96 protein-coding genes (1 of these 96 only partly in view) are annotated in these 115,343 nt (G+C 45.3%); 77 read left to right on the forward strand and 19 right to left on the reverse strand.

Going from position 1 to position 115,343, the window contains the following annotated elements:
- The 7 genes from QVE09_RS24585 to QVE09_RS24615 form a co-directional block, all read left to right on the forward strand.
- Positions 1–270: the final stretch of a class I SAM-dependent methyltransferase gene (locus QVE09_RS24585; RefSeq protein ID WP_315938922.1), read on the forward strand. It extends 540 nt beyond the left edge of the window; the window shows 270 of its 810 coding nt (coding positions 541–810); its start codon lies off the left edge, out of view; it ends in the stop codon at positions 268–270.
- Between the two features lie 486 nt (positions 271–756).
- The gene (locus tag QVE09_RS24590) at positions 757–2,289 is read left to right on the forward strand and encodes a peptidoglycan DD-metalloendopeptidase family protein (RefSeq protein WP_315938923.1); all 1,533 of its coding nucleotides are present in this window, start codon (positions 757–759) and stop codon (positions 2,287–2,289) included.
- Positions 2,290–2,536: 247 nt separating this feature from the next.
- Positions 2,537–3,259 (forward strand): response regulator YycF, encoded by a 723-nt coding sequence (yycF, locus tag QVE09_RS24595; RefSeq protein ID WP_017691453.1) that lies wholly within the window; start codon positions 2,537–2,539, stop codon positions 3,257–3,259.
- Positions 3,259–5,109, forward strand: a complete 1,851-nt coding sequence (gene walK, locus QVE09_RS24600; RefSeq protein ID WP_315938924.1) for a cell wall metabolism sensor histidine kinase WalK — start codon at positions 3,259–3,261, stop codon at positions 5,107–5,109. The genes yycF and walK overlap by 1 nt, the downstream gene beginning before the upstream one ends.
- A complete protein-coding gene (locus QVE09_RS24605) occupies positions 5,093–6,373 on the forward strand; it encodes a YycH family regulatory protein (RefSeq protein ID WP_315938925.1) in 1,281 nt (426 codons plus the stop codon). Before walK ends, QVE09_RS24605 begins: the two co-directional genes overlap by 17 nt.
- Before the next feature lie 234 nt (positions 6,374–6,607).
- The gene (gene yycI / locus QVE09_RS24610) at positions 6,608–7,351 is read left to right on the forward strand and encodes a two-component system regulatory protein YycI (protein ID WP_017691456.1); all 744 of its coding nucleotides are present in this window, start codon (positions 6,608–6,610) and stop codon (positions 7,349–7,351) included.
- A gap of 6 nt (positions 7,352–7,357) precedes the next feature.
- Entirely contained in the window at positions 7,358–8,164 is an 807-nt protein-coding gene (locus QVE09_RS24615) for an MBL fold metallo-hydrolase (protein WP_036671861.1), read from the forward strand.
- On the opposite strand, the gene QVE09_RS24620 is transcribed toward QVE09_RS24615, so the two are convergent.
- Entirely contained in the window at positions 8,133–8,345 is a 213-nt protein-coding gene (locus QVE09_RS24620; RefSeq protein WP_315938926.1) for a hypothetical protein, read from the reverse strand. The two genes, QVE09_RS24615 and QVE09_RS24620, sit on opposite strands and share 32 nt — an antisense overlap.
- A 716-nt stretch (positions 8,346–9,061) precedes the next feature.
- On the opposite strand from QVE09_RS24620, the gene QVE09_RS24625 reads away from it, so the two are divergent.
- The 5 genes from QVE09_RS24625 to rlmH all read left to right on the forward strand — a co-directional run bounded on the left by QVE09_RS24625 (position 9,062) and on the right by rlmH (position 14,054).
- Entirely contained in the window at positions 9,062–10,339 is a 1,278-nt protein-coding gene (locus QVE09_RS24625; RefSeq protein ID WP_315938927.1) for a S1C family serine protease, read from the forward strand.
- 297 nt (positions 10,340–10,636) lie between these two features.
- Complete coding sequence (locus QVE09_RS24630; protein WP_315938928.1) at positions 10,637–11,161, forward strand: hypothetical protein; 525 nt, start codon at positions 10,637–10,639, stop codon at positions 11,159–11,161.
- Between the two features lie 391 nt (positions 11,162–11,552).
- Positions 11,553–12,524, forward strand: a complete 972-nt coding sequence (locus tag QVE09_RS24635) for an MBL fold metallo-hydrolase (protein WP_315938929.1) — start codon at positions 11,553–11,555, stop codon at positions 12,522–12,524.
- A 205-nt stretch (positions 12,525–12,729) separates the two neighbouring features.
- The gene (locus QVE09_RS24640; protein WP_017691462.1) at positions 12,730–12,897 is read left to right on the forward strand and encodes a CxxH/CxxC protein; all 168 of its coding nucleotides are present in this window, start codon (positions 12,730–12,732) and stop codon (positions 12,895–12,897) included.
- Between the two features lie 677 nt (positions 12,898–13,574).
- Positions 13,575–14,054, forward strand: a complete 480-nt coding sequence (gene rlmH / locus QVE09_RS24645) for a 23S rRNA (pseudouridine(1915)-N(3))-methyltransferase RlmH (RefSeq protein ID WP_315938930.1) — start codon at positions 13,575–13,577, stop codon at positions 14,052–14,054.
- 44 nt (positions 14,055–14,098) lie between these two features.
- On the opposite strand, the gene QVE09_RS24650 is transcribed toward rlmH, so the two are convergent.
- Positions 14,099–15,010 (reverse strand): helix-turn-helix transcriptional regulator, encoded by a 912-nt coding sequence (locus tag QVE09_RS24650; RefSeq protein WP_315938931.1) that lies wholly within the window; start codon positions 15,008–15,010, stop codon positions 14,099–14,101.
- Positions 15,011–15,109: 99 nt separating this feature from the next.
- Here QVE09_RS24650 and QVE09_RS24655 point away from each other — a divergent pair, with 99 nt between their 5' ends.
- The 3 genes from QVE09_RS24655 to QVE09_RS24665 all read left to right on the forward strand — a co-directional run bounded on the left by QVE09_RS24655 (position 15,110) and on the right by QVE09_RS24665 (position 17,889).
- Complete coding sequence (locus QVE09_RS24655; protein WP_315938932.1) at positions 15,110–16,051, forward strand: alpha/beta fold hydrolase; 942 nt, start codon at positions 15,110–15,112, stop codon at positions 16,049–16,051.
- Positions 16,027–16,629: a YdeI/OmpD-associated family protein gene (locus tag QVE09_RS24660; protein ID WP_315938933.1), complete on the forward strand. Its 603-nt coding sequence runs from the start codon at positions 16,027–16,029 to the stop codon at positions 16,627–16,629. The genes QVE09_RS24655 and QVE09_RS24660 overlap by 25 nt, the downstream gene beginning before the upstream one ends.
- Positions 16,630–16,914: 285 nt before the next feature.
- Positions 16,915–17,889, forward strand: a complete 975-nt coding sequence (locus tag QVE09_RS24665) for a phosphotransferase enzyme family protein (RefSeq protein WP_315938934.1) — start codon at positions 16,915–16,917, stop codon at positions 17,887–17,889.
- Between the two features lie 132 nt (positions 17,890–18,021).
- On the opposite strand, the gene QVE09_RS24670 is transcribed toward QVE09_RS24665, so the two are convergent.
- A complete protein-coding gene (locus QVE09_RS24670) occupies positions 18,022–20,046 on the reverse strand; it encodes a right-handed parallel beta-helix repeat-containing protein (RefSeq protein ID WP_315938935.1) in 2,025 nt (674 codons plus the stop codon).
- A 276-nt stretch (positions 20,047–20,322) separates the two neighbouring features.
- Here QVE09_RS24670 and QVE09_RS24675 point away from each other — a divergent pair, with 276 nt between their 5' ends.
- Together QVE09_RS24675 and QVE09_RS24680 are read left to right on the forward strand one after the other, a co-directional pair.
- Positions 20,323–21,408 carry a 5-methyltetrahydropteroyltriglutamate--homocysteine S-methyltransferase gene (locus QVE09_RS24675; RefSeq protein WP_315938936.1) on the forward strand — a complete coding sequence of 362 codons (1,086 nt, stop codon included), beginning with the start codon at positions 20,323–20,325 and terminating at the stop codon, positions 21,406–21,408.
- A 28-nt stretch (positions 21,409–21,436) separates the two neighbouring features.
- Entirely contained in the window at positions 21,437–22,927 is a 1,491-nt protein-coding gene (locus QVE09_RS24680) for an aldehyde dehydrogenase family protein (protein ID WP_315938937.1), read from the forward strand.
- Positions 22,928–23,084: 157 nt separating this feature from the next.
- Here QVE09_RS24680 and QVE09_RS24685 read toward each other — a convergent pair whose 3' ends face one another.
- Together QVE09_RS24685 and QVE09_RS24690 are read right to left on the reverse strand one after the other, a co-directional pair.
- On the reverse strand, positions 23,085–23,537 hold the full coding sequence (locus QVE09_RS24685; RefSeq protein WP_315938938.1) for a HEAT repeat domain-containing protein: 453 nt from the start codon (positions 23,535–23,537) through the stop codon (positions 23,085–23,087).
- A 91-nt stretch (positions 23,538–23,628) separates the two neighbouring features.
- The gene (locus tag QVE09_RS24690; RefSeq protein ID WP_315938939.1) at positions 23,629–24,603 is read right to left on the reverse strand and encodes a YndJ family transporter; all 975 of its coding nucleotides are present in this window, start codon (positions 24,601–24,603) and stop codon (positions 23,629–23,631) included.
- Between the two features lie 532 nt (positions 24,604–25,135).
- Between QVE09_RS24690 and QVE09_RS24695 the strand changes: the two genes are divergently transcribed.
- From QVE09_RS24695 to QVE09_RS24705, 3 genes are all read left to right on the forward strand, one after another.
- Entirely contained in the window at positions 25,136–25,456 is a 321-nt protein-coding gene (locus QVE09_RS24695; RefSeq protein ID WP_315938940.1) for a tetratricopeptide repeat protein, read from the forward strand.
- 38 nt (positions 25,457–25,494) lie between these two features.
- The gene (locus QVE09_RS24700; protein ID WP_315938941.1) at positions 25,495–25,875 is read left to right on the forward strand and encodes a DUF5713 family protein; all 381 of its coding nucleotides are present in this window, start codon (positions 25,495–25,497) and stop codon (positions 25,873–25,875) included.
- A 123-nt stretch (positions 25,876–25,998) separates the two neighbouring features.
- A complete protein-coding gene (locus tag QVE09_RS24705) occupies positions 25,999–26,748 on the forward strand; it encodes an Imm51 family immunity protein (RefSeq protein ID WP_315938942.1) in 750 nt (249 codons plus the stop codon).
- Between the two features lie 242 nt (positions 26,749–26,990).
- Here the strand turns inward: QVE09_RS24705 and QVE09_RS24710 are convergent, their stop codons facing one another.
- On the reverse strand, positions 26,991–27,617 hold the full coding sequence (locus tag QVE09_RS24710) for a hypothetical protein (RefSeq protein WP_315938943.1): 627 nt from the start codon (positions 27,615–27,617) through the stop codon (positions 26,991–26,993).
- Positions 27,618–28,142: 525 nt separating this feature from the next.
- On the opposite strand from QVE09_RS24710, the gene QVE09_RS24715 reads away from it, so the two are divergent.
- On the forward strand, positions 28,143–30,266 hold the full coding sequence (locus tag QVE09_RS24715; RefSeq protein WP_315938944.1) for a 5'-nucleotidase C-terminal domain-containing protein: 2,124 nt from the start codon (positions 28,143–28,145) through the stop codon (positions 30,264–30,266).
- A 148-nt stretch (positions 30,267–30,414) separates the two neighbouring features.
- On the opposite strand, the gene QVE09_RS24720 is transcribed toward QVE09_RS24715, so the two are convergent.
- Complete coding sequence (locus QVE09_RS24720; protein WP_315938945.1) at positions 30,415–34,770, reverse strand: chitobiase/beta-hexosaminidase C-terminal domain-containing protein; 4,356 nt, start codon at positions 34,768–34,770, stop codon at positions 30,415–30,417.
- Between the two features lie 167 nt (positions 34,771–34,937).
- Between QVE09_RS24720 and QVE09_RS24725 the strand changes: the two genes are divergently transcribed.
- The 6 genes from QVE09_RS24725 (at position 34,938) to QVE09_RS24750 (ending at position 39,452) form a co-directional block, all read left to right on the forward strand.
- Positions 34,938–36,056: a GNAT family N-acetyltransferase gene (locus tag QVE09_RS24725; RefSeq protein WP_315938946.1), complete on the forward strand. Its 1,119-nt coding sequence runs from the start codon at positions 34,938–34,940 to the stop codon at positions 36,054–36,056.
- 367 nt (positions 36,057–36,423) lie between these two features.
- Positions 36,424–36,969 (forward strand): 50S ribosomal protein L25, encoded by a 546-nt coding sequence (locus QVE09_RS24730; RefSeq protein WP_315938947.1) that lies wholly within the window; start codon positions 36,424–36,426, stop codon positions 36,967–36,969.
- A gap of 403 nt (positions 36,970–37,372) precedes the next feature.
- Positions 37,373–37,990: a hypothetical protein gene (locus QVE09_RS24735; protein WP_315938948.1), complete on the forward strand. Its 618-nt coding sequence runs from the start codon at positions 37,373–37,375 to the stop codon at positions 37,988–37,990.
- 12 nt (positions 37,991–38,002) lie between these two features.
- On the forward strand, positions 38,003–38,281 hold the full coding sequence (locus QVE09_RS24740; protein WP_315938949.1) for a hypothetical protein: 279 nt from the start codon (positions 38,003–38,005) through the stop codon (positions 38,279–38,281).
- A 28-nt stretch (positions 38,282–38,309) separates the two neighbouring features.
- Positions 38,310–38,870 (forward strand): DUF4303 domain-containing protein, encoded by a 561-nt coding sequence (locus QVE09_RS24745; RefSeq protein WP_315938950.1) that lies wholly within the window; start codon positions 38,310–38,312, stop codon positions 38,868–38,870.
- A 243-nt stretch (positions 38,871–39,113) separates the two neighbouring features.
- On the forward strand, positions 39,114–39,452 hold the full coding sequence (locus QVE09_RS24750; RefSeq protein WP_315938951.1) for a hypothetical protein: 339 nt from the start codon (positions 39,114–39,116) through the stop codon (positions 39,450–39,452).
- A gap of 84 nt (positions 39,453–39,536) precedes the next feature.
- Here the strand turns inward: QVE09_RS24750 and QVE09_RS24755 are convergent, their stop codons facing one another.
- Entirely contained in the window at positions 39,537–40,235 is a 699-nt protein-coding gene (locus QVE09_RS24755) for a YheC/YheD family protein (RefSeq protein ID WP_315938952.1), read from the reverse strand.
- 212 nt (positions 40,236–40,447) lie between these two features.
- A complete protein-coding gene (locus QVE09_RS24760; RefSeq protein ID WP_315938953.1) occupies positions 40,448–42,157 on the reverse strand; it encodes a right-handed parallel beta-helix repeat-containing protein in 1,710 nt (569 codons plus the stop codon).
- Positions 42,158–42,480: 323 nt separating this feature from the next.
- Between QVE09_RS24760 and QVE09_RS24765 the strand changes: the two genes are divergently transcribed.
- The 7 genes from QVE09_RS24765 (at position 42,481) to QVE09_RS24795 (ending at position 52,092) form a co-directional block, all read left to right on the forward strand.
- Positions 42,481–43,575: a GtrA family protein gene (locus QVE09_RS24765; RefSeq protein WP_315938954.1), complete on the forward strand. Its 1,095-nt coding sequence runs from the start codon at positions 42,481–42,483 to the stop codon at positions 43,573–43,575.
- Positions 43,575–45,866 (forward strand): glycosyltransferase family 2 protein, encoded by a 2,292-nt coding sequence (locus QVE09_RS24770; RefSeq protein WP_315938955.1) that lies wholly within the window; start codon positions 43,575–43,577, stop codon positions 45,864–45,866. Before QVE09_RS24765 ends, QVE09_RS24770 begins: the two co-directional genes overlap by 1 nt.
- Before the next feature lie 11 nt (positions 45,867–45,877).
- Entirely contained in the window at positions 45,878–47,737 is a 1,860-nt protein-coding gene (locus QVE09_RS24775; RefSeq protein WP_315938956.1) for a hypothetical protein, read from the forward strand.
- Between the two features lie 253 nt (positions 47,738–47,990).
- Positions 47,991–48,605, forward strand: a complete 615-nt coding sequence (locus tag QVE09_RS24780; protein WP_315938957.1) for a TetR/AcrR family transcriptional regulator — start codon at positions 47,991–47,993, stop codon at positions 48,603–48,605.
- A 1-nt stretch (position 48,606) separates the two neighbouring features.
- A complete protein-coding gene (locus QVE09_RS24785; RefSeq protein ID WP_315938958.1) occupies positions 48,607–48,957 on the forward strand; it encodes a DUF4260 domain-containing protein in 351 nt (116 codons plus the stop codon).
- A 403-nt stretch (positions 48,958–49,360) separates the two neighbouring features.
- Entirely contained in the window at positions 49,361–51,304 is a 1,944-nt protein-coding gene (locus QVE09_RS24790) for a DUF6242 domain-containing protein (RefSeq protein WP_315938959.1), read from the forward strand.
- Between the two features lie 26 nt (positions 51,305–51,330).
- Positions 51,331–52,092, forward strand: a complete 762-nt coding sequence (locus QVE09_RS24795; RefSeq protein WP_315938960.1) for a leucine-rich repeat domain-containing protein — start codon at positions 51,331–51,333, stop codon at positions 52,090–52,092.
- Between the two features lie 149 nt (positions 52,093–52,241).
- On the opposite strand, the gene QVE09_RS24800 is transcribed toward QVE09_RS24795, so the two are convergent.
- Positions 52,242–53,333 (reverse strand): GntR family transcriptional regulator, encoded by a 1,092-nt coding sequence (locus tag QVE09_RS24800; RefSeq protein WP_315938961.1) that lies wholly within the window; start codon positions 53,331–53,333, stop codon positions 52,242–52,244.
- A 434-nt stretch (positions 53,334–53,767) separates the two neighbouring features.
- Between QVE09_RS24800 and QVE09_RS24805 the strand changes: the two genes are divergently transcribed.
- From QVE09_RS24805 to QVE09_RS24825, 5 genes are all read left to right on the forward strand, one after another.
- Positions 53,768–55,384, forward strand: coding sequence for a xylulokinase (locus QVE09_RS24805; RefSeq protein WP_315938962.1), 1,617 nt, complete (start codon positions 53,768–53,770; stop codon positions 55,382–55,384).
- Position 55,385: 1 nt separating this feature from the next.
- Entirely contained in the window at positions 55,386–56,081 is a 696-nt protein-coding gene (locus QVE09_RS24810; RefSeq protein WP_036611813.1) for an L-ribulose-5-phosphate 4-epimerase, read from the forward strand.
- Between the two features lie 272 nt (positions 56,082–56,353).
- Entirely contained in the window at positions 56,354–57,772 is a 1,419-nt protein-coding gene (gene araA, locus QVE09_RS24815) for an L-arabinose isomerase (protein WP_017691494.1), read from the forward strand.
- A 159-nt stretch (positions 57,773–57,931) separates the two neighbouring features.
- The gene (locus QVE09_RS24820) at positions 57,932–58,702 is read left to right on the forward strand and encodes an AAC(3) family N-acetyltransferase (protein WP_315938963.1); all 771 of its coding nucleotides are present in this window, start codon (positions 57,932–57,934) and stop codon (positions 58,700–58,702) included.
- 335 nt (positions 58,703–59,037) lie between these two features.
- Positions 59,038–60,732 (forward strand): histidine kinase N-terminal 7TM domain-containing diguanylate cyclase, encoded by a 1,695-nt coding sequence (locus QVE09_RS24825; protein WP_315938964.1) that lies wholly within the window; start codon positions 59,038–59,040, stop codon positions 60,730–60,732.
- A gap of 75 nt (positions 60,733–60,807) precedes the next feature.
- Here the strand turns inward: QVE09_RS24825 and QVE09_RS24830 are convergent, their stop codons facing one another.
- The gene (locus QVE09_RS24830) at positions 60,808–61,155 is read right to left on the reverse strand and encodes a helix-turn-helix domain-containing protein (protein WP_315938965.1); all 348 of its coding nucleotides are present in this window, start codon (positions 61,153–61,155) and stop codon (positions 60,808–60,810) included.
- A 307-nt stretch (positions 61,156–61,462) separates the two neighbouring features.
- Here QVE09_RS24830 and QVE09_RS24835 point away from each other — a divergent pair, with 307 nt between their 5' ends.
- Complete coding sequence (locus QVE09_RS24835; RefSeq protein WP_315938966.1) at positions 61,463–61,636, forward strand: hypothetical protein; 174 nt, start codon at positions 61,463–61,465, stop codon at positions 61,634–61,636.
- Between the two features lie 116 nt (positions 61,637–61,752).
- A complete protein-coding gene (locus QVE09_RS24840; protein ID WP_315938967.1) occupies positions 61,753–62,478 on the forward strand; it encodes an NPCBM/NEW2 domain-containing protein in 726 nt (241 codons plus the stop codon).
- A gap of 76 nt (positions 62,479–62,554) precedes the next feature.
- Here QVE09_RS24840 and QVE09_RS24845 read toward each other — a convergent pair whose 3' ends face one another.
- The 3 genes from QVE09_RS24845 to QVE09_RS24855 all read right to left on the reverse strand — a co-directional run bounded on the left by QVE09_RS24845 (position 62,555) and on the right by QVE09_RS24855 (position 64,844).
- Positions 62,555–63,013: a hypothetical protein gene (locus QVE09_RS24845; protein ID WP_315938968.1), complete on the reverse strand. Its 459-nt coding sequence runs from the start codon at positions 63,011–63,013 to the stop codon at positions 62,555–62,557.
- Positions 63,014–63,028: 15 nt separating this feature from the next.
- A complete protein-coding gene (locus QVE09_RS24850; RefSeq protein ID WP_315938969.1) occupies positions 63,029–64,186 on the reverse strand; it encodes a WXG100 family type VII secretion target in 1,158 nt (385 codons plus the stop codon).
- A gap of 232 nt (positions 64,187–64,418) precedes the next feature.
- On the reverse strand, positions 64,419–64,844 hold the full coding sequence (locus QVE09_RS24855; protein WP_315938970.1) for a hypothetical protein: 426 nt from the start codon (positions 64,842–64,844) through the stop codon (positions 64,419–64,421).
- 122 nt (positions 64,845–64,966) lie between these two features.
- On the opposite strand from QVE09_RS24855, the gene QVE09_RS31570 reads away from it, so the two are divergent.
- The 9 genes from QVE09_RS31570 (at position 64,967) to QVE09_RS24895 (ending at position 70,845) form a co-directional block, all read left to right on the forward strand.
- Complete coding sequence (locus QVE09_RS31570) at positions 64,967–65,272, forward strand: DUF3221 domain-containing protein (protein WP_397387093.1); 306 nt, start codon at positions 64,967–64,969, stop codon at positions 65,270–65,272.
- 416 nt (positions 65,273–65,688) lie between these two features.
- Entirely contained in the window at positions 65,689–66,891 is a 1,203-nt protein-coding gene (locus tag QVE09_RS24860; RefSeq protein ID WP_315938971.1) for a WXG100 family type VII secretion target, read from the forward strand.
- Between the two features lie 2 nt (positions 66,892–66,893).
- Entirely contained in the window at positions 66,894–67,310 is a 417-nt protein-coding gene (locus QVE09_RS24865; protein WP_083678715.1) for a hypothetical protein, read from the forward strand.
- Between the two features lie 62 nt (positions 67,311–67,372).
- Entirely contained in the window at positions 67,373–67,774 is a 402-nt protein-coding gene (locus QVE09_RS24870) for an Imm7 family immunity protein (protein ID WP_315938972.1), read from the forward strand.
- Positions 67,775–67,896: 122 nt separating this feature from the next.
- Positions 67,897–68,367 (forward strand): pentapeptide repeat-containing protein, encoded by a 471-nt coding sequence (locus QVE09_RS31645; protein WP_483874300.1) that lies wholly within the window; start codon positions 67,897–67,899, stop codon positions 68,365–68,367.
- Between the two features lie 579 nt (positions 68,368–68,946).
- Positions 68,947–69,246, forward strand: a complete 300-nt coding sequence (locus QVE09_RS24880) for a hypothetical protein (RefSeq protein WP_315938973.1) — start codon at positions 68,947–68,949, stop codon at positions 69,244–69,246.
- A 64-nt stretch (positions 69,247–69,310) separates the two neighbouring features.
- Entirely contained in the window at positions 69,311–69,721 is a 411-nt protein-coding gene (locus QVE09_RS24885) for a hypothetical protein (protein ID WP_315938974.1), read from the forward strand.
- 298 nt (positions 69,722–70,019) lie between these two features.
- Positions 70,020–70,601 carry an RNA polymerase sigma factor gene (locus tag QVE09_RS24890; protein ID WP_315938975.1) on the forward strand — a complete coding sequence of 194 codons (582 nt, stop codon included), beginning with the start codon at positions 70,020–70,022 and terminating at the stop codon, positions 70,599–70,601.
- The gene (locus tag QVE09_RS24895; protein ID WP_315938976.1) at positions 70,594–70,845 is read left to right on the forward strand and encodes a hypothetical protein; all 252 of its coding nucleotides are present in this window, start codon (positions 70,594–70,596) and stop codon (positions 70,843–70,845) included. Before QVE09_RS24890 ends, QVE09_RS24895 begins: the two co-directional genes overlap by 8 nt.
- A 686-nt stretch (positions 70,846–71,531) precedes the next feature.
- Here QVE09_RS24895 and QVE09_RS24900 read toward each other — a convergent pair.
- Positions 71,532–72,419 carry a DUF2599 domain-containing protein gene (locus tag QVE09_RS24900; RefSeq protein ID WP_315938977.1) on the reverse strand — a complete coding sequence of 296 codons (888 nt, stop codon included), beginning with the start codon at positions 72,417–72,419 and terminating at the stop codon, positions 71,532–71,534.
- A gap of 356 nt (positions 72,420–72,775) precedes the next feature.
- Here QVE09_RS24900 and nikA point away from each other — a divergent pair, with 356 nt between their 5' ends.
- The 6 genes from nikA to QVE09_RS24930 all read left to right on the forward strand — a co-directional run bounded on the left by nikA (position 72,776) and on the right by QVE09_RS24930 (position 79,798).
- Positions 72,776–74,326 (forward strand): nickel ABC transporter substrate-binding protein, encoded by a 1,551-nt coding sequence (gene nikA, locus QVE09_RS24905; RefSeq protein WP_315938978.1) that lies wholly within the window; start codon positions 72,776–72,778, stop codon positions 74,324–74,326.
- Positions 74,326–75,273 carry a nickel ABC transporter permease gene (gene nikB / locus QVE09_RS24910; RefSeq protein WP_315938979.1) on the forward strand — a complete coding sequence of 316 codons (948 nt, stop codon included), beginning with the start codon at positions 74,326–74,328 and terminating at the stop codon, positions 75,271–75,273. The genes nikA and nikB overlap by 1 nt, the downstream gene beginning before the upstream one ends.
- Positions 75,270–76,124 carry a nickel transporter permease gene (gene nikC / locus QVE09_RS24915; RefSeq protein WP_315938980.1) on the forward strand — a complete coding sequence of 285 codons (855 nt, stop codon included), beginning with the start codon at positions 75,270–75,272 and terminating at the stop codon, positions 76,122–76,124. The genes nikB and nikC overlap by 4 nt, the downstream gene beginning before the upstream one ends.
- Positions 76,121–76,921, forward strand: a complete 801-nt coding sequence (locus QVE09_RS24920; RefSeq protein WP_315938981.1) for an ABC transporter ATP-binding protein — start codon at positions 76,121–76,123, stop codon at positions 76,919–76,921. Before nikC ends, QVE09_RS24920 begins: the two co-directional genes overlap by 4 nt.
- Entirely contained in the window at positions 76,918–77,895 is a 978-nt protein-coding gene (locus QVE09_RS24925; RefSeq protein WP_315938982.1) for an ABC transporter ATP-binding protein, read from the forward strand. The genes QVE09_RS24920 and QVE09_RS24925 overlap by 4 nt, the downstream gene beginning before the upstream one ends.
- A 397-nt stretch (positions 77,896–78,292) precedes the next feature.
- Complete coding sequence (locus QVE09_RS24930; protein WP_315938983.1) at positions 78,293–79,798, forward strand: malate:quinone oxidoreductase; 1,506 nt, start codon at positions 78,293–78,295, stop codon at positions 79,796–79,798.
- Positions 79,799–80,038: 240 nt separating this feature from the next.
- On the opposite strand, the gene QVE09_RS24935 is transcribed toward QVE09_RS24930, so the two are convergent.
- Complete coding sequence (locus QVE09_RS24935) at positions 80,039–83,140, reverse strand: hybrid sensor histidine kinase/response regulator (RefSeq protein WP_315938984.1); 3,102 nt, start codon at positions 83,138–83,140, stop codon at positions 80,039–80,041.
- Positions 83,141–83,317: 177 nt separating this feature from the next.
- Here QVE09_RS24935 and QVE09_RS24940 point away from each other — a divergent pair, with 177 nt between their 5' ends.
- From QVE09_RS24940 to QVE09_RS24965, 6 genes are all read left to right on the forward strand, one after another.
- Entirely contained in the window at positions 83,318–84,454 is a 1,137-nt protein-coding gene (locus QVE09_RS24940) for a response regulator (protein WP_315938985.1), read from the forward strand.
- A 177-nt stretch (positions 84,455–84,631) separates the two neighbouring features.
- Positions 84,632–88,420, forward strand: a complete 3,789-nt coding sequence (locus QVE09_RS24945) for a DUF8202 domain-containing protein (protein WP_315938986.1) — start codon at positions 84,632–84,634, stop codon at positions 88,418–88,420.
- Between the two features lie 338 nt (positions 88,421–88,758).
- A complete protein-coding gene (locus QVE09_RS24950) occupies positions 88,759–90,867 on the forward strand; it encodes a TerD family protein (protein ID WP_315938987.1) in 2,109 nt (702 codons plus the stop codon).
- Positions 90,868–91,035: 168 nt separating this feature from the next.
- Entirely contained in the window at positions 91,036–91,908 is an 873-nt protein-coding gene (locus QVE09_RS24955; protein ID WP_315938988.1) for an AraC family transcriptional regulator, read from the forward strand.
- A 310-nt stretch (positions 91,909–92,218) separates the two neighbouring features.
- Positions 92,219–93,844: a rhamnogalacturonan lyase B N-terminal domain-containing protein gene (locus tag QVE09_RS24960; protein WP_315938989.1), complete on the forward strand. Its 1,626-nt coding sequence runs from the start codon at positions 92,219–92,221 to the stop codon at positions 93,842–93,844.
- Positions 93,845–94,059: 215 nt separating this feature from the next.
- A complete protein-coding gene (locus tag QVE09_RS24965) occupies positions 94,060–95,010 on the forward strand; it encodes an SMI1/KNR4 family protein (protein ID WP_315938990.1) in 951 nt (316 codons plus the stop codon).
- Between the two features lie 100 nt (positions 95,011–95,110).
- Here QVE09_RS24965 and QVE09_RS24970 read toward each other — a convergent pair whose 3' ends face one another.
- Positions 95,111–95,608: a DinB family protein gene (locus QVE09_RS24970; protein ID WP_315938991.1), complete on the reverse strand. Its 498-nt coding sequence runs from the start codon at positions 95,606–95,608 to the stop codon at positions 95,111–95,113.
- A gap of 174 nt (positions 95,609–95,782) precedes the next feature.
- Here QVE09_RS24970 and QVE09_RS24975 point away from each other — a divergent pair, with 174 nt between their 5' ends.
- The 8 genes from QVE09_RS24975 (at position 95,783) to QVE09_RS25010 (ending at position 106,301) form a co-directional block, all read left to right on the forward strand.
- Complete coding sequence (locus tag QVE09_RS24975) at positions 95,783–96,946, forward strand: response regulator (protein WP_315938992.1); 1,164 nt, start codon at positions 95,783–95,785, stop codon at positions 96,944–96,946.
- A complete protein-coding gene (locus QVE09_RS24980) occupies positions 96,943–100,086 on the forward strand; it encodes a hybrid sensor histidine kinase/response regulator (RefSeq protein WP_397387095.1) in 3,144 nt (1,047 codons plus the stop codon). Before QVE09_RS24975 ends, QVE09_RS24980 begins: the two co-directional genes overlap by 4 nt.
- A gap of 170 nt (positions 100,087–100,256) precedes the next feature.
- Entirely contained in the window at positions 100,257–101,576 is a 1,320-nt protein-coding gene (locus QVE09_RS24985; protein WP_315938994.1) for an ATP-binding protein, read from the forward strand.
- Positions 101,548–102,441 (forward strand): response regulator, encoded by an 894-nt coding sequence (locus tag QVE09_RS24990; protein WP_315938995.1) that lies wholly within the window; start codon positions 101,548–101,550, stop codon positions 102,439–102,441. Before QVE09_RS24985 ends, QVE09_RS24990 begins: the two co-directional genes overlap by 29 nt.
- Before the next feature lie 323 nt (positions 102,442–102,764).
- The gene (locus QVE09_RS24995) at positions 102,765–103,562 is read left to right on the forward strand and encodes a transporter substrate-binding domain-containing protein (RefSeq protein WP_315938996.1); all 798 of its coding nucleotides are present in this window, start codon (positions 102,765–102,767) and stop codon (positions 103,560–103,562) included.
- A gap of 17 nt (positions 103,563–103,579) precedes the next feature.
- Positions 103,580–104,236 (forward strand): amino acid ABC transporter permease, encoded by a 657-nt coding sequence (locus QVE09_RS25000; protein WP_315938997.1) that lies wholly within the window; start codon positions 103,580–103,582, stop codon positions 104,234–104,236.
- Positions 104,233–104,955: an amino acid ABC transporter ATP-binding protein gene (locus tag QVE09_RS25005; protein WP_315938998.1), complete on the forward strand. Its 723-nt coding sequence runs from the start codon at positions 104,233–104,235 to the stop codon at positions 104,953–104,955. Before QVE09_RS25000 ends, QVE09_RS25005 begins: the two co-directional genes overlap by 4 nt.
- 215 nt (positions 104,956–105,170) lie before the next feature.
- Positions 105,171–106,301, forward strand: coding sequence for an SGNH/GDSL hydrolase family protein (locus QVE09_RS25010; RefSeq protein WP_315938999.1), 1,131 nt, complete (start codon positions 105,171–105,173; stop codon positions 106,299–106,301).
- Positions 106,302–106,611: 310 nt separating this feature from the next.
- Here QVE09_RS25010 and QVE09_RS25015 read toward each other — a convergent pair whose 3' ends face one another.
- The gene (locus QVE09_RS25015; protein ID WP_315939000.1) at positions 106,612–107,178 is read right to left on the reverse strand and encodes a dihydrofolate reductase family protein; all 567 of its coding nucleotides are present in this window, start codon (positions 107,176–107,178) and stop codon (positions 106,612–106,614) included.
- A gap of 69 nt (positions 107,179–107,247) precedes the next feature.
- Here QVE09_RS25015 and QVE09_RS25020 point away from each other — a divergent pair, with 69 nt between their 5' ends.
- From QVE09_RS25020 to QVE09_RS25035, 4 genes are all read left to right on the forward strand, one after another.
- Positions 107,248–108,156, forward strand: a complete 909-nt coding sequence (locus QVE09_RS25020) for a helix-turn-helix transcriptional regulator (protein WP_315939001.1) — start codon at positions 107,248–107,250, stop codon at positions 108,154–108,156.
- A 59-nt stretch (positions 108,157–108,215) separates the two neighbouring features.
- Positions 108,216–109,142 carry an oxidoreductase gene (locus QVE09_RS25025; RefSeq protein ID WP_315939017.1) on the forward strand — a complete coding sequence of 309 codons (927 nt, stop codon included), beginning with the start codon at positions 108,216–108,218 and terminating at the stop codon, positions 109,140–109,142.
- 267 nt (positions 109,143–109,409) lie between these two features.
- A complete protein-coding gene (locus tag QVE09_RS25030; protein ID WP_315939002.1) occupies positions 109,410–109,679 on the forward strand; it encodes a CD3324 family protein in 270 nt (89 codons plus the stop codon).
- Positions 109,680–109,865: 186 nt separating this feature from the next.
- Positions 109,866–110,411 carry a hypothetical protein gene (locus QVE09_RS25035; RefSeq protein ID WP_315939003.1) on the forward strand — a complete coding sequence of 182 codons (546 nt, stop codon included), beginning with the start codon at positions 109,866–109,868 and terminating at the stop codon, positions 110,409–110,411.
- A gap of 49 nt (positions 110,412–110,460) precedes the next feature.
- Here the strand turns inward: QVE09_RS25035 and QVE09_RS25040 are convergent, their stop codons facing one another.
- Positions 110,461–111,321, reverse strand: a complete 861-nt coding sequence (locus tag QVE09_RS25040) for a GNAT family N-acetyltransferase (protein ID WP_315939004.1) — start codon at positions 111,319–111,321, stop codon at positions 110,461–110,463.
- Between the two features lie 267 nt (positions 111,322–111,588).
- Between QVE09_RS25040 and QVE09_RS25045 the strand changes: the two genes are divergently transcribed.
- From QVE09_RS25045 to QVE09_RS25055, 3 genes are all read left to right on the forward strand, one after another.
- Positions 111,589–112,182 carry a hypothetical protein gene (locus tag QVE09_RS25045; protein WP_315939005.1) on the forward strand — a complete coding sequence of 198 codons (594 nt, stop codon included), beginning with the start codon at positions 111,589–111,591 and terminating at the stop codon, positions 112,180–112,182.
- A 266-nt stretch (positions 112,183–112,448) separates the two neighbouring features.
- Positions 112,449–114,599, forward strand: a complete 2,151-nt coding sequence (locus QVE09_RS25050; RefSeq protein ID WP_315939006.1) for a sensor histidine kinase — start codon at positions 112,449–112,451, stop codon at positions 114,597–114,599.
- 4 nt (positions 114,600–114,603) lie between these two features.
- Entirely contained in the window at positions 114,604–115,287 is a 684-nt protein-coding gene (locus tag QVE09_RS25055) for a response regulator transcription factor (RefSeq protein WP_315939007.1), read from the forward strand.
- The last annotated feature ends 56 nt before the right edge of the window (positions 115,288–115,343 follow it).

Raw genomic sequence — 115,343 nt, forward strand, 5'->3', positions numbered from 1 at the left:
GATTACGCTGGATGGGAACTGGATCGTGCTGTTCTTCATCTGGAGCAGTGTGGATTCCGTATTCTGGAGCAACGGGAAGCAACTCCCGCGCAGCGATTCTATGATATAGGCGCACTGGTCTATTATCTGAAGACCATCCCGTGGCAAGTACCTGATTTCAAGGTAGAACAGTTCCGTCAGCCGTTAATGGATATTCATATGGAGATGGAGCACAATGGATTCTGGGAAGTACAGCAGAAGCGATTTGTAATTCTTGCAGCCAAAGAATAGAGACATAAAAGTTAATTTCTATTGTGACTCGAGATGAAATCCAGTTTAAGATAAACCACAAACAGGTTGTTTACGTAATCCCTTATCAGAGTTGATCTGGTAAGGGATTTTATTTGTATTTTTATGAAAAATAAAGCATATTTCACTGGGTCTTAGAACCTAGTCTTAATTTGCGAACAAAAGTACATAGTACAGCGGATGTTGAGGCATAATGGGTGATGGATCAGCCGTACAATCTTATGGATAAATCAGGGAAACCAAGCGGGGCGTGGCTTTGCGGTGTGACGTATAGAGTTGAAATGAGTGTAAAACCTGTGTTAAAGTATACGGGTGTGATAAAAGGTTAAAATTTTGACACTTTTACGAGCGCAGCTAAAGTCCTGATTTTGCGGACACCCAATACAAGTATCAACGAGCATGGGACAGACACGATGGGTGATGTCTTGACAGAAATGCGAACTGAGAAGTGCTGAAAAGGAGAGAATCATGAAAGGTTTCAGAGGCATACGCCAACCGGGCAAAGACCGGGTACACGAACAATCCGGGGAACACCGGACGGCCGAAGACAAAAACAACATGAGCATGTCCACCTTCAGTGTGAATAAGAAGCGCGTTCTGGCCTCGCGCAAATGGATCATTACAGCAGCATGTGGTGTATTCATCGCAGCATCGCTTGGGTTCGCAGGCAAACAATATGTTACTGCAAACACCGTACCATACTATAAAGTAATGGTTAAAGGTAGCGAGATTGGTACCATTGCAGATGAGGCACAATTACAACAACTATTTGCAGACAAAACTGAGGAATATCAAAATAAATATCCGGATGCAGAGATGGTGCTGAACACGGATGGCATTACAACCGAAACGGTAAGAGCGTACAAACCTGAAGTGAACAGTGACGAGACGCTGGACAAACTGGGTGACATGCTGACAGCCTACGCCAAAGGTGTGGAGCTCAAGGTAGATGGTGAAGTCATTGGTATTGTGAAGGATCAGGCAACAGCGGATGCAATCCTGGAACAAGTGCAGAGCAAATACATATCGGCATCGGCTGTGCGAAGTTCGCTTAAGACGAAGTCGGTATCGGCTAACTCTTCGAAGAAAGACGAGGGACCAAGCACAACCCTGAAGTCGGTAGGCATCAAGGAAGATGTAGCGACAGATGTGGTGAAGGCTGATCCAAACAAAATATGGGATGTGTCCGAGGCGGTTAAAGCATTAACCGTTGGTAGAGACGCGCCTGTAACTTATGTGGTTCGTGAAGGAGATACGATCTCTTCGATCGCGGCCAAGTATGAAATTACACAAAGCGAGATTCGCCAGCATAATCCGGGCATCAAGGAAACGTCGCTTCAAATCGGAGACGAACTGACCTTGACCGTTCCGAAACCAGCGGTAACCGTTAAATCGGTTGAGCAGGTTGTTGAACAGATTGAGATCAAACCGCAAGTGGAAGTACGAAAAAGTGCTGAGTTGAAAGCAGGTACAACAAAAGTCGTGCGCCCAGGACAAAGCGGGTTGAAAAGCATGCAATACCGTATAACCAAAGAAAATGGTGAAGTGGTTCAGGAAGAGTGGCTTGGTCAGGAAGTGATTAAAGCAGCTGTAACTGAAGTGGTCCTTAGCGGAACAAAAGTTGTTGGTGAGGGCACAGGTGAATTTGCTTGGCCGGTATCAAATGCAACGATGAGCAGCAGCTATGGACAACGTTGGGGTCGCCAGCACAAAGGTGTCGATCTGGTAGGTAACCGCGATGTGAAAGCGTCTGATGAGGGTGTAATTACTTTTGCAGGACAGAAAAGCGGTTATGGTAATGTCATCATTATTAACCACCGTAACGGATACGAAACACTGTATGGACATCTGAACAGCATTGGCGTTAAGGTTGGACAAGTGGTTGAAAAAGGCGAGAGTATCGGCGTTATGGGCAACACGGGTCGTTCGACCGGAACACATCTGCATTTTGAGATTATTAAGAATGGAACGGTAGAAAATCCGTTAACGTATTTGAACTAATATAGAGCTTAAGGAGAGCAAGGTTGGCTATAATGCTGGCCTTGTTTTTTGCTGCTGTAAAAAATTTTCAGATGAAAGACCTTTCAAGCCTCTGATCGGGATGTGACGGTGCTTCAGGTATGTTAAACTAGAGAGTATAAACAACAAACTAGAGAAACAAATCAAGCAGGCTTGGTACAGGCTAAACATAGAAGAGAGATATAGACGCTAACGCGGATTAAGCAGGATATAGGGGTGAACTTAGCCGATGCAGGGGAAGATTTTGGTGGTGGACGATGAACAGCCCATCGCAGACATTTTGAAGTTTAATTTGGAAAAAGAGGGGTACGAGGTCATCTGTGCATTTGATGGCATTCGTGCGGTTGAACTGGCGCTATCCGAGAAACCGGATCTGATGCTGCTGGATCTGATGCTCCCGGGCAAGGACGGTATGGATGTCTGTCGTGAGGTGCGCGCTCATCTGGAGATGCCGATCATCATGCTTACCGCCAAGGATGGCGAGATCGACAAGGTACTCGGACTGGAATTGGGTGCGGATGATTACGTGACGAAGCCATTCAGTACGCGTGAGCTGCTTGCACGGGTGAAGGCACAGATGCGCAGACGGCAAAAACTTGCGATTACGGCAGAAGCGCACGAAGACGAAGAGAAGCAGGTCATGCGGCTGTTTGATCTGGCTTTTGATATGGACATGTATACGGCTTACAAAGGCGGGGAACCGCTCGATCTGACCCACCGTGAGTACGAACTTCTCTATTATATGGCGAAGCATTCCGGCAAGGTTATGACACGGGAACATCTGCTGCAAGCGGTGTGGGGATATGAATATTTCGGCGATGTACGTACCGTGGATGTTACGATTCGTCGTCTGCGTGAGAAGATTGAGGAGAATCCGAGCAAACCGGAAACGATTCTGACACGCCGCGGGCTCGGTTATCTCGTGCGCAGTGCCAAAAGCGTGGGGATATAATGGGCCGATTCGCGCGATTCTCGTTCTTCCGAACGATTCAGGCGAAATTGATTATTATCTATGTACTGCTGATTCTGATTGCGATGCAATTGATCGGCGTTTATTTTGTGAGCGCGATGAAGAACTCGCTGACGAGCAACTTTACGGAAGACTTGCAGGCGCGTGCTGAGATGTTATCGGTTCTCGTGGGGGAGACGATGGCAGGTGGAGAAGCAGAGGCAGGCGAGGACAAAACGGAAAATCTGCGTGTGCTGGTGAACAACCTGTTCAACATTAACGGTGCCGAGATTCAGGTGCTGGATGCCAGCGGCAAAGTACTCACGACCTCGCTAAGTTCACATTCGGATTATGTGGGGCGCAAAAACACCCAGACCGTTGTCAGCCGTGCGTTGCAAGGCATTCGGGACAATGAGGAATACATCGTGGACGAGGATAATGTTCGCAAAAAGGTCGTCGCCAAGCCGGTGCTGTCTGGCGGCAAGATCATTGGCGCGGTCTACATCGCGGCATCTATGAATGAGCTGTATTCCACGATGGAGGGAATCAACAAAATCTTCATCTCCGGTATTCTGATTGCCTTGGTGTTAACGGCGGTGCTTGGCGTGATCCTGTCCCATACGATTACGCAGCCGATTAAGGAAGTGACTCGGAGAGCGACAGCGGTCGCAGAAGGTAACTTTGATCAGCAGACACCTGTATTTGGCACGGATGAGATAGGTCAGCTCAGTCGAGCTTTTAACTATATGACCAGCAGGCTTCGGGATGCACTTTCACTGAATGAAGAGGAGAAGGAGAAGTTGACCTCCATTCTGACGAATATGAGTGATGGCGTGGTGGCTACAGATGAGTACGGTAAAGTCATTCTCGTAAACCGTCGTGCCAGCAGCATTCTGGGTATGCATCCTGCGGATATTGAAGGAAGACACTTCGCCATATTACTCGGCATTGATCCGGAGGATGCGGAAGCTCTCGCGAGTGGTTTCACAGGTTCAACTTTGCTGCAGATTGCACCCGCCGGACAAGAAGAGCCTGTGGTCATTCGGATGACGTTCACACCGGTTCATCGACGTGAACGGGGGATCACGGGAACCATTGCCGTACTTCAGGATGTTACCGAGCAGGAAGAGCTTGAGGCATCCCGGCGCGAATTCGTGGCGAATGTATCCCATGAACTGCGTACACCATTGACTACGATCAAGAGTTACGCGGAAGCGCTGGATGACGGTGCACTGGAAGATCCGCAGCTTGCCGGTCGTTTCGTTGGTGTTATTCAGAACGAGACGGAGCGAATGATACGACTGGTTACGGATCTGCTGCATTTATCGCGGCTTGATTCCAAAGAGGCTTTGCTACGGAAACAGCCAACTGACATCCTGGAAATGCTGGAGGAAGTGACGGATCGATTCTCGTTTCAGATGCATCAGAAGGATATTCAGCCTGTGTTGTCTGTAGAGAATGATATTCCGGCTGTTCCGCTGGATCGCGATCAGATTGACCAGGTGCTGGATAATGTCGTGTCCAATGCGCTGAAATATACATTAGAAGGCGGCACTATTACGATTGCGGCTAGACGCAGTGATGAACACACACTTGCCATCTCGGTATCGGATACCGGAATGGGTATCCCACAGCGCGATCTGGATCGCATTTTTGAGCGATTTTATCGGGTGGACAAGGCTCGTTCCCGCAGTATGGGAGGCACAGGGCTAGGACTGTCCATTGCCCGGGAAATTGTGAAGGCACATGATGGCAGCATCTCTCTGGAGTCTGAGGTAGATGTGGGAACAACAGTAACGTTCACACTGCCGATGCGTGAGAAAGGGGGTGAGCACCTTGAAGGAACGGATTAAATCCTTGGTGCTTGCTGTCCTTGTTGTAGCCAGTCTGGTTCAGAGTTATTTCCTGATCTACCGTTTGCCCGGAGGCGGGGATTCCATTGTGACGTCAGAGACGAACTATGTGAAGACGGAAAATATGGGTCAGGAACGCAATATTGAAGAATTGATCTTCCCCGATCAGATGATTATTCATTTGGGCGAGGATAAACATACGGTGTTTTACCCTGGCAATACGTTCTATCAGTTAATCTATTCGCGGTTACAGGGGCGTGCTTTCGATGATTTTCAGCGCCGCAGTGTGCAATCGGTGAACTGGGATCAGATTTGCAAGGAGAACCCTGGGTTTGAGTTATCGTTCAAAGAAGGTATTCCCGTAGCATTGTTACAGCGGGTGATGAGGCTTGGGACGGATTCCTTATTCCAAGGGGAGACGATTAACCGAATCTCGATCTATACGTCCAAAAATGAAACGAAGGCCCATGCGCTGTTCTTCAGCGCTAAGGGAGACGTGGTGTACGAAGCAACGCAGGCGGACCTGACAGTACAAGACGTGCAACAGCATGTTGACTTCGGTACGAACTGGACGCCATATACGTTGATGGACGGCGGGTATTATATCCCGGCGGAAGCTCTGGAGACGATTGAAGCCGATGTGCCGACAAGTCAGTTCACGGTTGAGCAGATGCAACGCAGTCTGTTCTTCGATCCAAGCATGACCCGGAACATCCGGGAAAAAGATGGATCAGAGATCTACACGGACAGTAAACGTAGTCTGCAGGTGAAACAGGAACAACGCTGGATCAGCTACACCGACCCAGCCGCACCGCCTGCGGGGCAGATTGATCCCGCGAAGGATGCACTGTCTGCGGTTGATTTTGTGAACCAGCATGGTGGCTGGAAAGGCCGGTCGCGCATGATGCTGGGGACCGCCGACAGCAAGACACGGCTTGAATTCCAGCAGTATTACGGCAGCTACCCGATTATGGATTCCATGCAGTTCCGCTTTGGCAAGATCAGCATGGAGATGCAACAGGAGACCGTATCCAGCTATGAGCGATCGCTGGAATACCTGAACGAAGGTGCAGAGACGAAGAAATCGGTCAAATTGCCTGGCGGAGACAAGCTGAAGGCTCTTATTAAAAAAGTGGCAGGTGAGAATCGCCAGGTCGTGGACGTGTACCCGGCTTATCGTCCTTCTTCGATTGAGGACGGGTTGAAGCTGATTCCGGTATGGGTGATCCGCTTTGGAAACGGGGAGGAAACCACCGTTTCTTGATGGGTTGTAGGGTAATGGAGTCATTCGATATCCGAGCAAGGTGTAAGGTCACACGATAACGGAGAGGGCAGAAAAAAGCTGGAGAAGCGAAGCGTTCGCCTTTATCGCCGGATTTCTCCCTTAGGAAAAGGGAATCAAGAAATCTGGGGATAACAGCGATCGGAAGGTTGTTCTGACCGCGGAGTGGGCCAGTGTGATATTAGTTGCTTTATCTAATGGACGGAGGTGAATGTTTTGGATTGGGGACGGGCGAAAAATGTGTTGATCTATGCCTTTCTGCTGCTCAATCTGGTGCTGGGATACCAGATCTGGATGGATGCGCGGGAGACGGCTGGAGCCAATCTGGACTTCACCTCACTGGCAGATAATACACAGCAGGCGATGGAAGAGAAGGGTATTCAGGTGCTGGCTCCGATTCCGAATGAAACGCCAAAGCTGCCGAAGTTGTCCTATGAGTTCATTGAAGAGGACAAGGCTGGCGTAGATATGGAGCTGGAACAGCCTGTAGATAGCAAGTTGATCTTCTCGCAGAGTGAATTGGAAGATGCATTGCAGCGTGAGATTCCACAGATCGGGACATACCGGCTGGATCAGTTGATGGCCGAGGATGGGGCTTTTGTGCTTCACCCATTGGTGGATGGCAAATGGCCGCTCTTCAATGTGAGTCTGGAGCTATTCTACAGCGACCAGAAAATAACGGGTTACCGTCAAACTCCAGTGCGGATTACAACCGCAGAGGAGAGCGATCAGCAGGTGCTTCCGGCGTCGAAGGCGCTGGGAACGCTGATCGAGAACTTTTTGCCAAATGATGCAATTGTCAAAGATATTCAGCTGGGCTATTACGGCCAGTTGTTCAATTCAGATATACAGGTAGCGATGCCGGCATGGCGGTTCGTGCTGGAAAGTGGCGAAGTGTTGTACGTGCAGGGCATCAGTGGGGATGTATTCAGTCCCAAGACAGACAAACCAGGGGAGTAATGCGTTATGGGGATATATTTTACCGTGTTATCCAGCGGTTCGACAGGTAATGCCACGGTCATACAGCATGGGGGTACCTCACTCATGATTGACGCGGGTCTTAGTGCGAAGCGATTGGATGCACTGTTTCAGGAAAGGGAGATTTCTGGGGCAGAACTGGACGGGATTCTGGTTACACATGAACATTCCGATCACATTAAAGGACTAGGCGCGATGTCTCGGAAATATAATTTACCAATCTACGCGAATCTGAATACGTGGGCGGCACTGGAGAAGTCGGTTGGGGCGATTCCAGAGGAAAACCGGAGGGTATTTGAGACGGGTGAAAAGCATGATTTTGGGTCACTGCGCGTGGAATCCTTCGGGATCTCACATGATGCAGCTGAGCCGGTAGGGTACACATTCGATGATGGTACGGAGAAGCTGTCTGTTGCAACGGATCTCGGGTACATGAGCGACAAGGTTCGCGATGCGATCTCAGATTCTGACGTGCTGGTGCTGGAGGCGAATCATGATGTCGAATTGCTGCGCATGGGGCGTTATCCGTGGAACACCAAGCGCCGGATTTTGAGCGACATTGGGCATTTGTCGAACGAAGCGGCAGGGGCAGCGCTTAGTGAACTAATGAACGGACGCATCAAGCGCACGTATCTGGCACATCTTAGCCGAGATCATAATATGATGGACTTGGCGAAAATGTCGGTGCGCGACGCGATGGAGAGCCGTGGATGCTTTTATCGGGATCATGAGTTCAAACTCTGTGATACGTATTACGACCGTCCTACGCCATGGGATAGGGTGGGTGAGCCATAAAGCTGTCGAGTTCGGCGGCTTTGCGCTCGACTTCCTCGCGGGTCAGAATGCCTTTATCGATAAGTAGTTCGATAATGGTGCTGAGTGCAAGTGTGTTGCGATAGTGCTCTTCCTTGAGATCGGCCAGCTTGGCTACCATATGAACTTCATCCATGGCTGTAAGTGTACGCGTGCGATCCATGTATACTTCCTCCTCTATGAAGCTTCGAATTGTCTTTTACTATTATTGTAGTCAGGCTTGATGGAAAACATTCCTCTTTTTGCCGCTAACATTTGTGTGATGAGGCGTGTATGCTGAACCTGTGACTATGCAGGGGTGAAAAAGTTCTTTAAATTTGCCAAAATGGCGCTTAGCGTACCGGATTTTGTGGTGATAGATACTATGGACCTTTATTGTTAAGCGCGTTATAGCGGAAATTTGCTTTAATTTTCGTAAATATGCAACTTTTTGTGATTTGACGTGTTTAGTATATGAGGAGCATTGTGATTTTGGCTGTTTTGCGTGTGAAATGGCATGTCATAGAATGCGAGAGCATGATTGATAGAGTCACTGACAGAATGGCGTGTCCGTTCTGTTGTACATAGACGCTGTATCTTGATTTGATGCCGGGATGCGGCGATATGCAAGACCATTTTATAAAATGCAAAAAAGCATGGGAAACCGTTGGAGTCTTCACGTAACGAAGATGACAGAAGAAACCTGAAGAAACAGAGTGTTCGCCTTTAGGAACAAATTTTTACCTTGGAAGAGGGATCAAAAAAATTTGTGAGTAACAGCGATCGGAAGGTTCGTCTGTTGGCGGAGTGGTGTATGTGAGAACTCCATCGTTGATCCATGCGACAACTTAGGCGGCAGTCAGGGTCTTGATGCGTGACAACGAAGGGGAGAGGATCACGATGGGATTGTTTGGAGACGATTTTTATTCAACCAAAGTATCAAGACGCGCCGAACCTGAACAGAAAGGCAAACTTCAGATCATCCGCCCTGGAGGCAGAGCACGTGGACGTGACCGCTGGAGCAATCCGCGCAGATCGCGTACAGGAATCAGTTCCACAGTGAAGGTAGCTGTGATTAGCTCGGTGATCAGCTCCATCGTGACCGTCATGCTGTTTAGCTTCATCACACAGCCCGCTTCGTTACCGCTGGCTAATGCTACAGGCAACGGTGGTGGAGGCGGTGCACAGACAGCGCAGGCAGCTGATCCATACGATCGGATTATTCAGGCAGCAGCACACGTTCGTCCTTCTGTGGTGAGCATTGTGAACCATAAAACGGGTAGCAGTCTATCGATGGAAGATTCGGCGCTGGGCTCAGGGGTCATTTTCAAAAAGGAAGATGGCAAGGCTTATATTATGACCAACCACCACGTCGTGGAGGGTGCGAGTGATCTGGAGATCGTGACCGTAGATGGGGAGACACACAAAGCGAAGCTGGTCGGTAAAGACCGTGTAAGTGACATTGCTGTCCTATCCGCAGAAGATAAAGGGCTGGGAGCAGTCGCGGAGATTGGCGATTCCAGCAAACTTCAGCGAGGTCAAACGGTGCTGGCGATCGGAAACCCACTCGGTCTGGGCGGTACGCTGACATCCGGTATTGTCAGTTACACGGATCGTATTCTACCTGTATCAATTAATCAGGACGGGGTGTACGACTGGGAGCAAAACGTGATCCAGACGGATGCGGCGATTAATGAAGGTAATAGTGGCGGTGCTTTGGTCGATCTGAACGGCAAAGTGGTCGGCATCAACACGATGAAGATCTCGGATACGGGTGTTGAAGGTCTCGGCTTCGCGATTCCGATGAACGAAGTGATGAAAACGGTAGATTCCCTGCTCTTGAACGGCAAAGTATCTCGTCCATACCTAGGCGTGTACACGGTCGATCTGAGCAACCCATATGCACCACTGGATGACGAGCAGCGTAAAGATCTGAAGCTGCCATCTCACGTGGACAGCGGTGTGGTTGTACTGGAGGCATCGGGTCCCGCATCTGAAGCAGGTATGAAGCTGAATGATGTCATTACGGAATTTGACGGGCAAAAAATTACCTCCACGCTGGATCTGCGGAAATATCTGTACGATCAGAAGAAGATTGGCGATACGATTGAAGTGACCTTCTACCGGGATGGCAAAGCGGAGAAAGTATCCGTGAAGCTGACGGATAAACCGGAGTAAGGGAAGTTCAACGAAGCCTATACTGTTGCGTGGATTGAAATAGGGAATGCTAGAAGAGTGATCAGATCAACTGACCACTCTTTTTTAGTTATTATGGGTGGACGTGTTCATTCGACAGTAAATGAGTAGATCAACCATTTTTATATTCTCATGATCAGATAGACCCGGAGCCAAAGGAGCAGATACATAAGACTAGGGCTGTGGTAAACTGTTGTCAATATGTTCGGACGGTCGTTGATGCAAATAACATCTGTTTGTGGATCGCATTTTTATTTCAGAATGGAAGGGGTATTTTTGATGAAACATTTGAAGAGAAAGATGCTTGGGGGAACGAGCTTGGCGCTGTCACTGTTTCTGCTATCTGCCTGTGGATCTGAGGTTGCTACGACAGGAGCATCGGTGGATACAGGTGCTCTGCAAGAGAAGATTGCTGGGCTTGAAAAGAAATTGGTGGAGCAGGGAGCCAAGAGCGTTGAGCAGGAGCAAAAGATTGCAGCACTTGAGACCAAGTTGAATGAGCTGAGTACAAATGTGATTGCGATAGGTGAGGCTGGTGGTCAAACGCCTGTAGCCTCGGGAAACAACGGATCGGCCGGGAAAGGCGATGGGGTGCTGATTACATTTGCCCAGTATGAGAAGCTTGAGGTTGGCATGTCCGTGGAAGATGTCATCGAGATCCTTGGCGGCGAAGGTGAAGCGCTGAGTGAAGCGGAGAATATGGTGGTTTACAACTATAAAGGTACAGCGGGCAATGGTGCTAATGCGGTTATTGCTTTTCAAGGCGGGAAGCTGTTGACGAAGGCGCAGTCGGGATTGAATTAAAATTAGTAATGGATTTGAAGAGCATGACTTTTTGGGATGAATTATAATACATTGTTATGTGAATTTAAATGGGAGCCAATCAGAAAATTCTGGTTGGTTTTTTTGTTGTTTTTATAAAGTCTGTGAGTAGCAGAGAAATGATTAGATATATATTTTTCTGATAATAACTTGACATATGCAGTTAGTTGTAACTATAATCATTACATTATAAAAGTTGTAACTACATCAGTTACATATAGTGATATGAAGGAGGATTATTATATTTAAATAAATATTAGTCGAAGCAATTGTACAACCAGACTATAGGGCGGTTTAAAAAATCAACGAATTGGCTGCTAGATGCATTGTTATGGATGAACGGCGGCGACATAAAGAGAGGGAGATCAATTAAATGTTTACTAAAAAATCATCAATGGGCGTTATGCTCGTTCTATGTTTCATGTTAATTCTGAGTGCTTGTGCGGGTACAGCAAGTAAAACTGAAAATGCGGAAGACTCTTCATCCAATGCTGCTAGTGCTGGAAATACAAAGAGCGAGGAAACAAACACACCAGCGGTGGAGCTAAAAGTGACTACCTATAATCCTGGGGAAAACAGCATTTTTGGCGTTTCATCAAACTTGATTGAAGGTCCAACTGAAGTCGTGCTCGTTGATGCGCAGTTCCAAAAGAATGATGCCGAGCAATTGGTGAAAATGATTAAAGATACGGGTAAAAAACTGACCACCGTATATATCAGCCACAAGGACCCGGACTATTACTTCGGCCTATCGGTAATTCGTGAGGCGTTCCCTGATGCAAAAATCGTTGCGACTCCAGCAACGGTGGAAGGAATCAAGGAAACAATTCAAGTGAAGAATGACTATTGGAATCCGATTCTGAAAGAAAATGCACCAACTGCACAGATTGTTCCGGACGTCCTTGACGGTGCTCAATTGACCGTAGATGGGGAAGCCGTAGAGATTATGGGTCTAGATGGTTCCGATCCTTCACATACGTTCCTGTGGATTCCTTCCATTAAAACTGTTCTGGGTGGCGTTCCTGTCTACGAAAATTCGCACGTATGGATTGCAGATAACCAAACTCCAGAGAGCCGTGACTACTGGCGCCAACTGCTGGACCAAATTATTGCATTGAATCCAGAGCGAGTGATTCCAGGTCATTACCTGGGTACCAGTGCCGGGGATATATCCAGTGTTACGTTCACCCGTGATTATATTGCTAAGTTTGAAGCAGAGGCAGAGACAGCTAAAGATTCTAAAGAACTGATTGCAGCTATGGAAAAAGCATATCCGGACTTTACGAATACAGGCGATCTGGAAACGAGCGCTCAGGTAATTAAAGGCGAAATCTCTTGGCCTTAAGTCTAACGATGAACTTTTGGAAATGGTATAAGTAAGGGCAAACATCCTTATCCTGCTATGCGGGAAGGATGTTTTTGCTGTCATTAGGAGTAAGGGGGTTTCTTTTCCGCGGCAGGTGTGATAGAACTGAGAAGTGGCTATCCTGTATTGGGATAAGCGGTTGTGAATCGGGAACATAGCTGGTTACAGAAAGGATGCTTAACGGATGTACGTTGTATGCAAAGAACACGTGGACATTGCCATCGACATGTTTGTCGATGAGTATGAGGACGCTCCAGATATCGTTGATCTGAAGGAGACGGAATTTGCCGATTGGGACCCGCCTGCGAAATGCGCCGAGTGCGAGCAGCACGCGGAATTCCTCGTCGTTTAGCGTACTGTAGGACTTAGACGGCTGGAGGCGTGACTTAAGGTGGCGCTTCGGGCTGACTTTCCATCCGGTATGAACATCACAGCAAGAAGCCAAGGAGAGCGTGATGAGCGCTCTTTTTGTCTTTGTGCAGGGAATTAGTAAGGTTGGTAGGTAGCGTAGAGTTGGGCCAGGGTTGTAGGGGCTGACGGTGGAGTAGGGGAGAGGAGGAGCAGATTCAGGTAGGTAGGTGCCGAGTTCCGAGTTGGAGTGAGCTAGGTTGTAGCAAAGGTGGAAGGTGTAGGTAATAGAAGTGGATGGCACCCGGGCATGGGGAAAATGAAGTTGTGTGACAGCGATGTGGGTAGGGATGGAGGCGTGGCTTGGTCGAGTAACTCTAAAGAACCTGACGGATCTTATTCGGGGCAAATACCGCCTGGTTGAAATCTAACGAATCGTAGACACGTTATATTGCTGAAATGGCCTCGAAAGTGGTGGGGAGTGCTCGGTGGGTGCGGAATAGCGTGTTTCAGATTCGTTAGATTTTAAAGAAGCCGAAATGGGGCTGAATAAGGTGTGTGGAGTTCGTTAGCATTTGGAGAAATGTGTAGTATAGGTATACTACGGTTGGAACGAACGATACGATGAAGCATCTTACTTATAGGAAATCTCGCAAGACAATTTAGGAGGAATGGATTTTCATGTTTATTCAGATTATTGGCGTAGGCAAATTGAAGGAAAAATATTTGACGCTGGGCATTCAGGAATATGCCAAGAGGCTCGCCCCGTACATCAAGTTTCAGATGATCGAGGTCGCAGACGAAAAGGCGCCCGATACCCTGAGCGAAGCTGAGGTTCGGGCGGTAAAAGAGCGCGAGGGGGAACGCATCCTCGCGCATGTGAAGAGCGAGGCGCATGTTATTGCGCTCGCATTGGATGGCCAGCTCTGGAGTTCCGAGGAGCTGGCATTGGAGATCGATAAGCTCGGCACGTATGGGACGAGCCATGTCGTGTTTGTCATCGGAGGAAGCCATGGGCTCTCCGATGAGGTGTTGCGCCGCGCGAAGCAGCGCTTGAGCTTCGGGCGCATGACCCTGCCGCATCAGCTTATGCGGCTGGTGCTGGTGGAGCAGATTTATCGCGCGGTGAAGATAAATCGGGGGGAACCGTACCACAAGTAGGGCGAAAAGTTGAGTTGAAGGTTGAAGCTTTAATGCTAAATATATCAGGAATAATTCTCCATCATTTGATATAAATAATTTCGAAAGTCTTCAACATAGGACTTGGGCTCTACAACTTTTAGATGAGTGCCGAAGCTTGCTAACAATTGAAATCCCATATGATTTTGTGGGACATAAATAGTTGCTAATAAAGATCCACCATTATGGTCTTCAATACTTCTTCGACCATACCTTTCGATGATTTGATCTTTTATGCTAGGCGATATCCATGCCTTAATCGTGACGAATTGCGGTAGATAACTTGCAACGCGACCTTGCTCTGACCAATCGTCTCTAGGATGAAACGTACGTTCATCCATCGTAATATGATCGATCCGCGATAACTTGAATGTTCGATATCCCTGTCGATGTAAACAGAATCCTTTCAAGTACCAACTCGATTCGTTGAAATGCAGCTCATAGGGCTCGACCATTCTATTCGTTACAGCCCCGTCTTTATCTGTATAATCAAACGAAACCAGCCTTTTTTTAGAAATGGATTCTTGACATATCTTTAAGGTTTCAAGAATCTCGGACCGACCTTCCCAAACATAAAACGACAGTTGAATGGAACGATTCAGAGACAATGGACTAACCATTGCCTCTATTTTTTTTATCGTTCTTTCCACTTCTTCAGTAAGGAGGAGTTGTTCCAATCCGCCGAGCGCAGCCAATATATTCTGTAAATCGGAGCTGCTTAGAAGGCGTTTATCGACCTTGTATTCGTCCATTATGCCGTAGCCGCCTTTGACGCCATTGACAGAGTAGATTGGGATGTTCGATAAGCTCAATGTTTCCATATCGCGAAGGATCGTTCTTTTGGAGACATTGAATAGTTGTGAGAATTCCGTTGTAGAAACAATCTCTTTCCTCAGCAATATCATGATAATCGAAATGAGTCTCTCCACTTTGTCCATAATTGCCCTCTTTTTTTACATGATTTTATAAAGGTGACACTAAGGTGTCACCTTTTATCCATTATACTACATGTATCACAAGAAGGAGGTTTTAATTCAATGTTTAATCCAACCGATTTTCCCAAGTCCACCCTTATTTCAGTCAACAGTGTGGAACTCGAAGTGTTTGAAGCAGGCCGAGAAAACGCTGGAAAACCTATTGTACTCTGCCACGGCTGGCCAGAGCATGCCTATTCTTGGCGCCATCAGATGGACGCACTTGCCGCAGCAGGCTACCATGTCATCGTCCCCAACCAGAGGGGTTACGGCAACTCATCCCGTCCAACCGAAGTAACAGACTATGACATTGAACACTTGTCGGGTGATCTCATCGCGCTTCTCGATCACTATGGATACGAGGATGCTACCTTTGTCGGTCATGACTGGGGTGCATTCGTCGTTTGGGGACTGACCTTGTTGCATCCAAACCGCGTCAATAAAGTGATAAATCTGAGCTTGCCTTATCAAGAGCGCAGAGAAAAACCCTGGATCGAGTTCATGGAAGAAATACTTGGCGGCGATTTCTATTTCGTCCACTTCAATCGACAGCCAGGCGTCGCGGACGCCGTATTCGAAGACAATACATACAGGTTCCTTCGCAACCTGTACCGGAAGAACGAGCCTCTCAGAGCACCTGAGCCAGGTATGGCGTTGATCAATCTCGCCAGAGCAGAAACACCGCTCGGTGAGCCCGTATTGAGCGAAAGCGAGCTGGCCGTTTACGTCTCCGCTTTTGAAACATCAGGGTTCACGGGCAGCATAAATTGGTACAGGAACCTTGACCGCAACTGGCGCTTATTGGCGAAAGTGAACCCAATCATCCAGCAGCCGACCCTCATGATCTACGGCGACCGGGATGTGGTTGCGAAGTCTGAAAACCTGACAAAGTTCGTGCCCAATGTGGAAGTGGTTAATCTGGATTGCGGTCATTGGATCCAGGAAGAAAAGCCGGAAGAAACAAACCAAGCGATTTTAAAATGGCTGGAACAATGGGAGATGTAGTTTTTTTCAAAAACCAAGAAGAGTTTAACGATTGGTTAGAAGAACATCATGCTGAAGCTAGTAGAATTTGGGTGGGCTATTTTGGGATAAGTACAGGGCGTGCAAGCCTTACTTGGTCTGCATCAGTAGATGCCGCTCTTTGTTTTGGGTGGATTGACGGTATACGAAGAACCATTGATAAACAAAGCTATAAGATTCGCTTTACTCCCCGCAAAGTAAATAGTGTATGGAGTGCTGTGAACGTAAAGAAGGTAAAAGCACTAATACAGCTTGGAAAGATGAGACCAGAAGGAATGCACGTCTTTAACAACAGAACCGATGCACAAGGCTATTCCTCTGAACAAAGAAACGTGGAACTTGCCAAAGAATATGAAGAACAAATCAAGGCAAATCAAACAGCCTGGTTATTCTTCACTAATTTATCACCATCCTATAAAAGAGATTCTATCTGGTGGGTAATGAGCGCCAAGAAAGAAGAAACACGATTAAGAAGGCTTGGAATGTTGATCGCTTCATCTGAAGAAGGGTTAAAATTTCAACATTGCAAAAAAAATATATTACAGAATAAGGAAATATAAATAACAAAAGAATCGTTAAAAGGGATTTTTGGTACTACATACATCTGGGTCTATTGTTTCCCAGATCTTTAGGAGAGAGGAGCTACTGTATTTCTCAAACAAGCAGGGCGAAGGTCTTTCCTACGAAAGTATTGAAGAATCATTTACTCAAGAACATAGCTTCATTTGTAAGTCACATCGAGTTTTCCGATGTGACTTTTTGTGTAAAATTTGATTCTAATCAAATTCTACATATTTTCAATTGGCTCCTCTTGTTACCATAGAAGTAAAGGGGGGAGAAATTATATGGATAAAAAGATTAAACTACTATTCACAAAAGATATAATGAAAGAGTCCGCACAATGTTTTGGAATACGTGAGAACTCCATTATCGAATTAAATGGGTTTCAAAATTTCATTTATTCCGGCGTCGTTGGAAATAGAGAAGTCATTTTAAGAATTACGCATGTCACCCATCGAAATGAATTATTAACAAGAGCGGAACTAGATTTCATCATGTTTCTGGCTGATCGCGGAATGAAAGTAGCAAGGCCTATTCAATCTTTATCAGGGGATCTTATTCATATCATTGACGAGTCCTTTATTGTGACAGCTTTTGAGAAAGCACCAGGCAGAAATGCAGTAATCGCCGAGGAGAGCAATACGTTTTATGAAAATATTGGACAAATGGTCGGGAAAATACATAAGTTATCGCTTAACTACTCGTCCCAAAACTCACGCCATGAATGGAGTGGTAATACTCTATTAGAATTTTTTAAGAAGTATTGTCCGTTAGAATTACACAGTAACTATGATCGTTTAATTAATGAAATTAGTGCCCTGCCCAAGGAAAAAAATACATATGGTCTTATTCATGGGGATATCAGCCCAGGCAATTATCTTAATGATGGGGACAAAGCCTTTATTATTGACTATGATGAGGTGGAATATAGCTGGTTTGTTTCTGATATTGCTACACCATTATTTTATGAAATCCCAATTCCTTGGGTTGTGTCTGGAGATGTGAGAAAGGAGATTGCAAAACGCTACTATTGCAACTTCTTAAATGGCTATTGCAAGGAATACACTGTAAGCCAAAGCCAGTTAAACAAAGTTCCACTATTTATAAATTTAAGGCAAGCTAGAGTTTTAGCTGCGCTCTATAGAAGCAGAGACTTTAACGCTCCTGATTGGACTGAATGGTATGAGCAAGCCCGACGCTTCTACTATAATAATTTATTAAATAACACTCCTTATATTGATATGGACTTTTTGAGTTAACGGGTGAACCCTGTCACAATTAGAGCTAAAGGCTTTTGATGAAAGTATGACTTTATCCCGATTAGCGGAATAGAGGCTTTACACACAAAAAAGATCCAATCACCTAAGATGACTGGACCCTCAATAATAAACTTAAATTTCAAAATCAATCTTACCCTTTTGGGTTATTTCAAAGGGACCAGGTGTGACAACTGCATCGGGTCTCTTTGTTCCGAAAAAGTCGGAGTCAAAATGATATGGACTGCTGTCCGGCTCCTCAAATTTCATGTTGGCGTGATAAGTCTTTCCAAGTAGATCCGTGGTAACTAACATTGCATTGGTTCCCCGAAGCAATTCGGGATCATGGATCTGAATGTGCACTTTGCCTAGTGCAAGATTCGTCTCAATTGTTACGCCCTTATGTGCAACTATCTTCGCTAGGGATTCGTGACGACTTGGAACCGCATCGTTAAGAAATACATTGCCACCCATAGCCACCGGAAGAACGGCATTGCCTATAAAGAAATCCTTCGCGGCATCGCCAAGCTCCATAAGCTCCTCTTTGGTGTATTCCCACCATTTCTTATCTTTCACATCAGGATGTTGATCGTAGCCGCCAAGTCCCGCAGCATGCAGATAACATATGGAATTGTCCGGAACCCCGTCCATGACCGTCTTCCCGTCCTCTCCAACTTCATCCCTTGGTTTAAGGGGAAGATGCTCAAAGAAGTTGATGGGCACAGGCTCCTTATTAGGATCATTGTCACCTATAAAGATATTGTTGTAGTACCTGTCATCGCCTCCAGTGATATTGGAGTATCCGGCCATGGCCGTCTCGTGAGGGAAGTGATATGGCGTAATACGGGTAATTTCGGAACGAACGACAAATCGGCCTGCAAACAAATTATGAGCAAATGCCCCGCCCTGAGCCATATTTCTGAAATTCATCGGAGATAGAAATAGGTTGTGATCGACCATATACGGACCATGGCAAACCTCAACGAAGAGGTCCTCCGAAAGATTGTCAAAAAATACATTACGGCTGATGCGAGTGCCCTGTGCCTGCCAGTCCAGCCAAAGCGCACGGTAACAGCTATACATTATATTTTCGCTAATTTGAGTATCCAGGGAAGCATGCAGTTTAATTCCCGCTACTTCGGCACCGTGTCTGAGTCGTTTGTGGTGAATATTATAAATACGGTTCTGATATATGCGGCTGAAGGCTGCTCCCATATGACCCACAATACCTGCCTGTTCACAATCGTGAATCACATTACCTCGAACAGTGTGACTTCCGATGTTATCCTTATGCCAGCCGGAGCGTAATGCTCGTAAAATAACCTCCTGTTCACGTTGAGTACCGCCTTTACTATGCTTCTCCAAAGACTTGGTGTGCCCTGTGCCGATTTCGGTACCCAGGCTAATACCAACGCTTTTGGATTCACTGATTATATTGTTTTCAATAATCCAACCCTTGCTCCAGTGAGGTCCAATCAATCCTTCCTGGTAGTCTGTAGGTGGCGCCCATTGGGGGGAGGCTTGACGCAGAGTAAAACCGCTTACGGTGATGTAGTTAATTCCCGGTTTCTCAGGCCAGAAGCAATAAGGACGTACATTGATTTCTACATTTTCCTTACAAGGATCTTTTTCACCAAAGTTGGCCCAGATTTTTGTTGTTGCAGAACCAACCTCGGCATACCATGTTAACAATGAATCCTTGGGATACTTGGCTTCGGACCAAACTTTAGGATTGTGAACGCTTTCAATACTATTGCATTCATACAATGATTTGCCATCCAAATAGACATCGCCGAGATGAATCGGGAAGGGCCCGTCAAACAACCAGTCTCCACTGAGTTCCACCTCAAAGGGATTACGAACGGAAAAGAGGGAATTGAGCACTTCTGTGCTCCAGACATGGTCTCCTTCAGACTTCCAGTTGGTAATCCGCTCAGCTCCTGTAACCACGACTTCCCCGTCTCCTGCGGATCGATATACGATTCTATGCTCTGCTGTTCCTCCATTAGCGGGGTTAACCCATTCCCTGTATACTCCCGCATGAACAATAACTGTATCACCAGCCATGGCATGAGTCGCAGCGCGTGATATGGTACGAAGAGGTTGATCCGCTGTTCCTTTTCCTTGATCATTCCCATGGTTGGATACATGATATTCCATAACAACTCTCCTTCTATTTTAAAATGTTTGTTGTATCCCGTTATTATACTAGAAAATATTTATAATGGCAGAGATAGGAAGGTGTATGTTAGCCTGAATTGATATTGATAAAAGGTAAAATCACATCCACTACCCTATGAAGTTGTGGATTTTTGCGTATTAAAGTCTTCTAGCTATTGTTAAAAGCTATGACCAGTCATGCATTTTTCATATAACATGCTATCTTTCCAATCATGCTATACTCAGTGAACTAAAAAGTTAGAAGGAGAAATAGTTATGATACCATTTCGTAATGATCATGTAGGTAGCTTTCTACGTCCTGCAAATTTAAGTCAGGCACGTGAACAATATAAATCAGGCAACATCACATATGAAGAATTAAGAGCTGTAGAAGATCAAGAGATTATTCGAATTATTGAAAAGCAAAAGGAAAATGGCGTATTGGCAGTTACGGATGGTGAATTCCGCAGAAGCTGGTGGCATTTTGATTTTCTGGGCGGCTTGGATGGCGTAGAGCTGTATGAGCAAATAGACGGACCGAAATTCCATAACATGCAGACTCGCAAGGGCGGGATTCGAGTTGTGGGTAAAGTAGATTTCTCGAGTCATCCCTTTGTTCAGGATTTTGAGTTTTTGAAAAAGCATGCAGGTGACACAGTGGCGAAACAGACCATTCCAAGTCCCAACATGCTTCTATATCGGTTGGAGAATGGCGCCAATATCTATTCGGACCGAGAGCAATTCCTTCAGGATACGATAGTAGCGTATCAAAAAGCCATTCAAGCTTTCTATGATGCGGGATGTCGATACCTGCAATTAGATGATACCGCTTGGGCGGACCTATTCTCAGAAGCTGGTCACGATAAGCTGCGTGCCAAAGGTCTGGAACCGGCAGAAGAGTTGAAAACGATGCAGCGAATGATTAACGAAACATTGGCTCATAAACCGGCGGATTTAGTTGTGACGATGCATATTTGTCGTGGTAACTATAAATCGAATTATTTCTCAACGGGTGGTTACGAGTACGCTTCTGAAGTTATCTTTGGAGGCTTAAACGTAGATGGATTATTTTTAGAATTTGATGATGAGCGCTCAGGTGGTTTCGAGCCATTACAATATGTGAATCGAAAAGATTTGAAAATCGTGCTTGGTTTACTCACATCAAAAACAGGCGAGTTAGAGGACAAAGAACACATTAAAGCTCGGATTGCAGAGGCGGCAACCTATGTACCACTTGAGCAACTTTGTTTGAGCCCACAATGTGGATTTTCGTCTACAGAAGAAGGCAATATTTTAACGGAAGAACAACAATGGCGTAAACTTCGTTATGTGAAGGAAATTGCAGAAGAAGTTTGGAATTAATCCATTTAAATAACGGAGGGGATGTAAAATGACGATACAAGCAGACCAAGAGACAATTATAGTTGAAGCGTTCATTAATGGTCAAAATGTAAAATCCCTTTCGCAGGTAGCAAAAGAAAATCCGACAAACCCATCTGAGATCGTAGGCTATTTCCCTGTCACTACGAAAGAACAAGCGGTTGAAGCGATTGAAGCGGCGGCAGGGGCGTTTATAACATGGAAGCAGACCTCCATTGATGAACGCATTATGATGATGCGCAAGGCGATCGAGAAGATTAGAGCAGCTGAGAATGAAATTGTGCATTTGCTGTCCAGAGAGCATGGCAAGCCCCTGTATGATGCACACGGTGAAATTTATGTTTCGTTAATGTGGATGGAGTTTGCTTGTAATGAAGCCAAATCGGCTCTACAGGAAGAGATCAAAGAGCATGAGAATGGTAAAACGATTCTTTCCTATGATCCAATGGGTGTGGTGGCAGCGATTAGTCCATGGAACTATCCCATTGCTTTATCTACCATTAAGATTGCTCCTGCCTTACTTGCGGGCAACACGATTGTGCTTAAACCAAGCCCATTTGCACCACTGGCGGCAGCGAAGGTAGCAGAGATTATTGCGAGTGAGTTCCCGGCTGGTGTTATCAATGTGGTTCATGGTGATGCGGATGTGGGCGTTGAATTGACTACGAATCCTCATGTTACGAAGATCGCCTTTACAGGTGGAACCGCAACAGCTAAGCATATTATCAAAGCTGCTTCGGAAACGATTAAGGATATGACGCTTGAGCTTGGTGGTAATGATGCGGCTATCTTCTTGGAAAGCTTTGATGTTCATGATGAGCGAGCAATGCGCCGGATTGTCATTTCTAATTTCTTGACAGCAGGACAGATCTGTATGATCGCCAAACGTGTGTATGTACACCGTTCTATTTATGATGAGTTTGTGGAAAAATATATAGAGGCGGCTAATCGCTGGATTCGAATTGGTGATCCATTTGATTCAAATACGACAGTAGGCCCGGTTAATAACCTGAAGCAGAAAAATTATGTGCTTGGTTTGGTTGAAGATGCGCAAAAGCGCGGGGCTAAGGTCATCCCTCTCGGGCAAATTCTTGATCAGAAGCTGTTTGACCAAGGTTACTTCTTACAACCTACGCTTGTTTTAGGTTGCGATATTCATGATCCGATTGTAGTAGAGGAACAGTTTGGCCCTACGGTTCCGATTCTGCCATTTGACGATGAAGAGCAGGTTATTCATCTGCACAATGAAAGCATATATGGATTGACGAGTTCTGTGTGGGGGAAAGAAGAGGATGCCATCTCCGTCGCACGTCAACTCGAAGCGGGAACGACCATGATCAATACAGCTGCTGTGCAGGGACTCGACGTTCGATTCCCTTTCGGTGGCTTTAAACAATCGGGTATTGGCCGTGAATACGGCGCGGATGGGATCCGCACGTATACCGAAAAGCATGTCATCAACGTTCCAAAGACACTGGATCTTCCGTATATCCCAGAATAAATTTTATATCACATAACCTCGCATCGAACAGAGAATATACATGTGAAATGAAATGAAGGCTCTAACTTTGCTCTGGTGGCAATCAAAATAAGAAATAAAGAAGCCACTCCATTTTTTGGAGTGGCTTTGTGTTCAGCTACTATACGGTGAACGGCGGTTATCTTCTACCGAGTGTCTCCCAAATTCCATGGAGCCAGGAATCGAACTCAGCATCTTTGTCGCCCTCGTAAGTATCATAGAGATCCAGACGTGTCTTTTGCAGTTTTTCCTTAAATTCCTCAAATGTGTGACCTTCAGGAAGGCTTTTTTTGATCCGTAGCAAAATTTTGTTAGTACCTTTAAACAGCTCGCCTTTGTTTTTGGCAGGCATTTGTACATCTTCATCCAACTGTTTCAGCTTGTGATATGCGGCTTCACGCACCTGGAACACTTGATCATTTTTCAAAACGTGCTGCAGCAACTTAATGGTAGGGGCTGTATCCCAGTTTCCCAATTCGTTCACTGCATTCAGTCTGTCTCTCCAGCTTGACGTCCGATTAGCGGCTCGTTTGAGCTCTTCAAAGTTCTCCGGTAGTTCGTTTACTGCTCCAATATCATGGTTGTTCGTCAAAATTCAATCTCCTTAATCATCGCCATCTCGGCAGAATGATGAATGTTATTTATGTGATCACTATTATAGCACGAACCTGACTAAACTACTCCTATGAAGCCGATGGGTTAGCCTTTTCCTTAATGAAGTCCACCATATACACCCAACCAATTAGTCCACATAAGACAAAACCAAACGCATGCAGAGATCCATAAATGGGTATAAAATCGAGTATGGTTAAGGAGTACATATTTTTCAGTAATGGATAGAAGATGGAAATGACAACAACCGTGTAAAAGGCTAGACAAGAAAGGCCTAAGAAGAAGGTTGCCTTAATATCCAAAGCATTTTTTCTCAAATAAGCAAGGAGATAAGCTGTGTAAACCACAATATTGCAGGCGAACAAACTGACACCAATGTATTCAATCGGCTTGGAGAAAATCATACCAATAGCAATCAAGATGGGTCCGATGATATCGATGGCAACGACCCAAGGATACCAGTTTTTCTTCGTCATGATGCGTCCCAGTGCACCAATAAAAATCGGAACGATCGCAGATGAAAAATGAAAGTGGAGCGAGCTTAATGCGTGCGTCGCAGGATTAGCCTGGAAGAGGCTTATTTGATATTGATATAAGGTAAACCAAATGCCCCCGATTAAAAAATAAACGAGCCCCGCGCCAATCGCTATTTCAGCTGCTTTTCCTTTAGAGACCACAATAGTGGTCAAGCCATAGATGCCAAGCAGCAATGTGAACAGTAGCCATCCAAGAGACAGAATCCCTGGGATTCCCGTACTTTCTAACCCCCACATCCTGCTACTCATTACTGAGGCGAGAGTAAAAAGCGCAGCGGGAAATTGAAGCCATTTCATAGCAGCATAAATCATTCGTTGATGTTTATTTTTTTCATCATGGTTCAAAAGTAAAATTACAAGAGGCACAATGACGAAAGCCGCAAAAAGCAGAAATTTTTCAACAAGTTCGAATTGAAAGTAATCCAGATAAAATATCAGAATGGCTATGATTCCACCGGGAAACACTGGTGCTAATAATGATTTCATTCGTTGTTTCAAGGAACTATTCATGGGTTTCCTTTCTAACGACGTTTAGTATAGATCGGCAATTCTTCTTTTAGTAGTCTAACACATTTAATTGTCAATATATGAAAATAAGCTTATCTTACTGCGAGAAGGATCGATATGGGAGAATATCAGTCATGTCAGTACTATGATTTTCCCCAAGAAAACGAAAAATCCCTTTATGGATTGCATTCGCTCATCCTTCCATCGTAATTAAAGATTTGCTTTATGATATTTATGAATGAGAAATCACCATTGAATCCGTTTTTTGTATGTTGTCCTCGCTAACGGATGCCCATTCCCACGAGGGCCATAAAAGTGGAAAACTTAACGAAAGCTAATCGGAAGATTAATTCAATAGTGGATCTATCACCTGCACTTGCCCTAGGTTATAATTGGAAAAACACGATTCCCTATTTACTTGATAGGGATGCATTAACGAAGAGAGGCAGAGTGGTAGAGCGATGGAAAAAGACCCTTTCGCACAACTTATTATTTTGCATCAAGAAGATGAACATGAAAAATAGTAGATAGAATTATGGAAATTCCTCAATCAGACAGAGACTATAATACGGTCAGTTTGTTGGCAAGAGCTATGAATAATCTAGAACGCTACGATGAAGCGCTTCAACAGCTTTTGACTATTGCAAAACTAGGTGAGGATGACCCTCTTTGGCACTTTCGTGTGGGCTACTCTTACTACTACTTTAAACAATATGATGAAGCATTAAGAGAATTTGAAATTACAGATAAGCTAGATCCAGGTGATAAATCTACCTTGACATTATTAGATTGGAGCCGAGGTAAAGTCGCCCAAAAGAAAATGAAGTTAAGCAATCTACTACATCGAAAGGTATAAACGAAGAAACTACATTCAACGAAGCAAGGGATATTCCCATGGGAGTTGTAGTAAATGTTGCAGACAGATTTAAACCATTTTTGCTAACCGTTCAAGATAATAATAGTGCGTCACTGGAATACTTAAAAGATATGTATATTGATAAATATTACCCTGATTTTCTTGTAGATAAAGTCAAAGCTGAACTAGTTAAAGTTATTGAATTTTTGGAGCAAGGAAACCAAGATATCGAAGAAATCCAAGCAAAGCTTAATTTCGCCATTAACGCAATCAATGATATTGCAGAAGAATTTGATGAAAATGATAGCGAAATTGAAACAGTTGCGAGAGAGTCAATTGCACAAACTGTCGAAGATATTTTAGCCTTTTATTATATCGAAATAGATACAGAAGTAGCCATTCAAGAACGGGACTGGTAGTCAAGACTAGGAATCCAAAGGTGGCCGTCACGATTGGAATTCCTTGGCGTCTGAAACCTATGAGCATACCGAATTACAAATTAAAATCATTACCTGATTAAAGTTAGAGGAGAGAATGCAAAGATGGATAAGGATCTATTGAAACAACTCACTCTGTGGCATAACAAAAACCAGCATGACAAAATAATTAACAAAATTTTGGAAATACCCCAAGCAGACATGGACTATGACATGGTTTGCCTTTTGGCAAGAGCACTGAATAATCAAGAGAATTATAAGGAAGCAATCAAATATTTTTTATCTGTGCAAAAGCAAGGCGAGGATGATCCTCTTTGGCATTTTCGATTAGGATACGCTTATTATTACCTTAAACAGTATAAGGAAGCGATAGCTACTTTTGAACAAGCTGTAGCACTAGACCCTGAAGATGCACATGGCAGGAGATTTCTAGAAATGAGCCGCAACGCCGCTGGCAGAGCAGGAAATGAAACGATTCATATCGCTAGCGTTGAACAGGATGAGGGTTTGTTAGAAGCTAATGAAGAAATAAATCCATTCGGGCTAATTTCTCATAATAATGGAAGTATATCCATGATTTTGGGTGTTGGCGAATATAAGCATGAAATTTTTCAAACGCGATCCGAAGAGGGATTTGAGGGCAATGGCTATGATTGGGGTTCATTGGCAGCCGTTTTTCTCAAAGAAAGAATGCCACATTTAGTTCATATCGTGCGGTTTGATCCTGAAGCTGATATGTTCGCTGCTTATTCGGACGATAGAGAAGCTATACTTAGTTTTGCAATAGCCTTTAAGGGCGCATGTGAAGATGATTCATTAATAAAAGACCTATTCTCCCGAGCTGAATTAGATTGATTGGAGATCAAGGTACAATAATTTTCTGTTGCATGAAGAATTGAAAAGTTTTCTCGCATTCCACTGTCCTACGATTTAGCCAAGTTTATTCCGACCGATGATATGAGGGATCTTGTGCCGTACTCCGTCATCTAAAAGAGGTCAGCCGATTATCACCGGTTGGCCTCTTTTAGATGAGGGATGAATTTATCTTCCTTGCAAAACAAAAAAAAGCCGCGCATCACGCGGCTCTCGATCTGATTTTAGCGTCCGCCCGTATTGGAAGCCCAGACAGGAATCCAGCTGTTCGGATAATAGTTATTGGTCAGGGTTGTGTTATAGAGAACTAAATTTCCATCACTTTGCATGATCAGTGTATCACCTGTTGTGTTAGTCGGTAGGCTGCTTCCGTGATGACCCGGAATCCATGAGGTGGTATTGGGAGACCAAGCAGCTACCTGTACAGAAGTATCAATCATCAAAACTTTATCCCATCCCCAACCGGTGTAGTATTCGAATTTACCTGTAGCCGGGTTGAAACCATAACGATAACCATATTGGTAAACATCTTGATATTTCATGCCATATTTATACATGACAGGTTTCCCGTATTGTGGTTCAAACTTGAACGAAAGAGCCCCACTGTTACTGGTACCGCTACTCCAAAGAGAAGAACCATTCTGATAGATAACGAAGTTTCCGTCATTTTGCCAAATGGCTGAAAATCTACCATCTTGAGAAGTGAGATAGTCACCCTTTGCCATGCTTTGGCCGATCGTGAGCTTATCTCCAATGTAGCCAGCAGAAGCCGTTGCTGGTACGGCAAATGCAAGAATCAACAAGCAAGCCATAAGAATTCGAAAAGATTTGGGGAAAAGTTGTTTGTTCATTGGACACGCTCCTATGTTCTTTATAATGGTTAACGCTAGCCTCAATTGGTGTAAAACGGGAAATAAGATCTAAAGTGCTCCCAACGGTTACCTCCTTTTAATAGAAAGTGTGAAGATTTTTGATACATATTATGTAATGGGATGTGTGTTTTTTAGGAGAGGAAAGCTAAGTATACGCTTGTTCTTTAGTAGAGGAGTTGCATCATTAGGCAAAATAAATACTTTTTTTTCCATTATAGCAACCAGAAAATATAAAAGCCATATTTTTCTATATGAAATTCTGAATCTATCACCTACGTCCAATGGGTCATAACCTCTCGTCTCCTGAGTTAGAAAAAAACCTAGTATTCGCTTGATAATATTGAAGCTAAATACTAATTTTGGCGTAGCTCGAGATACAGGTATTCATCTTCTCTATCAATCTCCCAAAATTTTTACATACATTTTATATATTTTATGATTTTTATGAATTGAACTATGGTAAAATATCTCAGGATCTAAAATTGGAGAGGGGTTTTTTCATTCATGTCTTGGAAAAAAGTTTTGGGTAAAAGCACACTACGTGTAGCTACTGCTGCACTATTGCTCACGCAACTATTGGGCGCAGCAGGTTCTGTCTCTGCCGCAGGTAACGATGTAGAAGTACACTTGATTGGAATCAATGATTTCCACGGTCAGTTAGATACCACATCAATCGTGGGTGATAAAAAGGCAGGATCAGCTCCAATTCTAGCAACCTATCTCAAAGAAGCTCAAGCCAAATATGAACACTCCCTACTCTTCCATAATGGAGACTCTGTTGGTGCTTCTGCTCCAGCCTCATCTCTGGATCGTGACGAGCCTACTATGGAATGGATGAATATGATGGGATTTGATGTAGGCTCCTTGGGTAATCATGAATTTGACCAAGGTGTCGCTGCTTTGAAAGCACAAATCTTTGGTGGCCTTGATCCAAAAGAAGGCAAAGTAACGCATGCTGGTGCAAAATTTGATTACGTCAATGCAAACGTCATTGAAACTGCCACAGGAAAAACATTGATTAAGCCGTATGTGGTTAAAGAAGTGGGAGGAGTCAAAATCGGATTCATCGGATTAGTGACGAAGTCTACACCTGCCAAAGTATCTCCATCCGGGACAGCCGGCGTACGTTTCTTAAGCGCAGAAGAAGAAGTTGAAGCGGTTAATAAATATGCCAAAGAATTGCAAGACCAAGGTGTAGAAACGATCATTGTTTTGGCGCATGATCCAGCAACAACCAAAGAAGGCGTAACCAGTGGAGAAGCGGCTGATTTGGCAAAAGCTTTGCCCGCAGATTCCCCTGTTGACGTTATCGTTGCAGGTGACAATCATGCTTTGGCTAACGGTGAAGTGAATGGAAAGTTGATCGTTCAAGCTTATTCCTATGGTACGGCGTTTGAAGATATCAAGCTGATGATTGACCCTGCCACCGGGGATGTAACTGAAAAATCAGCGACTGTTACAACAACTTTCCAAGAGGGTGTAAAAGAAGACCCTGAATCTTTAGCTATTATTAAAAAATCATTAGACAAGCATCCTGAGCTGACTAAGCCAGTAGGTACAACGGATGGTTCTGTTACCCGTACAGATGCTTATAATAACGAAGCCGCTCTTGGCAACCTCATTGCAGATTCAATGCGTCATGCAGACTTTGGTGATAAAGCAAGCGCTGCTGACTTTGCATTTATGAATCCAGGTGGTATTCGTGCGGATCTGCCACAAGGCGATGTGACCTTTGCTGATCTTGCTAAAATCCAACCGTTTGGCAACACTCTAGTGAAACTGGAACTGACTGGTGAACAAATTAAAACCTTGTTGCAGCAGCAATGGGGTACCAACGCTGACGGTACACCAAACACCAAAACACTCCAAATCTCTGGTTTGAAATATACTGCAGATTTCAATAAGCCAGTTGCAGAACGTGTTACTAGTCTTAGTCTTGAAGATGGTACACCTATTGATTCTGCAAAAACATATACGGCTGTAGTTAACAACTTTATGGCTGCAGGTGGAGATAACTATAAAGTGCTAGTGGATGCTAAATCATCCTTGGCAGGTCCTATCGATCTGGATGTATTCTACCAGTACATCGTAGATACGTATAAAGGCGGTAGCATCGAAGCTAAAAATGAAGCACGTATCACAAACGTGGCTGCATCGACCGAGCCAACAGAAACACCTGTAACTACAGAAGTCATTTCTCGTGCTGAATTTGTAAGTGCTCTGGTGGACATGTTGAAACTAAACAACGTAACGACAGCACCTGCATTCAAGGATGTTGCTGCTAATGCTGCATATGCAGATGCGATTGCTGAAGCTACGCATGCTGGATTCATTCAAGGTTATGGTGGAAACTTCTATCCTGATCGGGATATTACACGTGAGGAAGCTGCCACAATTCTTGCTAAATTGGTAAAAGATCAAGCTACCGATAAAGACGCTGCTGCGATTATTGCTAGTTTTGAAGATGGTAAATCCGTGTCTGCCTATGCAATCAAACCTATGGCAAAACTGATTGACAAAGGTATTCTTGCTGGAACAGATAAAAAATCGCTCCAACCTAAACAAGGTCTTACTACTAACGATGCCAAAGCATTAATTGAAAAAGCTGTTGCAGCAAAAGCTTCATAATTTGATTATTTTGCAATTTTTGTAGTCCTATCATAGGAACAAAAGAAAAAACATCCTTACTCGGCTTCTTGCCGTTAAGGATGTTTTTTTTTGCTAGTCCAGCGAACTTGGATTAGATTAGAGGTGATCCAATAAATCGGACATCAGATTATATCAGACCTGACTTTGTCATCAGTCTCTGGATAATTACAGCTACCTCAGCTCTTGTAATCGACGCTTTCGGAGCGAATTCTTCAGTTGCTCTACCTGTGATAATACCCGCTTGCAGGCCTTTTGCGATAGCGCTATTGGCCCATGGAGAAATGTGCTGAGCATCTTTAAATATTGGCAATGCATCATCTACTGTAGCGGCTGGAAGCTTGGCTTCCAATCCGGTGATACGCATCGCTCTCTCCAGAATGACGAGTGCTTCCTCCCGTGTAATGGTTTGGGATGGGTGGAACATGTCATCCTCATAGCCCTGAATAATTCCGTATTGCTGTGCCTGAGCTACAGCACCGACATACCAATCGCTCGAAGATACATCGTTAAACGGAGCGCTGCCTGTCTGATCAGGCAAGCCTAGCGCACGTACCATAATTGCAGCGAACTCAGCGCGTGTAATGGCGGCATCTGGATTGTAGTGTGTCGCATCCACTCCATTAATGACCATTCTGGATGCCATATCCTCCACGGCGTCTTTAGCCCAATGAGACTCCACATCGACGAAGGTCATCGGGTGCCAGATGAGTGAGTAAGTGCTATTGGTCAAGCTATTCACAACAGCGTAATGCTTTCCGTCACGAGTGGTTACGTACGTTGGCACATGACGAATGACTCCATTTTCGTCCAGCACCACGGCAGTAGTGATTTTGCTCAGATCAGCATTGTCTGACAGTGCAATTTCCCTGACAACGTAGGAGTTGAACTTGTTAACCTCTACTGTTTTGCCTTCGTTTGAGGCAGTAATCATAAAATCAACAGGAGGCACAATTACAGTAAAACCTTTTTTGCCTGCTTCATTGTTCATAAGTGCATTCTTGGCAGAGTCATTGGCTGTAATGTCTACATGGAGAGTTATATCTGCAAGCTTCACTTCTCTCCCCAATTTTGTAGCCAATTGGTCAATTGACACTTCGGCGGCTGGCAATTGATAATTGCCAGCTGGTGTGCGAATCTCCAGAACAGCATGTTTGTTCTCCAATTGTTTTATAGCATCTCCGGTCAACACTGTGGATACGTTATCTTCCTTGGATGTCACAGGGATGATGATAACAGGCTTGTCTTCGGTCTTGGCAAGTTGTGCTGCCAACTTATCCGTATCTACCTTCACGGTAAGCTTCGTTTTTCCATTCTCCTTCGATGAGGAAGCCGAGGCGATACCTACCTGTTCCTTGCCTTCAACAAGAACACGGAAACCCTCCTTGTTGTTTGGAACAACGGGAGCAACTGGAGTGCTTGGTGCAGCGGGTGCTCCGCCTGTAGATCCGCCAGATGAATTCCCGCCAGGCTCTACGTTTGGCTGCTTGATGGTGTAGGTCTCTGTCATAACCTCACTATTGGTCATGCCTTTTTTCACTGCGACGGCTTTGATGGTCAATCCATCCGTAACAGGGATCGGAGCGTTATAGATCGTGCCGTTGTCGATGCTAGGTGTAGTGCCATTGGTTGTAAAATAAATCGTTGCTTCGTTCGTTGGTGTTGTCAGTGTCACGGTCGTGCCTGAAGCGACGGTTCCTCCAGTTGGACTAGCAGCCGGCTTCCCGGCCTGTTGTGTGATCATGTAGCTCTCGGTCATAAGCTCGCTATCGTTCAGGCCCTGCTTTACAGCGATAGCGTTGATCGTCATGCCGTCCGTAACGGGGATTGGTTCAACATAGATCGTGCCGTTGTCGATGCTTGGGGCAGTGCCATCCGTCGTATAATAGATCGTTGCTCCACCCGTAGGTGATGTCAGTGTCACGGTTGTATCTGGGGCCACAGCTCCTCCAGCAGGACTAGCAGCCGGCTTCCCGGTTTGCTGCGTGATCGTGTAGCTTTCGGTCATAAGCTCGCTATCGTTCAGGCCCTGCTTTACAGCAATAGCGTTGATCGTCATGCCGTCCGTAACGGGGATCGGTTCAACATAGATCGTGCCGTTGTCGATGCTTGGGGCAGTGCCATCCGTCGTAAAATAAATCGTTGTTCCACCCGTAGGTGATGTCAGTGTCACGGTTGTATCTGGGGCCACAGCTCCTCCAGCAGGACTAGCAGCCGGCTTCCCGGCCTGTTGTGTGATCGTGTAGCTCTCGGTCATAACCTCGCTATCGTTCAGGCCCTGCTTGAGAGCGATAGCGTTGATCGTCATGCCGTCCGTAACGGGGATCGGTTCAACATAGATCGTACCATTCTCGCTGGTTGGCGCAGTGCCATCCGTCGTATAATAGATCGTTGCTCCAACCGTTGGTGATGTCAGTGCCACGGTTGTATCTGGGGCCACAGCTCCCCCAGCAGGACTAGCAGCCGGCTTTTCGGTTTGCTGCTTGATCGTGTAGGTCTCCGTCATCACCACGCTATCGGTCATGCCTTTCTTGACTCCAAAGGCCTTGATGGTCATTCCGTTCGTAACGGGGATAGGACTGCTATAGACCGTGCCGTTGTTGATCGTTGGCTCAGTGCCATCGGTTGTATAATAGATTGTTGCTCCACCGATACCCATTGTCAGTGTAACGGTTGTACCTGACGTTACGATGCCACCGGACGGACTTGCCGCAGGTGTCATGGATAATTTCTTGATTTTCGAGTGCTCCAGATCTGTCACGTACACATTATTGAACCGATCTGTGGCTATGCCAAAAGGGGTAAGGAAGCTTTCCGATCCTGTGATGTTCTCCCATCGTACCGCACCGTTCTTCAATCTTTTGATCTTATTGGTTGCTCCATCGGCTACGTACACATTGCCGATATTGTCCACTGTTATAGCTGCGGGACTCGTAAAGTTCCCTGTAGTGGTAATATCCATCCACTTATTTGCTCCACTTGGCAGTTTTTTAATTTTCCTTTTATTTATATCTGCCACGTACATATTACCGGCACCATCAATGGCTATACCATACGTAGAAGCGAAGGACTCTGTACCTGTGATATCTGTCCAATTTGTCTCGCCACTTGCCAACTTCTTAATCTTGCCGCTGCTATCTGCCACATATACATCACCAGAAGAAGTGACAGCTAATCCATTCGGATACATATTCTCCGCTCCCGTGATGTCGAGCCATTCGGAGGTACCGCTAGACAGTTTCTTAATTTTTCTATTTCCTCGATCTGCCACATATACGTTTCCAGCATTGTCTACGGCTACACCTGTTGGAGATTTAAAGCTTTCCGATCCGGTGATATTTGTCCATTCTGTTGCTCCATTTACGAGTTTGTTAATTTTGTAACTTTGATAATTGACCACATACATACTACCGAAGCTATCTACCGCAATACCAAGCGGTCTGTTAAATATGGCCTCACCCGTGATGTCTGTCCACGTCATCCGCTCCTCGGTAAAGTGCTGATAGTTCAAATAGGGATAGCCGTCATTTTTACTTTCATCGATGGACCATACGCCGGAATCGGCAAAGTTCCAGCCGTTGTACGTCTGCTGTTGCCTCATAGCCGAACTGGCTGTTGGCTCGCCCTTCCCGGTATCGCTCATGCCCGAAACATCTTGGTCGTAATAAGATGCCGTTATTGCTCCTGTTCCGGTCCCACCGATCAAGCCGCCGGCAGTAGCCGCAACATTCGCTTTAACTACAGCCACGGCATAGGAGCGATCCACGTTCAACGGGCTGTTCTCGGCATATGCAACCAAGCCCGCAGCAACTACTTCTCCAGCCTCCACAGTACCTATAAAATAGCTATCCGCTATCGATACAGTGCCACTGGCTATACCGACCAGTCCGCCAGCAAAAGAACGTGCGCTAACAGAACCCGTAGCATAAACCTGGCTAATGGAGGTATCGTTAGCCTCTCCGATCAGGCTGCCTGCAAAGTTTGAATTCGAATTCACATAGCTGTTCTCCAAGCCAAGATTGCGAATCGTTGCCGTTTTCGTTGCGCCGAATAAACCGTTACGAGTCTTACTGGAATCATTCTGAAGGTTAATCTCCATATTGGAAATGGTATGTCCATTCCCGTCAAATACCCCTGTGAAGGGCGTTCCAGTGGTTCCGAACGCTACCCATCCTGCTCCTTGGTTGTAGGGTTCAACATCCAGATCGATATCTGCAATCAGTTTGTAATAATATCCGACCTGATCAGGGTGGCCGTTAGAATACAGGTGTGTCCTTATGCTGTCAAGCTGTTCCGCCGTTTCGATTAGCCACGGATCGTCCTGTGTACCGGTCCCTCCAGCAAAAGCAACCGAATCTGCCCATGCACGGCCGGATAGTCCGAACAGACCAATCAGTTGCAACATAATCAATACAACCGCTATCGTTTTTGTAAAACTCCTATTGCTTATCTTCTTTCGAATGGGTATCTCTGGGTTCGAACTCATCTTCAATCAATCCTCTCCATTACATTGTCAAAGATAACGATATCATGAAGCTCTTAACATTTACTGAAAAGACTGTTCTGCGTAATGCGTGAAGGATATTGAATATGCTCCTAGAATTATGTTTTGGAAGGCTGTTTATCAATATTGATGTTGAAAGGATAGGGCGAATGACTGAATATAGAATGGCAACTCCGGATGAGCGTGAAGAATGTATCGATTTAGCCAACTATGCTTTTCACTTGGAATTTGAAACTCTGATGCCCAAAGGGTATGGGAAGAACGTAGATTCTTCTGCCATGCATAAGGTAGCTGTGGATGAGAAAGGCAGGCTGCGCGCGCAGGTAGCTGTTTTTCCAGAGCCTCTGACAGTATGTGGCCATACCCTGCGAACCGGCTATTTGGGTACTGTATCGGTCCATCCACGAGCGCGTGGCGAAGGACATATGAAGGTGCTCATGGACATGTGGCTTGAGGAACTGCGCAATACGTGTGATATGGTTGTATTATATGGTCAGCGGCAGAGATATGAGTATTTTGGCTTCACGCTTGGCGGTGTAAAGCTCAAGTATTTCGTAGGAGAGGCCAATGTGCGCCATGGCTTAAAACATGTGAACGACACAGGAATATCCTTCAGGCCGTTCTTCGAGATTGAAGGAGCAGAGTCCTTTGCACATAACATCAACACCTCGCGGCTTGCTTTTGTTGAACGTACGGTGCAGCAATTACCGCTTATTTTCGGCAGCCTCCATCAAAAGGCGCTGGGCGTTCTGGATCAAGATAAACTGATCGGGTATCTAATTGTAAACGAAACAGGCGATGAAATATCTGAATTTGCGGTGGAACATGCGGCAGATATTTGGCGGACGATTAAGGCTTATATGGTACATAGCAGAACAGATCGTATATCTATATTTACACCGGAATATGATATCCCGCTGAATACGACACTTGGCAACATTGCGGAAGACTATGTTATTGAGACATCGGATATGTATCATATTCTGGACTTTGCCAATGTATTGGAGGCATATCTGACACTCAAATTCAAGACCACAGGGATAGTAGAGGGAGAATTCTCAGCAGTCATGGACGGTCAGCCGATTACTGCGCGAGTGGATGCGAGTGGTGTGACTGTCGAGCGATCTGCTAAGACCGATGCCATTGTCCTTGATAAGCAGCAGGCCCAGGCGCTTCTACTTACACAACATGGCCGTTATATGGCAGTTGCTGCGCCTGTTGGGTGGTTTCCGCTCCCGATATTCTGGTATAAGATCGATAAATTCTGACAAATCCAACGAGTATTGAGGATGTATAAATTAGAGATGAGGACATGAAGGCCACTCCATCGTTGGGGTGGTCTCTATGCTGATCAACGACGCGGACTGGAAGGATACGCTTTTGATCGTATTATGGGGTTAAATCGACAAATCGATGTTTCTATGATAGGGTTGAAGCATCCCATAGGCATTCTACTCTTCGGAGTAGAGTGCCTTCATATATATTATGGGAGCTTACATTAAATGTATTTTAAAATCAATTGGATCGTATATGGAGGTGGTGATGCTATGTTTCTCTCTTTAGCCCCAACAGGGGATGGTTGGATGAGTATGAAAAATGTGAAAATATCATTTAATAAAGAGGAGCGAACATAGCATGACTACTAGCTTTCAAGCGGAGACCCGCATTCCATTAAATTCTTCACGACTTAGGGACCTACGTAAATCCGGGCGTTTGCCAGGTATTGTTTTTGGCAGAAATACGGAGAATGAGATGATTCATATTCCAACAATAGAATTTCAAAAATGGTTGAAGCAAGGAGCGTCTGGTTTTATTGAATTGCAGTTTGAAGAGAAAGGCTCATTGACCGTACTATTGGAAGACCTCCAACGTGATTCCGTTACACGAGATTTGATTCATGTGGATTTTCAACAGGTACAGACCAATGAGATTATGCGTACTAAAATTCCTGTCAAGTTCAACGGCACACCGATCGGAACAAAACAGGGCGGAGTTGTGCAAGTTCAATTAGCTTCCATTGAAGTGGAGGCATTGCCGAGACACTTACCAAAGTCGATTGAATTTGACATTAGTACTATGGAACTTGGAGAAACGCTACATGTAAGTGATGCAACGTTTGCACCAGATGTGACGGTGATCTCTGAGGGGAATGAGTCTCTTCTATCTGTAGTTAAACCTTAACAATTCCAAATTCGCAAAGCTGAATAAGTCAAAATTAGCCGTACGGGTGATCGTGATCATCCGTACGGCTAATTTGTGCTGATCACGATATGTGTTGGCGTGCTCCCATCCTCACAAGGCAGGTAGTCTGGAATTCACCTCATGTATGTCTTTTGCTCGCGTACTGGCGCAATTATCCTGATATTTCGCTACCCTTTCTCAGTTCATTCGCAAAATTCAGGTGTAAAGTAGGTAGACTCAGGACAAGTGATCACTATAATGGAAATAAGATACATATATAGTTGATATATAAGAACAGATGCGGATGAATTAACGCTCAATATAGAGATAAGGATGAGCGGTGGTAAACCTGAACCGTAAGGTCATTGGCATAACATTTCTAAACAGGGTGGTTAGCAAAAAAATGGACAAATTAAAGAATAGCGGATTCTATAAACTGAGATTCTTCATCACTCCTGAAGAGTTTAAAAGCCTTTTGCAGCTTTTGGAGCATCGGCAAGCGCAATTCTATCGTACCAATGCTGCCCGAACAGAGCATGATTATAATCAGGTGTACGACGCATATCAGACGTTCTATCAGTATTTTGTGGCAGGAGAAAAGAGAGATGACGTCCATCCCTTCTTTGTTTACTCTATCTCTATTGCATCGGATCAAGAAAGTTCAGGATTTTTTGTGAGAAATGAAGGGGTTTCTTATCCATATCACGGACAGTGGGCAGAGGATGAGCTGCCGTGCATCATGCTTTCATTTCCGAAAGGTTTTCAAGTTAATTTGGAAGACGAAAAAGGAAAATATTATATATATGAGGATATCCGGGACCATAAGCCGCTGACCTATGCGTTTTTCGATGAAATAAGGGACTCTATCAAAAAAATGACTAAACCCCTTCGCTTCTCAGCCCAGGATGCAGATGCGATGAAGGAGCAAAAACCCTCTGTGCGTATAAGCCTTGATGCAATGCACGACTTGAGCCAATCGTGGATATTCAGTAAATATGGACTTTTGATTCGTGGCAAATAGGAGGGGGCCGAAATGATGTTCGCCCTAAAGATTATCTGTACCTGGGTACTGCTAGCTGCCTCATGTTCCGCAGTGTGGTGGAGCTTCAGAACAGAAAAGCTTATAACCATCTCATGGCTGGCGTTTCTGCTACCGGCTGTATTCCAGCTCGTTACCGCTTTCCGGATTGGTCCAGGCCAAGCAAAGTCACTCATCGTGTTCGGCTGCATCAATCTGGTGTTTGCTATCCTTGTGGGTGCGGGTGTCTGGTATCTAGTCCAAATAGCCAACTCATATAGAAGTGGCCGATAATCGACAAATGGAAAGGAGAACTCCAATCATGAAGCCAATGCAAGAAATAGAGACACTGGCCATAGAGATTGCCGCTGCCGCCAGAACGTCTTTTGGTGCTCTTTTTGAAAATGGTGAACGTTACTATTATTGTACGTTATACACTACTGGCGAGGGACATGCGCCAAGCATCTCTGCCTGGTCGTGGGAAGCTTTGGCGTTGGAGTCGGCTAGCCAAGCAGAAGAAAGTGATACGCCGGTATCCACGATTGCGGATCTCATTAAATGGTCGTATGCGGATTCGCCCTATTGTTGTTTTGGGGATGATCACTTTGACGATGTCAAACAACGATATAACGAGCGTCCTTACATTGCGGAACTGGAGAATGATGATTGGAATCGGGAGTTGGATGTGAGGTTGAACGCCATGGAGCTGGCGATGAAAATGCTCGATGATGAAGGCGTGTTTGCCTTAAATCAACCACGAGAGTCCGTATGTGTCCTTGTTGAAGTCATGCCGCCGGATAAGCTCAATACCGAAATTGCCTTACGTTTGAATCGGGCGGAATCTCCGGCTATGCAAGCATGGTTGGCGGAGGCGGCAGAATAGAAGCATCTGCAATTTGGGAACTCTGACCGTCTACTATGTTCCATATCGACTTGATTAGCTCATTAAAGTGATAGTGAAAGTAGGACTATAATTCTCGAACCACCTTTGTACAGTAAAGGGTGGTTCTTTTTTGTGTCTGCGACCCTCGGACAAACACACTTTTTCTGCCTTGTCCACATTTATACCTCACCAAAACTATTTAACTGCATCTAATAGATTATCAATAAAAAGGAGGTTTTGAGAATGGGAAATAGAAGACCTGGAGCACCTAGTGGTTATGACCCTGTTCAGATCTATAACTCGACTTCGTTTAATGCGAGTGGAGTAGTGGAGTATGCATCCATTTTTTGTAGCAACGATAGATATAGTGTTCAGCGTGACGAGACTTGGAGAGCCTCAAGCCGTGGAGTCTGCTTGGTAACTAGAATCACAGCAACGGTTAGAACACCGAGTGGAAATATTGAGGCTGAACCGTATACTTCTTCCGGTACTTCTTACAGCCAGTTTGCCATCATACAGGTAGGGGTAAATCAGTTCCGAGTGACGCGTGTGACAAGTGCGATTAGAAAATGCCGGAAATAACCGAAGAGGGTTAATATCGAGATTAGGTACGAAACATGAAGAGACGACTTGCCCGGGCTAGCAGGCAGGTCGTCTTTTTTCGTTTTAATGTTTCTTGTACCATAATATTCTGCGGTGCATCGAGGAATCTTTCAAAAGTCGGAAAGGCCGTAAGGCTGGTTGATAATTGCCTTCGATAATCCAAATTCGCCGTTTCTTGTCGATGGCTATATCGAACCCGACTTGTCTAAGCATAGGGTAATGTTCTCCCAATCGTTTGGCAGCTAATCGTGCAACTTGTTCCGCTCTGACAAGTAAGCGCCGATCTCCAATTCGAGCCAGTCTCAGTGCTTTAAGAACTGGAATGGGGCGGTTATTCACATTGGTGACTTGGTATCCTTGTGCTGCGACTTTAGCATAGGAACCTGTCACGTTCCAAGTGGACGAGGAACCCTTTTTGCGCTGAACCATGATCCGAATGTCGAACGGCCTGTGTTTAATTTGAGCAAGTTGCAGACGCTTTTGGACAATATATTCATCACTTTTGTTTGTTTGTTCGATCCATTCGAGTAACTGATCGTTGTCTCTCATGGTGACTGTGTTATTTTCATTTTGAATACGATAAGCATTTGCACCGCTTCGTTTAATGAACAGGATACCCCTTCCGTAACTGCCATTACGAGGTTTCAGTACAACGCTGGGATACTGAAGAAGCATACTCGTTAGCGTATCCTTCTCAAGCAACTGTGTTTCTGGCAACCGTTCAGCGAGAGAAGGCTCATCGCGCAGAATGCCATACTGCAACCATTTGTCTCTTTCGAATAATATTGGAATCACAGCCTTTTTACAGACTTCTACGGTAATTCTAATTCAAATCAGTGATCAGCATAAGCGGCCATTCGTCTATATTTATGATCAAAGGATCTCACCGATCATCATCATAGATGTGCTATGCATTTTATTGAAGGTTGAATCACAGGGAATGACACTCGAAAACGATCCTCCCAAGCTGTATGTTAAGTACTTGCGGTATAAACATCCGCAACAAAGGATAGCCCGGCGGGGTCGGGATAGGACATGTATTGAAGATAGTTTACAACTGTAAAGGAAACGATCACTTTATATTCGCCAGCAGGGATCGGCCCAGTGGGGATGGAATAAAAGCGTATATTTTGCCAATTGAAGGGGAAATCGAGAACGACAGGTGTGGGGTCCATGCTTCCATCTAATAGCAAGACACCTAACGGTGGTGTCGATATAATGGTATTCGTTGTTGCGTCCACCAGATCGATCTGTGCCTCCATGGCATTATCAGCGAATGCCGTTAAATTAATCAAAAATTCCCCTGTGGCAGCTAACGTAAAGGAATCTGTGGCTGCGGCAAAGCCAAACACTTGTCCCGGAGCTGTCGTTGCATCCCATACTATAACTGGATTGGGAACGGCTCCGAATACAGGATTATTGTCATTATTAAATTCCGTTAAGATGCTCCAAAGCGGAAATTGGGCCACCTCTACAGCCAGCGTACCGGTTCCCAAATTAGCAGCGGCTACGGCTGTATCACGGTCTGCTGCTACATATACATTCGTTGCACTGCTGCTTAGTCTCTGGACAGGGGTGATAAGTGAAGTTGGGACAAACGGGTTTTCAACAAGAAATGGAATATACAGAGTTACCAAGTCTGGATCGATGATTGCTTGACCCGTACCTGGTCCCCCACCGTTGACGTTGGGTCCACTCGGATCGCCCCACCAGTTATTCGTGGCATCGAGATTCAAATTCGGCGCTGTATTATTGTAACTTCCTGTAGCTACAGTTAAGCCAGCCACCGTATTCCCTACGATACTGTTATGTTTGGCGCGGATATTAGAATTGAGGACAGCGGTAAAATCCAGTTGAACGTTAATTGCGTTGCCCGTATTGAATTGCAAGATATTGTTCAAAATCGTAATTCGATCATTTCCGCCCGATAAAAAAATGCCGTCAGACGTATTGTTACTAATCGTATTATTTAGAATACTGATGTTCTGACAAGTAAGCATAAAAATTCCGCCATCCGTAATAATCTCATTGTTAGAAATGATAACATTCTCGAAGGCAGTAGTTTCACCACCTAATAAGGTCATCGTCCCCTGATTATTGGTAAATTTATTATTGTCGATGAGAGCATTGGAAAATCCTTGATCGGAATAAATACCGTTTCCGCCCCCGGGTCCTGCCTGATTGTTGTTGTTAATAAGATTTTGTTGCACCAAGCATTCGATGGAACCGTTCGAGTTTAGGTATAAGCCGATTGTATTGTTCTGAATGATGTTATTGAGGAACCAGAACCCCGACTGGGCTCCATTGGCGTTGATTCCGGTACCTAACGTATTGTTTTGTATTGTGAACCCGTCGATGACCACACTACTGCTGTCAATGCTGGAAATAAGGAAGAAAATGCCTGAATCTGTACTGCTTTGTACCACAGATTCTTCTGCAGGATTACCTGAGCGGGTACGCGCGTCAACCCCATATTGAGCACCGTGCAGTTGAAGTGGCTTATCGATATCAACGGATTCATTATAGACTCCAGCCGCTACCTGTACGGTTCCTTGGGGAGCTACTGCGGCTACGCCTTCTGTAATTGTACCGAATGCATTAGTTCCAATGATCATTCCCGGACCTACCACGGTCCCAACGGGCAGTCCGATCCATGCGCTATTAACAAAAACCTCCTGAGGCATCCCTGTGCGCTCCTCTCATGACTACCTTTTTGTAAATCCATCGGATTACAGATTGAATAGATGAAATTTAATTTCCATTTTGTTCATTTTATGAAATGATAAATGAAAGAATACATCATATTTATCGCTATACCATCGACAGATAACCAACATGCCACAGTCCTATTCCTAGTATTTTTCACCTATGAATTAGCTGATATAAGAGTGCAACTTTTTTACCAATATATATACAAGTTATTCGTTTACTGTATGCCCTTTCGATGTTATACTCACAATATTCAAAAAAGAATCTGTGAAAATATGTCGAATTGAGGCTTATCAGGATGATTATAGGTAAACAAAACGGCGAAACGATCATCCTCATTCCATCACTTGAACCGGATGAGAGACTTCCAGCCTATGTACGGCAATTGCGAGAGTATGGATTTACTAATATTGTTATTGTGGACGACGGATCGGGTGAGGCCTATCAGTCGATTTTCGAGGAGCTTCGTGAGAACGGTTGTGCTCTGTTGACACATACAGAAAATCAGGGAAAGGGTGCGGCACTCAAGACCGGATTTGAGTATATTGGACAGCAATTCGATGCATCTTCCTTCGTTGTAACCGCTGATTCAGACGGACAGCACGCAGCTGAGGATGTATACCGCATAGCTCAAGAAGCAAGGATTCATCCGGACTCATTGGTGCTCGGGGTAAGGAACTTCAGCGAGGGGAATATACCCCCAAAGTCCCTGTTAGGCAATCGGATGACCTCCTTTATTTTTGCCATGCTGTATGGTAAAAAGCTGTCAGATACCCAGACTGGGCTTCGTGCCTTCGGTCCAGGGTTACTTGCGTTTATGCAGGATGTTCGCGGCACTCGATTTGAATATGAGCTGCAGATGCTCATCTCGTGCATTCAGTCTGGCATACCGATTCATACCATGCCAATCCAAGTCATTTATGAGAATGGCAATGCGGGAACTCATTTTAAAGCGATCCAGGATAGTGCTCGGGTCATGGGGGTGTTGTTCTCCAATTTCCTGAGGTTCATTTCATCATCGGTGGCCAGTTCGGTTGTTGATTTGGGCATCGCCTGGTTTTTGATCGACGCATTGCGGCCCATGTTGGGTGAGCAGCACTATTTAAGAATTCTGCTCGCCACCGTTATTGCGAGAGTTATCTCCATTGTGGTCAACTATGTACTGAACAGACATTTTGTATTCCGCAAGGAGGATAGCCAGGGCAGTCTATGGCGCTATCTGACGTTATGCGGAGTAGTGATTTTGCTATCCAGTACTGGCGTATATATATTCCATACCGTTCTCTTCGTAGATGAGAAATTGGCGAAATTCGTCTGTGATGCCTTGCTGTTCCTGCTCAGTTTCCAATTGCAGCGAAGATGGGTATTTGCAGCAAGGAGGAAGCAGTTGTAGTGCAAAACGAAAAAAGGCAGAATATCTTTTTTATCATCACGATGATCCTGATGTCGATTTATTTGGTATGGCGTACGTTCTTTACGTTGCCATGGGGTGAAGGCATGCTGAACGTCATTTTTGGGATGTTGCTGATTGTGGCTGAAACGGTCACCGTACTAACAACCTTTGAATTATTCTTTCAAAAGATGCAAAAAGAACGTACACAGCTCGACTTTCCAATCGTTCCGCCGGAGTATTATCCGGATGTGGATGTATTTATTGCTACGCATAATGAGCCTGTCGATCTGTTATATAAAACCGTTAATGCCTGTACGTTCATGGATTACCCGGACAAGCAGAAGGTTCATATCTATCTCTGTGACGATGGAGCAAGACCTGAGGTGGAGGAGCTTGCGAGACAGTTTGGTGTGGGATATCTGGGGTTCCCCGGAAACAAGGATGCCAAGTCTGGTAATCTGAACAATGCATTGAGCAAAAGCTCTTCTCCGCTCATTGCAACGTTTGATGCAGATATGATTCCGCAGCATACCTTTTTGATGAAAACGGTACCCTATTTCTTGCTCTCCACGTTTATTAAGGAGAATGAGGAATGGCGTCCTCGCCGAGAGGACGAGATGGACCCTAAGTTCAAGCTTGGTCTGGTACAGACCCCGCAGAGTTTCTACAATCCGGATCTATTCCAGTTCAACCTGTATGCAGAGCAAGGCATTCCGAATGAACAGGATTTTTTCTCCAGAGAAGTGAATATCCTGCGTAATGCTTCCAATGCGGTAGCCTATACCGGAAGCAATACGGTCATTTCTAGGCAAGGAATGGAAGACATCGGAGGTTTTCCGCTGAATACCATCACCGAGGACTTTGAGACAAGCATCCGCTTGCAGCAGGAAGGTTACATTACCTATGCGACTCAAGAGGTTCAAGCTGCCGGGCAGACAACAACAACAGTGAAGAGCATGATTAAACAGCGGATTCGCTGGGCAAGGGGTATCCTTCAGAGCCTGCAGAATACGCGTGCACCCATATCTGGAAAGCTCCCTTTCTGGACGAGAGTGACCTACTTAAGCAGTTTCTTATACTGGTGGTCCTTCTTTAATCGGTTGATTTTCATTTTGGCACCTATTCTGTTTGCGTTATTCGACTTCCAGATTGTGAACACAACCTTCTGGCAAATCCTAATATTCTGGCTTCCATCTTATTTCTTCTACAGTGTATCCATGCGATATCTGTCCAGCAATATTCGAAATCAGCGATGGAGTCAGGTTATCGATACCATATTTATGCCTTATCTGATCTGGCCGGTTCTTCTAGAAACGCTGGGTATTCGCGAGAAAAAATTCAAGGTTACCAACAAAAGCAGAGCCAGCGGTCGACAATGGATGTCAGCTCTAATATATGCACTTCCGCATATCTTCTTGCTGTTGCTTTCCATTGCAGCCGTGATTCGGTATGTCAATGGCAAGTACGGCATCGCGCTGTTCTTCAGCAGTATCATTATTTTCTGGCTGATTCATAACATGATCGCGCTATGTTACGCCCTGTTCTTCATGATTGGCCGTCGTGCGTATCGGGAGACAGAACGGATTCGGGCGCAGGAAGATGTCACGATTCACGACCAAGCCAACAATCTGCGATATCAGGCCAAGACGGTTGATGTATCCGAACAAGGTATTGCCTTCTATGTCCCTTATCCCATTTATTTGGCTGAACAGAAAATTATCTCTTTGGTTGTCAAAACCGACCGGTATGAAGCCGATCTCGATGCAGTCATCGTGTATGTGAAACAGGATGGAGAGGGCTGGCGTTACTCCGCAACGGTTCAGCCGATTGATGAGAATGATAACCGCCAATACATGCAAATCATCTACGACCGTAAACACTCATTGCCAGAGCAGATGAATCTGTGGGATACGGCTTATGACGATATGTTACGCAATGTGAAAAAAAGGATTGTTCAACCCAGATCGGATCAGCGAAAAATGCCGCGGCTTTCCCTTCAGCTTCCAGTTCATTTCACCAATGATGCTAGCTGTACGCTGCGCAGCTTCAATTATCGTTTCTTCTCCGCGACGGGGTTCCGTGGTGATATTGCGGCAGGAGCGGTCGTTACTTTTTATACGAAGAGTAATATTGAAGTCATTTTGCAACATACGGGAAAAACGACAGCCCGTGAGCGCGAAGTGCTTCTCTCGGTGGAGAATATCGATGATATTGTGGAGAAGGGCCTGATCGACCAATTGCTGACGGATCTGATTCAGCCACATTCCGATCGTTCCACCAGAGAGGGTTAGGAGAGATAGAGATGCTCATTGTGCTTCATTTTGTGATGGGAGTTTTATTGATATTCTCCTTTCTTGGTTATATGCAGTTTGTACGGAAGGCACTATCACTACGTTGGGAGTTCATTCCTGTATTTGTGTTTTCCTCGATTGCTTGCCTTGTTTTTCTGAGTGGTTTGGCAGGGCAGCTCTTTACGGGCAGCCTTGTCATCCTGATTGCAGGTTTGCTTTTGTATGGGGGAATGTTGTTTCTCAGGCTACGCCGAGGGGCATCATTACGTATGTCCTTTTCCATATTCCAATTTTCATTCCTGGCAGGGACTTTTGTTTTCTTGCTGGTGCTCTTTCAGAACCAATTAACGCATTACGATAATTTCTCCCACTGGGCTATCGTATTGAAGCAGATGTTAAGTACAGATGCCTTTCCGACGCCAGACTCTAACCTGATTGATTTTAAAAACTATCCGCTGGGGACTTCGTCATTTATATATTATGTCTGTCGCTTCATGGGGCACTCCCAGTCCGTAATGCTCTTGGCACAGGGATTGCTTATCTTTTCCTGTTTTTATGCCATGTTTGGCATTGTTTCGGAGAAGAAACGCTTTCTTCTGTACGCTTTTCTCGGACTCGGGTTATCTACACTTTCGTTTTTCAATCTTACGATTCGGATCACCAACCTGCTCGTGGATTTCTTGCTTCCGATCTACGCGCTCGCGATCTTGGCGGTGATTTATCAATATCGAAATGAGATCAAAAAGGCATGTATTGTTGTTCTTCCGCTTGCGGGATTGCTGAACATCATCAAAAGCACAGGGATTATTTTCGCCGCGATTGGCCTAATCTTCCTGGTGTATACCTGGTTAAAACATAAGCAAAAGTTCGAATGGAAAACAGCACTCGCTGTCGTGGGCACGATCTGCGGTGCGCTGATTCCCTACTTCGGCTGGAGCTGGCGAATGGCGACGGTGTTCCAAGGCATTGATAACAAGTTCGATGTGGCTACGTCGGGGATTCAGGCCGGCAAAACGCCGGAGCAGATGCAGGAGATTCTGTGGACTTTCCTGAAGGCCAGTACGGATCTGACGACACGACCAGTGATCGGCATTGTTATTTTCCAACTTATCGCGATTGCAGCATCTGTATTTGCCATCGTCGTGCTCAAGAAGAAGTGGAACTTGTGGAAAGCACTAATTGCTCTGGACGTTGTACTGTTATTGTATTATGCAGGTATTCTGGCGCTGTATCTCTTCTCCATGCCATTGGATGAAGCCATTGTCCTGGCAGGCTTTGAGCGTTATGCATCGAGTATCGTGGTGCTGTTCGCCGGTGGGCTGGTGTTGTGCGCTGCGATCGACTTGGAGCGATCATTTCACTATCGGATTGGTGAAGTTCCTGATTATCAGTCCTTTAAGACGGTTGAGACAAAAGGCCATTATCAAAAAGGTATTATCGGCTGTATCGCGGTTGCTGCCACCATCCTTTTGTCCGAATACAATGGTATCGTGTCTATCGCCCAAAGCTATGATACAACGCTCCCTTACAAGATTCATGCGGTTACCGGTGATCGGTGGTACCCAGGTGGGCAAGAGGATAATAACAGATATCTCTTCTACGCCTCAGACAGGGACCAACAGGTCACGAACTATTACATGCAATATGTAGGGAAGTATTTCTTGTATGCCCCTCATGTGGACGGGATTGTGTTGTTCTATGAGGATAATATGGACAACCTTCTGAGCGGCTATGATTATCTGGTGGTCGTCGAGACGGATCTCAACGCCAAGTGGTTGCTGAAAAAGCATTATGGCATCGACATGCAAGAGGGGATTTATAAAATTACCCGTTCGGGAGAACAGATTGTTCTTACGCTGACCAAGGTATAGCTTGAGTAGGTCATAAGCGATAGCTTACTGAGAATAGCCAGATATCATCAACGATTCCATAAGAAAGAGGCAATTGTGCGTAATAGCGTGCAATTGCCTTTTTTACTAAAGTTTCCTCTGAATCGGATACATGGCGCGTAGGTTCACAGGTGAAAATGATAACAAACATAATACATTGACTGTTCGAACAAACAGTATTACAATGAAATCATAAGTTGACTGTTCGAACAAACAGTATAGGAGTGAATGCGTCATGACTAACATCCAACCGCCCAATCAAGACGAGCGAAGAAGCGCGATCATGCAAGCGGCTTTTACATTATTCGGTCAAGTGGGCTACACTAAATCAACAATGAAAGAGATTGCAGCGAAGGCGGGTGTAGCCCAAGGGCTGATCGGATATCATTTTGGCACGAAAGAAACGCTATTGGTGGAAGTGGTCAGAGAATGGATGATTAATAAAGGGATGAAGGCTGCCTTCTCGAAGCTGGATTTGGAGGTATCTCCTACAGAAATTCTTCAGCAGGGGTTACTGCACGTAGTCGAATTTCGAAAAGAAAATCGGGAATGGTTCACCTTGTTGATTAACCTCTGGACGGAGAGCGTCAACAACGAGAAACTTGCCACAGAGTTGGTGATGCTATATAAGGAAATGAAGTTGGGCATAATGGAGATCATTGATCGGATGGCACTACCATTGAACACGCACGAAAAAGAGATGCTAGTGTCACTGATTCAGGCTGTATTCGATGGCTTGACACTTCAGGCACCTGTAATGTTGTCCGCAGAGCCTATCAACCACGAGCAGGTATCAATGGGTATTGGATGGATGCTTGATGGCATTACCATGCAGAAAAAAGGAGAATGACATGAATAATCAAATATTGATTAAGATAGAAAATGCTATCGTTGCAGTGCTGGGCACGTATTTCTACTTTTCCTACGGTTACAGTTGGTGGATTTTCCTGCTTTTGCTGCTTGCTCCCGATTTATTTATGTTCGGATATGCATTTGGCAACAAGGTGGGAGCATACGTGTATAATATAGCTCATACGTTCGTAACGCCGGTGCTCTTGCTATTGGCAGGACACATGTTCTCTATCTCATTCCTGACTATGATCGGCTTCATCTGGTTAGTTCATATTGGTGTGGATCGCACGGTGGGCTACGGTTTAAAATACACAACCGATTTCAAAGATTCCCATCTCCAAAGAATATAGTGTTCTTTGCCATCACAGTATGATGCAAGGGCAATGGATTTTATTGAAATCCCCTGGCAGCTTTTATATGCCAGGGGATTGGTTCATTATAGAAGGACGCTCCATAAGCTGGATGTGTGCATAGTAGCTACTCGTCTATTTTGCATGATATCGCCCTCTCGGCACTACCATCGGTGATCCCGAAACGGGGTCTTCAATGACCATTCATTCCAATCCGAAAGTGTCTTTGACTTGTGATGCGGTTATCACATTCCTTGGTGAAGTAGTCTATTATCCGTTCTTAACGGAAGATTTATAGGGTGAGAGAGGTAGGGTTTCTATTAAGTAGGGATGAAGATAATATCCAAGTATTTCATTTCAGATCATGGTATATTTCTAGTATTAAATAATTAAGGAGATAACTATGAGTCGCACACTAGTTTTTTCACTAAAAGTAATACATCTGCTGTTAACCACGATCCTGCTGTTTTCCCTAATTTCTGTACATCCTGCTCAGGCAGAGGGTGAAGGTGCTAACATTGAGGATGGTGTAGTAAACAGTCAGTTGAACCTTAATTGGTCTTCGTTGGATGAGTTAAATAGTGGAGTTTCCCATTCCATTGCCTATGGTGGAGGGATTTATATGATGCCGGCTGCCGGAGGTTATGTGAAAACCTCTAAGGACGGAGTTACATGGAAGACAATCTATACTGGGGATCCAGTAGATTTTAGTTTGATTATTCGTGGAAAGTCAGAATTCATGGGTTTTCGTGAGGAAGCAGATATCGTAACCGTATGGACATCCAATGATGGTCTGTCATGGAAGAAGTTAAATAATTCAATACATATAAAATTTTTAAAAGACGCCGTATGGAACGGGAAACGATATATTGCAGTTGGTGGAACAACATATGAAGGAAAGATTTTCTCTTCAGAGGATGGATTAACGTGGACCGAAAGAAAAACAGGGATCTCCACCAGTTTTACAGCCGTAGCATGGGGCAATAATACCTTCGTGGCTCAAGGTTATGAAGGCGGAGTCGTAGCGGTATCCAAAGACGGAATCACCTGGAAAAAGGTGAAGACCAATCAGCCTAATTATGAGCAAGTTTGGGATATGACCTATGGCGGTGGAGCTTTTGTTGCTGTAGGGGATGCAACGATCATGACCTCAAAGGATGGGCAGAAATGGACATATGTATCGTCCAAAGCCTTTTGGTCCAAGGTGTACTGGGCGAAGGACAGGTTTTATATTTTTGGTTTTGAATATGTGAATAAAGCCAATCATGTCTTGAAGGATGTCAACTGGACATCCAAGGATGGTAAGAGCTGGAGCGATGCTGGGTTTGCAACCACCCCTAAGCAGAATCCGTTTTTTACCATCCACAACGGCAAGCAGTATATAACGATTACGGATGTTGGTATCCAAACATCTACAGATGGAAGAAAATGGAAGCTAACAAAGCGATTCCCTTTTGTACTTCCAAGTAACGTATACGAAGCAGCTGTAAACAAGGATAAGCTGGTGTTGGTGGGTGGGTATCGTAGCCGGCTTAACTTCCTTTCCGTCAGCTCGCAGGGCTCAGCGAAGATGAACACGTCAGGCAAGTGGCAATCTTCTAATGTAAACCAAGCTTATCCGCTTCGGAGTGTTGTGTGGTCAGGGAAGGATTTTTTTGCGGTAGGAGATGACGGGAAGATGATGTCCTCTGATGATGGGGTAAAGTGGACAGTCATTAAATCACCGACAACTCAATCACTTACGAGTGTGTTATATGCCAATAATACGTATTACGTGGCAGGGGAGGCCGGCACGATTATTTCTTCCAAGGATCGGAAGACGTGGAGAACATTGAACACTAATGTAAAGAAAAAAATCAATGCGATGGCATCCAACGGCACAACACTGGTAGCCGTTGGAGAAAAAGGGCTTTTGCTCGTCTCCGAGGATGGTCTGAAGTGGAACGAAATCCCGGCACGGTTTCCTGGACATAATTTCGATGTGGTATGGGGTGACGGAAAATTTGTCGTGACCACTGCCAGTCACTATGGGAATGCACAGAGTGCGGTTATTTTGACTTCAGAGGACGGTAAGAAATGGGCGAGGACAGAGTTCCGTGACGAATTATATGCTCGTGGAATGAACACTGGATTCTTTGGCATCTCATACGTGGGCAATCTCTTCATTGCTGTTGGCAGTGAAGGTTCCATCTTCCTTTCCGATGACGCTGAGAAATGGACCAAGCAGGATGTCTTGACCGTAGACGATTGGTACAATGCGGTGGAGTTTAAAGGGAAAGTGTACGTTTTTGGAAATACAGGTAAAATCGTTATGGCTGACCTCAACTCCTTGAAACGGAGCTACTAATTAAGATGCTTAAAGGGAGATTCTATATGCGTAATCAATTTATCAAAAGTATGATCGTTTTATGTTTGGTTTTTGTACTATTACCGACCACTATTATCTCGGCTGCATCGCTTATCAAAGACCCGGTCTTGGCCAAAGTTATTCGAGCAGATTTGAAACTGTCGGCTAAGAAGGAAATAAAGGTTGCCGATTTGAAAAAATTAAAATCCATATATGCTATGGGAACGAAAAATAAGATTTCTAACTTGCAAGGCCTTGAACATGCCGTTAATATGACGGATCTATTCTTGCCTGGTCAAAATATAAAAAATATTAAGCCACTCAACAAGTTAAAAAAATTGACGTTCTTAGCTATTGAAGGCAATCAGATTGCAGATATCTCACCACTTTTAGGTCTGACTAATCTTCAAAATCTGGTTATGGACGATAACAAAATCAAAAGCCTGGCTCCATTAAAAAATATGCATAAGCTGACCAGTCTACTCGCCAGTGGTAATCAGGTGACCGATCTAAGTCCTCTTCAGAAGTTAAAGCTGGAATGGGTTATTATGAATGATAATAAAATTCAGGATCTAACTGCTTTAAAAAATCATCCGACCTTGGAGTATTTATATGTAGAAAATAACCTCATTGAGGATATTGCAGTGCTCGAAACCATCCCACATCTAACAGAGGTATATTTGGCTAACAATCCGTTGAATGAGCGTGCAGAGCAAGTTGTGAAAAAGTTGGAGAAGAAAGGCATCGTTGTAAGTCTGGTTAGCGATGAAGCGGATCAGGCGAAGTAGTTCGATTAATGAAGATGTATATGTACGAAAAGGTTAATCCCTCATTATATTGTATAAAAACAAAGAAGGCCGTAGATATTCTGACGGTCTTCTTTAGATATGTTGGATAGAAACGCTCGGTAACAACTTAACGCCGTCCCACAACAATATTATTCCACTTCGATCTCCTTCACCGTCTCCCCCTCAACCAGCGCCGGCTGATAGTAGGTGTTGGTTGGCAGATCCTTTTTGCCTTGCAGATTCTTGATCACCCAGTCGGCAGCATCGCGGCCCATTTGTTCTTGGGGGTGGGTTAGCGTTGTTAGCCTGATGTTGGCGTTCTTGGCGATATACGAATTGTCCTGTCCAATGATGGATAACTCATCCGGGATCGAGATGCCCAGCTGCCTGCAGGCGTGCACGACCTCTAGTCCCACCTCATCGTTGTAACAAACGATCGCGGTGAGCGCATCCCTGTTTTCGTCCAGATACGTGGCTACATTAGAAGATAACTCTGGTTTCGTTGCGGTATCAAAGGAAAGTACTTGCTCAGGATGGAACCGTAACTTCGCTTCACCCAGCGCCTTGATGTACCCCTTCATCCGGTACTTGCCCTGCAAATCATCCATTTTGGCAATAATGCCGATCTGGGTGTGGCCTTTGGCAATCAATTCCCGTGTGGCGAGATAACTGGATTGCACGTCATCCAGACAGAAGAACGGAACCTCCAGCTCCTCATAGAACGCATTAATCATCGTAAACGGCACATCCTGCTCTTTGAAGGACAGATAGTATGCAATGTTTGGATTGTACAGATTACTTTTGGTCGGTTCGACGATCAGGCCATCCACGCCGTAGGAGAGCATCATTTCGAGTGCTTTTTTCTCCTGCGCTACATCATTATTGGTGCTGGCCAGCAGTAACGAGTAGTTGTCCTCATTCAGACGACTCTCAATACCGCGGATAATGGACGGAAAGATGTAATCCGAGATGTATGTCGTGATCACACCGATCGTCTTCTTCGACGTATTGCCGCCTGATCGTGATCGATACTGATTGCTAACGTAGGTCCCTGACCCCTTTTCGCTTCGTAAAAACCCTTCATTAGATAACTCCAAAATAGCCTTCCGCACCGTCTGGCGACTTACGGTGTAGCTTTCCTGTAATGCCAACTCGGTTGGGATCTGTTCGCCTATGCTATATGTCCCCGAAAGGATATGACTCTTAATATCATCAATGATGACCTGGTATTTTGGCTTCATGTAGTCCACTTCTTTCATCGTTACTCATCTATATAAACGTTGTTATTCAAATAGTTGTACGTACATATTCTAGCATGATTCAGATGGGATGAAAATAAAACCGAACATTTTTCGAAATAAACCGTACATAATCAGCCTTTTTAGAGAGAGGTGTACCTTACAGCATAGCCGATTTATAGCTATATAAGTCCTCTGAATAGTCAAATAGAGTACAATATGTGTCCTTTGTAAGTATAACTATTATATATTATTGACAAATGTACGTACAAAAAATATACTAAGGCTGTCAGAAAAGGAAAGCGCATTCTTTGAAAACACAAGAGAATGTATTTATACAAAATTCATTATTAGCTACTGCCATAAGTAAGAGCTTCACCTTATATATGCATCCTTAGGGATGTGAAATCGCGACCGGAGAGGGGATACACGTGATTATGAGTCAATTGGACTTGAAAGAAGCCATTACCAAGGGCGCTACTTCGCTCGGAATTGAATTTGGATCAACGCGGATTAAGGCGGTGTTGATTGACGAGCGTTTTGAAACCATCGCGTCAGGCAGTTATGAATGGGAGAACCTCCTGAAAGATGGATATTGGACGTACAACCAGGAGGATATCATCACAGGACTGCAAACGGCTTATCGTGAGATGAAGCAAGATGTGGAACAGAAATACGGAATCACGCTGCGCACGGTCGGTTCTATCGGATTCTCGGCCATGATGCACGGATATATCGCGTTGGATAGCGCGGGCGAACTGCTGGTACCTTTCCGCACCTGGCGTAACGCTACGACGGGGGCAGCTGCAAGAGAGCTAACGGAACTTCTGCAATTCAATATCCCTGAACGCTGGAGCATTGCTCACTTGTACCAAGCCATCTTAAACGAAGAGGTACACGTACCTCAGATCGATCACCTGACAACTTTGGCTGGATACATCCACTGGTTGCTGACGGGCAATAAGGCGATTGGGATCGGCGATGCATCAGGCATTTTCCCAATTGACGAGTCTACACATAATTACCACCCATCCATGATCCAACAGTTCGATGAACGGATCGCAGGCAAAGGTTATCCGTGGAAAGTCGAGGATCTTCTTCCCAAGGTATATCTCGCTGGTGAGAAGGCAGGTGCATTGACGGAAGCGGGAGCCAAGTTGCTCGACCCATCGCAAGATCTGCAAGCAGGCATTCCGCTCTGCCCGCCAGAAGGCGATGCCGGAACGGGTATGGTGGCAACGAATAGCGTGCGAAAACGTACGGGGAACATCTCCGTTGGCACATCTGTATTTGCGATGATTGTACTGGAGAAGGAATTATCCAAAGTCTATCCCGAGATCGATATGGTCACCACGCCTGATGGCAGCCCAGTAGGGATGGTTCATGCCAACAACTGCTCCAGTGATATCAACGCATGGGTAGGACTGTTCCGTGAATTCTCTCAAGCGATGGGATATGAAGTGGATAACGGCAAGTTGTTTAGTGTGTTGTTTAACAAAGCTTTGGAGGCAGACCCAGATGGCGGCGGCTTGCTCAGCTACGGTTACTACTCAGGTGAGAACATTACGGGACTTGAGAAAGGCCGTCCATTGTTCGTCCGCTCCCCGGAAAGCAACTTCAATCTGGCAAACTTCATGCGGACACATCTGTTCAGTGCCTTCGGTGCACTCAAGCTGGGCATGGACATTTTGACGGAGGAAGAGAATGTAGCCATTGACAGCATTTTGGCTCACGGTGGCCTGTTCAAGACCCCTGTCGTCGGACAACGGATTGTAGCTGCTGCGATGAACGTACCGGTGTCGGTAATGTCTACCGCTGGTGAAGGCGGTGCATGGGGCATGGCACTTCTGGCTTCGTACATGATCAACAAGGATCAAGAGGAGAGCCTGGATGTGTTCTTGGAGCAGAAAGTCTTTAACGATGTGGAGGGAGTCGAAGTGGCGCCGGATGCATCGGATGTGAAAGGGTTTGAAGCATTTATCGAACGCTATCGGAGTGGACTTGCGATTGAGCAATCAGCCGTAGATCATCTGGTAGAGAACGGGAGGGAATAACATGTTAGAACAACTGAAAGAAGAGGTATTCCAGGCGAATCTGGAACTGCCAAAGCACGGACTTGTGAAATTCACATGGGGTAACGTCAGCGCAATCGATCGGGAAAGCGGTCTGTTCGTGATCAAACCAAGTGGCGTCAGCTACGATACGATGAAAGCAAGCGACATGGTTGTGGTTGATCTGGACGGCAACGTAGTGGAGGGTGAGATGAGACCTTCCTCAGACACCGCAACACATGCCGTACTATATAAGCATTACTCGGAAATTGGTGGCATCGTGCACACGCACTCCACGTGGGCGACGATCTGGGCGCAAGCTGGACTGGACGTACCTGTTATGGGAACAACACATGCAGACACGTTCTATGGGGCTGTGCCTTGTGCACGTTTCCTGAATCAGGACGAGGTTGATCGTGGATACGAAGCGGAGACAGGACGCGTCATTATTGAAACGTTTGAACAGCGTGGGATTGATGTTATGGCGGTTCCGGCAGTGTTGCTCCATGGTCACGCACCGTTTACGTGGGGGAAAGATGCCAAGTCTGCGGTGGTGAACAGTGTCGTGCTGGAAGAGGTATGCAAAATGAACCTGTACGCGCGGCAATTGAATAACTTCGCGAAGGAACTTCCACAAGGTATTTTGGATAAGCACTATCTGCGAAAACACGGAAAAGACGCGTATTACGGACAGAAGTAATTAGGTTATAACAGTGACTGGAAGCATGTTCTGGCTTACAAGTGGTTTAGTGTGGGAATGATTTGTTCAACTATACTTTTTACACGATAACGGAGAAGACAGAAGAAAGCTGGAGAAGCGGAGCGTTCGCCTTTATCACAGGATTTTCCCTTTAAAAAAGGGAATCAAAAAAATCCGGGGATAACCAGCGATCGAAAGATTATTCTGGCTGCGCAGTGTGCTAGTGTAAACCTATTAGTTCAACTATAAAATAATGAAATGAGGATGATTATATGTCAGCAGCAAAAGAATTCTGGTTTGTGGTCGGTTCACAGCACTTGTACGGAGAAGAAGCCCTGGGCGAAGTAAAAGCCAACGCACAGAAAATCACGGATGCCCTTAATGCAAGTGGCGTACTGCCGTACCCGCTCGTATTGCAGGATCTGGCGGTAAGCGCAGATAAAATCACGAGCACGATGAAAGAAGTCAACTACCGCGATGAAGTAGCGGGTGTCATCACATGGATGCATACGTTCTCCCCGGCGAAAATGTGGATTCGTGGTACAAAATTGCTGCAAAAACCTTTGCTGCACTTGGCAACCCAATTCAACGAAAGCATTCCTTGGGCAACCATCGATATGGACTTCATGAACCTGAACCAAGCGGCACACGGTGACCGCGAATATGGCTTCATTAATGCCCGTCTGAGAAAACAAAATAAAATCGTTGTTGGCTACTGGGAGCGCCCAGAAGTGCAACAACAGGTTGCTGACTGGATGGACGTAGCGGTAGCTTATAATGAAAGCTTTAACATCAAAGTAGCGCGCTTCGGTGATAACATGCGTAACGTGGGCGTAACTGAAGGTGATAAAGTAGAAGCACAGATCCAATTCGGATGGACGGTTGATTACTTCGGCATTGGCGATCTCGTGCAATACGTGAACGCTGTAACAGAGCAGGAAATCGATGATCTGATCGCTCAGTATGGAGACCTCTACGAATTCGATTACGGCACGAACAGCAAGGAAGCTTGGGAAGCCAGTGTACGTGTACAAGCGAGTTATGAAATTGCGATTAAACGTTTCCTGGACGAAGGTGGTTACAGTGCCTTCACTACAAACTTCGAAGATCTGCATGGCATGAAACAGCTTCCGGGTCTGGCTGTACAACGCCTGATGGCTCAGGGGTACGGATTTGCCGGTGAGGGTGACTGGAAAACAGCTGCGCTGGATCGCTTGTTGAAAATCATGGCTCATAACGAGAACACAGGCTTCATGGAAGACTACACATACGAGATGGCCGCTGGACAGGAAGCGATCCTGCAATCTCACATGCTTGAAGTAGATCCGACACTTGCCAGCACCAAACCAAGAATCATCGTGTCCCCACTGGGCATTGGCGATCGCGAAGATCCGGCTCGTCTTGTATTCGATGGCAAAGCAGGCGAAGGTGTCGTGGTATCCATGGCAGACTTCGGTACACATTACAAACTGCTGATCAACGAAGTATCCGCATTTGAGCCAACTGTTCCAGCACCTAATCTGCCGGTAGCACGTGTTCTGTGGAGCGTGAAGCCGAACTTCCAAGATGGAGTGAAAGCGTGGATCGAAAATGGTGGTGGTCACCATACGGTTGTATCCTTGAACCTGACCACAGATCAGATCGTGACGTATGCGAAGCTGGTGAATCTGGAGTACGTTATTATTAAGTAAAATTTGAGTGGGAGCTACTGCCTGAACTCATACAATTTTTTTCTCTGTGGCCGGGGGTTAACCCTCGGCCCTTTGTTTGTTATGCTGAGAAGCATGATGTGAAGCTGAGCAAGGATTTGCTTTTTCATCGAAAAGGATAAGAAATGAAGGAGGAAGGGCATGTATACAAAAGAAAGCTTGATGCAGCAACTAGAGCAGCTTGGTATGGATAGGCAAGGCACGTTGCTCATTCACTCTTCAATGAAAAGTATAGGCGAGGTTGAAGGTGGAGCAGACACAGTGTTGGATGCCTGTAGCGACTATATGAAAGACGGATTGTTGGTGCTTCCCACCCATACGTGGTCTACCATCAATGCGGATAACCCAATGTTCCACGTGGAAAATTCTGTATGCTGCGTAGGCATTCTGCCTGAGCTTTTCCGTAAACGTTCGGGCGTGGTTCGTTCCTGGCACCCTACGCATTCGGTAGCGGCACTGGGAAGGGACGCAGAGGCGTTTACGAAGGACGATCATCTCTTCGACACACCGTGTGCGAGAGGTTCGGCATGGGGGAAACTGTTAGATCGGAAAGCGACGATCTTATTAGTGGGCGTTGACTTGAAGCGGAATACATTTATTCACGGGGTCGAAGAGTGGGTGGACATCCCTGGTAGAATGACGGACGAGCATGAGATGTTGTATACGGTTTTACCAGATGGAAGCCAGATTTCAGTACCATCCCGCAGACATTGTGGGTTGCCATGGTCGGAGCATTTCTGGAAAGTAGATGAGGTACTGGTTCGCGAAGGTGCGATGCGTAAAGGAAAGCTCGGCGATGCGGTTGTTAGAGTGTGTGATGCGGCTAAGACAGCAGAGGTAATTACGGAAATGCTGAAGGATAACCCCGATCTATTCACGGACAACCTCCCTCTACATGCAGTAACCGAATGATATAAGGGCCGTCCGATAGCCGGATGGCTCAATATGAATTACTTGATGATGTCTAATACCTCCCGAGCAGATGATGTACTCTCCTGTTTTGTACTCCAAACCTTCAAAAGCATTTATAAATCATCAGAAATAGATCAGCATTTCGATCAGAGGTTGGTCGGACTTCCAGTGTATGGGCTACTCACCCTTATGGTGGTGTGATAAGATATGGTTAAATTAACCAATATGTTTGGTGTAGCAGTATTGTATAGGTGTTTATTGAAGTTTTATATACGTATCACTTAGAATCATGAACAACCACGTTGTCATTGTAGCATCTAAGAAGGAGAAGATTCGTGAACCCATTAGTATGGTATGATCTCTTTTTATTCGTCCTATTGTTCGGTGTAGGTGTATATGTGTTTGCTACGGTTAGAATTACGAACTTACATAAGGTTTACTTTTTGTTTCACGGATTGATGATGCTCTGGCCTTTCTGTCAATTTGCGAGCACGCTCACGGATGATTCCGGTCTACAGTTGTTCTATGTTTTGTTGTCTTTCGTTGCGGTCTCTCTGCTTGGGAGCGGGTGGCTTCTGCTGACGATTTTTATTACCGGTTATTCAGAGCGGTTGAGTACAAAAGGAACCTTCCTGCTATTTGTCCCTGCGGTAATCGGGGCTATAGGTGTAGTTGCAAATCCATGGAACGAGTTCGTCATCCCGCTGGAGGGCGGGTACATCGAGCGGGCTTACGGCCCTTGGTTCTGGGTTGTAATGGGTATTCTGGTGAGCTATTTCTTGGCGTCCCTCGTCGTTCTGTTCCGGGCGGTGTATTCATCGCAGACGTCTGCCATGATCAAAAAACAGGTGAGGATCACCCTGTGGGGCATATTTGTCTTGGCTGTTTTTGCAACGATCGATGCGATCCTAAATGTCGTTCTAGCCCGCTGGTTGCCGATCATTCCTGGCATGACATCGCTGGGGATCTTTCTGTCAGACCTGTTTTTCGTCTATGTGATCAAAAGATACAATGTGTTCGATCTGGTCTCCATCGCGCATGAGGACGTAATCAATACGATTCCATATGGCATCCTGGTACTGGATGAGAATGAAGTCATTGTTGAAGCGAACAAAGCCTCTCGATCCTTTATGGATCTGCATGTGGGGGATTCTTTTGATATGGAAGCCTTTCTGGAGTCTGTTCAAGTTGTGGGCAGCTGTCGGGAGTTCGTGAATCATTATAAGAAAAAAGAAAATACCCTCTCTCAGGTTGAAGTGATCGTGGAGCGGGACAACAATATCCGGCACTATATCCTGCAATCGTCTCCGATTGTGGATTCGGTTCTTGTGCCGATCGGTCATATCCTTACGTTCCAGGATGTCTCACAGGAGCGTTTCTATGTGAAAGAGATGAATCGCCAGAACGTAACGCTTCAGGAGCGAAATCAGGCGCTAGACTTGATCCGTCAGGAGTTATCCGAGGCCAATCGCAAACTGGAGGAACTCGCGCTGACGGACAGTTTAACCAACTGTTACAACCGTCGTTATCTGACCCAACATCTGAATCATGAGGTCATTACCAATATTCAATACAAAACACCATTCTCTCTCCTGCTGCTCGATATCGACTACTTCAAAGCGATCAATGATCGCTATGGACATGTCATCGGGGATGAAGTGCTTGTCCGCACGGCGGAGGCCGTCAAACAATCGATTCGCAGTACCGATATCCTGACGCGTTATGGCGGGGAAGAGTTCATGATATACCTTCCGCACACGGAGCATGATTTGGCGAACCAGATCGCGGAGCGCGTGAGAACAGCTGTAGAGTCCAACCGCATTATGGTGGATCACGAGAGTACGCAGGTGTCGATTACGATTAGTATTGGAATTCTGGCCTTTGAGGATTTTGAAGTTGTGCATGTGCCGGACAATCCGGAGGGGTATTTGACTCAACTGTTCGCTGCGGTGGATAAGGCGTTGTATCAGGCGAAGCAGAATGGGCGGAACAGAGTGGAGTTTGCGGCGTTTGAGCGGGGTGTTGTTTGAAAAGGGAAATAAAAAAAGAGTGGGGGTGTGACTCCGCTCTTTTTGGTGTTAGCGCATGATATTGATCCAGATATTTTAATTGGAATTTTTATGTGTTTTTTCGATAGCAATTAAAACTTCTTTGCTAATTTTGGTCAATGATACGATTGTATCTGCGCTTTTGCCGCTTATTAAAGTTATATGTTCATCCAAGGCTCTTTTGTACTCAGAGTCTTCTTTGAATTTAAAGATTTCTTCAGCAGTAACCTGCAATCCATTCATTATTTTCTCAAGAGTCTCCAAAGAAATGTTACGATCTCCCCGTTCAACTCCACCAATATAGCTGTAATGAAGCCCTGCTGCTTCGGCCAGTTGTTCCTGAGTCCAGCCTTTTGCCTTCCTTAACTCACGAATTCGATTTCCTACGTCCTCTGGTAAACTCATTTGATCACCTCCACTTAAGGTTAGAAGAGGTTATAGAATCCTTACAGACTAATATGTGCAAAGGAAATAATTATTAAACAGTACTTATGAGTACAATTTATATTGATCTTCTTTTGGTTTATCTATACAATTGTAAGAAAATCGATAATTAAGGAGGATTATCTTTGCGAAAATCTATCCTAAAATCACTTAAACCGGACATCATTGTTGAAATGCTGGACATGGCTATGGCTTCAGAAAAATAGATTCTTCAAACAACGAAAATATGTACCATTACTGTTATCAGCGGGCTTTGTATGAACAGTGGATGGGAAGACCGCAGGATGCCGTGGAGTTCATTTTGCAGGCAATCAGGTTAGCGGATAAGCTTGGGATGGATCGGTATTTTATAAGGTGCACAGCATTGTTGGAATCATTGCGGGAAGAGGCGACGGCGGAGCAGATCGGGCGGTATCGGGTGATGCTGGAGGAAATGGGATAGAGGAACGAATAAAGTTCGTGTCTCATCTAACAACAATGCTATATACAACGGCCTTCTTTTTGGGTATTATTGGAATGCTTATCAAAAATTCAATAATACCCAAAAGGAGAGAAGACATGAAAGACAAAGTGAAAGGTTTAGTTATAGGTGTATTAATAGGTTCATTATTAACAGGAGCAACTGCTTTTGCAGGAACTAATACTAAGATTAGTGTAGTAATGGAGAACGTTAAGATGATGTTCAACGGAGTACATAAGAGCACGACTCAATCAATCGTTTATAATGGAAACTTGTACATACCTGCTAAAACAGCAGCTCAAACTATGGGGGAATCCTTCACGTATGACGGGAAAAGTAAGACAGCCTCTTTTGGTGCTAAAGCTGGTACATTTAAGTACTTGGAAGAAGTTTCCTACGCTAGAATAGATGGTATTGTTGATAGAGTTTATTTTAAGAATTGGGAAAATCCTAAAGGATTGAAATTCACTGTAGCGAATCAAAAATATCTTCATGGTGTGGGCACCATTCTAGATATACCTTGGGGTGGTTCTAGTGATGATAAGGTTTCTATAGATTATAATCTAAATGGTGCTTATAAAAAATTAACGGGATATATCGGAATTGATGACTACACACGTAATTCTATTAATTCTGGTTCTTTAATTGTTAAGGGCGACGGGGTAGAGATATTCAGAAAAGATGATATGAAAGGTGGAGACATGCCAGAAAACATTAGTATTGATGTTACGGGAATACTAAAACTCCAAGTTTTCTTTGAAGCCTCTTTAAACAATGGAGAGCAAATCAATATTGTTCTTGGTGAGGCTAAGCTTATTAAGTAACATTTGTCATAATGATGTGGCCTGCCTGCGATCCTATAAGATCGTAGACAGGCCTTTGCTTTAATCTGGTGTAAACTTAGTCACGATCAGGAAGAATGGGCTTTCTATTTTCTAAATTAAACCAGTTCTCAACGTGATCACTTAAGGATGGTATATCACTGATACCTTTTTCGCATATTTCGTTATATTTTTCGCCTAAAATCTCCTTTAGGTTATGATTTTTCTTATATTCATCTGTTAATCTTGCCTGATATGCTTCTAATGGTTCTAAACTGTAATTTTGGTTTCGAGTCTCAAGACCAAGATACAACTTCCATTGTAACTCTCCCTGAAAAGCATCTATACAATCTGTTAATTCATTATACAAATCCCCTGTATTATGAAATCTGAAGTGAAATCCAGGGACTCTATTATAGATATCCTCTTCGGCGTACATATTGTATCTTACCCATTCGTAAGTAGATAGTTTGGATAAACTGTATGCTACTAAATTAGACAAATCAACATCTTTTTTATCCATAGTGTAAATGTTCATTACGTAACTCTCTCCTCATTCATCGAGACTCTTAATTGAAACCTTTAGGTTACCATCATTTTGTGTTCCTATATTTTTTAAATAAACATCTTTAGGTATAGGGTTATCGCTATATCTGGGATCATAAACATATTTTCCATCAGAATATACGGTATGGTAGTCAAACTTTTCCTTCACTCCATATTCGTAGACTTCTATACTTCCATACTTCTCTGAAGAACGTAGTGTGATTATCTCTCCTTTGCCCTTGGCTGCATTGGCTAGGTCTTCCGCTATCTCTGAGCAGTCATAGTTAAGGTCATCACGGTACTTTACAGACTTATCCAACATTTCTTGGTGTACAGCAGGCGTTCCTGTATAAGAGGCTGAATTATCATTGGATGCCTCACGCTCAAGTTCTTTATTTCTATTATCTCCCCCACCAGAATCGATATGGGGCGAGTGATGCTGTTTGCCATCAATGGACTTGATCCCGACTTTTCTACCGAAGATTCCGAGGAGCATAGAAGTTGTGATATTTGCGGCGTACTCTGCTCCGCCTTCTTGCTTCATTTTATCGAACTCAGCTGCAATATGCTTTTCTGCCTGTTCTCGGGTATCTCCGTTATCCCACACATAGTTCCAACTAAAGGCGATTCCGCTCCCTATGTCGGTAACGGTACCAATGGTATTATCATACAAGAAGTTACCCGCAGTATCTAATGGATGTTCGATAAGGTCTCTACCTAGTTGCAGGGCAGAGTCCCCAATCGCTAATATGTTTTCTCCGGCCTGATTGAAAAAGGCATCCACATGTTCCTCAACGCTACGTTTAGGAGGGGGATCGTTAGGGCCGCAAACAAGATCATTGGTACGAGGTGTGCCCGGATTGGCCTGATACTGTAGTAACGCAGAGATGTTAACCATAGTAGAATCGGTATCGACAAAACGTTCCCGAATCTGTTCCAAACGAAGAGATATTGTATGCAGCAACTCCAGCGTGGTATTCAGGTTTTTCTCTGCATAACGGTATAAGTGGGCAAAGCGTTCGGCTGTCTCGCCTTCAAAACCGCCGAGTAGGGGAGTGAGTTGGCCGTTTAATCTAGTCAGTGTTTGTTGCAAGTGCCCGTGTCCTATCTTAAACACGCCAATCGTGTGTGTCATTTGATCCACAGGGATCTGTATCTTTGTCATCGTCTCAATCCTCAGTTCTTGATCTGTACTATATTTTAATCCATGTTAGATGCTGTTTGTGAGGACCTATAGTTCTATTTGTTTGTACCCATTCTCCTGAAATCCTCAAACCGAGATGTATTGTTTGTGCCAGGAATAATCTTACTGTTAGGAGGGGCATCTCCCCATTAGAAATGATAATGTTGATTCCGTTTTATTTGAGTATAAATGCTCAATTATGCTTTAAAAAACTTTATTCTATGGCATCATAAAGTTCCGACATTCGGTCAGCCAATTCCAACTGTGGCTGCATTCGCTGATGATTCATATCGGTAGGCGTCATGTACAGCACTTCTTTTCCCTGCTCAAGCATCGTGACATGGAACAATACCCCTGTTGCATCTTCTTGGTCCGGATCAAGTACGATTTCTAAATCACGTACCTTTTCAATCCATTCCTGAATCAGCACTTGATCTGTAGTTATTTTTTTAGTGCCATCACTGCCGCGCATCATTTCAATAGAATCAACCTGTGTAATTTCGTCAGGATAGAAGGTGTATAATTCCCTTGATACTTTACTTACTCCGACTTGATCGGGCTGATTAGAACTTTGGCAGCCGCTAAGAATCAGGATCATAACTGTAGCAATCATTAAGACGATAAATGAATATCTTCTCATGGTATTCCCCCTCTTTAGTCCCTAAACGAATTTTGTATTTGGAATGTTCCGCATAAACTCTATTTTGTTTAACCCTTAAAGTACATCGATGTTACTGGTGGAGGTGTGTCCATATGAAATTTATGAAGGTGTTGTTAATATGTTCACTGTTATTTATATTGAGTGCATGTACCATTTTTAATTCAAATGATCAATGGGTTCAAGGGTATGTAAAAGAGATTGATCAATCGAACAAAAGAATTCTTGTAATAAGTGATTTGGTACCAGAGGATCTTCAGGAAGATACTAATAAATTAATACAATCAAACAAATATAGTGAAGTATATTGGGTTAGTGGTATAAACCTGTCTAAGTTTGATGTTGGGGACGAGATAGAAATAACCTATGATACTTTAGAGACATCGTACCTAAGAAATATACTAAGTTAGCAAAAGAGTAAAACAAGATGGCTTAAATCGATTTAATATATGAAGAGTGTTGTCTATGCTGATTTAGTGCAACACTCTTCTTTCTTTTTGCTTAGAAATCTGTATGTGATTTAGTTGACTCCAGAGTTTGAAATAGTTTGCACTTCAAACTTCACTTTTGAATCATTGCGGGAAGAGGCGACAGAGGAGCAGATCGGGCGGTATCGGGTGATGTTGGAGGGGATGAAGTAGGAAAGGTATTTACTGAAACTGGTAGGATATGCCTTGAAGTGGGTATATGCATATAGGACCATAGCACCGATGAGGAGCACAGCTTGTGTTTTTACCATGGTGAAATCAGGATGTTAGCCGGATAGTTTACATATTACACTTCTGCTAACATGGGATAATCCTATTTCGAATGAGCGGAGAAACGTATGAGTACAATCAAAGTTACCCCTGAACAACTACATCACGTATCGAATCAGGTGGATCAAGCCAGACAACAGTTGGAGAGTATACGAAGTGAACTGACGAGACAGATCATGTTCGTTCAAATGATGTGGATGGGCGCAACGCAGGAGCGATTTTACTATGAGTTCGAGCAGTCACGACCTATACTGGATAAAGCGCTGGAGAGTATGGTGAACACATCCAAGGAATTGAAGGATATCGCCACGCGTTTCCAAGATGCAGAAGCTCAGAAGGTAAGTCTGGGTGGTGCGTTTGGAGCTGTCGGCGCCGCAGCTATGATGATCAAATCATCAGGAGATTCAGGTTCGGGTGATAAGGGCTATCGGATGGCGCAAGTCAATATGTTTGGTAAGTGGGTATGGATGCCTGTCAACGAGAATGGTGTTGCGGATCAGGCTGCTCTTCAGGCTTATCAGAGGGATCAGGGAAATCTGGACTTTAATCGCATGCAAGCTGTGAACGTTGAACCGCCTGGGGAAGATATTTTTGCGTTACAGATCAAGGCGTTTGAGATGGGGATTCATCCTACGACGGGAGAGCCTGTATCCGATAAATATGCTCAGATGATGGTGACCTCTCTGAAGTTTAGTCAGATATTCATGGCGATTCAGATGGTTCGTGGGAGTATGCCGGGTGGTAAAGGGCCGTTTCGATTGCCAACTTCTAATCCCGCTGTGGCGAAGATTAAGCAGCATATTGAGGCTGCAAGTACAGGTGGTAAGAGCCCGGGAAATATAGTATCATCACAAAAAATCAATAATAGGTTCCCTGATGATGCTCAAGCTGGGAAAGAGTTCACCTTTAGTATAGAGAGCGGAAAACTGAAAGATGTAAATGGACTTAATGAGATGGATTTTGTTGTAGACATGAAAAACAAACTTCATATAGGAAGAGGTCATTCTTTTCTAGCAAATGGTGAGTCTGTTCAAGCAGCAGGGAAGCTAAAGATAAATGCGGATGGTCAGGTTAGAAGAATCACCAACTTATCTGGACATTACACGCCCTCAGTTGAACAAACAAGAGCATTTCCACAAATTCTGGAACAGGCTGGGGTAAGAACCAAAAATGCATGGTTAGAAATATTCTCTATAGATACAACTCCTTCAGGATATGTTAATACCAATGAACTTGTTAAAGTCTCAAGTACGAAAATTTCAGGGAAGTAGGAATGACTTTGGAACAGATAAAGCAGATGAATAAAGAAATATTCAAAGAAAATTTATTAAAGACAATTCAAGAAATCTCAAATGAAATTGGGTTAACATCTAATGAATATAGATTCATTATCGAGCCTGTGAGGGAAAAGGATAAGCCTTTGAATAGTGCAGATGATATGATGCGATTGAATATTTTGAGTGAGGATAATATAGGAGGAAAGCAGTTACCGTTAATCAATACGGTGAATGTTCTTTGCGGTTTAGAGCCAATGGTGCCTATATGGATTAATGTAATCTTTATAGGTTTAGATGAAGCAACAGCGATCTTTAAATTACAGTGTAGTCTAAGGTTTAGAAAGCCTACTTTGTTGAGAAATGTTGAAACAGGACATGCTCCCTTTAAAGCGATTATTGAAAGAACAGATTAAAGATAATGACCTTTATAGTCAACTAGCCCACAGAGATACGGATGAGGGGTTGTGAAGAGATTATGTATGAATATCATGGATGGGCAACTATTAGAGAGAGTGCTTCATTTGAAGAAGATGAAGATCAATATGGTTTAGTTATTCAACATCTGCGGGAATATGTAGAGGAGCTAAATTGGCCTACAGGTGTTTTGGACGTGAGAGCAGTTAACGGTGACTTTCAACTATGGATAGCGGGCCTAGATAATCACAAACCTGTATCAAAGTATGATCCCGCCGAAGTGTTGAAAAAGGTAGGTGAAATAGCTCCGGGTTCCTACGGAATTCTTTATGTAAGAGATAGTGATGATACGGAATCCTTCAATCAGTTTAAGGTCTACACTTTAATCCGAGGTAAAGTAATGGAGAATAATGATCCGTTTCTCTCCCCATTCATACCTACACTAGAGGATGAAGAGCTATGAAATAAGAGTTAGATCTTAAATTTGAGCATCACAAAAAGTGGTTAGAGACTAATGGTCAAGAAGGTGAGAAGCTACGATTACAGGAAGTTGATTTTCAACATTATGAGTTAACTGGTGTGTGTTTGGCACAATCGTATATGACTAGCTGTAATTTTGATAATCTTAGCCTGAACAACATGGATTTCCATGCCTCAGTTTTAAGTTCGTCAACTTATAACGACGCAGAATTAGTGAATTGTGATTTTTATAAGTCGGACCTATCTTATACTGAATTTTCTAATGCAACTTTGAATGGTGTAAGACTTGCTAGAGATGATTTTTGGGAGACTGAGTTTAAAAGGGCTACGATTATAGATTGTAATTTTTCTGCAAGTAGCTTCTCTCTAACTGACTTTAGTAACGCTTCATTAATAAATATAGATATAAGCGAATCGAGGTTTGAAGGAGTTTCATTCTATGGAGCAACTTTGAAAAATATGAAAGGAATAACCGAAGCGAATTTCCATAGCATTAATGTCGGCACTCCTGACAACCCAACAGTCCTTTTAGGTCAAGATGCAGCAAAATGGTTAGAAGCTACCGTGGATGAATAAATTTTAAATTAAATCTTAAAGACAAGTGCTGAATTGAATTTAAATTAACGGAGTAGGCATGTTAATAAAATATATGGACCTAGATTCTTTTAAGGAATACTTACTAAAAACTGTAGATGAATTATCCACCTATCATAACGAAGTACTGGGTGAAAACAGTAAATTCATAATTACTACGATTGAGGAGCGGGGTAAATCTTTAAATTCTACAGACGAATATCTTTACCGGGGAATGTTAAATTCGAATAATTTAGATGGACGCGAGTTCGATATTGATTCTGTTATAAAGATATTGGGTTGTAGAGTACCCTTGTGCCCCCTTTGGATAAAAGTTTTGCTTAAAGAAGTCAGGGCTGAAGCACCTGTAATTGAACTGCAGACGAGTCTAAGATTTCGTAAACCAAGTTTGTTACAAAACCAAGAAACGGGGCATCCTCCGTTCATAGCAGTTCTACAGTCTTTAAACTAATAAAGAAGAGAATAACGAATGTTTATGAATACCTGAATCTTAATAGATCGGACTATTTCTGGGTGTCTGGTTACGATTGGGCTGAATCTTCTAAATGGAGGTCACTATAAATGATCGAAGAGTCTAGAGAAGTAATACGAAAAAGAGCGGCTCTTCAAATGAACGATCCTGCAATCGAGCAATATAGAGATGAACTAATTAATATACTAAGCCAGAATGAAGATGAGACGATTCAATTCCTCAAGAACTGTAGTAAGGACGAACTTATTTGGGTTAGTGAGGTGTTTGAAGAAATAGCTTATAATCTCCAAAGTACAGAATATATCAACACCCTCAAGGAATGTGATAAAAAATATCCTGATTTAAAATTAACGAATATTATCAAGACGGCCATTTCTTACATGAATTAATCTTACCGGTATACAGAAAGTAGGATCAAACTGGGAGATGACTAGATAGAGGTTATTGTTTAATATGTACAAACAATTAGATAATCTTTTATCAGCTGTGACGACAGTTGATTCCTGGTATGATGACGGTTGTATTATAGCAGCAGAAATATTGGAGCATTTCGGACAAAGTGATTGGGATAAGGTAACCATTGAGGTGTTGGATAAGCCACTGTACTGGAAGAAAAAGCTGGCTTACTGTCTAGATAGTACACAGCACACACAAGAATTTGAAATCCTGCTTTCTCTACTTTCTGTTGAAGACAGCGAGTTGTCTGAAATATGTATAGATACATTAAGAAGTTACACATCTACTGAACATAAGCAACGAATTATAAATCATCCAATGATATTAGATCGTGTGCATGATGCAATTTCAGGAGCAGGCACTGCCAGTAAAAATATTTTAGGGGAATTTCTTAAGGGGTTAACATAGGTGAATTGAGTATAATGAAAATTCTCCATATGCTTTCTGATTTTAATATGCGTCTAGACATACTTTCAAACGATAACGCAGTTGCTAGGGCTGCGTTATTTAGTCGTTACCTTGTACGTAACTCTAAATGGTTTGGTACACGACCGACTAGAGAGAAATGCAAGGGAATCTACGAATCAGGTTTGAAAGATTCTTATTCTATGGAGCGGCTCTGAAAAATTGCTATATTTATACATTCAGAGTACAATTAAGTAAAATAATGGTATACATAGAATATAACAAGAGGCCGGGGATAACAATGGGGGAAGAATGGTGGCGACTATTTGAAGCAGATTTCGATACCTTGAGCTACGAATTACAGGTATACTTTTACGATTCGTTTTTTCAGTTTGCTTATAAAGAGATTATCTTTCTACTGAAGGATCACTCTCTTACAGAGGATATTATTCAAGAATCTTTTTTGAAAGCGACAAAGAGTCGTCTTCAATTAAAAGATTTAGCCAGTGGTAAGAAATGGGCAAAGCGTATTATTCGAAATCAGATGATTGATTCAATAAAAAACAAAAAAAATCGTCATTGGACAAGTCTTGAAGCCGTCTATAATACACATAATGCTGCTACTCTAGAAATAGCCGCTGATATAAGCGTCGAAACGACAATTGAACATAATTTTCGAAATCAATTGCTGCAAGAAGCGATTAGGGAATTAAAACCTGACTACCAGGATGTGCTTCTGAAATACTATATGGACGAAAAGCCATATAAAGAAATAGCCATTGAATTAGGTATTAGTGAGCAAGTGATTGCTCAACGTCTTGTTAGGGCTAGAAAAGCACTGCTAAGTAAATTTTCAAGAAAATGGGTTGATGAAGATGAGTGAAAACGACAAATTTGATAAGCTGATATACGATCTATATCAAGAGCTCGAAGTTCCTGACAGCACGCCTTCTTGGGATATATTGGAACTCAAACTCCAAAAACGCCGACAGCGAAGGAAAATCATGCGTCGTCTGCAAGTGGCAACAGGTGTTGTCTGTGTTTCTCTTCTGATTGGTATACTGGTGACTAATAATAGCGATCCACGAGCCCATGCAGGCCTTACATCCTTTTTCAAAAAGCACTGATATCACATCAATTGAAAAACAATAGCTGTGTCCATCTTGTTAAGCCTAAATCATCCTGGTTTCCGTCCTTGTGACACAAAAAAATACCCCATTGAGAGGAGTCTGCTCTATGGGGTACAGTTTAAATATATAGAGGATGGTTCACATGTACCGCCTGCGTGTATCATGAACATATTAGATCAAATACATCCCACAGGGACTAAGTTCTATTTTTATAAAGGTAAACAAAATAATTAACTGCACCTAAAGCTAGGACTACAAAAAACATAATAGTGGAAACAGTGTCTCCGCTCATCCCTAATTCATCTGAAAGAATTCCCGCCTGATATAACAAAAAAGCAGATACAATATAAGTAATTAATAATGTTGTAATTATTGTTGACCTGTTAATGATTTTATAATGATTCTTCTGAAGAATGATAATTAAGAACGAGATAATTAAAATAATAATAAATAGAATATATATGGGTCTAAAATTTATAAATACGTTTATATTATCCATACGCCTACCACTCCCTGTTATTTTTAACCTGAGAAAATCTAAAAATGCCAATAAAACTGCCCTAAAAGGGCAGTTTTATCGTATCATCAATAAACCCTGTACCACAACATGACTCTATATCATTTTCCATATAATATCCAAGCTCTGAGTCATTATATTCGACATGCATCAAATTAAGGAAGAATTACAAAGGTGGGTTGCAGAGATTGAGCACAGTTTTGACATATCCTACATCCGGTCTAGCTGGCTCTATATTCCAAGGGTTTTTACTCTCCGCATGGGCGACATGGCAAAAGTATTGGTTGTACATCCCATCTGTATTAGACCAGTTTTGAGTATTAGTAGAATGAATCGAATATAGTTTATCCCAACTATCAAATGCTCTTGCTTCATACTCATATTGTGTTGTAGCGTCATAGATATAATTTGTATGCGTTAGACTTAGAGATAACACACCAGATCTCGTTATCCAAGCAAAACTCGAAAAATAATCAGAATAGTATGTCGCAGCAATTCTAAATTCAATTTCAAGTGGTGTAGTCGTATCATCTGAACTGGTTTGTAACATCAAAGCTTTTTCCGTGTTTTCTGCAATGAGTTCGGCTTCTTCATTGCCACCAACAAGTTGTGCAGAGAATACTCCGATTGACCTGCCTTCTTTATTCAATATATTTCCCGCTATACCACCATTTGTTCGCGCTTTATTCGTACCCATCTTCGTATTTTCATCTTCTTGTGCAAACATTGCACGATCACGATCCGTAAGAATTTTTATGGATTCTCCATTTGTAAATTTAAACGGAATTTCAATAACTGTATCAGTGGACGGGGTATACCTAATTGTTTGAATTAATTTGTCTTGATCAGCTGTTTTCAGGAAATTAAGCGAATGAAGAGAATCATTTCTAACTAAAGGCTCCCCTACGCCAAATGCCAAATCGTCTTCAGTAGTTAAATTGGTTATGGACTCTTCCGTTACCCCATTTGCTGATACTACATGCCCTAAACTTAACAGTAGTGCAAAACTCAAGAACAATGAAAGAAATTTTGTTTTTTTGGATAAACGCTTCATAAAAAATACCTCCTTAAACTCAAATGGTTAATATAATCGGGCTAAGGCATTCAGGCAACGATATGACAATGTTCAAGTTTTATTGCATACCTCCTTTTTTTATAAATTTTGTTTAAATATCCATACGATGACTTATAATCCAATAGCAAGCGATTCTAATACACTAGACGACAGTTGCTTATAAAATATGATGGTTTTATTGTTTTTTTGTAAATAAAGAATCCGCTCTCATCCGAGAGTCGGATTTTTTCTCGTTTCACTACCAACATAACTCTTGTCAAAACGTAATCATTACGATATGATAATACTCATTGTTTAGATCATAATGATTACGATTAAGAGAGAGGGGCATTACCTTGAATAAAAAGACGCCACTGCTAGCGCTGGTCTCCTTGGCCTTGAGCGCTGGACTGTTGAGCGCCTGCGGATCATCTGAGTCCAGTCCCGCTGCGCAGCCATCCACCGATAATAAAAATGTTCACTTCCTATATAACTTCTCCACCAGTTCGCTAGATCCACATGTGGATTCAAGCTATGTGCCGCTGCGCGCGGGCATTACGGAAACGCTGGTTCGTCTCGATGAAGAGAACTTGACGGTGGCTCCGTGGCTCGCCGAGAGCTGGGAGAGCGAAGATGGTCAGCATTGGACGATCGACCTGCGAGATGATGTGACCTTCCAGAATGGCAAGCCAATGACGGGTGAATCTGTTAAGGCATCCCTTGAGCGGGCACTGGAAGAGAATGTAGCCATCCAGAACGCGCTGAAGATCGATACGATTGAAGCCGAGGGCGACAAGCTGGGGATTACCACAACTCAGCCGTTCCCGGAGTTCGCTTCCGAACTGGTGAATCCCAACACGGCGATTATCGACGTGAGTGAGCCGGACGTTGTGAACAAGCCGATTGGTACGGGCCCGTTCAAGCTGACTTCTTTTACCCCAGGTAGCAAGCTGGAACTGGACCGCTATGATGAATATTGGGACGGAGCATCGCCTCTGGATTCCATCACGTTCTCATTCAATGAAGATGCCAATGCCCGCACACTAGCGCTCAAATCTGGGCAGGTTGATATCGTATACCGTCCGGAGGTAGAGAGCCTCGAATCGCTCAAAGCGATGGACGGCATGAAGGTTGAGTCCACATCGACATTCCGTGTGCATCAGCTAACGATGAACATGCAACGGGAGAGTATGAAGGACCTTAATGTTCGTCGTGCGCTGGACGCGCTGATTGACCGTCAGGGCATCGTGGACACGATCCTGCTAGGATATGGCGAAGCTGCTATCGGACCGTTCCTGCCATCGCTGCCATTTGCGCCAACCTATACGGATACAGCAACGGAATCTGGAGCTGATGTCGCTGTAAAATACCTCAACGAAGCAGGGTACACGCAGCAAAACGGCGTGATGACCAAGGACGGCAAACCATTGCAACTGACGCTGCTGACATATTCGGCTCGTGCCGATCTGCCACTGATTGCTCAAGTGTTCCAATCTGATGCGAAGAAGATCGGTATCGACGTGCAGATTCGCCAGATTGACACGCCGGAAGATTATATGGCGTCCAATCGCGATTGGGATATTGCAACGTACAGTAATTTGACGGCCCCGCGTGGCGATGCTGGATATTACCTGAATGCAACGTACCATCCGAAGGGTGCTCTTAACTTCAGTGGATCGGAAGATCCGGAACTGACCAAGATCATCGACGAACTGAATCTCACAGTTGCACTGGAGAAGCGCGCAGAGCTTGCCGAGAAGGCAGCCAACTACGTGCATGACAACGTGCTGAATTCATTCGTGCTGCATCCAGGTACGATCGTTGCCTACAACGGCAAGAGGATCAAGAACTGGGTTACCACTCGCAGTGAATATTACATGATTACCAATAAGCTGGATGTGATGTAATGTTTCGCATTTTGCTTCGGAAGTTCCTTGAGGTATTTATCTTTCTGTTGTTCATTATGTTTGTGAGTTTCCTGTTCATTCGTCTGGCTCCCGGTGATCCCGTACTGACGATCCTGAATGTGGACGAACTGTCCGTTAGTCAGGAGCAGGTGGAAGCTGTACGCGAGCAGATGGGCTTCAACGATTCGCTTCCTGTCCAGTTCGGTAACTGGTTGCTCGATTTCGTTCGACTCGACTTCGGCGTATCGTATTCGACAGGCCAGCCTGTCATGCAGACCCTGATGCGTGCGCTGCCAGCTACGGCTGAACTGACGATTGGCGCACTGCTGGTCATGCTCGTGATAGCGATCCCGCTCGGCTCGCTGTCAGCGCTCCATCGTGGCAGTTGGATTGACCGCGGCAGCCGGATGCTCTCCATTGTGGGTGCGGCGGTGCCGAGCTTCTGGCTGGGTCTGATCCTGATCGACATGTTCGGCGTACGCTTCGGCAATCTGCCAACCATGGGCCGGGATGGATTCACCTCACTTATTCTGCCATCTCTGACGCTGGGACTCGCTATCTCCAGCGTTTATGTGCGTCTTTTGCGTTCCAGCTTGTTGGATTCACTCAGTCAGGAGTTCGTTCGGTCCGCTCGAGCAAGAGGGTTATCCGAAGGCCGGATCTTCATGCTACACGCGTTTCGGCATAGTCTTCCGCCTGTCATTACGGTATTTGGCGTAAGTCTCGGCAGCCTGATTGGCGGAGTTGTCGTGATTGAAGTGTTGTTCGCTTATCCGGGTATTGGCAAGCTTGTCGTTGACGCCATCCGCCAGCGTGATTATCCACTGATCCAGGGTTACATCCTGATCATGGCTATCGTGGTATTCCTCGTGAATACGGCGGTTGATCTATCTTATCGTTATTTGAATCCTGAAATGAAACTCAAGGAAAAGGAGGCCCACCGATGAAAACCACTTCCCTGCCCATTTCGCCTACAAAATCTAATAAACATAGCTGGCAGGCGATCATTGGTCTGCTGTTTGCACTACTGGTCATCGCGGCCTCCTTGTATGCCTTTTTAGTTCTGAAGCATGATCATACCTTAACCGATCTGCGCGGACGATTGCAGGGCGCAAGTGCTCTCCATCCGTTCGGTACCGACCACCTGGGCCGCGATGTACTGACACGTCTGTTGCTTGGCGGCGGACAAACACTGGGGTATAGCTTGCTGGCACTCGGTGCTGCATTGCTGATCGGCATTCCGTTTGGCTTGATCGCGGGTTACAAACGTGGCTGGGTCGATAAGCTGTTCATGCGGATCGCTGATGCTTTTCTAGCTTTTCCTGATACTATCGTGGCGATTGTGCTTAGTGGCCTGCTTGGCGCGGGAATCGGTAATCTGGTATTGGCGATCGTAATCGTAAAGTGGGTTAGCTACGCCCGTCTCGTTCGGAGTACAGTTTTATCGGAGTCCCAAAAGGATTACATTCGCATCGCCCGGACCAACGGATTGTCGGACGGTCGTATCATGAGAAAACATCTGCTTCCGCATATCGCAGGCCATGTGCTCGTGTTAGCCAGTCTCGATCTGGGCAAAATCATTCTGCTCATCTCATCATTGTCCTACATCGGCCTTGGCGCACAGCCGCCAACACCTGAATGGGGTGCGATGCTGAATGACTCACGGCCTTACTTCCAGTCTCGGCCGGAGTTGATGATCTATCCGGGCCTTGCCATTGTCTCGATAGTCCTGCTTGCCAACATGCTGGGCGACTATCTAAGAGACCGGTTTGACGTGAAGAAGGAGGTGCAGCCATGATTCTCTCCATTGAGGAGCTGAGCATCTCCAGTCGGGATCGTACAATTGTAGATCAAGTCTCTCTGGCTGTTCGCGAAGGCGAATTCATGGCATTGGTTGGACAGAGCGGTAGTGGCAAAAGCTTGCTCTCGCAAGCGATTGGTCGTCTGCTGCCGCCCAACCTGCATGCGTCGGGACGAGTCATGTTCGAAGGCAGCAACCTGCTCGAACGGAAGCCAAAGGAGATGCGCGCCCTGCGGGGAAGCCGCATCTCGTATATTTTTCAAGACTATCAGGGAGCCTTTACGCCATTTCGCAGTATTGGTGGGCACTTAGATGAGTACCAGAAGGTACATGGGGAAAAGTCTTCTGCCCTCCGCAAGAAACGGGCGGAGGAAGCGCTGGAATCGGTTGGCCTTGGTGCTGAATTGTTGCGCCGCTATCCGTTCCAGTTGAGCGGTGGACAGCTTCAGCGAGCATCAATTGCTACATCGCTGATGCTCTCACCTCGTCTGCTGATCGCTGACGAAGCAACAACGGCACTGGATAGTGTGTCCGGGCATCGCGTGTTGGAACTGCTGGCACGGAAACAAGCGGAAACAGGCTGTGCCATTCTGTTTATAACGCATGATTGGCGCCATGTACGTCGCTATGCCAACCGCTTGGCTGTCATGAAGGAAGGGCAGATCGTCGAATCTGGCGGGAAACATCGCATTCTCGATCATCCTCAGCATGAATATACGCGCCAGTTGATTGATGCGGCTCCCGTCCTGAGCCGATCGCTGAAGTCGGGATTGAAGGAGGCAGGAACCGAATGAAGACGACCGCAAATGATGAACGCCTTGGACTCGTCCAGTCCGAAGAAGAATCTGGTGTGCGAAGCCACGATTTTGCTAAAAATGTAAACCATGCAGACACAGACAATGCAGTCATAGATCCTGCGGATACAGATACTACGGATAGAGGTACAGATGCTGATTTAGATACCGCTGCTGCAAAGACTGCTTCATCGTCCAGCATCTCCGGCAACCCCGTGCTTCACGTGGAACATCTGAGCCGAACGTACGCGGGTGCAGACCGACCGGCTGTGAATGATATTTCCTTTGCCCTGAACCGCGGCGAATGTCTTGGCCTGGTTGGTGAGAGCGGCTGTGGCAAGAGTACGCTCGCCCGCTGTCTGCTGCGGATCGAAGATGCGGATAAGGGCTCGATTATACTGGGCGTACAGGATATCGCGCGGCTGAGCGGTCGACGGTTGCAGCCTCATCGCCGGAAGATTCAGATTGTTTTCCAGAATCCAATGGCAGCACTGAATCCCAAGCTCAAGATTGCCGATTCACTAATTGATCCGTACGAACAACTTGGACGGAACGCCGAGCTGTCCCACTTTACCTACACATCGAAGGATGCTTACGTCCAAAAGCTGCTTGAAGCTGTCGAACTTCCTAGCGATTTGGCTGGACGATACCCTCATGAGTTAAGTGGTGGACAGCGTCAGCGCGTCACGATCGCACGTGCCATTGGCATTGAGCCGGACGTTGTTGTTCTGGATGAACCTACGGCCAGCCTGGACGTGATCTCGCAAGGAGCAGTTTTGCAGTTGCTCACCGATCTGCGGACATCGCTTGGTCTGTCATACTTGTTCATCTCGCATGATCTGGCTGCGGTACATCGCATGAGTCAGCGCATTATCGTCATGCGGGAAGGTCAGATCGTTGACCGCTTTGGCACAGATGCGTTGTTCGCTGGAGAACGCCATCCGTACACGAAGGAACTGATTTCAATTTTCTAAGTACTCCCGGAAACGCCGGGAGTGGTAATCGTTAATTATAAATAAAGAGCCGCTTAGCGAAACATTCGAGAGCGGCTCTTAGCGCATCCATTTTCACAGCTATACAAGATTTCATGTGCCAAGTCCCACGAAAACCGGGCTCCTTTCTTTGTTTTGAACAAATATATCTTTCAGGCCTATAACCGGGCTAACGTTCCGATGTAAACTAGCGTATACTGATGGAATAGCAAATATCTTGAAATTGCATATTTAAATTGCTCTATATTATTGATACACTAGATCAAGGTTATAATCATTCAGAGAAGGTGCGATCCCGTTCAAGAATGGGCTTGCTGCAAATGCCAAATCGATAACGCTTACATCCTTTTGGCAAATATAGGATATAAGGACGGTAGACATGAGCCAGGGACAAACGAGTACAGATGTTATCTTGATTGGTGCCGGAATTATGAGTGCAACTTTGGGAACTTTGCTAAAAGAATTGGCACCAGACTGGAATATTAAGGTTTTCGAAAAGCTAGCCACTGCAGGAGAGGAAAGCTCCAACGAATGGAATAATGCCGGAACCGGGCATGCTGCATTGTGCGAACTTAACTATACCGTTGAACGACCAGACGGAACCGTAGATATTAGCAAAGCGATTAAAGTGAATGAACAATTTCAGATCTCAAAGCAATTTTGGTCCTATCTCGTCAATAGCCGTCTGATTCGTAATCCGCGGGACTTCATTATGCCGATTCCTCATTTGAGTTATGTACACGGAGAGAGCAATGTCCAGTTTTTGAAAAGACGTTATGACTCCTTGTCGAATCACCCGCTGTTCGCTGGCATGGAATTCTCGGATGACAAGAAAGAGCTGGCGAAATGGATGCCGCTGATGATGAAAGATCGTACCAGTAATGAACCTGTTGCAGCGACCAAAATTGACTCCGGTACGGACGTTAACTTTGGTGCTTTAACGCGTATGCTGATCAACCATTTGAAAGAACAAAACGTGGGTATCCACTACCAACATAGCGTGAAGAATATGAAACGCACCAGCGATGGACAATGGGAATTATCCGTGAAAAATCTGAAGAGCGGTACAGTCGAGCGCCATAAGGCAAAATTCGTCTTTATCGGCGCGGGCGGCGGAAGTCTGCATTTGCTCCAGAAGACGGGCATTCCGGAAGGTAAACATATCGGCGGATTCCCGGTCAGTGGGATCTTTATGGTGTGCAAAAATCAAAAAGTCGTGGAACAGCATCACGCCAAAGTATACGGCAAAGCTTCAGTAGGGGCTCCGCCGATGTCCGTTCCGCATCTGGATACCCGATTTATCGACAATAAGAAGTCGCTGTTATTCGGACCGTTTGCCGGCTTCTCGCCGAAGTTCCTGAAGACGGGTTCCAATGCCGACTTAATCACGTCTGTTAAGATGCATAATCTGCTTACGATGCTCGCAGCAGGTGTCAAAGAAATCTCTTTGACCAAGTACTTGATCCAACAACTGATGTTATCCAAAGAACAACGTATGGCAGAATTGCGCGACTTTGTTCCGGGTGCGAAGAGTGAGGATTGGGATATGGTTCTGGCGGGGCAGCGTGTGCAGGTGATCAAGGATACTGTCCAAGGTGGCAAAGGAACGCTCCAATTCGGTACAGAAGTGGTCACGTCTGCAGATGGAACAATTGCGGCTTTGCTAGGTGCATCACCGGGTGCATCCACGGCAGTTCAGGTCATGCTTGAGATTCTTCAGCGTTGCTTCCCGCAGCATATGGAGGCATGGGAGCCTAAGATCAAGGAAATGATTCCATCCTATGGCATATCACTTGTGGAGAACCTGGATCTTCTCAAAGAGGTTCATTCTTCAACAGCCAAGGCGCTGGGGTTATCGGATGAAAAACATGTCATGCACGTATAACCATTAGCTTATCGTGTTAGATAATAATCAAGCCAAAGAAGAGAGCTAAGCCGGGGCGACACCCGTGCCTAGCTCTCTTTTTTAGGTTTATTTCGTATATCAGAACTTGATCGTGAGCTTGAATTTGGAATTGAACATGAACATGTCCGCTACCATCGCGTTCCTCTAGACCTTACACCTAAGCATCTGGATACGGATCGTACAATATGCCGCTGTAGAGTCATAGAGCGATCTTATCGCTCAGAATCTTGTGCTGCGGTCCAAAGGGATGACAAAGGAAACTTTCGTGCCTTGACCCGGCGAGCTGACGATGGTCAAACCTTGTCCGTACATCTGGGTTAACCGGCGATGTGTATTGGTTAATCCAATACCTCCCGTTCCGCCGGAACCTTTCTTGGGCCACGCCAGTGCCCGTTCGATCTGCTCGGGCTGCATCCCAACACCGTCATCCTCGATTTCGATCAAGGTACCGTTGGTTTGGTTGATGATTCGGATATGCACGGTTCCACCCTCAACTTTGCTGAGAATACCATGTCGAACAGCATTCTCAATGAGCGGTTGAATGGTGAGTGGCGGCAGGGATAGATCAAGATCATCGGGAATATCCCAGATGACGTTTAACCGATGCATGAATCGTTCTTTCTCAATATAGAGATAGGCGCGGGAGAGATCCAACTCATGAGTGACCTCAACCATTTTCTCCGAATTGACAAAATGAAAGCTGGTCTGAAGATACTCAATAAAGGTATCGCCCAGTTTCTGCATTCGCTCCGTGTCCATCTCACTAAGAACCATGATGGAATTGAGCGTGTTAAAAAGAAAATGGGGCTGGATCTGTGCTTGTAAGTAAGCAGCCTCCATGCGCAGCCGCTCATCGATGGATTGTTTCAGCACGACTAGTGATCCGATGCGATGCCTTAACTCAACGGCATCAACGGGCTTGGTGACATAGTCCGTCGCACCGGCCATGAATCCGGCGTAAACATCCGCTGGTTCGTTACGGGCCGTCAACAACAGGATGGGAAGCTCGGAGACCGAATAACGCTTGCGTACGTTCTCGGTCAGTTCATAACCGGACATATGAGGCATCATGACATCGGCAATCAGTAAGTCCCACGGTTCCCTATCCAGCAATTCTAGTGCTTCAAGTGCGGAAGCGGCTGGTTGAATGTGGTATGGCTCATTCGCAAGCATGGAGATTAGTACTCGCAGGTTCACAGGATCATCATCAACGGCAAGAATACGGGCGGCAGTCTTATCCTGAGATATGGTCTGCTGCTGCGGCTCTGCAATCGCAATTTCATCGAAGCTGTGAGCGTCCCATTGCTGCTCAGTCTGGTCAGATAGCGATGCGGTCGATGCGGTGTCTTCCCGTGGAAGCGAGATCTGGAAGGTCGATCCTTGCCCAGGTACAGATTGCACAGTGAGCTGGCCGCCATGGAGTTCGATGAGCTGCCTGCTGATATTAAGACCGAGACCGATTCCTCCACTTAAGCGAGCCTCTGGAGTTCCCTGTTCATACGCCTCGAATATTCGCTGTTGTATCTCCTCACTTATGCCAACACCTGTATCTGAGACTTGAATTAAAATGCTCTCTCCATGTTCCTGAACAGATACAGTAATCATACCCTCATCGGTGAATTTGAGCGCATTATGCAACAGGTTGTAGAGAACCTGAACAAGTCTTCTCTCATCGGCCTGAATCAACGGCAGTGAATCTGGAATATTCACTTGCATATGGACAGGCTTGCCCTCTGCCATGAATCTAAACATACCGATTACACCTGGAATGACAGATGCAAGAGATAATGGTTTCTTCTGAAGCTTAATGCGTTTTTCCTTCAGGCGAATCACGTCAAGGAGATCATCAACGAGTTGGGACATGCGTCGGCCGATGGTAACTAACAGTTTCATGTCTTCTGCCTGCTGCTGACCACCTGATGTACGCCGTTCACGGACCGCGATGCTCTCGGCAATATTGATGATGCCATGCAGCGGTGTACGCAACTCATGAGCCGTATTCACAAGAAACTGATCCTTCTGGCGATCCTCCTCTTTGAGTTGTTCGTACAACTTCTCGATTTCACTTGAATTGCGGAAGTATTTTCTGAACCAATAGGCGGAGAAGCCGAACATGGCCGCGATCACATCAATCGGATAATACACGTTGGTAATTTCGCTATGTGAGTTCACAATTCCCCACAATACGCTTGATAGGCTGCTAGTAGCCGCAAAGAGCAAAAAGCTTGCGTCCCTTCGTTTCTCAGCTGCCATTCGGAAGAATAGGTACACAGACCAGCCGATGGCAAACAGATAAAGGAAATCTGAGAGCCCAATCTCAAGTACATGATAGATCAGGGTCACGGGTGCGACGAGCAAAAATAAACAGTAAACGCCAAGCACGCTGGCATAGATACGGAACAGTTTACGCCATTGTAGATTATGGGAGAAGCTTCTAGCCATCTGTAAAAGAAAGAATGCGAACAACGGATAGGACAACGCTTTGGCCTTAACGATCCAAGTGAAGTTGAGTGGAATCCAACTCAATAACAGATTGTCATGGTCGGAAGCGACCGTTAGGGCAGCTACCAGTGTTAGCATCGAGAACGTCAGCAGAGCTCGTTCCTTTCGGATAAACAGAAACATGACAAAAGCGTATAGGCTGTGCAAAATCAGTATGGCGAATGTAATCTTTTGCAAGTCAATGGATAGTCCTCGTTCACTGCCAATGGCTTCTGGAGAACCAAAATAGAGAGAGCGTGTGATCCCGCCGCTATAAGGATCATCAAAATTGGCTGTCTGCACCAAAAGATTGAGTTCGGTAGAACCGTCAAGCACATAGGAAGTCGTAAATGCAGTCCTTTCTGGTCGATAGGCTTCGGCATGAGTGGCAGGTTGGCCGAATTCGGCAACAATGGTCCCGTTCATCTCGATGATCGATGATGTCTGGATTTTCTGAGCCCAGAGAGAGACCTCCTCCACAGATGGATCTAAAAGTATGCGAAGACGGTACGTTCCATACCCGAATGACGATGAGGATTGTGGCAATGCATTTCGCCAGTCACCGGGAACTTGAATCGGTGTGGATGGGTTATCCTTTATTTTCGCGTCGCGATTAGAGATTAATGCCTGGGGGTAAAATTCCCAATCTCCATCCAGGGATATGGGTGAAGCGTTGGCGAGGTCCCAACCTCGGAGGTCCAGCACGCCATCAATGGGTTCAGGATGATTGGGTATAGTGAAAGACTCAGACCATATCCAACGAAAGCCAAGCAAAATAGTCAGGAATAGAATCGACAGCAATACATATCGGGGTATCTTTTTATAGGTTATTGGTTTCATGGCAGACTTTAGTTTTCGACAGTTTCCTCCAGATTCCTGCATGCCCTCTGCCAAAGAAGAACATTTTTTTGAATACCGGAACATAGATTCTATATTCAAATGATAGCGGTACCACATCAGGATTTATGGTAAAATTATAGATTAAAGGATGATCAGTGAGCCAGAGGAGTTGTGCATATGAGAGTGATTTTGGTAGATGATGAATATCTCGCTCTGAGCAGGTTGAACAAACTGTTGCAAGAGAGAGAGGATTGCGAAGTTATCGGCTCTTTTCTGACGGCACAGGAAGCCATAGATCAGATCGAACTTCATCTGCCGGAAATCGTCTTCATGGACGTTCAGATGCCGGGGATGAACGGGATCGAGGCGACCGAACGTATCCATGAGGTTTCTCCTGGGACAGAAGTTATTTTCACAACCGCATATAACGAACATGCACTGACGGCCTATGGACTTGAAGTGCTGGACTATATTATGAAGCCTGTAACGCGTGACCGTTTGGAAAAAACGATGAAGATGTATCAACGTCGAACGGTGCCAGCAAGTCTGAATATAGCAGAAGGACCCTCCATGTTGATCCGTTGTCTGGGGATGCTCCAAGTCCAACTGCACCCGAATGAGCTGCCAAAACATATGAAGTTCAGAACAACCAAAATTAGAGAGTTATTCGCTTATTTGCTCCACCATCGGAACAAACCGATTAAGCGGGATACGCTACTTGAACTGTTGTGGCCAGAGTTGGATGAGCGGAGAGGTATATCCAATCTGCACAGTGGCATCCATCGCTTACGCAGCATGATGAACGAATTCATGGGCGAGGACAAGATGGTCATTCGTTATCAACAGTTTGGTTATCTATTGGAAACGGGTGAATTCAAGATTGACGCGGAAGAATGGGAGAGTCGCCTTAACCGATTGCCTCTATTATCTTCGTCTACAATAGCTGAACATCGGCAGACCTCAGATCAATATGAAGGCAAATATTATGGCGAGGACGATTATATATGGGCTGAGCTGGAGCGCCAGCGATTACATGCACTCTGGCGTAACCACGCCATGCAACTCGCACAATTTTACATCGAACTGGGACAGAACACGGAAGCACTCACGCTATATCATCGGGTACAGCAATTCGAGCCATCATTGGAGCAAGTCGGATTGGCCTTAATGAAGACCTATGATCGATTAGGCAATAAAGATCCTGTAATCGCTCAATATAATCAGTTGGTTACCACGTTAGAACAAGAGGCAGGCATACGTCCTGGCTTGGAAGTAGAGTTGTGGTACCAGCAATGGAAGCAATCAAATATTTAATTGAAAGTACACAGCCTTGCAGCTTCATTTGCAGGGCTGTTTTTTGTTGTATTTGCTAGCGAAAGGTTTGGTAAGAGTTTGGTAAGAGGCTATGTGTAGAATAAGCAAGATGAGGGTCGACATTATGTTTTGAGTCAGTAGGCAGTCCAAAAATAACATATTAAGTAGGAGGAAACTATGTACACAGCAGAAATCCGGAAGAAACCATGGCAAAGAATGTCCATGCTAGTTCTTTCCTTTATTCTGGCGATTGGAACGTTGCCAATGAGTCTGGCTCAAGCCGAGGCGACTAACGAAACTCCTGTTGGTCCGGGTGGAGTTGGTGCCCCTGCTCTGTGGCTACGATCAGATCTGGGCATGGGAGTTACCAGCGGCCAAAAGGTGAGTACCTGGGAAGATCAAGGCAGTAAAGTAAATAACGCAACGCAAGATGAGGTCAATAACCAACCAACTTATTGGGATGATAAGAGTCATAATATTAATTTCAATCCGGTATTGGAATATAACGGCACAAGTAGTTTTATGAATCTGGATGTAAGTAAGCTCCCACAAGGGAAGAGCCCCAGATCGATCATTACCGTTAGTAAAACCAATAAATCTGGAGGCCTCAATTATATCATTTCATGGGGAGTCCAAACGAGTGGTTATACGGGTATGGGGATGCTTCAAAATGCTACAAGAGGTGGCTTGACAACATTTAACAGTGATAAGAACCAGACATTATATACTGCCGAAGGATTTGTGGGAACGACGTTCCCGAACGAGCAATTTGTTACTTGGACAGGCGGGAATACCGGCATAAACCAAGCTAGATTGTACAGTAAAATGAAGCAGGTACAGCAACTAAATGACTGGGGAAAAGATAATGTGAAGCTATGGGATACTGGTAACTCTGGCGGAGCAGTAGTCGGTAAGCTTATTCCAGCAACTGCGAGTGTTGAACATTGGCAGGGTACAATTGAAGAAATTATCGTATTTGACCATGCTCTTACGGACGCAGAACGCCAAAAAGTCAGCACATATCTGGCGATAAAATATGGGTATACGCTGGACCAGACAACAGTCAATTCATATGTCGATTCAAGCATGGCTACGATCTGGGATTCAAATGTGAACGCGGTCTATACCCATCGCATTACAAGCATTGGTCGAGATGACCAGAGCGGCTTGATGCAGAAACAAGCCAAGGCACAGGAACTGGGGTCCATAATGACGATTGCCCTGGGCAACCGTATCGAGGATACAAATTCCGAGAATCAAAATAATTTTTCAAACGATTCTTCTTTCTTTACGTTTGGTGACAATGGAGCAAGTACTGAATTCAAAACACCGATTACGAAAGATGAGAAAAAACTGCTTGGGATGGAGCGTATCTACAAAGTACAGAAAGCAAACTGGGCTGAATCACAGATTACATTTCAGGTAGACGGAACGGGAGGTAACCCGGCGTTGCCACAATATGTTGTGATCAGCGATGATACTCAATTTGGTAATCCAAACTCGTTACATTTAATTGAGAACGGCCAAGTAACCCTTAATACCTCAAATTTTGGTCCGAACTCGTACTTTACCATTGCGACTGCTGCCACTCCTTTGTCGGCGCCAGACATCACACTGACCGACGATGAGTTGACATGGGAAGCGGTTGAGCATGCAGATAAATATGAGGTAACAATCGAACTGGAAGACGGCACGAAGCGGACAGTGGAGGTACCTGGAACGGTACTTAACCTTTCGCAATTGGAACCGCCGCTCGAGGCTGGAGCCTACACGGTGACAGTAACAGCGAAGACGAACAATCCAGCATATGCAGATTCAGAAGCATCAAATACGAAAAGTTATGTTGTTGTAATTGATAAGGCGAAGTTGAAAGCCAAAATCGATGAGATTAACGGTATGACTGAAACAGGTGAACTGGACAGTGAGGAGTATACGCCAGAATCATGGCAAACGCTGCAAGAAGCTTTAGGAGTTGCTGAATCCGTGTTCGACGACGAGAATGCAACACCGGAACAAGTGGAAAAGGCTTATCAGGATCTGACAGATGCAAGAACGGGCCTAATCCCTACAACATCTGTACCAGATGTAGATAAATCAGCTTTGCAAGCGAAAGTAACTGAAATTACAGGTGAAAGCCTGGAAGAATCAGCGTATACGCCAGCGAGCTGGACAGCACTGGATGATGCGATGAATGAAGCAGAGCGAGTGTTGAATGATCCGACAGCGACCCAAGCGCAGGTAGATGAGGCGCTTCTGGATCTGAGTAATGCGAGAACGGGACTTACAAAAGTGATTGGTAATGACACATCAACGTTACAAACGCTGGTCCCTTCCGTGGGAAGTTTGTCCCCGGCATTTGATCCAGCTAAAGATACGTACACCATCTCTGTACCGAATAGCGTATATCAATTCCAGTTAACGCCAACGGCACTTGATCCACTTGCCAAGATTGAAATAGCGGTTGGAGATGGAGAATGGAACGAAGTTACAAGTGGAAGTGCAAGTGAGAATTTACCGCTTCTAGTTGGCGGAAATACCATTGTTGTTAAAGTCACAGATTCACTTGGCCATGTTTCGGAGTACAAAATCAACGTAAACAGAGCATCCAGTGACAATGGTAACAATGGTGGAGGCAACAATGGCGGCGGTGGAAATACGGGAGGTAACGGTGGAAGTACACCAGCGCCAGTACCAACGCCAACTCCGGCACCGGTGAAGGATAATTTGGAAACAACTCGGGATGGTAGCCATCAACCATTTGCTACGTCCAAACCATCTGACAACAAAGAAACGTTGGTTCAAGTTGATCCGGCCAAGCTGAATGTTGCCATGTCACAAGGCACAGGCCAGCAGTTTGCCATTCATTCACCGAATGATGGGGATATGAAGGTGGACGGTTTAACCCTCGAAACACTGAAACAATTAGTGGACCAAGGTTCCAAACTGAACATTAGCAATCCGCTGGCGATCTATCCGGTACCTGGCGGTAAAATGGACGTGAATGGTGTGTCCAGACAGCTTGGTAATGCAGCGTTGAATGATATTGATGTCCATGTTGATATCGCACGTTCCTCGGATGCTTTGATTGACAGCGCCGAGACAAGAGCCGCATCCCAAGGATACGAGCTACTTGTCACACCGGTTGATCTGGATCTGACGTTTACGAAAGATGGACAGACCGTGCGATCCGGCCAGCTGAACGGTTATGCACCGAAGTATATTGCACTTCCGGAAGGTATCGATCCGAACCGGATTACTACAGGCGTAATCATTAATCCGGACGGTAGCATCTTCCATGTACCAACGGTTGTCACTAAGATCAGTAGTCGTTACTACGCACTCATTAATGACTTGCGTAGCAGCGGAAGTTACTCGGTTATCTGGAATCCGCAGGATTTTGAAGATGCCAGATCCCATTGGGGTAAAACTGATGTGAACAATATCGCTGCGAGATTAGATCTGAAAGGCAACGGAGATAACACATTCTCACCGAACCGTCAGGTTACTCGTTCTGAGTTTGCCGAGATTGTTGTGCTTGGACTGGGCTTAATGCGTCAGGATGCACCACAGAATCTATTCCCTGACGTTAACGATTCGGCATGGTTCCGCTCCGCGGTAGCCCTTGCGAATGAATTCGGTATCGTTCGCGGTTACGATAATGGGAACTTCTACGGTAATCAGGAAATCACACGTGAGCAAGGATTTGCTATGGTTGCTCGTGCCTACCGTCTGATTGAACCGGAAGCGGCAATTAGCCCGGATCAGATGAACTCTGAACTGGAACGTTACAGTGATGCAGCGGATGTATCAAATTGGGCAAAAGAAGATGTAGCCCAGTTGATTGCAGCCGGAATCATCCAAGGTAATGGGCCAGAGGTTCTGAGTCCGAAGACCACGATGACCCGTGCTGAGGTCACTGCATTGATTGCAAGAATGTTGAAAGTAACAAACTTGATTGATCAATAAACACAATTTAAAATGAAAAGCCTTTGCTGACATTGGGGGTCGGCAAGGGCTTTTTTCTTTTTTCATTAAATTCTTAAATTCATGTCGTAATACTTTCGCCCTGTTGGCAGATCGTGGAATCTGAGATGATGGGTTCACCAGAGGTTCGGGTGACAAACTTCGAACCGCTGGCCTTCAGGCTATTGCGATCCTTCCTTCTACATCATTGGAGATCATAGGGTCGCAGCTCTCCTGAAGATTTTATTTCAGAGAGGAGGCGTCCAGGCTATCACATTCCTTCCTTCTAAATCCATCTACCAAATGTTAATAGGGATATGGCTTTCCTGGACTCTTTTATCATGAACAATACAATCTATTTGCGCAGAGCGAACAAACTCATTATCGAATCAAACGAAGGGGAGCAACAGTTGCCTAAGACACATCTGGCGACTGCCCTTAAAAATATCGAAGCACTCGGATATACCTTCTCGGATGAGTTAATGCAGGCGATACGGCAGCTGTCCAAGGAACAATTTGAAGCAGTATATATTCAACTTGTAGCTGATCTGAGAGTTATGGTCGGCGCACATGTGAAATACAAACCGATGTATGCAGGATTCCCGATGCAGGTGATGCAAGCGGATGAAGCGGAGTTATACCTTAATGCGATTATTCATTATCTGACCAACCTGAATGTGGTCTATCCGGATCAACAATCTGTGGAAAGAATGCCTTTGCTGGAGAAGACGGACTTGAAAGTCATTGGTTTGGGAAACCAGCAAGCATTCCAGACGCTCATCCGTCAGATCATTGAAGCAAAAGGTTCCATCTCGGAAACAGACAAGGCGGATATCGACACGGTATTGGAGCATGCAGACCCGGAAGACGTGGATGCGCTATTACCCGCTGAGATTCCGTTCAAAGAAAATGTGGGCTTTGTGGTTGCCTCGCTGTTGAAGCGTGAAAAAGCGAACATCGACCGGATCGGTCCGTATTTCAAAACGGCAAGTGATGTCCTCCGTCTGGCTGTTGCCTGGTCCAATGGTGATGTCAGCCTTGCAGCGGCTAGTCCCTTCCGAAAATTCAAACGGCGTGAGAGACGCCTTTTGCTCGGATTACTGGAGCAATGTGGCTCCATCACGGAGGATATGCTGCGATATAAGGATCGCTGGATTCGCCTTGGTGAAATTCTTCATCCTTCGGAATATAAGCTTCGGTATCCAAGATGCGAAGAAGCCTTTAATATTTTGCGTAATAATAAGCCTTATTCGACCTTCAACGGAAGTGTGGAACTTGCCTTCCAATATCGGAATGTCTGGAGTCTGATCGATCTGTTGTCACAGCGTCCAGGTGAATTCGCGAGAAAACTGGATCACATGTTGCGGATGACCGAAGATGAAGCGTATGTGCTGCTGGCATTTGGCGAAGTGGCTGCACAGGTATCCACGCCGGTGTTATTACAGGTGAGACAGCATTTTGCACAGCGTAATGAACCGCAGGATCTGCGTATCTTTTTCCCGAAAGGCAATGTAGCCAAAGCCTTTGCTGTTCCGAATGAGTTGCCAGAGATCGATGAAGAGACGTGTCAGGAAGTCGTGCAATTGTGCGAGCAGGCATTGATAGAGCGCTTCGCTGCCCTTGCCCCGATTGGGAAGACCTATGTTGATCCACAGCTCCATGATTATCTGGTACCCTTTTCCCAGAGATCGGCGAGCAAGGCTCTGCATACCATCGTTCGTGGAAGCCGTGTGCCGATGGCAGAGGGGGATACCATTCGTTTCTTCAACTGGTGGAAAGAGGGGGACGTGGATGGAAAGTCTACAGGGCGCGTGGACATTGATTTGTCTGCGGTGATGTACGATAAGGACTGGAACTATGTGGAGCATATTTCCTATACGAATCTGCGATCCTCAAATTATAAGGCTGTCCATAGCGGAGATATCGTGACTGCACCTAACGGAGCAAGTGAGTTCATTGATCTGCATATTCCATCCATCGTGGCTTATGGTGGACGATATGTGGTGGCGACACTGCTTTCGTTTACCAGTCATCCGTATTGTGATCTGCCGGAATGTTTTGTAGGGTGGATGATGCGGAAGAAGCCGGGGTCTGGCGAGATTTTCGAACCGTCTACCGTAGCGAACAAAATCGATATTACCGCGGATACGCAGATTGCGATCCCTGTCATTATGGACCTGTTCGAACGCACCGTCATATGGACAGACCTGGCGCTGACAAGCCATCCGGATTACTACAATAATGTCGAGGGCAATCAAAAAGGCATGGTCCTGATGGGTAAAGCACTAACGACTTTACGCAAACCTGATCTGCATGACTTGTTCATGCTCCATGCCAAAGCTAGAGGAGAACTGGTGGATACAATAGATCAGGCGGATACCATCTATGCGGTCGATGAAGGCGTGACGCCGTATGATATTGAGCAGATTATGGCGGAGTATTTGGTTTGACCTGTTTGACTTGACTACTGGCGATATGTGAATATCAAGGTTAGAGAAGAGTAGCTGATACTACTCTTTTTTTCTGTTTAGATGCAAAGAGCCTACAGAATGGTGCAGGTAATGTCGGATGCAAAGAGAATGACTTTGCTAAGCTTAAATTAACGTGGGAGGGATGATATGGATACGCTGAGGCGGTTAAATGAAGCCTTGAATTATATTGAGGAGCATCTGATGGATGTCGTGGACATGAAGGAGATTTCCCGAATTGCCTGCTGCTCGGAGTATCATTTTACACGCATGTTCTCTTTTCTTAGTGGTGTAACACTCTCGGAATATATTCGGCGTCGCCGCTTGACACTTGCAGCTATGGAGTTAAGCCACAGTGACAGCAAAATCATTGATATTGCGCTGAAGTACGGGTATACATCGCCTGATTCTTTCTCGCGTGCTTTTCAAAGCATACATGGCACTACGCCCTCCGAAGCGCGAAACCATGGTCCATCCCTTAAAGCCTTCCCACGGATGAGATTTCAACTGACCATTCAAGGAGGAAGCGAAATGAACTACCGCATTGAATATAAACAGGCGTTTCGAATCGTGGGTATTCGTAAAAGGGTACCAATCGTATTCAACGGGGTAAATCCGGAGATTGCGGCGATGTACCAGAGTCTCACACCGGAATTGATTGATACGATCAAGGGGGCATCAAACGTCCAACCTCTGGGCTTAATCAGTGCTTCAGCCCATTTCAGTGAGGGACGTATGGCGGAACAGGGAGAACTGGATCATTACATTGGTGCAGCTACGACAAAAGAGACGCCTGAAGGACTGGCACACCTGGAGGTTCCTGCTTCTACGTGGGCAGTATTTACCGTCGTTGGCCCGTTTCCAGGCACGCTTCAGGAGGTGTGGGGCCGGATCTACGCAGAGTGGTTTCCCTCATCGGACTACGAGCTGAGTGAGGGTCCGGAAATGCTATGGAATGAGCACAAGGATGTTACTGTAGAGCAATATAGAAGTGAGATATGGATACCTATTCGGAAGAGATGATACGTCTCTAGTTTGATATCTGCGGGCGCAGCTTTTTGAAGCTGCGTTTTTGTATTCAGAATTTTCTATCGGATATCCGAGCCGTTTTCGTTGCAAATATATGTAATATAATGGTATTATTTTATTGGAATTGTAAGAATTATTGTATTTAGAAGAGTGATTTAAGAAGGGGGTGGCGAGATCAGGTTTACATGAAGTGATGACTCTATTCTATACGCACGCAGACATAACGATATGAGACGGAAGTGTCAGTTATTATACATTATAATGTAAGCGCTTTATTAAATGAGTTCCAAGGAGGGATTTACTCATGACCAAAAGTACAGTGAGAAAGGCGCTTGGTTTATTTTTAATTGTCGTTATGATCGCAACAGCTGCTGTATACCCCGCATCTACCGGACACGCGGCAACCATTAATGTTACGGATAACGGCTCCAGAATTGAAGTAAATACCGGTTCAGGATTAGTCTATGTGGTGAACAAAACCAATGGGGATATTATCTCGGCCAAAATGAACGGTACGGAGCTGAACAGCAACAGAGGATCACATATCGGCTCAGGTTTGGGCTCCTCTGCCAATGTGACTTGGAATACTTCTCCTTCAGGATCAACCGTGTTAATCACGGTATCCACAAGCACACTAACTCACTATTATGCTTCGCGTGGTGGAGAGAACATCATATACATGGCAACACATATCACGGCTCAACCTTCGATCGGGGAGCTGCGATACATTTTCCGTGGTAATGGTAGTGTGTTGACAGGTGTTCCGGCGAATTCAAACAACCGGGGTAACACCGGAGCGATTGAAAGTCAGGATGTGTTCGGGTTTGCAAATGGACAGTCGGCCTCCAAATATTATGGTAATGATCAGGCCAAAGACTTATCCGTTCGTGGAGTTACGGGGAATGGCGTCGGTGTATTTATGGCCTACGGCAATCGGGAAAAAAGCTCTGGTGGTCCATTCTTCCGCGACATCCAGTTCCAAAGTGGAACAGAGACGGAAGTATATAACTATATGAACTCGGGACATGCACAGACGGAGAATTGGCGCTTGGGTCTGCATGGGCCGTACGCTTTGATCTTCACAACGGGTGGTACGCCGAGTGTGCCCGATTTCAGCTGGATGTCTGGGCTGAATCTGCAGGGTTGGGTATCCAGTCGGGGGAACGTGGTGCTTAATGGTCTCTCCGGGATGGATACGAGTTATGCGTACACGATTGGGTTCGCCAATAGCAATGCCCAGTATTGGGTGGGGACGTCTTCAAGTGGGGCGGCCGCCAAATACAGCATGATTCCCGGGACATACACCATGACAGCTTATAAGGGAGAACTGGCCGTATATACGGAAACGGTTAATGTCACGGCAGGACAAACGACAACACTGAATACACGTACGATCAACAATGACCCGAGTAAAGCCTCCAACATCTGGCGAATCGGTAACTGGGATGGTACGCCGCAGGAGTTCCTGAATGGACAGACAATTCCGATTCGTCACCCGTCCGATAGTCGCAATCCAAGCTGGGGACCTGTCACCTATGCTACCGGTAGCGCGACCAATCGATTCCCGGCAATCCAGTTCCGTGGTCAGAATTCTCCAACCACAATAACGTTTAACTTGAATGCATCTCAAGCGGCATCTTCTCATACGCTCAACATCGGTATTACCGCAGCTTACAATAATGGCAGACCTAGTGTAACGGTTAATGGACATGCATTAACTAATCCTGCCGCATCTTCACAGCCCAATTCTCGTAGTTTCACCATTGGTACGTATCGTGGCAACAACACAACCTTTAGCTGGAATGTTCCAGCATCTCACTTCGTGAATGGTTCCAATACTATCACGATTACGCCGATCAGCGGTTCCAGTGACTTGGGTAACTGGTTAAGCGCAGGTTGGGTCTACGATTGTGTTGAGTTGCTGAATTGAATGAAGAATTCAATGTAGTGGAAGGAATAAAGGAGGTAGCCTGCCTGGTTTTCTTAACCGGGTTCAGGTTACCTCTTTTAGTCTTGTCATCGGAAATGAAAAGATATCAATTCATGATATCCCTAAGGATCTTGCTTTGCTGGAGATGGTGATCCGGATAGTGGTATAATTTTCAATACGTAATCATGAGTGAATGAACGGGGAGGATAACGAGAATGAGAGATGATCTGTTGGTTCAATTGCAAGAGTGGCATGAAGAAGATGAATTTCAGGAAATTGTAGATGCAATTCAAGCGATTCCTGTGCAAGAAAGGGATTATGAGCTGGTTAACCATTTGGGACGGGCGCTGAATAACCTGGAACGGTATGATGAAGCGGTTGAACAATTCCTGACGGTTGCCAAAGAGGGCACAGGTGACCCACTTTGGCATTATCGGATTGGACTAGCTTATTACTATCTGGAGCAATATGCGCATGCGCTGCAGGCGTTTGAAAGAGCGGATGAATTGGACCCTGAGGATGAAGATACGCTGGAGTTTCTGGGATGGATTCGGAGCAAAATGGAGGAGCCGTCCGAATCTGAACCTGAAGTTGAAACGGATCCAGAGAGTGTTGAAGAATTCCGTGTACCCGTTGACGTTGTAGCGACCTTTGAAGCGGTTCCCAGACCGGAATCCGGCGAATTCTGGAATGATAGTGAGCAGGCACTGGAGCACTATGTGTCCAATCCTCCAAGTGATGGTCTCATTGACTCTGTGGAGGAGCAATTGGTGTTCCGACTCCCTGTTTCCTACATTGAGATGATGAAGCTACATAACGGCGGTATTCCGTACAATCGTTATTTCCCTGTGGCGAACACAGATACAGGAGCTACGGATTATGTTGAAATTGAAGGCATATTGGGCATTGGTCGTGAGAAACCTCGCTCGTTAGCCGGTGCCCAAGGCAGCTGGACTTTGATTGAACGTGAAGGCTATCCGGAGATTGGTGTGGTCATCGCGGTATCTCCTTCGGAGTCGGGGGTTGTCATGCTCGATTATCGTTCATTCGGTAATGATGGAGAACCTGAGGTCATTTATGTGAAGAGGGAGAATCCCAAAGAGATCATTCCGCTGGCACCGAACTTTGAGACGTTTATCCAAGGGCTGATGTCTCCAGAAGTCTAGAGCTTTATGGTAAGTAGCTCGTTCAGATAAAAACAATACAAGCCGCAAGGGATATGCATTCCCTTGCGGCTTGCTTTCGTTCTATCAGAATCTATCCGGTTTACGCCGGATATCCGCCACCTGGAGGTGGCCATGCGCCGTAGAAGCGACGCAGCAGAACAATCTCACCCAGATGGTACGAGTTATGGGATGCGATATTGCGCAGAAGTCCTGCTTTGGTTTCCCCGGGGAAATAGAGTAGTGGATCATCTAATTGTGCTGTTTCTGCAATGGCTACGGATTGATCAATCCCATCCAAGAATGCCTGGATATCTGCCTTCCACGTGGCTTCGTCCTGTGGACCTTTCTCCTCAGGCCAGCTCTCACTCACGTTAGCGGGGAGTTGTGGCTTACGTCCTTCCAAGTGTTCGAGCATGAATAGCTGCCAATAATGCATGTGCTTCACCAACTGATAGATCGTATATGGCATGGCATCGTGCGTACGAGCAGCAAGTGTGACATCGATATCGGGTAGAGCATGGGCGATGCGGATATGACCGCGTTCCCCCACTAATGATTTAACAAGGGCTTGCCCAAAACTTTGATTCGCATCTGACATAGTGTACCTTCCTCTCTTCAAAGACCGGATTTTTTAACCTGTCTTCTATTTAAGTATTATACAATTAAATTGCTACAAATTGAAATTAGGGAACAAGAACCAAAATACTTAAAATGCCTATGATATAATAGTGAAAATAAATCTCAAGACCTCAGGGTCGAGGAGGAAGCTCCTGTGAAAGTGATATTGGTTGACGACGAACGTCTAGCGTTGATAGGCCTTCAAAAATCACTAGAAAAAGAAGTGAGCGGCATTGAAATTATCGCTATATATATGAATCCAACAGAGGCTATGGCAGGTATTGTGGAGCACCGTCCTGATGTTGTATTTCTGGATATTCATATGCCTGAGATGGATGGTATGGATCTGGGAAGACAGATTCAGGCACTAACTCCGGGTACCGAAATTATATTTGTGACCAGTTACGATCAATATGCGGTGCATGCTTTCGAATTACAGGCTTTAGACTATGTGATGAAGCCCATCCAAAAGGATCGATTGAAGCAGACGGTGAGCCGCGTAAGAGAGAAACTGAGCGTAAAACGCGAGCAGCGGTCAAAGGATACAAACGTACCTTTAATTTGCTGTTTTAATCAGATTCAGTTTAAGCTTCCGGGAAAGGATATCCAGGTTGCTAAATGGCGCACAAGCAAGGCGCAGGAGCTGTTTGCATACTTGCTTCACCACCGGAACCAGATCATCCATCGCAGTGCTCTGTTGGAGCTTCTGTGGCCGGGAATGGAAGAGGAGAAGACGGCACATCAACTCTACACTACGATGTATCATGTCCGCCAAACCCTGAAAACTTGCAATATGGATATGATCACGATTCAAAGTGGACACCTGGAGGCAGGTTATCGACTCGAATTGGGTGAGGCCCAGTTGGATAGTGAGCAGTGGGAACGGGAAATCAGGCAATGGAAAGTGGTAGACCCAAGTACCGTTCATGCCTATGAGCAAGCGCTTCATCTATATAAGGGTACCTATTTTGGCAATTATGAATACATGTGGGCTGAACCTGAGCGGGAAAGATTACGCTATCTGTGGTTGTACCATATGAGACAACTAGGTCTGTATTACCAGCAGCATGGGCTGGCGGAAAAAGTGATTGAGAGTACACAACGTATCCAGCATATGCTTCCGGATGAAGAAGAGAGTTATTTTATTCTAATGAAGTTATACGATGAAATGCACAACGATCTCGGTGTGGAGGAGCAGTATCGTCTCTTAACCACCAGAATGGAGCAAGATTTGGAGATACCGATTAGTGAAGAGGTTGGCGAATGGTACAGGGACTGGAAGCTCGGTTTGATCAAGTCAGGGCAGCGTATCCAATGAAATTACGAAATACAAATCCCGTGAGACGTTTCAAATACGTTCTCATCCTGTCGATCATTTTAGTGGCATTGGTCGGCATGCGCTGGGTCTGGTCACAGTTCTTTCCTGCCTTGGACGATCATCACGCTGTGAATGGTGTAGTTGATTTGCGAGGTGTTGATCTGGAACAAGTGCCGGTAATGTATCTGAACGGAGAATGGGAGCTATATTCGAATGAGTTACTGACCAGGAAGGATATTGTGGATAGGGAACGAACGCAGGCGGCGGATGTGGTTCAGGTTCCGGGAGATTGGAAACATGCCGAGAACCGGGATCAGGAGAGCTCACTAGGATATGCCACATATCGATTGCGTGTGTTGACTGATCCGCTCCAGGTACCTGTAACCTTCTGGTTCAGAAACATCCGAAGTTCATCCGAGATTGAACTCAATGGAAATATTGTGGGCGGAATGGGAAAGGTGTCGGAGGATGCGGATACCTATGAACCGAGAAGTACCTCTTATACGGCGACCTACGAAGATGAAGGCGCAACAGAGATTGAATTACTTATTCGTGTAGCCAATTATGATAGCCCGTATATCGGCGGGATTGGCAAACCCGTTCGCTTCGGTTCCCAGGTGGCGGTTGATTACGCACGTTGGTATTCCATCGGTTTTCAAATGGCCATTTTTCTCGTTTTATTAATTCATGGCATGTATGCCTGTATTCTGTTTGTGTTCAACCCCCAGGAGCGGGCCTTGCTCGTCGCAGCTATATTAACCCTATCTGTGGGCATTGTGGTTATGGTAGGTCATGATAACATTCTGATGTTATGGCTCCCTATTAACTATACATGGGGGATCAAGCTTCGTCTGATCTGTCTGCTGCTGCAAAATGCTTGTATTCTGCTGTTGTTCCAGAGATTGACCTTGATACATACACGAACAAAGATCCTTCAATTAGGCATTGTCACGACAATAGCTTATATTGCTGTTATTCTGGCGGCGCCAATTCACGTTGTCTATGCCATGGTTTATTATTCTTTTATCGACGTGTTCTTTCTCGTCTCTTCTCTCTGGTTCCTGTACATTGTAGGTGTCATGCTCTTTAGGAAACAGGCTGATCGAGATATGGTTTTCCTACTCCTGACCGCTGGAGGCATTATATCCAACATGTTGTGGAGTACAAGTGAGACATCGAAAGATGTGACAACCGTCTATTATCCCATTGATATCATCTTTGCCATTACTGGCTTCTCCGCCTATTGGTTCAAGAAATACTTCAGGAATGCCAAGGAGAATATGAAGCTGAATACAGAGCTGCAGAAGGGCGACAAAATTAAAGATCAGTTCTTGGCGAATACATCACATGAACTGCGGACTCCACTGCACGGGATCATTAACATCGCTCACAACGTGGTCACCCGAGAGAAAAACAGGCTGGATGAACGGAGCCTGGAGGATATGGAGTTGCTGATTACGATCGGTCGCCGGATGTCGCATCTCCTTGGTGATCTACTGGATGTAGTCCGGCTGAAGGAGCACCGCATTGTGTTACGTCAGGGGCCTCTTTCCATACAGTCGGTTGTGCCTGGCATTATCGCCATGCTGCAATTCATGGCAGAACGAAAACCAGTCCGCCTTCATATGGAGATTCCGGAATCGTTCCCACTGGTCATGGCTGATGAAGAAAGGCTCGTTCAGATTTTGTATAATCTGCTGCATAACGCGCTTAAACATACAGAGGAAGGAACGATCTCCGTAAGTGCCGACATTCGCGAAGGACATGCTCTGATTCATGTGACGGATACGGGTATTGGCATGGATGAGGACACGCGGATGCGCATTTTCCTTCCGTATGAACAAGGGTCGTATGGCATCAGCGATGGACAAGGCATCGGACTTGGACTGAACATCTGCAAAGAGCTCGTAGAACTGCACGGGGGGACACTTACGGTTCACTCGGAACTCGGAAAGGGCTCGGTATTCAGCTTTAATCTGCCGCTCGCGAATGAATCCACCCATCAGGCTCAGTCACAACTTCCCCTGATATGGGAACAGGCCGCCGAGATGATGGAAGATGCACCTAACGGATTCCTGTTACCCCGCCCAGATATGGGGGACGCGGAAGCCTTGGCGACAGCAGAGATGGCTCCGTTGTTAAAAGAGGGGAAAGCCACCATTCTGGCTGTCGATGATGATCCGGTGAATCTGGATGTGCTGGTCAGCATTCTTTCGACGGAACCATATGATATAACTACAGCAGGTTCGGGTCAGGAAGCGATGGAATTGCTCGGCACACGTCAGTGGGATCTGCTCATTACAGATGTGATGATGCCTAATATGTCCGGATATGAATTAACCCAGAAGGTGCGGGAACAATTCTCCATGTCAGAGCTTCCTGTGTTATTGTTGACTGCACGAAGCCAGCCACCGGATATATATACCGGTTTTGCATCGGGGGCAAATGATTATGTCACGAAGCCTGTAGATGCGTTGGAGCTAAAATATCGGATACGTGCATTGACCATGCTAAATCAGTCTATCCAAGAGCGCCTGCGCATGGAGGCCGCTTATTTGCAAGCTCAGATCCAGCCGCACTTCTTGTTCAATACACTGAATTCACTTATGGTTTTAAGTGATATTGATACAGAGCATATGCGGAAGCTTGGTGAAGCTTTTTCGTCCTATTTACGAATCAGCTTCAACTATCTCAATACAGGAGAACTGGTGAAATTATCATACGAGCTGGAACTCGTGGAAGCCTACCTTTTTATTGAAAAAACACGATTTGAAGATCGATTGTCGGTCGTATTAAACGTAGAGCCGGACCTTCCGTTACTTCTCCCGCCGCTATCGATTCAGCCTTTGATCGAAAATGCTGTAAGACACGGGTTATTAAGCCGAAATGTGGGTGGGACAGTATGCCTGTCCATCACTCGCCATGAGGGTTATACCCGTATTGAGGTGAAGGATAATGGTAAAGGCATCGAACCGGAGAAGGTTGCTGAGCTACTGCATGCTACGCTGGGTGGAAAAGGCGGGATAGGCATTGCCAATACAAACCGCAGATTGCTGCAACGATATGGTCAGGGATTATCGATCGTAAGTGAGCCGGGTGAGGGCACGATGGTTTCATTTGATATTCCGGATGAGATATAAGGAAAAGGCCGCAGAAGTGAAGACTTCCGGCCTTTTTGTTCTGCTCGCGTGTTCATTCCCTAATTTTAATTATTTCTAATGATTGTTTCATATGTTAGTATATTTAACATTAGAAGCGCGCGGATTCCGGTAGTGGGCGCTAAACGTTGTTATAGTGGGTGAAGAGATCGATGCGCAATTGGGTGAAAAATGAGAATGTGCAGATGACGGCCATTGCCTTTGCCACAGCGGTAGGGGCGCAATTCAAGATAAATCCGTTCCGGGAAGATTATTTCCGAATCGGGCTGGGGGTTAGCATTCTTTTATTTCTGCTGATGATCATGCCACACTTGTCTTATGTGAAGACAGGAATCCTGACAGGCATCGCAAGTTTCCTGTTTCAGTCGGCAGATCTCATTAATCATGTACAGACCGTGTCCCTTCTGGAAAGCATGCGGGACAACCTGGGGGCAGGTGTGTATTATGTGGTCTTTGCCTATGGGCTTAGCAAATTTAAGCATCGATTCCATGAGATGCAGCCTCTTCTGCTCGGCGGGTTAATTACATGTATCGATTTCTCCTCTAATCTTGTTGAGCTGCTGCTTCGCGGAATGTTAAGCGGGACCAATATCTTTTATATGAAGGAATGGTTGTATCTGCTTGTGGTGGGCGGTCTGCGAAGTTACTTTGTCATTGGGCTCTACAACAGTTTTGCGGTGAGGCAGATGCGGCTTTTGCATGCAGAGCAGGAGAAGCGGATGGAGCAGATGCTGAGTGTGAACTCGGGTCTGTATGGCGAGGTTTTTTACTTGAAGAAAGCGATGAATACGATCGAAGGCATTACGGCAGACAGCTATGATCTATATCGCGATCTCCGAGAGCAGGACATGAACCAATACAGTCAGCGTACGCTGGGCATCGCTCAGCAGATTCATGAAGTGAAGAAGGATTCACAGCGTATTCTCGCGGGTCTGCTGAAGCTGTATGATAACGAAAAAGCGGTTAACATGAGCTTATCCGAAGTGCTGCACTTTGCCAGTAAAGCAAACCGGAAATATAGCGAAATGCTGCATAAGCAGGTCGAGATCAACATCGAGCAACAGTATGATTGTGAGTCTCCGTATTACATTCCTCTTCTAACGGTAATGAATAACCTGATTGCCAATGCGGTAGAGGCGATTGAGCATGAAGGGACGGTCCGAGTTCGTGTGTATGAGCAGGAAGATGACGTACATTTCGTCGTGATGGATACTGGAAAAGGCGTACCTGAAGCCAAACGGGATGTTATCTTCGAACCGGGCTATACAACAAAGTTCAATGAAGTCGGCATTGCCGCGACGGGCATTGGCCTGTCCCATGTACGTGATATCGTTCAGTCGTTGGCGGGACAAATTAAGGTAGAGTCGGCGCCTCCGGGAGAGACAGGGACAACATTCGCTATAACTATTCCCAAAATGAATCTAATCAAGGGGGCCGATGTCGATGACACTTTCTATCATGATCGTGGATGATGATGTGGTGAGCCGGAGTATGCTGCATGATATCATTGAATCCTGTGGAATCGGCGAGCTTGCAGGCATGGCTGAGGGCGGCATAGAAGGAGCACGCATGATCATGGATCTGCGTCCCGATGTGGTGCTGATTGATCTGCTGATGCCGGATCAGGACGGAATTGAGACGGTAGCGAAGCTGAAGCATGGCGGTTATACCGGAAAATTCATCATGATCTCTCAGGTGGAGAACAAGGAGATGGTAGGGGCGGCCTACCAAAACGGAATCGAATTCTTTATTCATAAACCGATTAATCGGGTGGAAGTGGAGCATGTGCTCAGCAAAGTGAATGAACAGTGGAAGTATGAACGTTACGTGCTGGAGATTAAGCAGTCGATGGCTCGATTGAATCTGGTGGAAGCGCCTGCCCCTGCCCAAGGTCGTACGGTGCGAGATGCGACAAGAAGCATTCTGATGGATCTGGGGATCATCGGAGAAAGTGGTAGCAAGGATATTGTGGCCCTTATGGAGTATGCGATTGATCAGAAGCGTGCCGGGGAGTGGCCGCCGCTGAAGGAGTCGTATGAAGCGGTGGCCCAGACTTATAAGTCTACGCCAAAAGACGTGGAGAAAGAGAGCAAGGCGATAGAACAACGCATTCGCAGAACGGTAATTTCCGCGTTAACGAACATTGCCTCGATTGGACTCACCGATTACAGCAACCACAAGTTTGAACATTATGCTCCCCTCTATTTCGACTTCCAGGATGTTCGAATGAAGATGAGAGCCATGGAAGAAGATCAGGCAGGTGACAAAGGCAAGGTTAATATCAAAAAGTTCCTGCATGTGTTCTATATGGAGACGCTTGAAAAGATGAATAATTGAATAACTGAATAACGGAGATCTTCTGTCTCTTAACCAAAGCCGAATTCCCGAAGGTAACACCTTCACGGATTCTCGGCTTTTTTTGTTTTCTACTCTCTTTATTGTTATATAACCTTACATAAAATATTAAAATTGAATCTTTTATTAGCGATTTGTGTGCTTTTATCAATTAAAAAACATTGCGTGTTAATTTAATTTTCATGAGTTGTTATTATTTTGTGTAGGATCATGTAAGTTGGCGTAGGGCGCGAACTACAATACGTACATAAATACAAACGGTCGATTCGGTCGATCCCAATCTAATTCGGAAAAGGGGTTTTTCTATGAAAAAGGTAGCATCCATTGTAATGGCGTCCGTTCTTGCTCTAACACTTAGTGCCTGCGGTGCAGCGAAATCGGATGAAGAGAATAGTGCCCAGTCGGCAAGTGGCTCAGCTGTTGAGAAATATACATTTGGTACCGATGCAACGTATCCCCCTTTTGAGTTCCAGAAGGACGGTAAATATGTAGGGATCGATATTGACCTCATGAACGCGATTGCGGAAGAAGAGGGCTTTGAGGTCGAGATCAAACCGATGGACTTCAAAGGCATTATTCCAGCGATTACAGCGAATCAGTTGGATGGGGCGATTGCAGGCATTAGCATTACAGACGAACGTAAAAAAGTCGTGGACTTCTCGGACCCGTATTATCAGGCCGGTCTGTCCTTAATCGTACATGAAGATAACGCGGACATCCAAAGTCCTGAAGATTTAAAAGGAAAAATTATTGCGATTAAAAAAGGAACCTCAGGTGCCAATCTTGCAGATGAATATGCAAAAACCTACGGGGCAACCGTGAAATATTTTGATGACAGTCCATCGATGTATCAGGAAGTCGCGAACAAAAACGCAGATGCTACACTGGAGGATTTCCCCGTCATCTCCTATAAGATCGCCATCGATCCAAACGCCAAACTCAAAATCGTTGGAGACCGATTGAACGGTGACTTCTACGGCATTGCTGTTGCCAAAGGTGATGCGGAGTTGCAGAAGAAGATTAATGATGGATTGAAGAAATTGCAGGAAAACGGAAAGTACGACGAGATTGTTGGCAACTATCTGGGAACAACGGCTAAATAGAAGGGAATGTGGTACGGATGGACTCCTCCTTGCAAGTCATAATAGACGCACTGCCTCTTCTGCTGGAGGGAACAGTGGTTACGTTGAAACTAGTCGTGATCTCGCTCATCATTGCGATGGTGATCGGATTGATCTCAGGTCTGATGAGCACTTCTTTGAATCGAGTGTTGCGGCTGGTAGCCACACTTTACGTGGATATCATCCGTGGCACACCCCTTCTGGTACAGGTATATTTCATCTACTTCGGGCTGCCTGTGTTCCTGGATATGCGCATTCCGGCGATGACCGCAGGCATCATTGCAATTAGTCTGAATGCCGGCGCGTACATCTCGGAGATTTTCCGAGCGGGGATTAATTCCATTAGCAACGGGCAGCATGAGGCGGCTCGATCCTTGGGTTTAACTCGTTTTCAGACGATGAGACTGGTCGTGTTACCTCAAGCAACCCGGCGCATGATTCCTACCTTTGTGAACCAGTTCATTATTACAATTAAGGATACATCGCTGCTGTCTGCAATTGGTATCGCAGAATTAACGCAGAGTGGGGAGATTATCATTTCCTCCAACTTCCGGGCATTCGAAATCTGGGGTGTGGTGGGCATATTTTATCTAATCATCATTGTTCTATTGTCCCGGGTTTCCCGGTTCATTGAGAGGAGGTATGCGATCCGATGATTACCGTACAGAACCTGAAAAAGCAGTTTGGTGCCAATGAGGTATTGAAGGACATTTCGACAACGATTCAGGAGAAAGAGGTTGTATGCGTCATCGGGCCTTCCGGGTCTGGTAAAAGTACGTTTTTGCGCTGTCTCAATCTGCTGGAGGGTGTGACGTCCGGGAAGGTGACGATCGGGGATGTCGAGGTCACTTCACCTAAGACGGATATCGATCAGTTGCGAACTAATGTGGGCATGGTGTTCCAGCAGTTCAACCTCTTCCCGCATCTGACCGTGCTGGAGAATATCATGCTCGCGCCGAAGCATATCAAGAAACTGAGCAAGGCCGAGAATGAGAAAAAATCAATGGAACTGCTTGGCAAGGTCGGGCTATCTCAGAAGAGGGATGCTTATCCCGAGCAGTTGTCAGGTGGGCAACAACAGCGTGTGGCCATCGCGCGTGCACTCGCCATGAACCCAAGTGTGATGCTGTTCGATGAGCCTACGTCTGCACTGGACCCGGAGATGGTTGGAGAAGTGCTGCAAGTCATGAAAGACCTCGCTCACGAGGGAATCACGATGATTGTTGTTACGCATGAAATGGGCTTCGCCCGTGAGGTGGCGGACCGTGTGATCTTTATGGATGGCGGATATATTGTGGAGGAAGGCACGCCTGAAGAGCTCTTTCAGAATACCCGGCATGACCGGACCAAGGCGTTTCTGGGTAAGGTTTTATAACGATACTTGAACAAAAAGAACTGAAAAAATCCCCTGTGGGCGAACGATCGTTCCAGAACATCTGATATGATGGACTTGAACATGGCTTGCTTGCAGGGGATTTTTGGTGCTGTGCGTAATACATAATAAGATGGATTCATCACGACGAACATATTATCGATACATAGGAAAGCGCTTAATAACTACTTTTATGAATTGTTGAGGGGGAATAAAGGATGAGTGTACAAGCGAATACCGGGTTAAAGATCTATGAGTTAACGGAACTGCCTTATCTCAAAGTGCATGGCAGAACAACTGGAGAGTTGGCTCCGTTGACGTTATTTTGGACCGGGAGTGCAGTTGAACTAAATGTACAGGGCTCCGAACTATGGGTTGAGGTAGGGTCCCAGTATGACATGTATGAGTCATGGATCAGCATTCTGATCAATGGTGTTCCGGTGAGCAGACAGATGTTAACGGCGGGAAGGTACTGGGTCTGTGTATTCCGGGGAATGAACACGGATGTGGTGAAGAATGTACGGATCGTTAAGGATGTTCAAGCGATGAGTGGTGACCCGGGCTGTTCCTTGCAGATTCATGCGGTGAAATCGGATGGAGCGTTCCTGCCTGTGCAGGAAAAACCGTACAAGATCGAGTTCATCGGTGACAGTATTACATCAGGCGAAGGTGCGATTGGAGCTAAAGCGGAGGAAGATTGGATTCCAATGTGGTTCAGCGCCATACATAATTATACGTTTATGACAGCAGAGGCATTGAATGCAGAATACCGAGTTATCTCGCAAAGTGGCTGGGGTGTGCTGACAAGTTGGGATAACAATCCGCAGGGGAACATCCCCGATGTTTACGAGCAGGTCTGTGGCCTGCTTGCCGGAGAACGTAACGAAGCGTTAGGCGCAGGAGATCAGCATGATTTTGGTTCCTGGCAGCCGGACGTGGTGGTCGTGAACTTGGGCAGCAATGATGGGGGTGCATTTCAGTCACCTGAGTGGAAAGACCCCGACACTGGCAAGGTGTACAAGCAACGTTTGAACGAAGATGGTACGTATCATGAAGAAGATCTGGCTGCTTTTGAGAAAGCGGTGGAACAGTTCCTGTTCAAACTTCGGAAAAACAATCCTGTGGCACAACTTGTATGGGCGTACGGCATGCTTGGTTTTCCCATGATGCCTGCCATCTACCGTGCGGTTGATGCGTATACAAAGGGGACAGGAGATCGCAAGGTTAAGATTATCCAGCTTCCCGATACAACCGAAGAGACGGTAGGCGCACGTACCCATCCAGGCGAATTATCTCACCGTAGGACGGCAGAGGTGTTAGCGGAATATGTACGAGGAATACTAGGATAGCTTGATACATGATAATGGAAAGACCACTCTTTCATGAACGGTACCCGAATGGTTAGATGGTGCTAACTTCATGAGGTCCCTTCATCATAAGAATGGTCTTTTTCCTTTTCTATACTAAGTTGAACTAAAGATTATTTACACTGACACTACGATGACAGAACAACCTTCCAATCGCTGTTATCCCCAGATTTTTTTCATTCCCTTTTTTAAAGGGGAAAATCCGGGGATAAAGGCGAACGCTTCGCTTATTCAGGTTATTTCTGTCCTCTCCGTTATCATGTAAATGATTAGTTCAACTTATATACATTATCTAGACATTCGAAGATGTATCCGCTGTGCCGCTGTTCTGTACCTCATAACGAATCGAGATGATCTGTCCCAGCGTCTGGGTTCGGACCATTTTGAATTGACTTGGCACTGTGCCTGTCGGGAATAAGGGGATGCCTTCACCAAGAATTTTGGGAATGATGGCGACTTCAATTTCATCCAGTAATTTTTGCTCCATAACTGCTTGTACGAGCTTACCGCCACCTACAATCCATACGTCTCCATCAGGATCCTGCTTTAACCGGGGAATGAGCGTATCTACCGTCTCGGTTGTAAACTGTACATGCGGAGCGGGTGGCTGTTCTGAGCGAGAAAGCACATATGTTGGCCGATCCGCATAGGGGAATTCTTCAGACAGTGTGAGCACCTCTTCATACGTATGACGTCCCATAACAAGGCTACCGATCGTTTCATAAAATGCAGCATACCCGTTGTCTCCACCATCACCCTCCACATCAAATAACCAATCCACCGAACCGTCCAGTCTTGCAATATATCCATCCAAACTCATAGCAATGTACAAAATGGTTTTGTTATCAGACATGTTCATCGCTCCCTTCTAAAATGTATGATACACTTTAACTATGACAAAAGTTGACGTAGTTAGGATGTTGAATTCATGAATCATCGAAAACTGGCCATCATGCGCCTGATGGATTCCAGACAGAAGTTCACTGCCCGGGAACTGGCAGAGCGGTTTAGCGTATCGGTTCGTACGATCCAGCGAGATCTGGATGCATTGCAGGCGCTGGGTTTTCCTTTGTACACCGAAGTTGGCGTGAACGGCGGATACCGGGTGTTGCCCAATCGGATTTTGCCACCTCTTCAACTCACACAGCAGGAGGCATTAGGGCTATTTATGATGCTGGAATATCTACAGCAAGTACCGGATTTTCCATATGGATCAATGCGTGAACATCTGGCTGAACAGTATTTCTCTACTTTGCCTGAAGATGTACAGGATCTCATTATGCGAATGAGAGAGCATATCACCTTTATCCAGCGCCCTGGTGGGCATGCCGAGTCTTTAACAACCGAGATATTGAGTGCAGCGGTAGAAAAGAGAGAAATCCAATTTATGTATCATGCCCGCAGTGGGCGTAAAAAAGTCAAGGTCTTTCCTTATGGCATCTACTATGAGCAGGGACATTGGTACATGCCAGCCCGGAATAAGGATCGTGTTCTGTTGTATCGGGTGGATCGCATGCAGCAGTTGGCTGTTATGGAATCGGTGGATGAATCTGTTCCTAGCCTGAAGGCGTGGCTAGATGCCAAAGAAGACAGAGCAAGCGTAGAAGTGGTGCTGCAATTCACGGAATTTGGAGCAAGGATTGCCACTTCAGATGTGTTGTTCAAGTCGGTTCAAGGCAACGAGTGGCGCGGACTTGTTCCGCCCGAGGAATTCTCTTTTACAGCGCGAAAGTTACTCTCCTATGGGCCGGAAGTGAAGGTGATCTCACCAACTGAGTTAAAGCAGCAGGTTAGAGAGCTGCTGGAACGGAGTTTATGCCAGTATGGTGGGGGATAAAAGCTTTAAACGCTGGATATTCGGGTATCAAGGAAGGAATAGGAAAGGTGTGTAGAAAAATGAGCAAAGTTTGGACTAAAGACATCATCCCGACTGTATCCGATAAAGTAGTGATTGTGACAGGTTCGAACAGCGGATTAGGGTATGAAACGGCATTAGCGTTGGCTGAAAAAGGCGCAAAAGTTATCCTTGCAGTTCGTAATCTGGAAAAAGGTGAAAAGGCAGCTAATAAAATAAAGTCGTCTGTGCATATAGCTGGAGAGGTAATCGTTATGCAGCTCGACCTTAGCGATTTAGCTAGTATCCATAAGTTCGCAGCCGCTTTTCTTGAGCAATTCGATTCTTTGTCCATTCTCGTTAATAATGCAGGAATTATGAACCCTCCATTCCAGTTGACGAAAGATGGCTTTGAATTACAGTTTGGTAGTAATCATCTAGGTCATTTTGCGCTTACGGGTCTACTATTGCCTCGATTGATCTCTACTTCGAAATCGAGAGTTGTCACTGTAAGTAGTATCGCAGCTCATAATGGTGCGATTGATTTTAATAATTTAGATGGCTCCAAAGGATATAATCCCATGAAGTTCTACAGTCAAAGCAAGCTAGCCAATCTGATGTTTGCGAGAGAACTGCAGAATAAGTTTAATTCCGACCATATGGATTCTATGAGTATCGCCGCTCATCCAGGAATTTCCAATACCAATCTATTCTCTTTCGGTTCGGGGAAACAGGCTAATATATTCATGCGGAGTTTTCTGAAAATCGTTAGTCAACCTGCACATATGGGAGCCTTACCTACCTTGTACGCTGCAACGGATCCGACAATTACGGGAGGAGAGTATATTGCTCCTGGCGGTATTGGTGGCACTAAGGGCTATCCCAAGAGCGCTAAGATTATCGAAAAATTATATAATTCTGACATTTCAAACAAGCTATGGAACGTTTCAGAAGAATTAACAGGGGTTTATTACAGATTTGATGTCTAGATTTTGCCATGAAGGAAAATAAACCTTATTATGGTATGGATAGTTGAAAATTCTTCAGCACGAATATGATTGAATGGGGGGCTACCATGATTCGATTCATAAGAAGTTTCACGATCCGCTCTATGCAGAGTCCATGCGATGAACAACGGCGGTTGTTTGTATAGAGCGTGAAATCCATTTCCGCCATACCATTGTAGTGCATATCCAATGCGTTCATCGTACGACTCTGCTGCCTTAAAGATTCTAACTTTTAAGGAGTGGAGCAACGTGAAATATATTAATGCGGATACAATCTTCCCGGAAGAATTGCTCAAAGAAATACAACGTCATATCTCCGGAGGCCTGATCTATATTCCGAGGCCCAAGGATGCCCACAAGAAGTGGGGCGAGAATTCGGGTGGCAGAAGGATTGTCCGGGAGCGGAACGATGAGATCCGCAGGCTTTTTGCTGTAGGAACAACCATCGATGAGCTTGCAGATCAATACTGTTTATCCATGGATAGCATCAAGAAAATTGTATATTGCAAAAAAGGATGAAACTATAAAAGCCATGTTCGAGCAATCGAATTTGGCTTTTTCCTGTAAGAATAAAGAATGGTTATTAAAGGTTTTTTACATATTCGAGGTTGTTAACTACGCGTACAATTTATTTGACGGTATTAGGATGCGCGCGATGAGAGTTCTTGAAATAAGTTTTCAAATCATCTGGTGAGGTTGGTGAATATGAATATAGAAGTGAAATTAACAAATAAAGACGAGGCGTATGTGATTAAAAATATGTACCCACTATACCTTCATGACCTATCTGGACATTATGGTTTGGGTGGAGAGCATACCCCGAATAAACATGGCATTTTCGAACCAAGTCCTGAATATAAAACGTTACAAGATCAGTATGATGTACAGAACATCTGGTGGGAAAAACCAGAATGTCTTTACCCGTTCCTGATGATTGTGGATGGCCTACCGGCAGGTTTTGCGTTTGTGGCTACTCCGCCATATTGCTCACAAGGCACGGAGTACTTTGTACATGATTTCTTTCTGATGCAGCCGTTTCGAGGTGTAGGTGTTGCTGAACACGTGGCATCAACGATCTTCGGCATGTTTAGAGGAAACTGGGAGTTGTTCACCAATCCATCGGAGAAAAATAAGATTGGCCAATCTTTCTGGCGAAAAACAGTGGCTAATTATACCAAAGGTAACTATCGGGAGATGTACGGGCAAACGTTCGATGGTTATAAATTGATTTTTCAATTCTCCAATATATAAAAAGAGAGACCGTCTCCCTTGGCGGAAAACGATCTCTCTCCATTGCCTTTTATAAACTACCGTTGAAATAATGATACTCGGAATTTACTTCAAAACCAACACTGCGGTACAGATTCAAAGCGCGTTTGTTCTCAGTAACAACGGATAGGCGAATATCTGTGTAACTTTCTTTCCTTAGGAGATCAACCAGGATGCTAAGCGCAGTGCGCCCCAGTTTCTGTCCCTGATAAGCAGGCAAGATACAGAAGTTATGAATAAATGCGGTTGTCTCATTAATGGAGTTGACCCGTACCAGCCCAACAGGCAGTTGATTCTGCCATACAATATAGGTGACTCGGCTGGGTTCATTCGTTTGCATAAAGTACTCGCGTGTCCAGTCCTCCGAATCTCCAAAGGCTTGGGAGGAGCAAGTGACCATAAACTCCATATCCTCGGTTTCTGCCACGGACAACGTTAGTTCAGGTGGCTCCACAACGGAAAGGACCTCATTCACAAGTTGCATCGAGTACTCCGCACGATCATAAATGGCTCCAAGGGATTGGGCAGTAAGAAGGCCCGGAGATAAGCCCTGAGGAACGCGATAACTGAGTTGGTTGATCCCCTGTGGTTTCATATCCAGGATGGCCCTTTTCAGTAGGCTGCTGAACACACCTTGGCGACGAAAATCTGGGTGTACGATGGCATTAATATTCCCGGTTACGCCGTCGGATGGATACCAACTGAGGAGTCCTACCAAATCACCGTGGCGATAACAGAGGAGTGCATGGTCTCCGTCTTTTTTGCTAATATGGTCAAGGTCTGCTTTCAGATGAACGGAATCAAGCTGCTTACATTGTTGTTCGAGTAAAATAATAGCTTCAATCTGTTCCTTAGAGTTATAGACCATGGGAACGACTTGATAGTTTGACATAGCTTTCACACCTTCATTGTTGAAGGAAACACGCAGTTATTGGACCCGCAGGCGCTATCCTTCGAGAGTTGGTCCAGTTGTAATTTTGATCATCATTATTATCTCCTCCAAATCACTTCCGATGACTATAACACAATCTATTATGAAGATGACACCCAATGGATGTAATTCACTGGGTGTCTGTTCAGATGTGCCCAATAACTGGACATTATATCCTATTGAAGGGATAATTGAGAGTAATACTGACGAGAAAGGGAGGGGTTAACCATGCGCAAGTTGGCATATGTGATGGGTATATTATTTCTTTCTGCCGCCATGTTAATGGGATGTACACCATCTGAACCAGCGGAAAGCACTGAACCCGTCACTCCACCAGCAACGGAGCAGCCAAGTGATACGGGGGACCAGAAGGCGACGGCGGAGGAGCAGCAACAAGCGCTCGAAATGTCACTGGAGTATAAGACAACAGAACTCACTGTGGATGGCAAGGACTATGAGGATACGTTAGAGATGGAAGGGTTATTGGCCAAAGGAGAGACGATGAAGCCGTTTCTGACCTCCAGGAATTATGAGGCTTACATGGCTAATCGATATATTGTCTTGCCTCTTCAGGTTGCACACATCGAACAAGCGAAACTGCATCCTGAAAATATACAAACCAAGATCAAAGATAACAAGAGCGACTGGATTCTTGTGGAATACACGCTCGATCTGAAGTTTACAGACGAGAACGGCAAGGAGTTCAAGTCCATTCCGCTATCGGGTGATATCACCTTTTTGCAGGATCAGGGAGAATGGCGCATTCAGGATGATACGTACAACAGGGATGCATTTGCAGACATCATCAATAGTTCTCTATAGTTCATAAAGTGTCTGTGATTCCGGCACATGGGGGTTGTGCTCGAATGATCCATTACGAATAAGCTCCTTCATAAAAGTACGCACTTCAAAGTGTGTACTTTTTTTGGTTACCTGTCTAGCGAGTGGGTGTCTTCAAAAGGGCTTCATCGTGATGATTGTTCTTGTCTCTTCCTAGAAATTTGCAGGGTACATTCTCCTGTAATGATGATATTATTTGGGTAATCAACGTACTTATTGCGCTTTTGTAGAATGGGGTTGGGTTCATCATGAGGGGGATTCTTCGAGTCGGTTCTCGTACGGTCTGGCTTTATATCGTTGCTGCCGTTATTGTTGGCTTGGTTGCAGGTTATGTCGTCCTCTCTGAGCCGGACTCTCCTAAGTTCCAAAGTGAAGAAGGTATTCTGGATCTAACGCAGGTTCAGCTCAGTACGAATCCACAAAAGTTAACAGGGGAGTGGGCCTTCTACTGGCAAGAACTACTGTCGCCTGAGGACATACGGGTCCGTTTGGCAAGGGAAGGAAATCAGGAACACTGGATCAGTATCCCTAGCTCCTGGCTGGGCTATCCGTTAGAAGGTCAGCGGCTGAGCGGTACAGGCTACGCAACCTTTCGACTGGTCATACAACTAAGCGAGAAGGATCGAAACGAGCAGCTTACTCTGCGGTTGCCGAGCATTTTTCATGCGTACAAATTATGGGTGAATGGCGATCTTCTAGAAGAAGTTGGTAAGGTGGGTCAGGACAAGAGCCGCGTGACCCCACATCTGGCAACGAAGCTGTTATTTGTTCGGCCTGAAAATGATACGTTAGAGCTGGTGATACAAGTAGCCAACTTCCAACATAATCGGGGTGGTATTACCAAATACATCGAACTGGGTGGCAGTGATGTACTGACGACCAAGACCAATTTGAATCTTGCAGCCGACATGTTCATCACGGCAAGTTTACTGGTGATTGGTTTGTATAATCTGCTGTTGTTCATGCTGCGACGAAAGGACAGAGCCCCGTTTTATTTTGGCCTGTTCACTGTACTACTTAGTATCCGATCCTCGCTCAACGGCGAGCTTGTCCTTACACAATGGCTACCTCATTTCCCTTGGGAATTGCAGTTCAAGATCGAGTATCTGATTCTTTGCGTCAGCGGATATATCATAACGATGTATTTTGATTGTATTTTTCCGAATTATGTGTCGCGATGGTTTCGATTTGCTACCCGGATCGCAACGGGGGCATCGTGTATCTTTGTTATGGTAACCCCTGCACTTATATATACTCATTTTTTGCTGATCATCGGTGTGATGGTTGTTCTACATATGGTTTATCTGATGTTCGGGTTAGTTCAAGTAGCTTTGCGACGTATGGAGGGAGCATTGATCTTCCTGCTGGTTTCGGTGGTTACTTTGATTACGGTGATCAACGATTTTTTATATTATAACGGATGGTCGCTGATTGGAAATACATCCCCGCTTGGTTTATTGATATTTACGATCGCACAAATGATTCTGCTTTCTTCGAGATTTACGAGGACGGCATCCAATGAGGAGAGAATCTCACGTGAGTTGCAGGATGCTAACGACAAGCTGATCGAAATGAATATTAGCTTGGAACGGACCGTGGATGAGCGCACACGGGCCTTATCTACAGCCCATGATGATCTCCGCACTTCGTATAACCGGTTGCTTCACTCCGAGCAAGGGAGGAAGAAGCTTCTTGCCTACATTACGCATGATCTGCGTATGCCGCTGTCCAGCATGCTTGGGTATGTAGAAGCTATACAGGACAGGGTCAAGCCGGAACGTAATGAACAATATCTGAAGTATATCCGGGAGAACACGATAAGGATTAACCGCATGATCGAGGAGTTGTCCTTCTTATCGCATTTGGAGACCGGACAAGTCTCGTACCGAAAGGAGCCGGTTCAGATCATTCCCTTCTTGCGTGATTTTTTTGAACAATATGAGTTGGTTGTACGTGACGCAGGATTAGATTTCACACTGGATATCGGAGATACGGAGGATCAACGATCGAACTTGCCTGTTGTCGAGATGGATGCCAAAAGAGTAGAGCAGGCTTTATTTAACCTAGTGTCGAACGCTATGAAGTTCACCTCCAGCGGAGGGCTGGTGCGTATTGCGCTAGCTGTGGAAGAGGTAAATCATACTCGCCATGCGATCATTAGCATACAGGATTCTGGCATGGGTATTCCTCCGGATCAGCTTGAGCAAATCTTCGAACGTAATTACAGATACGATCGGCCGGGCTTGGGGAACGGAATAGAAGGCAGTGGGCTAGGGCTAGCGATTTGCAGGGAAATCGTACTCGCACAAGGAGGAACAGTTCGAGCGGAGAGCGACGGTAAGATGGGAGCGACTTTCTATGTAACGCTTCCTTGTATCGGTAATGAAGGAAGGGGATGATGGGATGGACACTCACAAAATAATGATCGTTGATGATGATCCCCATATATGCGAGATTGTTCAGGTGTATTGCGAACGGGAGGGGTTTATCTCCACCTACAGTCATAGCGGGACAGAAGCGATGGAGCTGCTTGCATCGTTCGAGCCCGATTTGATTGTACTGGATATATTGCTGGCTAATGAAAACGGCATTGATTGGTGCAGGAATGCGCGTAACTTCACCAGCGCACCGATCATGTTTTTGAGCAGCCAGGAAGAAGACGAAGTGAAAATTAGCGCGTTATCCTATGGTGGCGACGATTATGTGACCAAGCCGTTCAGTCCGGGAGTTCTCATGGCCAAGATCAAGGCGCACCTTCGCAGAGTATCAACGGGCAGAAAGGAACAACTGCTGGAGTTACCGGGTTTGACACTGGATTTCTATACGCAGTCCGTCAACATGGGGAGTATGCCTATCTCTTTATCGAAAAAAGAGTTCAGTCTGCTGTCCTATATGGCTCAAAACGTGAATCGTGTCATCAGTGTTGATACGTTGTTTCAAATCATCTGGGGAATGGAAAGTCTGGAGGATACGAGAACGGTCGCAGTACACATCAGTAATTTACGCAAAAAAATTGAGACTGACCCCGCCGATCCCGAGCAAATCATTACGGTTCGGGGGAGCGGATATATGCTGGTTTCTAAATAGTACTTCACAAGCATGAATATAGCGGTAAGGGTGGTAATCTATTATAAGTGGGAAAA

It is taken from the genome of Paenibacillus sp. ClWae2A (assembly GCF_032452295.1).
In the GTDB taxonomy this organism is placed as follows: Bacteria; Bacillota; Bacilli; order Paenibacillales; family Paenibacillaceae; genus Paenibacillus.

Excerpts from the sequence above, each read along its gene's own strand:
- QVE09_RS24590 (WP_315938923.1), top strand. The coding sequence starts at position 757 with ATGAAAGGTTTCAGAGGCATACGCCAACCGGGCAAAGACCGGGTACAC.
- yycF (WP_017691453.1), top strand. The coding sequence starts at position 2,537 with ATGCAGGGGAAGATTTTGGTGGTGGACGATGAACAGCCCATCGCAGAC.
- walK (WP_315938924.1), top strand. The coding sequence starts at position 3,259 with ATGGGCCGATTCGCGCGATTCTCGTTCTTCCGAACGATTCAGGCGAAA.
- QVE09_RS24615 (WP_036671861.1), top strand. The coding sequence starts at position 7,358 with ATGGGGATATATTTTACCGTGTTATCCAGCGGTTCGACAGGTAATGCC.
- QVE09_RS24620 (WP_315938926.1), bottom strand. The coding sequence starts at position 8,345 with ATGGATCGCACGCGTACACTTACAGCCATGGATGAAGTTCATATGGTA.
- QVE09_RS24625 (WP_315938927.1), top strand. The coding sequence starts at position 9,062 with ATGGGATTGTTTGGAGACGATTTTTATTCAACCAAAGTATCAAGACGC.
- QVE09_RS24630 (WP_315938928.1), top strand. The coding sequence starts at position 10,637 with ATGAAACATTTGAAGAGAAAGATGCTTGGGGGAACGAGCTTGGCGCTG.
- QVE09_RS24635 (WP_315938929.1), top strand. The coding sequence starts at position 11,553 with ATGTTTACTAAAAAATCATCAATGGGCGTTATGCTCGTTCTATGTTTC.
- QVE09_RS24640 (WP_017691462.1), top strand. The coding sequence starts at position 12,730 with ATGTACGTTGTATGCAAAGAACACGTGGACATTGCCATCGACATGTTT.
- rlmH (WP_315938930.1), top strand. The coding sequence starts at position 13,575 with ATGTTTATTCAGATTATTGGCGTAGGCAAATTGAAGGAAAAATATTTG.
- QVE09_RS24650 (WP_315938931.1), bottom strand. The coding sequence starts at position 15,010 with ATGGACAAAGTGGAGAGACTCATTTCGATTATCATGATATTGCTGAGG.
- QVE09_RS24655 (WP_315938932.1), top strand. The coding sequence starts at position 15,110 with ATGTTTAATCCAACCGATTTTCCCAAGTCCACCCTTATTTCAGTCAAC.
- QVE09_RS24660 (WP_315938933.1), top strand. The coding sequence starts at position 16,027 with ATGGCTGGAACAATGGGAGATGTAGTTTTTTTCAAAAACCAAGAAGAG.
- QVE09_RS24665 (WP_315938934.1), top strand. The coding sequence starts at position 16,915 with ATGGATAAAAAGATTAAACTACTATTCACAAAAGATATAATGAAAGAG.
- QVE09_RS24670 (WP_315938935.1), bottom strand. The coding sequence starts at position 20,046 with ATGGAATATCATGTATCCAACCATGGGAATGATCAAGGAAAAGGAACA.
- QVE09_RS24675 (WP_315938936.1), top strand. The coding sequence starts at position 20,323 with ATGATACCATTTCGTAATGATCATGTAGGTAGCTTTCTACGTCCTGCA.
- QVE09_RS24680 (WP_315938937.1), top strand. The coding sequence starts at position 21,437 with ATGACGATACAAGCAGACCAAGAGACAATTATAGTTGAAGCGTTCATT.
- QVE09_RS24690 (WP_315938939.1), bottom strand. The coding sequence starts at position 24,603 with ATGAATAGTTCCTTGAAACAACGAATGAAATCATTATTAGCACCAGTG.
- QVE09_RS24695 (WP_315938940.1), top strand. The coding sequence starts at position 25,136 with ATGGAAATTCCTCAATCAGACAGAGACTATAATACGGTCAGTTTGTTG.
- QVE09_RS24700 (WP_315938941.1), top strand. The coding sequence starts at position 25,495 with ATGGGAGTTGTAGTAAATGTTGCAGACAGATTTAAACCATTTTTGCTA.
- QVE09_RS24705 (WP_315938942.1), top strand. The coding sequence starts at position 25,999 with ATGGATAAGGATCTATTGAAACAACTCACTCTGTGGCATAACAAAAAC.
- QVE09_RS24710 (WP_315938943.1), bottom strand. The coding sequence starts at position 27,617 with ATGAACAAACAACTTTTCCCCAAATCTTTTCGAATTCTTATGGCTTGC.
- QVE09_RS24715 (WP_315938944.1), top strand. The coding sequence starts at position 28,143 with ATGTCTTGGAAAAAAGTTTTGGGTAAAAGCACACTACGTGTAGCTACT.
- QVE09_RS24720 (WP_315938945.1), bottom strand. The coding sequence starts at position 34,770 with ATGAGTTCGAACCCAGAGATACCCATTCGAAAGAAGATAAGCAATAGG.
- QVE09_RS24725 (WP_315938946.1), top strand. The coding sequence starts at position 34,938 with ATGACTGAATATAGAATGGCAACTCCGGATGAGCGTGAAGAATGTATC.
- QVE09_RS24730 (WP_315938947.1), top strand. The coding sequence starts at position 36,424 with ATGACTACTAGCTTTCAAGCGGAGACCCGCATTCCATTAAATTCTTCA.
- QVE09_RS24735 (WP_315938948.1), top strand. The coding sequence starts at position 37,373 with ATGGACAAATTAAAGAATAGCGGATTCTATAAACTGAGATTCTTCATC.
- QVE09_RS24740 (WP_315938949.1), top strand. The coding sequence starts at position 38,003 with ATGATGTTCGCCCTAAAGATTATCTGTACCTGGGTACTGCTAGCTGCC.
- QVE09_RS24745 (WP_315938950.1), top strand. The coding sequence starts at position 38,310 with ATGAAGCCAATGCAAGAAATAGAGACACTGGCCATAGAGATTGCCGCT.
- QVE09_RS24750 (WP_315938951.1), top strand. The coding sequence starts at position 39,114 with ATGGGAAATAGAAGACCTGGAGCACCTAGTGGTTATGACCCTGTTCAG.
- QVE09_RS24760 (WP_315938953.1), bottom strand. The coding sequence starts at position 42,157 with ATGCCTCAGGAGGTTTTTGTTAATAGCGCATGGATCGGACTGCCCGTT.
- QVE09_RS24765 (WP_315938954.1), top strand. The coding sequence starts at position 42,481 with ATGATTATAGGTAAACAAAACGGCGAAACGATCATCCTCATTCCATCA.
- QVE09_RS24775 (WP_315938956.1), top strand. The coding sequence starts at position 45,878 with ATGCTCATTGTGCTTCATTTTGTGATGGGAGTTTTATTGATATTCTCC.
- QVE09_RS24780 (WP_315938957.1), top strand. The coding sequence starts at position 47,991 with ATGACTAACATCCAACCGCCCAATCAAGACGAGCGAAGAAGCGCGATC.
- QVE09_RS24785 (WP_315938958.1), top strand. The coding sequence starts at position 48,607 with ATGAATAATCAAATATTGATTAAGATAGAAAATGCTATCGTTGCAGTG.
- QVE09_RS24790 (WP_315938959.1), top strand. The coding sequence starts at position 49,361 with ATGAGTCGCACACTAGTTTTTTCACTAAAAGTAATACATCTGCTGTTA.
- QVE09_RS24795 (WP_315938960.1), top strand. The coding sequence starts at position 51,331 with ATGCGTAATCAATTTATCAAAAGTATGATCGTTTTATGTTTGGTTTTT.
- QVE09_RS24800 (WP_315938961.1), bottom strand. The coding sequence starts at position 53,333 with ATGAAGCCAAAATACCAGGTCATCATTGATGATATTAAGAGTCATATC.
- QVE09_RS24805 (WP_315938962.1), top strand. The coding sequence starts at position 53,768 with ATGAGTCAATTGGACTTGAAAGAAGCCATTACCAAGGGCGCTACTTCG.
- QVE09_RS24810 (WP_036611813.1), top strand. The coding sequence starts at position 55,386 with ATGTTAGAACAACTGAAAGAAGAGGTATTCCAGGCGAATCTGGAACTG.
- araA (WP_017691494.1), top strand. The coding sequence starts at position 56,354 with ATGTCAGCAGCAAAAGAATTCTGGTTTGTGGTCGGTTCACAGCACTTG.
- QVE09_RS24820 (WP_315938963.1), top strand. The coding sequence starts at position 57,932 with ATGTATACAAAAGAAAGCTTGATGCAGCAACTAGAGCAGCTTGGTATG.
- QVE09_RS24830 (WP_315938965.1), bottom strand. The coding sequence starts at position 61,155 with ATGAGTTTACCAGAGGACGTAGGAAATCGAATTCGTGAGTTAAGGAAG.
- QVE09_RS24835 (WP_315938966.1), top strand. The coding sequence starts at position 61,463 with ATGGGAAGACCGCAGGATGCCGTGGAGTTCATTTTGCAGGCAATCAGG.
- QVE09_RS24840 (WP_315938967.1), top strand. The coding sequence starts at position 61,753 with ATGAAAGACAAAGTGAAAGGTTTAGTTATAGGTGTATTAATAGGTTCA.
- QVE09_RS24845 (WP_315938968.1), bottom strand. The coding sequence starts at position 63,013 with ATGAACATTTACACTATGGATAAAAAAGATGTTGATTTGTCTAATTTA.
- QVE09_RS24850 (WP_315938969.1), bottom strand. The coding sequence starts at position 64,186 with ATGACAAAGATACAGATCCCTGTGGATCAAATGACACACACGATTGGC.
- QVE09_RS24855 (WP_315938970.1), bottom strand. The coding sequence starts at position 64,844 with ATGAGAAGATATTCATTTATCGTCTTAATGATTGCTACAGTTATGATC.
- QVE09_RS31570 (WP_397387093.1), top strand. The coding sequence starts at position 64,967 with ATGAAGGTGTTGTTAATATGTTCACTGTTATTTATATTGAGTGCATGT.
- QVE09_RS24860 (WP_315938971.1), top strand. The coding sequence starts at position 65,689 with ATGAGTACAATCAAAGTTACCCCTGAACAACTACATCACGTATCGAAT.
- QVE09_RS24865 (WP_083678715.1), top strand. The coding sequence starts at position 66,894 with ATGACTTTGGAACAGATAAAGCAGATGAATAAAGAAATATTCAAAGAA.
- QVE09_RS24870 (WP_315938972.1), top strand. The coding sequence starts at position 67,373 with ATGTATGAATATCATGGATGGGCAACTATTAGAGAGAGTGCTTCATTT.
- QVE09_RS24880 (WP_315938973.1), top strand. The coding sequence starts at position 68,947 with ATGATCGAAGAGTCTAGAGAAGTAATACGAAAAAGAGCGGCTCTTCAA.
- QVE09_RS24885 (WP_315938974.1), top strand. The coding sequence starts at position 69,311 with ATGTACAAACAATTAGATAATCTTTTATCAGCTGTGACGACAGTTGAT.
- QVE09_RS24890 (WP_315938975.1), top strand. The coding sequence starts at position 70,020 with ATGGGGGAAGAATGGTGGCGACTATTTGAAGCAGATTTCGATACCTTG.
- QVE09_RS24895 (WP_315938976.1), top strand. The coding sequence starts at position 70,594 with ATGAGTGAAAACGACAAATTTGATAAGCTGATATACGATCTATATCAA.
- QVE09_RS24900 (WP_315938977.1), bottom strand. The coding sequence starts at position 72,419 with ATGAAGCGTTTATCCAAAAAAACAAAATTTCTTTCATTGTTCTTGAGT.
- nikB (WP_315938979.1), top strand. The coding sequence starts at position 74,326 with ATGTTTCGCATTTTGCTTCGGAAGTTCCTTGAGGTATTTATCTTTCTG.
- nikC (WP_315938980.1), top strand. The coding sequence starts at position 75,270 with ATGAAAACCACTTCCCTGCCCATTTCGCCTACAAAATCTAATAAACAT.
- QVE09_RS24920 (WP_315938981.1), top strand. The coding sequence starts at position 76,121 with ATGATTCTCTCCATTGAGGAGCTGAGCATCTCCAGTCGGGATCGTACA.
- QVE09_RS24925 (WP_315938982.1), top strand. The coding sequence starts at position 76,918 with ATGAAGACGACCGCAAATGATGAACGCCTTGGACTCGTCCAGTCCGAA.
- QVE09_RS24930 (WP_315938983.1), top strand. The coding sequence starts at position 78,293 with ATGAGCCAGGGACAAACGAGTACAGATGTTATCTTGATTGGTGCCGGA.
- QVE09_RS24935 (WP_315938984.1), bottom strand. The coding sequence starts at position 83,140 with ATGAAACCAATAACCTATAAAAAGATACCCCGATATGTATTGCTGTCG.
- QVE09_RS24940 (WP_315938985.1), top strand. The coding sequence starts at position 83,318 with ATGAGAGTGATTTTGGTAGATGATGAATATCTCGCTCTGAGCAGGTTG.
- QVE09_RS24945 (WP_315938986.1), top strand. The coding sequence starts at position 84,632 with ATGTACACAGCAGAAATCCGGAAGAAACCATGGCAAAGAATGTCCATG.
- QVE09_RS24950 (WP_315938987.1), top strand. The coding sequence starts at position 88,759 with ATGAACAATACAATCTATTTGCGCAGAGCGAACAAACTCATTATCGAA.
- QVE09_RS24955 (WP_315938988.1), top strand. The coding sequence starts at position 91,036 with ATGGATACGCTGAGGCGGTTAAATGAAGCCTTGAATTATATTGAGGAG.
- QVE09_RS24960 (WP_315938989.1), top strand. The coding sequence starts at position 92,219 with ATGACCAAAAGTACAGTGAGAAAGGCGCTTGGTTTATTTTTAATTGTC.
- QVE09_RS24965 (WP_315938990.1), top strand. The coding sequence starts at position 94,060 with ATGAGAGATGATCTGTTGGTTCAATTGCAAGAGTGGCATGAAGAAGAT.
- QVE09_RS24970 (WP_315938991.1), bottom strand. The coding sequence starts at position 95,608 with ATGTCAGATGCGAATCAAAGTTTTGGGCAAGCCCTTGTTAAATCATTA.
- QVE09_RS24980 (WP_397387095.1), top strand. The coding sequence starts at position 96,943 with ATGAAATTACGAAATACAAATCCCGTGAGACGTTTCAAATACGTTCTC.
- QVE09_RS24985 (WP_315938994.1), top strand. The coding sequence starts at position 100,257 with ATGCGCAATTGGGTGAAAAATGAGAATGTGCAGATGACGGCCATTGCC.
- QVE09_RS24990 (WP_315938995.1), top strand. The coding sequence starts at position 101,548 with ATGACACTTTCTATCATGATCGTGGATGATGATGTGGTGAGCCGGAGT.
- QVE09_RS24995 (WP_315938996.1), top strand. The coding sequence starts at position 102,765 with ATGAAAAAGGTAGCATCCATTGTAATGGCGTCCGTTCTTGCTCTAACA.
- QVE09_RS25000 (WP_315938997.1), top strand. The coding sequence starts at position 103,580 with ATGGACTCCTCCTTGCAAGTCATAATAGACGCACTGCCTCTTCTGCTG.
- QVE09_RS25005 (WP_315938998.1), top strand. The coding sequence starts at position 104,233 with ATGATTACCGTACAGAACCTGAAAAAGCAGTTTGGTGCCAATGAGGTA.
- QVE09_RS25010 (WP_315938999.1), top strand. The coding sequence starts at position 105,171 with ATGAGTGTACAAGCGAATACCGGGTTAAAGATCTATGAGTTAACGGAA.
- QVE09_RS25015 (WP_315939000.1), bottom strand. The coding sequence starts at position 107,178 with ATGAACATGTCTGATAACAAAACCATTTTGTACATTGCTATGAGTTTG.
- QVE09_RS25020 (WP_315939001.1), top strand. The coding sequence starts at position 107,248 with ATGAATCATCGAAAACTGGCCATCATGCGCCTGATGGATTCCAGACAG.
- QVE09_RS25025 (WP_315939017.1), top strand. The coding sequence starts at position 108,216 with ATGAGCAAAGTTTGGACTAAAGACATCATCCCGACTGTATCCGATAAA.
- QVE09_RS25035 (WP_315939003.1), top strand. The coding sequence starts at position 109,866 with ATGAATATAGAAGTGAAATTAACAAATAAAGACGAGGCGTATGTGATT.
- QVE09_RS25040 (WP_315939004.1), bottom strand. The coding sequence starts at position 111,321 with ATGTCAAACTATCAAGTCGTTCCCATGGTCTATAACTCTAAGGAACAG.
- QVE09_RS25045 (WP_315939005.1), top strand. The coding sequence starts at position 111,589 with ATGCGCAAGTTGGCATATGTGATGGGTATATTATTTCTTTCTGCCGCC.
- QVE09_RS25050 (WP_315939006.1), top strand. The coding sequence starts at position 112,449 with ATGAGGGGGATTCTTCGAGTCGGTTCTCGTACGGTCTGGCTTTATATC.
- QVE09_RS25055 (WP_315939007.1), top strand. The coding sequence starts at position 114,604 with ATGGACACTCACAAAATAATGATCGTTGATGATGATCCCCATATATGC.